General features: G+C 60.8%; 100 protein-coding genes and 1 pseudogene (2 of these 101 cut by a window edge). 37 read left to right on the top strand and 64 right to left on the bottom strand.

From position 1 onward, the window contains the following. Positions 1-218: the 3' portion of a PepSY domain-containing protein gene (locus tag KKQ10_RS03635; RefSeq protein ID WP_215500220.1), read on the top strand. It extends 52 nt beyond the left edge of the window; 218 of the gene's 270 nt are visible here — the last part of the coding sequence; its start codon lies off the left edge, out of view; it ends in the stop codon at positions 216-218. Positions 219-275: 57 nt separating this feature from the next. On the opposite strand, the gene KKQ10_RS03630 is transcribed toward KKQ10_RS03635, so the two are convergent. Continuing rightward, the gene (locus tag KKQ10_RS03630; RefSeq protein WP_215500219.1) at positions 276-5,102 is read right to left on the bottom strand and encodes a dermonecrotic toxin domain-containing protein; all 4,827 of its coding nucleotides are present in this window, start codon (positions 5,100-5,102) and stop codon (positions 276-278) included. A 234-nt stretch (positions 5,103-5,336) separates the two neighbouring features. On the opposite strand from KKQ10_RS03630, the gene KKQ10_RS03625 reads away from it, so the two are divergent. Next, positions 5,337-6,377 carry an Ldh family oxidoreductase gene (locus tag KKQ10_RS03625; RefSeq protein WP_127647093.1) on the top strand — a complete coding sequence of 347 codons (1,041 nt, stop codon included), beginning with the start codon at positions 5,337-5,339 and terminating at the stop codon, positions 6,375-6,377. 166 nt (positions 6,378-6,543) lie between these two features. Here the strand turns inward: KKQ10_RS03625 and KKQ10_RS03620 are convergent, their stop codons facing one another. After that, entirely contained in the window at positions 6,544-6,861 is a 318-nt protein-coding gene (locus tag KKQ10_RS03620; protein ID WP_127647097.1) for an ElaB/YgaM/YqjD family protein, read from the bottom strand. A 153-nt stretch (positions 6,862-7,014) separates the two neighbouring features. On the opposite strand from KKQ10_RS03620, the gene KKQ10_RS03615 reads away from it, so the two are divergent. Beyond that, a complete protein-coding gene (locus tag KKQ10_RS03615; RefSeq protein ID WP_034155999.1) occupies positions 7,015-7,269 on the top strand; it encodes a hypothetical protein in 255 nt (84 codons plus the stop codon). A 6-nt stretch (positions 7,270-7,275) separates the two neighbouring features. Here the strand turns inward: KKQ10_RS03615 and KKQ10_RS03610 are convergent, their stop codons facing one another. After that, entirely contained in the window at positions 7,276-8,190 is a 915-nt protein-coding gene (locus KKQ10_RS03610) for a LysR family transcriptional regulator (protein WP_215500218.1), read from the bottom strand. A gap of 84 nt (positions 8,191-8,274) precedes the next feature. Between KKQ10_RS03610 and KKQ10_RS03605 the strand changes: the two genes are divergently transcribed. Both KKQ10_RS03605 and KKQ10_RS03600 read left to right on the top strand, forming a co-directional pair. Further along, positions 8,275-9,198 (top strand): carbon-nitrogen hydrolase family protein, encoded by a 924-nt coding sequence (locus KKQ10_RS03605; protein ID WP_215500217.1) that lies wholly within the window; start codon positions 8,275-8,277, stop codon positions 9,196-9,198. 89 nt (positions 9,199-9,287) lie between these two features. Further along, positions 9,288-10,859, top strand: coding sequence for an alkaline phosphatase D family protein (locus tag KKQ10_RS03600; RefSeq protein ID WP_215500216.1), 1,572 nt, complete (start codon positions 9,288-9,290; stop codon positions 10,857-10,859). A gap of 3 nt (positions 10,860-10,862) precedes the next feature. Here the strand turns inward: KKQ10_RS03600 and KKQ10_RS03595 are convergent, their stop codons facing one another. Both KKQ10_RS03595 and KKQ10_RS03590 read right to left on the bottom strand, forming a co-directional pair. Continuing rightward, complete coding sequence (locus tag KKQ10_RS03595; protein ID WP_215500215.1) at positions 10,863-11,336, bottom strand: LEA/WHy family protein; 474 nt, start codon at positions 11,334-11,336, stop codon at positions 10,863-10,865. Positions 11,337-11,401: 65 nt separating this feature from the next. Then, positions 11,402-12,868, bottom strand: a complete 1,467-nt coding sequence (locus KKQ10_RS03590; protein WP_127647106.1) for a nucleobase:cation symporter-2 family protein — start codon at positions 12,866-12,868, stop codon at positions 11,402-11,404. A 313-nt stretch (positions 12,869-13,181) separates the two neighbouring features. Between KKQ10_RS03590 and zapE the strand changes: the two genes are divergently transcribed. From zapE to KKQ10_RS03575, 3 genes are all read left to right on the top strand, one after another. After that, positions 13,182-14,300, top strand: coding sequence for a cell division protein ZapE (gene zapE, locus KKQ10_RS03585; RefSeq protein WP_215500214.1), 1,119 nt, complete (start codon positions 13,182-13,184; stop codon positions 14,298-14,300). 17 nt (positions 14,301-14,317) lie between these two features. Further along, positions 14,318-14,899 carry a DinB family protein gene (locus tag KKQ10_RS03580; protein ID WP_215500213.1) on the top strand — a complete coding sequence of 194 codons (582 nt, stop codon included), beginning with the start codon at positions 14,318-14,320 and terminating at the stop codon, positions 14,897-14,899. A 164-nt stretch (positions 14,900-15,063) separates the two neighbouring features. Further along, complete coding sequence (locus KKQ10_RS03575) at positions 15,064-15,561, top strand: GNAT family N-acetyltransferase (RefSeq protein ID WP_127647112.1); 498 nt, start codon at positions 15,064-15,066, stop codon at positions 15,559-15,561. Positions 15,562-15,645: 84 nt separating this feature from the next. On the opposite strand, the gene KKQ10_RS03570 is transcribed toward KKQ10_RS03575, so the two are convergent. Together KKQ10_RS03570 and KKQ10_RS03565 are read right to left on the bottom strand one after the other, a co-directional pair. Beyond that, positions 15,646-15,855 carry a hypothetical protein gene (locus KKQ10_RS03570; RefSeq protein ID WP_127647114.1) on the bottom strand — a complete coding sequence of 70 codons (210 nt, stop codon included), beginning with the start codon at positions 15,853-15,855 and terminating at the stop codon, positions 15,646-15,648. A 132-nt stretch (positions 15,856-15,987) separates the two neighbouring features. Next, positions 15,988-18,234: a TonB-dependent siderophore receptor gene (locus tag KKQ10_RS03565; protein ID WP_215500212.1), complete on the bottom strand. Its 2,247-nt coding sequence runs from the start codon at positions 18,232-18,234 to the stop codon at positions 15,988-15,990. Between the two features lie 196 nt (positions 18,235-18,430). Between KKQ10_RS03565 and gorA the strand changes: the two genes are divergently transcribed. Beyond that, on the top strand, positions 18,431-19,789 hold the full coding sequence (gorA, locus tag KKQ10_RS03560; RefSeq protein ID WP_215500211.1) for a glutathione-disulfide reductase: 1,359 nt from the start codon (positions 18,431-18,433) through the stop codon (positions 19,787-19,789). Here gorA and KKQ10_RS03555 read toward each other — a convergent pair. After that, the gene (locus tag KKQ10_RS03555) at positions 19,786-20,802 is read right to left on the bottom strand and encodes a DNA-binding protein (protein ID WP_215500210.1); all 1,017 of its coding nucleotides are present in this window, start codon (positions 20,800-20,802) and stop codon (positions 19,786-19,788) included. The two genes, gorA and KKQ10_RS03555, sit on opposite strands and share 4 nt — an antisense overlap. A gap of 177 nt (positions 20,803-20,979) precedes the next feature. Here KKQ10_RS03555 and KKQ10_RS03550 point away from each other — a divergent pair, with 177 nt between their 5' ends. From KKQ10_RS03550 to ahpF, 3 genes are all read left to right on the top strand, one after another. Continuing rightward, on the top strand, positions 20,980-21,918 hold the full coding sequence (locus KKQ10_RS03550; RefSeq protein WP_215500209.1) for a site-specific integrase: 939 nt from the start codon (positions 20,980-20,982) through the stop codon (positions 21,916-21,918). 136 nt (positions 21,919-22,054) lie between these two features. Continuing rightward, positions 22,055-22,618 (top strand): alkyl hydroperoxide reductase subunit C, encoded by a 564-nt coding sequence (gene ahpC / locus KKQ10_RS03545; RefSeq protein ID WP_003224621.1) that lies wholly within the window; start codon positions 22,055-22,057, stop codon positions 22,616-22,618. 132 nt (positions 22,619-22,750) lie between these two features. Continuing rightward, a complete protein-coding gene (gene ahpF, locus KKQ10_RS03540) occupies positions 22,751-24,313 on the top strand; it encodes an alkyl hydroperoxide reductase subunit F (protein WP_215500208.1) in 1,563 nt (520 codons plus the stop codon). Positions 24,314-24,487: 174 nt separating this feature from the next. Here ahpF and gloA read toward each other — a convergent pair whose 3' ends face one another. After that, positions 24,488-25,009: a lactoylglutathione lyase gene (gloA, locus tag KKQ10_RS03535; protein WP_215500207.1), complete on the bottom strand. Its 522-nt coding sequence runs from the start codon at positions 25,007-25,009 to the stop codon at positions 24,488-24,490. Between the two features lie 139 nt (positions 25,010-25,148). Between gloA and KKQ10_RS03530 the strand changes: the two genes are divergently transcribed. Beyond that, positions 25,149-25,667, top strand: coding sequence for a DUF4946 domain-containing protein (locus KKQ10_RS03530; protein ID WP_215500387.1), 519 nt, complete (start codon positions 25,149-25,151; stop codon positions 25,665-25,667). Positions 25,668-25,887: 220 nt separating this feature from the next. Here KKQ10_RS03530 and KKQ10_RS03525 read toward each other — a convergent pair whose 3' ends face one another. The 3 genes from KKQ10_RS03525 to KKQ10_RS03515 form a co-directional block, all read right to left on the bottom strand. After that, a complete protein-coding gene (locus tag KKQ10_RS03525) occupies positions 25,888-26,253 on the bottom strand; it encodes a histone-like nucleoid-structuring protein, MvaT/MvaU family (RefSeq protein WP_127647126.1) in 366 nt (121 codons plus the stop codon). Between the two features lie 233 nt (positions 26,254-26,486). Continuing rightward, positions 26,487-28,022, bottom strand: a complete 1,536-nt coding sequence (locus KKQ10_RS03520) for an EAL domain-containing protein (protein WP_215500206.1) — start codon at positions 28,020-28,022, stop codon at positions 26,487-26,489. A gap of 115 nt (positions 28,023-28,137) precedes the next feature. Beyond that, a complete protein-coding gene (locus KKQ10_RS03515; protein WP_215500205.1) occupies positions 28,138-29,010 on the bottom strand; it encodes a LysR family transcriptional regulator in 873 nt (290 codons plus the stop codon). 78 nt (positions 29,011-29,088) lie between these two features. On the opposite strand from KKQ10_RS03515, the gene KKQ10_RS03510 reads away from it, so the two are divergent. Both KKQ10_RS03510 and hppD read left to right on the top strand, forming a co-directional pair. Further along, positions 29,089-30,036: a DMT family transporter gene (locus KKQ10_RS03510; RefSeq protein WP_215500204.1), complete on the top strand. Its 948-nt coding sequence runs from the start codon at positions 29,089-29,091 to the stop codon at positions 30,034-30,036. 245 nt (positions 30,037-30,281) lie between these two features. Further along, positions 30,282-31,358 (top strand): 4-hydroxyphenylpyruvate dioxygenase, encoded by a 1,077-nt coding sequence (gene hppD, locus KKQ10_RS03505; RefSeq protein ID WP_097089660.1) that lies wholly within the window; start codon positions 30,282-30,284, stop codon positions 31,356-31,358. Positions 31,359-31,478: 120 nt separating this feature from the next. Here the strand turns inward: hppD and rarD are convergent, their stop codons facing one another. The 3 genes from rarD to KKQ10_RS03490 form a co-directional block, all read right to left on the bottom strand. Beyond that, complete coding sequence (rarD, locus tag KKQ10_RS03500; RefSeq protein WP_215500203.1) at positions 31,479-32,360, bottom strand: EamA family transporter RarD; 882 nt, start codon at positions 32,358-32,360, stop codon at positions 31,479-31,481. A gap of 285 nt (positions 32,361-32,645) precedes the next feature. Continuing rightward, positions 32,646-33,659, bottom strand: coding sequence for an aldo/keto reductase (locus tag KKQ10_RS03495; protein ID WP_215500202.1), 1,014 nt, complete (start codon positions 33,657-33,659; stop codon positions 32,646-32,648). A gap of 68 nt (positions 33,660-33,727) precedes the next feature. Beyond that, positions 33,728-34,627 (bottom strand): LysR family transcriptional regulator, encoded by a 900-nt coding sequence (locus KKQ10_RS03490; RefSeq protein ID WP_215500201.1) that lies wholly within the window; start codon positions 34,625-34,627, stop codon positions 33,728-33,730. Between the two features lie 98 nt (positions 34,628-34,725). On the opposite strand from KKQ10_RS03490, the gene KKQ10_RS03485 reads away from it, so the two are divergent. Continuing rightward, the gene (locus tag KKQ10_RS03485) at positions 34,726-35,082 is read left to right on the top strand and encodes a VOC family protein (protein WP_215500200.1); all 357 of its coding nucleotides are present in this window, start codon (positions 34,726-34,728) and stop codon (positions 35,080-35,082) included. A gap of 98 nt (positions 35,083-35,180) precedes the next feature. On the opposite strand, the gene KKQ10_RS03480 is transcribed toward KKQ10_RS03485, so the two are convergent. Continuing rightward, a complete protein-coding gene (locus tag KKQ10_RS03480) occupies positions 35,181-36,491 on the bottom strand; it encodes an MFS transporter (RefSeq protein WP_215500199.1) in 1,311 nt (436 codons plus the stop codon). A gap of 171 nt (positions 36,492-36,662) precedes the next feature. On the opposite strand from KKQ10_RS03480, the gene KKQ10_RS03475 reads away from it, so the two are divergent. From KKQ10_RS03475 to KKQ10_RS28680, 4 genes and pseudogenes are all read left to right on the top strand, one after another. Further along, a complete protein-coding gene (locus KKQ10_RS03475) occupies positions 36,663-37,781 on the top strand; it encodes a sugar diacid recognition domain-containing protein (RefSeq protein WP_215500198.1) in 1,119 nt (372 codons plus the stop codon). A gap of 217 nt (positions 37,782-37,998) precedes the next feature. After that, entirely contained in the window at positions 37,999-39,138 is a 1,140-nt protein-coding gene (locus tag KKQ10_RS03470) for a glycerate kinase (RefSeq protein ID WP_215500197.1), read from the top strand. A gap of 285 nt (positions 39,139-39,423) precedes the next feature. Beyond that, positions 39,424-40,191: pseudogene (locus tag KKQ10_RS28685) on the top strand (MCP four helix bundle domain-containing protein); the annotation flags it as partial. Continuing rightward, on the top strand, positions 40,186-41,049 hold the full coding sequence (locus KKQ10_RS28680; protein WP_414893021.1) for a methyl-accepting chemotaxis protein: 864 nt from the start codon (positions 40,186-40,188) through the stop codon (positions 41,047-41,049). The pseudogene KKQ10_RS28685 and the gene KKQ10_RS28680, both read left to right, overlap by 6 nt. 51 nt (positions 41,050-41,100) lie before the next feature. Here the strand turns inward: KKQ10_RS28680 and KKQ10_RS03460 are convergent, their stop codons facing one another. Then, a complete protein-coding gene (locus KKQ10_RS03460; RefSeq protein WP_215500196.1) occupies positions 41,101-41,829 on the bottom strand; it encodes a hypothetical protein in 729 nt (242 codons plus the stop codon). 236 nt (positions 41,830-42,065) lie between these two features. Here KKQ10_RS03460 and KKQ10_RS03455 point away from each other — a divergent pair, with 236 nt between their 5' ends. Beyond that, complete coding sequence (locus KKQ10_RS03455; protein ID WP_215500195.1) at positions 42,066-43,253, top strand: pyridoxal phosphate-dependent aminotransferase; 1,188 nt, start codon at positions 42,066-42,068, stop codon at positions 43,251-43,253. A 117-nt stretch (positions 43,254-43,370) separates the two neighbouring features. Here KKQ10_RS03455 and KKQ10_RS03450 read toward each other — a convergent pair whose 3' ends face one another. The 8 genes from KKQ10_RS03450 to KKQ10_RS03415 all read right to left on the bottom strand — a co-directional run bounded on the left by KKQ10_RS03450 (position 43,371) and on the right by KKQ10_RS03415 (position 53,975). Further along, on the bottom strand, positions 43,371-44,348 hold the full coding sequence (locus KKQ10_RS03450) for a 2-hydroxyacid dehydrogenase (RefSeq protein WP_215500194.1): 978 nt from the start codon (positions 44,346-44,348) through the stop codon (positions 43,371-43,373). Positions 44,349-44,362: 14 nt separating this feature from the next. Further along, positions 44,363-45,661 (bottom strand): MFS transporter, encoded by a 1,299-nt coding sequence (locus KKQ10_RS03445; RefSeq protein ID WP_215500193.1) that lies wholly within the window; start codon positions 45,659-45,661, stop codon positions 44,363-44,365. Between the two features lie 104 nt (positions 45,662-45,765). Next, positions 45,766-46,737 (bottom strand): sugar kinase, encoded by a 972-nt coding sequence (locus tag KKQ10_RS03440; protein ID WP_127647155.1) that lies wholly within the window; start codon positions 46,735-46,737, stop codon positions 45,766-45,768. Further along, a complete protein-coding gene (locus KKQ10_RS03435; RefSeq protein ID WP_215500192.1) occupies positions 46,730-47,512 on the bottom strand; it encodes a sugar phosphate isomerase/epimerase family protein in 783 nt (260 codons plus the stop codon). Before KKQ10_RS03435 ends, KKQ10_RS03440 begins: the two co-directional genes overlap by 8 nt. Positions 47,513-47,666: 154 nt before the next feature. Beyond that, positions 47,667-48,692 (bottom strand): LacI family DNA-binding transcriptional regulator, encoded by a 1,026-nt coding sequence (locus tag KKQ10_RS03430; RefSeq protein WP_353844736.1) that lies wholly within the window; start codon positions 48,690-48,692, stop codon positions 47,667-47,669. A 200-nt stretch (positions 48,693-48,892) separates the two neighbouring features. After that, entirely contained in the window at positions 48,893-49,534 is a 642-nt protein-coding gene (locus KKQ10_RS03425; RefSeq protein ID WP_215500191.1) for a DUF1345 domain-containing protein, read from the bottom strand. Between the two features lie 169 nt (positions 49,535-49,703). Further along, positions 49,704-52,802 carry a multidrug efflux RND transporter permease subunit gene (locus KKQ10_RS03420; protein ID WP_215500190.1) on the bottom strand — a complete coding sequence of 1,033 codons (3,099 nt, stop codon included), beginning with the start codon at positions 52,800-52,802 and terminating at the stop codon, positions 49,704-49,706. A 15-nt stretch (positions 52,803-52,817) separates the two neighbouring features. Then, positions 52,818-53,975, bottom strand: a complete 1,158-nt coding sequence (locus KKQ10_RS03415) for an efflux RND transporter periplasmic adaptor subunit (protein ID WP_127647171.1) — start codon at positions 53,973-53,975, stop codon at positions 52,818-52,820. Positions 53,976-54,268: 293 nt separating this feature from the next. Between KKQ10_RS03415 and KKQ10_RS03410 the strand changes: the two genes are divergently transcribed. Together KKQ10_RS03410 and KKQ10_RS03405 are read left to right on the top strand one after the other, a co-directional pair. Next, complete coding sequence (locus tag KKQ10_RS03410) at positions 54,269-54,970, top strand: response regulator (RefSeq protein WP_003224662.1); 702 nt, start codon at positions 54,269-54,271, stop codon at positions 54,968-54,970. A 4-nt stretch (positions 54,971-54,974) separates the two neighbouring features. Next, on the top strand, positions 54,975-56,276 hold the full coding sequence (locus KKQ10_RS03405; protein WP_215500189.1) for an ATP-binding protein: 1,302 nt from the start codon (positions 54,975-54,977) through the stop codon (positions 56,274-56,276). A gap of 119 nt (positions 56,277-56,395) precedes the next feature. On the opposite strand, the gene pncA is transcribed toward KKQ10_RS03405, so the two are convergent. The 4 genes from pncA to KKQ10_RS03385 all read right to left on the bottom strand — a co-directional run bounded on the left by pncA (position 56,396) and on the right by KKQ10_RS03385 (position 58,909). Then, a complete protein-coding gene (gene pncA, locus KKQ10_RS03400) occupies positions 56,396-57,022 on the bottom strand; it encodes a bifunctional nicotinamidase/pyrazinamidase (protein WP_215500188.1) in 627 nt (208 codons plus the stop codon). A 49-nt stretch (positions 57,023-57,071) separates the two neighbouring features. Beyond that, complete coding sequence (locus tag KKQ10_RS03395) at positions 57,072-57,830, bottom strand: anti-sigma factor family protein (protein ID WP_215500187.1); 759 nt, start codon at positions 57,828-57,830, stop codon at positions 57,072-57,074. Next, positions 57,827-58,312, bottom strand: coding sequence for an RNA polymerase sigma factor (locus tag KKQ10_RS03390; protein ID WP_502941536.1), 486 nt, complete (start codon positions 58,310-58,312; stop codon positions 57,827-57,829). The genes KKQ10_RS03395 and KKQ10_RS03390 overlap by 4 nt, the downstream gene beginning before the upstream one ends. Positions 58,313-58,375: 63 nt before the next feature. After that, entirely contained in the window at positions 58,376-58,909 is a 534-nt protein-coding gene (locus tag KKQ10_RS03385; protein WP_215500186.1) for a tetratricopeptide repeat protein, read from the bottom strand. A 175-nt stretch (positions 58,910-59,084) separates the two neighbouring features. On the opposite strand from KKQ10_RS03385, the gene KKQ10_RS03380 reads away from it, so the two are divergent. From KKQ10_RS03380 to nudC, 3 genes are all read left to right on the top strand, one after another. Then, a complete protein-coding gene (locus tag KKQ10_RS03380) occupies positions 59,085-59,858 on the top strand; it encodes a class I SAM-dependent methyltransferase (RefSeq protein ID WP_215500185.1) in 774 nt (257 codons plus the stop codon). A 289-nt stretch (positions 59,859-60,147) separates the two neighbouring features. Beyond that, on the top strand, positions 60,148-60,960 hold the full coding sequence (locus KKQ10_RS03375) for a crotonase/enoyl-CoA hydratase family protein (protein ID WP_215500184.1): 813 nt from the start codon (positions 60,148-60,150) through the stop codon (positions 60,958-60,960). Between the two features lie 6 nt (positions 60,961-60,966). Continuing rightward, entirely contained in the window at positions 60,967-61,797 is an 831-nt protein-coding gene (nudC, locus tag KKQ10_RS03370; RefSeq protein WP_215500183.1) for an NAD(+) diphosphatase, read from the top strand. Here the strand turns inward: nudC and KKQ10_RS03365 are convergent. Beyond that, on the bottom strand, positions 61,765-62,544 hold the full coding sequence (locus KKQ10_RS03365; protein WP_215500182.1) for a TSUP family transporter: 780 nt from the start codon (positions 62,542-62,544) through the stop codon (positions 61,765-61,767). The two genes, nudC and KKQ10_RS03365, sit on opposite strands and share 33 nt — an antisense overlap. A gap of 334 nt (positions 62,545-62,878) precedes the next feature. Between KKQ10_RS03365 and sfnG the strand changes: the two genes are divergently transcribed. After that, a complete protein-coding gene (gene sfnG, locus KKQ10_RS03360; RefSeq protein WP_215500181.1) occupies positions 62,879-63,961 on the top strand; it encodes a dimethylsulfone monooxygenase SfnG in 1,083 nt (360 codons plus the stop codon). Between the two features lie 118 nt (positions 63,962-64,079). Here the strand turns inward: sfnG and KKQ10_RS03355 are convergent, their stop codons facing one another. After that, entirely contained in the window at positions 64,080-64,559 is a 480-nt protein-coding gene (locus tag KKQ10_RS03355) for a nuclear transport factor 2 family protein (protein WP_215500180.1), read from the bottom strand. Between the two features lie 55 nt (positions 64,560-64,614). After that, the gene (locus KKQ10_RS03350; RefSeq protein ID WP_127647196.1) at positions 64,615-65,178 is read right to left on the bottom strand and encodes a TetR/AcrR family transcriptional regulator; all 564 of its coding nucleotides are present in this window, start codon (positions 65,176-65,178) and stop codon (positions 64,615-64,617) included. 206 nt (positions 65,179-65,384) lie between these two features. On the opposite strand from KKQ10_RS03350, the gene pssA reads away from it, so the two are divergent. Beyond that, entirely contained in the window at positions 65,385-66,728 is a 1,344-nt protein-coding gene (gene pssA, locus KKQ10_RS03345; protein WP_215500179.1) for a CDP-diacylglycerol--serine O-phosphatidyltransferase, read from the top strand. A gap of 109 nt (positions 66,729-66,837) precedes the next feature. Here pssA and efeO (KKQ10_RS03340) read toward each other — a convergent pair whose 3' ends face one another. Genes efeO (KKQ10_RS03340) through efeU form a run of 4 tightly spaced genes read right to left on the bottom strand, consistent with a single transcriptional unit; the run spans position 66,838 to position 71,063 of the window. Further along, positions 66,838-67,662 carry an iron uptake system protein EfeO gene (gene efeO / locus KKQ10_RS03340; RefSeq protein ID WP_215500178.1) on the bottom strand — a complete coding sequence of 275 codons (825 nt, stop codon included), beginning with the start codon at positions 67,660-67,662 and terminating at the stop codon, positions 66,838-66,840. 25 nt (positions 67,663-67,687) lie between these two features. Beyond that, positions 67,688-68,986, bottom strand: coding sequence for an iron uptake transporter deferrochelatase/peroxidase subunit (gene efeB, locus KKQ10_RS03335; protein ID WP_215500177.1), 1,299 nt, complete (start codon positions 68,984-68,986; stop codon positions 67,688-67,690). A gap of 17 nt (positions 68,987-69,003) precedes the next feature. Next, the gene (gene efeO / locus KKQ10_RS03330; RefSeq protein ID WP_215500176.1) at positions 69,004-70,203 is read right to left on the bottom strand and encodes an iron uptake system protein EfeO; all 1,200 of its coding nucleotides are present in this window, start codon (positions 70,201-70,203) and stop codon (positions 69,004-69,006) included. 8 nt (positions 70,204-70,211) lie between these two features. Further along, positions 70,212-71,063 carry an iron uptake transporter permease EfeU gene (gene efeU / locus KKQ10_RS03325; protein ID WP_215500175.1) on the bottom strand — a complete coding sequence of 284 codons (852 nt, stop codon included), beginning with the start codon at positions 71,061-71,063 and terminating at the stop codon, positions 70,212-70,214. Between the two features lie 287 nt (positions 71,064-71,350). Here efeU and KKQ10_RS03320 point away from each other — a divergent pair, with 287 nt between their 5' ends. The 6 genes from KKQ10_RS03320 to KKQ10_RS03295 all read left to right on the top strand — a co-directional run bounded on the left by KKQ10_RS03320 (position 71,351) and on the right by KKQ10_RS03295 (position 78,479). After that, the gene (locus KKQ10_RS03320) at positions 71,351-72,367 is read left to right on the top strand and encodes an AraC family transcriptional regulator (RefSeq protein WP_215500174.1); all 1,017 of its coding nucleotides are present in this window, start codon (positions 71,351-71,353) and stop codon (positions 72,365-72,367) included. Positions 72,368-72,661: 294 nt separating this feature from the next. Beyond that, positions 72,662-74,326, top strand: a complete 1,665-nt coding sequence (locus tag KKQ10_RS03315) for an AMP-binding protein (protein ID WP_215500173.1) — start codon at positions 72,662-72,664, stop codon at positions 74,324-74,326. A gap of 15 nt (positions 74,327-74,341) precedes the next feature. After that, on the top strand, positions 74,342-75,103 hold the full coding sequence (locus KKQ10_RS03310; protein WP_086791161.1) for an SDR family NAD(P)-dependent oxidoreductase: 762 nt from the start codon (positions 74,342-74,344) through the stop codon (positions 75,101-75,103). A 12-nt stretch (positions 75,104-75,115) separates the two neighbouring features. Further along, entirely contained in the window at positions 75,116-76,309 is a 1,194-nt protein-coding gene (locus KKQ10_RS03305) for an acetyl-CoA C-acyltransferase (RefSeq protein ID WP_127647214.1), read from the top strand. 131 nt (positions 76,310-76,440) lie between these two features. Further along, on the top strand, positions 76,441-77,568 hold the full coding sequence (locus KKQ10_RS03300) for an acyl-CoA dehydrogenase (protein WP_215500172.1): 1,128 nt from the start codon (positions 76,441-76,443) through the stop codon (positions 77,566-77,568). Positions 77,569-77,705: 137 nt separating this feature from the next. Then, positions 77,706-78,479, top strand: a complete 774-nt coding sequence (locus tag KKQ10_RS03295; RefSeq protein ID WP_127647218.1) for an enoyl-CoA hydratase — start codon at positions 77,706-77,708, stop codon at positions 78,477-78,479. Positions 78,480-78,610: 131 nt separating this feature from the next. Here the strand turns inward: KKQ10_RS03295 and KKQ10_RS03290 are convergent, their stop codons facing one another. From KKQ10_RS03290 to argH, 11 genes are all read right to left on the bottom strand, one after another. Beyond that, positions 78,611-79,762 (bottom strand): acyl-CoA dehydrogenase family protein, encoded by a 1,152-nt coding sequence (locus KKQ10_RS03290; protein WP_215500171.1) that lies wholly within the window; start codon positions 79,760-79,762, stop codon positions 78,611-78,613. A 3-nt stretch (positions 79,763-79,765) separates the two neighbouring features. After that, positions 79,766-80,872: an enoyl-CoA hydratase/isomerase family protein gene (locus KKQ10_RS03285; protein WP_127647222.1), complete on the bottom strand. Its 1,107-nt coding sequence runs from the start codon at positions 80,870-80,872 to the stop codon at positions 79,766-79,768. A 254-nt stretch (positions 80,873-81,126) separates the two neighbouring features. Beyond that, positions 81,127-81,813, bottom strand: a complete 687-nt coding sequence (locus tag KKQ10_RS03280; protein WP_215500170.1) for an HPP family protein — start codon at positions 81,811-81,813, stop codon at positions 81,127-81,129. Positions 81,814-81,966: 153 nt separating this feature from the next. Continuing rightward, a complete protein-coding gene (locus KKQ10_RS03275) occupies positions 81,967-83,145 on the bottom strand; it encodes an MFS transporter (RefSeq protein WP_215500169.1) in 1,179 nt (392 codons plus the stop codon). A gap of 161 nt (positions 83,146-83,306) precedes the next feature. Next, complete coding sequence (locus tag KKQ10_RS03270) at positions 83,307-84,656, bottom strand: MmgE/PrpD family protein (protein ID WP_215500168.1); 1,350 nt, start codon at positions 84,654-84,656, stop codon at positions 83,307-83,309. Then, positions 84,653-85,555, bottom strand: a complete 903-nt coding sequence (locus KKQ10_RS03265) for a polysaccharide deacetylase family protein (RefSeq protein ID WP_215500167.1) — start codon at positions 85,553-85,555, stop codon at positions 84,653-84,655. The genes KKQ10_RS03270 and KKQ10_RS03265 overlap by 4 nt, the downstream gene beginning before the upstream one ends. After that, on the bottom strand, positions 85,548-86,396 hold the full coding sequence (locus KKQ10_RS03260) for a polysaccharide deacetylase family protein (RefSeq protein ID WP_215500166.1): 849 nt from the start codon (positions 86,394-86,396) through the stop codon (positions 85,548-85,550). Before KKQ10_RS03260 ends, KKQ10_RS03265 begins: the two co-directional genes overlap by 8 nt. A gap of 128 nt (positions 86,397-86,524) precedes the next feature. After that, complete coding sequence (locus tag KKQ10_RS03255) at positions 86,525-87,349, bottom strand: ABC transporter substrate-binding protein (protein ID WP_215500165.1); 825 nt, start codon at positions 87,347-87,349, stop codon at positions 86,525-86,527. Positions 87,350-87,387: 38 nt separating this feature from the next. Next, entirely contained in the window at positions 87,388-88,152 is a 765-nt protein-coding gene (locus tag KKQ10_RS03250; protein ID WP_215500164.1) for an amino acid ABC transporter ATP-binding protein, read from the bottom strand. A 10-nt stretch (positions 88,153-88,162) separates the two neighbouring features. Continuing rightward, entirely contained in the window at positions 88,163-89,041 is an 879-nt protein-coding gene (locus tag KKQ10_RS03245) for an amino acid ABC transporter permease (RefSeq protein WP_123468870.1), read from the bottom strand. A 154-nt stretch (positions 89,042-89,195) separates the two neighbouring features. Continuing rightward, on the bottom strand, positions 89,196-90,623 hold the full coding sequence (argH, locus tag KKQ10_RS03240; RefSeq protein ID WP_215500163.1) for an argininosuccinate lyase: 1,428 nt from the start codon (positions 90,621-90,623) through the stop codon (positions 89,196-89,198). Positions 90,624-90,921: 298 nt separating this feature from the next. Here argH and KKQ10_RS03235 point away from each other — a divergent pair, with 298 nt between their 5' ends. After that, the gene (locus tag KKQ10_RS03235) at positions 90,922-91,887 is read left to right on the top strand and encodes a LysR family transcriptional regulator (protein WP_215500162.1); all 966 of its coding nucleotides are present in this window, start codon (positions 90,922-90,924) and stop codon (positions 91,885-91,887) included. On the opposite strand, the gene KKQ10_RS03230 is transcribed toward KKQ10_RS03235, so the two are convergent. The 10 genes from KKQ10_RS03230 to arnB form a co-directional block, all read right to left on the bottom strand. Then, positions 91,871-92,398 carry a GNAT family N-acetyltransferase gene (locus KKQ10_RS03230; protein ID WP_215500161.1) on the bottom strand — a complete coding sequence of 176 codons (528 nt, stop codon included), beginning with the start codon at positions 92,396-92,398 and terminating at the stop codon, positions 91,871-91,873. The genes KKQ10_RS03235 and KKQ10_RS03230 overlap by 17 nt on opposite strands. 85 nt (positions 92,399-92,483) lie before the next feature. Next, the gene (locus tag KKQ10_RS03225) at positions 92,484-94,082 is read right to left on the bottom strand and encodes an ArnT family glycosyltransferase (protein ID WP_215500160.1); all 1,599 of its coding nucleotides are present in this window, start codon (positions 94,080-94,082) and stop codon (positions 92,484-92,486) included. Continuing rightward, complete coding sequence (locus KKQ10_RS03220) at positions 94,079-95,458, bottom strand: UDP-glucose dehydrogenase family protein (protein WP_215500159.1); 1,380 nt, start codon at positions 95,456-95,458, stop codon at positions 94,079-94,081. The genes KKQ10_RS03225 and KKQ10_RS03220 overlap by 4 nt, the downstream gene beginning before the upstream one ends. Beyond that, a complete protein-coding gene (gene arnF, locus KKQ10_RS03215; protein ID WP_127647250.1) occupies positions 95,455-95,868 on the bottom strand; it encodes a 4-amino-4-deoxy-L-arabinose-phosphoundecaprenol flippase subunit ArnF in 414 nt (137 codons plus the stop codon). The genes KKQ10_RS03220 and arnF overlap by 4 nt, the downstream gene beginning before the upstream one ends. Next, entirely contained in the window at positions 95,865-96,209 is a 345-nt protein-coding gene (arnE, locus tag KKQ10_RS03210) for a 4-amino-4-deoxy-L-arabinose-phosphoundecaprenol flippase subunit ArnE (RefSeq protein ID WP_127647252.1), read from the bottom strand. Before arnE ends, arnF begins: the two co-directional genes overlap by 4 nt. Then, positions 96,206-97,855, bottom strand: a complete 1,650-nt coding sequence (arnT, locus tag KKQ10_RS03205) for a lipid IV(A) 4-amino-4-deoxy-L-arabinosyltransferase (protein ID WP_215500158.1) — start codon at positions 97,853-97,855, stop codon at positions 96,206-96,208. The genes arnE and arnT (KKQ10_RS03205) overlap by 4 nt, the downstream gene beginning before the upstream one ends. Continuing rightward, a complete protein-coding gene (gene arnD / locus KKQ10_RS03200; RefSeq protein WP_127647256.1) occupies positions 97,852-98,736 on the bottom strand; it encodes a 4-deoxy-4-formamido-L-arabinose-phosphoundecaprenol deformylase in 885 nt (294 codons plus the stop codon). The genes arnT (KKQ10_RS03205) and arnD overlap by 4 nt, the downstream gene beginning before the upstream one ends. Further along, complete coding sequence (gene arnA, locus KKQ10_RS03195; protein ID WP_127647258.1) at positions 98,736-100,727, bottom strand: bifunctional UDP-4-amino-4-deoxy-L-arabinose formyltransferase/UDP-glucuronic acid oxidase ArnA; 1,992 nt, start codon at positions 100,725-100,727, stop codon at positions 98,736-98,738. Before arnA ends, arnD begins: the two co-directional genes overlap by 1 nt. After that, on the bottom strand, positions 100,724-101,755 hold the full coding sequence (arnC, locus tag KKQ10_RS03190) for an undecaprenyl-phosphate 4-deoxy-4-formamido-L-arabinose transferase (protein WP_127647260.1): 1,032 nt from the start codon (positions 101,753-101,755) through the stop codon (positions 100,724-100,726). The genes arnA and arnC overlap by 4 nt, the downstream gene beginning before the upstream one ends. After that, positions 101,752-102,900, bottom strand: a complete 1,149-nt coding sequence (gene arnB / locus KKQ10_RS03185) for a UDP-4-amino-4-deoxy-L-arabinose aminotransferase (protein WP_215500157.1) — start codon at positions 102,898-102,900, stop codon at positions 101,752-101,754. Before arnB ends, arnC begins: the two co-directional genes overlap by 4 nt. A gap of 435 nt (positions 102,901-103,335) precedes the next feature. Here arnB and KKQ10_RS03180 point away from each other — a divergent pair, with 435 nt between their 5' ends. After that, positions 103,336-104,226 (top strand): site-specific integrase, encoded by an 891-nt coding sequence (locus KKQ10_RS03180; RefSeq protein WP_127647264.1) that lies wholly within the window; start codon positions 103,336-103,338, stop codon positions 104,224-104,226. Here KKQ10_RS03180 and KKQ10_RS03175 read toward each other — a convergent pair whose 3' ends face one another. The 6 genes from KKQ10_RS03175 to pmrG form a co-directional block, all read right to left on the bottom strand. Further along, a complete protein-coding gene (locus KKQ10_RS03175) occupies positions 104,227-105,285 on the bottom strand; it encodes an ABC transporter ATP-binding protein (protein ID WP_215500156.1) in 1,059 nt (352 codons plus the stop codon). Next, entirely contained in the window at positions 105,282-106,877 is a 1,596-nt protein-coding gene (locus KKQ10_RS03170; protein ID WP_215500155.1) for an ABC transporter permease, read from the bottom strand. The genes KKQ10_RS03175 and KKQ10_RS03170 overlap by 4 nt, the downstream gene beginning before the upstream one ends. Positions 106,878-106,880: 3 nt before the next feature. Continuing rightward, positions 106,881-107,894, bottom strand: coding sequence for an iron ABC transporter substrate-binding protein (locus KKQ10_RS03165; protein ID WP_215500154.1), 1,014 nt, complete (start codon positions 107,892-107,894; stop codon positions 106,881-106,883). Positions 107,895-108,074: 180 nt separating this feature from the next. After that, positions 108,075-109,598: an ArnT family glycosyltransferase gene (locus tag KKQ10_RS03160; protein ID WP_127647272.1), complete on the bottom strand. Its 1,524-nt coding sequence runs from the start codon at positions 109,596-109,598 to the stop codon at positions 108,075-108,077. Further along, complete coding sequence (gene arnT / locus KKQ10_RS03155) at positions 109,595-111,316, bottom strand: lipid IV(A) 4-amino-4-deoxy-L-arabinosyltransferase (protein WP_215500153.1); 1,722 nt, start codon at positions 111,314-111,316, stop codon at positions 109,595-109,597. The genes KKQ10_RS03160 and arnT (KKQ10_RS03155) overlap by 4 nt, the downstream gene beginning before the upstream one ends. A gap of 299 nt (positions 111,317-111,615) precedes the next feature. After that, positions 111,616-112,296, bottom strand: coding sequence for a lipopolysaccharide core heptose(II)-phosphate phosphatase PmrG (pmrG, locus tag KKQ10_RS03150; RefSeq protein WP_215500152.1), 681 nt, complete (start codon positions 112,294-112,296; stop codon positions 111,616-111,618). 311 nt (positions 112,297-112,607) lie between these two features. Between pmrG and KKQ10_RS03145 the strand changes: the two genes are divergently transcribed. Continuing rightward, positions 112,608-113,921, top strand: a complete 1,314-nt coding sequence (locus tag KKQ10_RS03145; protein WP_215500151.1) for a sensor histidine kinase — start codon at positions 112,608-112,610, stop codon at positions 113,919-113,921. Here KKQ10_RS03145 and KKQ10_RS03140 read toward each other — a convergent pair. Continuing rightward, a protein-coding gene (locus KKQ10_RS03140; protein WP_215500150.1) for a PqiC family protein crosses the window boundary here: on the bottom strand, positions 113,879-114,371 show its 3' portion. 59 nt of this gene lie beyond the right edge of the window; only the last 493 of its 552 coding nucleotides appear in the window; its start codon lies off the right edge, out of view; it ends in the stop codon at positions 113,879-113,881. The genes KKQ10_RS03145 and KKQ10_RS03140 overlap by 43 nt on opposite strands.

Here is a 114,371-nt window from a genome sequence, read left to right as displayed (position 1 = left end):
TAGGTACCGCCATGGCTGACCGGCCCGGCGCAGGCTGGGTGACCATCGAGAAGGCAATCGAGATCGTCAAGACCAAGGCCGGTTATGTCGAGGTGTATGAGATCGAGGCAGACAACGCCGGTTACTGGAAAGGCGAGGGTCGCAAGGCGGATGGCGTGGTGTACGAGTTCCGCATTGATGGCGCTTCCGGCAACATCCTGCGCGATCAGAAAGACTGACATTGATACACCGCAAGCGGATGCGCAGGCCTTGGGGCCTGCGCTTTTTTTTGCCGCTCAGTTCAGTCCCTCCGCAGGCTGGGTGACCGGGTCGAGCTGTCGGCCCATTTCACAGATCAGAAAGGCAATCGAGTCGGCATTGCGCAGGATCGTATCGATGCGTGCAGCAGGATTGTGCGGGTTCAGGAATGCCCGCCGCGCAGCCTCGATGTTCGGGCAGGCGGTGATCTTGAGAATTTCCTTGCCGACATGCGTCATCCCGGGAATGGAATCCATGCTGATCCATTCGCTCAGTTCGTGGTTCCAGGCGGCAAACAGTTCCTCGTGGGGGGTGGCGAGTGACAGTGCTTCACGTTGAAAACTTTTCTGGGTTTCTTTCAACGCTGCTCCATAACCGGTAATCGTCGAAATCAGATCGGTAAACGGACGCCGGGCCTCCAGCGACGCAATATCCACGGCCTTGGCAAACTGATGCGCGAATTCGTGGATCAGCGTCGATGCCTGGGCATGGCCCTGAACATCGAACGGTTCGGTCAGACCGTCGCTGTACCAGTCGAGCCCCTGGTTGAAGAAGTTCTCGGTGAAGTGCACCTTTCGGCGCAAGTCGTCCTCCAGCACGAAGGCAATCAGTCCGGTCTGCCGTGATCTGTTCGAGCCAACGACGAAACGCTCGGTGTTCATCAGATCCTCGGTGGGGTCCACCAGCGCATTGCAGATTGGCACGATGGCCTGTTTTATTTTCGCGAGCACGTCGGCGTCGATTCTCGGCACATCAAAAAACGCCTTGAGGAAGGTATCCAGCCGGGTGCCCGGGGCATGGTTTCTGAGTTGGGCCATGTTGTGCAGGCTGTTGAAGGCGTAGTAGCGGGCCAGATCGACTGTATGCATGAGGATTCGGGCTTTTTCCGGGTGCCTGGCGCGGATCTCGGTCATGCCTTGGGCTTCGATGTTCAGGCAGAGCCGGGTATCCCGGTCGTTCGTATAGCGGTTGTGCAGTGTCGATAGCACCTTGCCCAAGTGCACGGTGTGCCGATCCGGGTCGATAACCAATTGCCCGGAGGCGGTGTGCTGCAACACCGGCCCGGCCTGATCGGTGCCCTTGATGCGCCAGACCGCCCCCGGCCGCTCCACCGGATAGACCTTGCCGGCAATCGCGGCGTAGCGGGTTTTGTCTGCAAGGTCCTGATAGGTGCCTTCGGCCGGATTCGGGGTCAGGTCTTTCAAGGCGATGGTCGGTGTTTCGAACGGCTGTAAGGTCGTCCGGTCAGGGGCTGTGGCTTTGATCTGCGCCCAGTGAGGTGCACTGATCGGTGGCGCAACCGCTGATTGCGCAGGCGCAACGTCCGAAGGCGCCAGTGTTGATTCCAGTGACAACCGACCGAGCGAGACCATCTCCACGCCGCCGGCAATGAACGTGGCCAGTGCGCGCGTCCAGTGATGATCCTGCAGCGCTTCGGCGGAGGCGAGGAAGTCCTTGTAGCTTTGCCAGAGAAATTGCACATAGGCCAGTTTGCCCGGCAGCACGCCGGAGATTGGCTTGATGGCGGAGCTGAACAGTTTTTTCGCCGCTTCCCAGTCCGCCTGCGCAGCGGGTATTGCATAGCTGTGCAGCAGGCGCGAGAGCAGCGCCAGATTGTCTTTGAAAAAATGCTCCAGCGCATTGCCGGCGATGGACGGCAGCGCCAGCTGCATTTCGCTGGTCTGGCCGATGCTGGCCTTGAACAAGGCGCCAAAGATCGATTGTTGATCCTCAGGCAGGCGCCGCAGCAACAGGTCTTGCAACGCCCCGGGCAGGTTGAAGGCCGCGATGACAGCGGCGTCGTTTTCGAATTCGCTGAAGACGCGCTCCCCGTGATACGGCGAATAGAGCACCTGTGGCCCGGGTTGACCGGACACCGGCCCGATCAGATACAGGCCCAGCGCGTTGACCGCCGTAGCCCCCGCAGTCTTGATCAACTTCACCTGCCTGATCATGGCATTGGCACCCGCTACCGATGCACGGGCGAGCGCATCGGGCATGTCCAGAACCTGCGTCAGCAGGTCGAACGCCTTGCCGGAAAGCCGTTGTTGCAGTTTCAACTGGTGGGCGTGTTGCAGCAGTTGCCAGGGCAACTGGCGGATGAAGCGCTGCTTGCGCTGGGCTGCGTTGGCGTCATCGCCGGTCAGGGTGGTATTGATCTTCTCGGCGAATCCCGCGATATCCAGGGACTGCAGCAGGCTGCGTACGGCTTGCTGGTCGAATCCGGCCGGCAGCTTGTGCGTGCTGCTTGACGCGACTGCAAAGCGAGTTTGCCTGGCGATGTGCGCGTGGTTGAGCGCGAAGTCGACCAGGTTCACGGCCGGACCGGCCAACGCCAGGAGCGGAGTGATCTCGATGTGTTCCGGGTCAAGGTCCGGTGCCAGGTAGCGCTCGTTCAGCAGTGTTTTGAGACGGCGCTGAATGTGTTCACGCAAGGTTGGCAGCCCCTGAAGGTAATCCTTGCCGTCGACGACGCTGTGACGCCATTGTTCAAGCAACTCCAGGTGCAATTGCTGCTCGTCGAGTGTGGCCATGCCCAGCCAGGCGGGCAGCGTCTGTTGCCAGTTGAGTGCCCTGGCGAGCGCAGTGGCTCGCTGCACATTGACATTGATCATCTGTCCACTCAGGGCCTTGAGGGCCTGATCCTCGCGGGTTTTTGCCAGCTTCAGGCTGCGCACCTGTTCGCAATGTTGAAGAAACTGCTCGATGGCCGATTGCGTGCGGTTGTGCAGCACGTTGTCGCTGATCAGGCGCAGTGGACCCAGCGCATAGTGCTGATGAAATCCGCTGCTGAGCGGCGAGAGGTTTTCCAGCAATGCCAGGCGTTTTACGGGGTCGAGCAGACGTTGATTCAGCTCCTGCCGGGCACTGTCGATGGACGCGAACACCTCCAGGCCCATGGCCGGTGTCCACAACACGGTGCGGCCGGAATGTTGCGCGTCCAGACCGCCGCGTTCGGTCAGTAAAACGCAGTGGGCCAACGGCAATTCACTGTCCTGTCCGGCGCACTGAAGCGTCAGCGACCAGGCGTCCGGCCGGAAACCGTTGAGCCCTTTGCGGCGCTGGTGTTCCGGCCGATCGGGGTTGAATACCGTGTCGACGATCGCTTGATCCGCGCGCCGCTGGCTGCCGTTGAGGACACGTAACCGCGCCTCACCGGTGAGCCCGACAAACAACGAATGTGCCAGTTTGGCCTGGAGGCTCTGTAAATAGCTGCGCTGTTGCGCGAGGGAGGCGAGCGGTTGCGCCGCAAATGCTTCGGCAACCTCGGGCAGGACACTGCTGAACACCTTGACCTGGACAGCCGCGACATCCGCCAGCAGCATCGAGGGCAGTTGGCTGCCGGTGATGGCCAGGCGGGTACTCCAGCGTCCCCCGGTATCGAGTTTGAGCAGCCGTTCGTGGAGCATCGAGCGAATATCCAGCGCCTTGTCGAACAGCGCTGCAACGTTGGTGGCGCCATCGCTATGGCGGAACACCTGCAGGACATACTCGATGTTCTTGCGTTGTTTGGTGATGATGGTTTCCAGCAGCACCTTGAAAACCTCGCCGCGGATCGACTCACCCGAGACATGCGGCTGCTCGAACCCGATGAAACGCTGGCGCTCGTCAAGGCTCAACAGGCCATAGAGCTCATCATCATGTCCGGCGGTGCTGAGTTTGCTGAGCAGCGTATCCTTGAGATCCTTGTAATCCTTGAGTACCTGCAACCCCTGGGTGGGTGTGTACAGGCAGGCATCGGTGTGACTGAGCATGAGCGAGCCGGCCAGCTCGACCTGATTAGGCTGGTATTGCCACAGGTGCACGGTTTCCAGCGTCCCCTGGCGGGCGGACGCGCCTCGCGGATCGATCCACGCCAACAGGTTGTCGCATTTGTTGGCGTCGATGATCTCGGCCTCGCGCTTGAGCAGGATGTCGGCCCGGGCCTGTTCGAGCAGCACCTGACTGAAAAACGCCCGGCGTGCGCTGCCGTCGGCGCCAGCGCCGTTCCAGTAAACTTCCATGCGCTGGTACAACAGCGCGAGCAGTTTGCTCGACACGCTTTTCACCGCCGCTTCCCAATGCTCATGGTCTGTGGCCAGCGATGGTTTGTGCGGGTGTGAGTAGGTGCGTGTCTGCGCGCCGGGCCAACCCGAATAGCGATAGTGCAACAGCACGGCATGGCCGAGCGTCATTGCTTCAAGCCTGCGCCCCGCGCTGCTGGCTTGCGCCGGTTCATCGTCTGGCGACACGGCCGCGTAGAAGTTGACCCGGGTCTGGGCCTGATTCACCCCGGGCATGCTGGGGGCGAGTTGGTCTTTGAGCAGCTCTTCGAGCAAGGCGTCGAGCTCGGGCAGGTGCCGCAATTCGTCGAGCATGGCCTGGGCGTTGAGTTGCTGGCAGTGCCTGATGCTGGCTTGCTGATCGGCGAATACATCGCCCTCGATGAGCTGGAAGGTCACGCTGATGCCGCGCTTCTCCACCAGATGCTTGCGTTGCGAGATGGCGAGCAAGGCCAGCAAGCGATCATCTTCTTGCGCCTCGGCAAGACGTTGTTCGAGGTGTCGGGTCAAGTTGGCGAGGCTGTCGAACTTCTTCAGTCCGTCGAAGGGCGTATAGAGCAGAAACGCTTGATCGTCGGGGGTGCTGCTGAGGATGAAACAGCCTGCCAGGGTGATGGCCGGCGGGTCTTCGGTGTTCAGCAGCACACGGTGGGCCAGCATCGGGGGCGTCTGCTGGCGACGCAGCGAGTCGGTTGCCAGTTGCACATGGGCCAACCAGTCGAAATCCTTGATCGACAGACCATGGGAGGTGCCCAGTGATCTCCACAATCCGGGAGCATGCAGAAACTGCGGGAACAGCAGTGGGGTGACTGACGCAGACATTGTCGGGTCTCTATCGGGGCGCGGGTCAAGGCGCCGGTGGAAGGAGACGACAGACTAGAAACCACAGAGCAGGCGAGGGTGGTACAGGGTTACCGCACACAAGGCCGCAGAATGTGCCGGGCAACGCATGCCGATCACCTGAACGGTTGACAGCACCCGGGGCTGACGTGGTTAATCGTCAGGCAAGTCGTTCATACGCTGTTGTTCCCTCCAATAATTAGTCTGGAGCTTCAGATGTCTGCGCCAAACGATCATGTGTCCTCTGCTGTCTCGCCATCGTTATCACTCGAGGCGCTGACGCAACTGCTTGAAACGATTTTCCTGCGGCACGGCACCTCCGCCGACGTCGCCCGTTCACTGGCCGCCAACTGTGCCGGGGCCGAGCGTGACGGTGCGCACAGCCACGGTGTGTTCCGGATGCCCGGTTATGTGTCGACCCTCAAGAGCGGTTGGGTCAACGGTCAGGCGGTGCCGCAAGTCGAGGACGTCGCTTCCGGTTTTGTGCGGGTCGATGCCGGCAACGGTTTCGCCCAGCCGGCACTGGCTGCCGCCCGGCCGCTGTTGGTGGAGAAGGCGCGCAACGCCGGGATTGCCGTGCTGGCGATCCGCAATTCGCACCACTTCGCCGCCCTGTGGCCGGACGTCGAACCTTTCGCCGAGGAAGGGCTGGTGGCGTTGAGCGTGGTCAACAGCATGACCTGCGTGGTGCCCCATGGCGCCGACCGGCCATTGTTCGGCACCAACCCGATCGCCTTTGCCGCGCCGCGGGCCGGTGGCGCGCCGATTGTCTTCGATCTGGCCACCAGCGCGATCGCCCATGGCGATGTGCAGATTGCCGCGCGCCAGGGCGAACGCCTGCCAGCCGGAATGGGCGTGGACAGCCTCGGCCAGGCGACCCAGGACCCGAAAGCCATTCTCGAAGGCGGTGCGCTGCTGCCGTTTGGCGGGCACAAAGGTTCGGCGCTGTCGATGATGGTCGAGTTGCTGGCCGCTGCGCTCACGGGCGGCAACTTTTCCTTTGAGTTCGACTGGTCGAATCACCCCGGCGCCAAAACCCCGTGGACCGGGCAGTTGCTGATCGTCATCGACCCGAGCAAGGCCGCCGGGCAGAGTTTCGCCGAGCGCAGCCAGGAGCTGGTGCGCCAGATGCACGGTGTCGGGCTCAAGCGCTTGCCGGGCGATCGTCGACACTTGCAGCGCGCCAGGTCGCTGGCCGAGGGTATCGTGCTCGATGAACAAACGCTGGGGCAGTTGCGCGAGCTGGCCGGGGAATAATTGTCAGATAACAAATGTGGCGAGGGAGCTTGCTCCCGCCGGGTTGCGCAGCGGCCCCCTATGTCGACTTGAGAATAGGGGGACTGCTGCGCAGTCCAGCGGGAGCAAGCTCCCTCGCCACAGTTTTATTGTCAGGACTTAAACAATGCGATCTGACAAACGTCGATTAACGACGACCGAGTAACAAGCCGACCACCAGGCCAAAACCGGCGGAGATCGCGACGGTCTGCCACGGGTGGCCACCGATGTAGTTTTCAGTGGCATCGACGGCGGGTTTGGTGCGGTCGCGCACGCTGGACACCGAATCCAGTGCCTGCTGCAGCTTCAGCGCGATTTGCCCGCGCAGGCTCTCCGCTTCTTCGCCGACCAGAGAGGCGCTGCTCTTGAGCAGCTTGTCGGACTCTTCGATCAGAGCCTGAAGTTCGCTGAACGCCTGATCCTTGATTTGGTCTTCGGCGGCTTGCACGGTGGATTTGCGGGCCATTGGGTGACTCCTTGCAGATGAATGAACAGTGATCAATGGAGTGTGGCGCTGTTCGAAAAGTTGCACTGATTTTAGGTGCGAAAGAAAAACCTGCGCAGGAGATTTCCGTCGAGCGTGTAAGATGTCGCCATTTTACGCAGCAGGTATTTCCCCATGAGTTTCAATCTGGCCGACAAACCCCTCGCCGAGCGCGCAGCGCTGGAAGACGAGAAATCCCGTCTGTTCGAACTCTGGCAGAACAATCTGGGCAAAGCCAAAGGCGAAGCCGCGCGGTTGTTTGGCGAACGCGGCAAGCGCAAGGGCAAATGGGCCGAGTGGGTGCGCGCCGAGCTCGATGGCATGTCCCCGCCGGAATTCGCCAACATGGTGCGCAGTGAAGTCAACCGGCTGATGGCGGCCAACAAGTAAACGCGCTTACGGCGTGTTGAACGCCGCCACAATCGCCTCGCGTACCTTGATCACCATCGGATCGATCTGCGTGCTGGTGCGCCAGCCCAGTTCGACCGGGTAACGCGGCAAGGCCAGCGGGCAGGGCAGCAGCACCAGTCCGCTGAGGGCCGCGATGGCTTGGGCGGCATGCGTCGGGATTGTTGCCACCGCGCCGCTGCCCTTGAGCAGATGCGGCAGCGCCGCAAAATGCGTGGTCGAAGCGCAGACCCGGCGGCTCAGGCCCAGCGCCGCCAAACCCTCATCGGTGATGCCGATAAAGCCTCCCGAGGACACCAGAATGTGTTCACGGGTAACAAACTCCTGCAAATCGATCGACTGTTGCCCGGCGGCCAGGCTGCCCGGGTCGACCAGACACGCATAATCCCCTTCGCCCAGCACCTGCCGGCTGAGCAGGCGTTCGGCAAAGCCGCCGGCGGTGATCGCCAGGTCAATGCTGCGCTCCATCAGGGCGCGGGCGACGATCTGGCTGTGGGTCTGACGGAAGATCAGCCGTAGCTTGGGCGCGCGGCGGGCGATTTCTTCGATCAGGCGCCGGCCATAAGCGATCTCGAAATCATCTGACAGGCCCACCGTCACCGACCGGCCCTCGTAGTGATGCGCCGTCGGGTCAACCATCGCCAGACTTTGTCGACATTTGTTCAGCGCCTCGCTGACCACCGGTTTCAGTTGATTGGCCTTGAGCGTCGGCGCCAGTCCGCGACCGGTACGCACGAACAACTGGTCGCCATACACCTCACGCAACCGGCGCAACGCCGCGCTGACCGCCGATTGCGTCACGCCCAGCCGCAGCGCCGCACGGCTGGCGCTGGACTCTTCATGCAAGGCTTCGAAGACTTTCAGCAGGTTGAGGTCAATCGTGGCGATATTCATATGGTTCATATCATTCAGCAGTGATTCGGTCTTTATTCATGATCCGTCGCCGCCGCAGAATCGGCAACACTTGAACCCGATGGAGTGAACGCGATGCCCAAATCAATTGTTGCTGCCCTGCAGATCGGTGCCTTGCCCGGTGGCAAAGGTGAAACCCTGGAACAGATTCTGAGCTGGGAAGGCGCGATCAGCGAGTCCGGCGCGGCGTTGGTGGTGATGCCTGAAGCGTTGCTCGGTGGTTACCCGAAAGGCGAAGGCTTTGGTACCCAGTTGGGCTATCGCTTGCCCGAGGGCCGCGAGGCCTATGCCCGTTACTTCGCCAACGCCATCGATGTGCCGGGGGCCGAAACCGAGGCGTTGGCCGGTTTGTCAGCGCGCACCGGGGCCAATCTGGTGATCGGCGTGATCGAACGCGCCGGCAGCACGCTGTATTGCACCGCGCTGTATTTCGATCCACAGGCGGGACTGGTGGCCAAGCACCGCAAACTGATGCCGACCGGCACCGAACGGCTGATCTGGGGCAAAGGCGATGGCTCGACGCTGCCGGTGCTCGACACTCAGGTCGGCAGGCTCGGCGCCGTGGTCTGCTGGGAAAACATGATGCCGCTGCTGCGCACGGCGATGTACGCCAAGGGCATTGAAGTCTGGTGTGCACCGACGGTGGACGAGCGTGAGATGTGGCAGGTCAGCATGCGTCACATCGCCCATGAGGGCCGCTGCTTTGTGGTCAGTGCCTGCCAGGTCCAGGCCTCGCCGAATGAGCTGGGGGTGGAGGTCGCCAACTGGCCGGCGGATCGGCCGTTGATTGCCGGTGGCAGCGTGATTGTCGGGCCGATGGGCGATGTGCTGGCCGGGCCATTGCGTGGGGAGGCAGGATTGCTCACGGCGCAAATCGATACCGACGAATTGGTTCGGGCGCGGTATGACTACGATGTGGTCGGCCACTATGCGCGGCCGGATGTGTTTGAGTTGTCCGTTGACGAACGCGCCAGGCCGGGCGTGCGTTTCACCGCTTGAGACGTCGGCGTGGGCGAGGGCGGTGAGTTGGCGATTCTCGACTAGGCTGATCGTACGAATCCCACCCTCACGACGGATCAGGACGAACCATGAGCGTGCTACTTGGACCCATTCTGCAATTTCGCGGAACTGCCAAAAACGTCTACTCACTCTCAGCCTTGGTGGTTCAACCCCTCGGTGATCCGCAACCCGGTGTAACGCCACCCAGCGGCGTGACGGCGTCCAAACCGCTGGCGTTGGCGGATATCCCGCTGCTGGCCCCCAAGCAGCGGGTGTGGCGCGTGGATTTCAGCATCAAGCAAGCCAAGGTCGCGACGACGTATACCGTCGAGATCGGTGGCCAACAGGCCAATTTTGTCGTTCCGCCCAGTGGGCAGTCGCCGCGCATGGCGTATGTCTCCTGCAACGGCTTCTCCGATCCCAAGGACATGGAGAAGGTCGATCGCAACAATGAGCGCTGGGACGACATGTGGGGCGCACACCAGCATCAGCCCTACCATTTGCTGTTGATGGGAGGCGATCAGATTTACAGCGATGAGATGCGCCTGACTGTCCCTTCGATGAAAGCCTGGTTTGCCAGATCCTTTGCCGAACGCGAGAAGGCGGTCTACAGCAAAACCATCGAAAGCGAGCTCGACAGCTTTTTCAGTCGTCTGTATCTAGAGCGCTGGAAGCAGCCCGAAGTCGCCAGAATGTTCAGCGCGATCCCGACCATCATGATGTGGGACGACCACGACATTATTGATGGCTGGGGTTCCTATGATGAGGGATTGCATGGCTGTCCGGTGTTTCAGGGATTGTTTGCCACGGCCAAGCGCTACTTCAGGATTTTCCAGCAGCAATTGACCCAGCCCGCTCCGAGTCAGGCTACTCCCGGTGATGTTCACCCCTGCGCGATCGCAGGCACGGCCGACGGCTTCCATCTGGGGTTTACCGGTTTGGGCGACCTGGCATTGCTGGTGCCGGATCTGCGCAGCGAACGCGCGCCCGATCTGACGAAACCGGCCTTTCAGAAGACCCGGATCATTTCAGCGACCAGTTGGACGGCCCTCTACAACTGGCTGGATCAACTCAAGAACCATCGACATTTGCTGGTGATGTCGAGTATTCCGGTGGGGTACCTGGATTTGCAGGCAGCGGAAAAGGCTCTGGATCTGGTGCCGGGGCGGCAGGAACTGGAAGATGATTTGCGCGATCACTGGCGCAGTCTGCCGCACCGCGACGAGCGCAAACGACTGATCATGCGGTTACTCGACTTCGCCAGTCGGCAGCGGTGCAAAGTCACTCTGTTGTCCGGTGATGTGCATGTGGCCGGGGCATGTGTGATCGAGTCGAAGCTGACGCAACATGGCGTTGATGGCGCAGGTACGATCTATCAATTGATTTCGACCGGCGTCGTGCATCCATCGCCGCCGGCACTGGCGGTGTATTTTCTCGAAACCCTGGGCGCCGGCCAGGAGCAGATCGATTATGCAATTACCGGCACCATGCTGCCGCTTGGGGCTCGCGGGCGATATCTGATTGCGGCGCGCAACTGGCTGGCCATCGAGCCGGACGAAAAGGACAAGAGCGACAAGGACCGACTGTGGGTCAACTGGCATGTGGAAGGCTCGGAGCACTGGGTGACGCAGGTGATTGACCCGGTCAAACACGTGTCATGAATCTCACCAGGTGGCACTGCTCGCTCGCGGCAGACTGAGCTTGCCGCTGTCGACAAAACGCAGGGTGCCGAACAAGCCGCCCGCCAGTTTGCCGCGCAGTACGTAGGGCAGGTTATCGAGGGTTTGCGTCTGGCTCAGGCCGAGCGTCTGGCGCAGCACCGAGAACGCGGAAACGCTCACCGGCACGCTGACCACGGTTTCCGAGAAGCGCGGAATCGAACCGATCTGATCACTGACGCCCGAGGCCAAGGGTCGGCCATTGACCTCCAGATCCAGGGCGATGCCGTTGTAATCGATGGCCGTCTCATTGGGGTTCTGCACCCGCAACTTGATCGCGAAGCGCACTTCCAGGTCCTGGCTCGGCAACGGTTCGATGCCGACCACGTTGACGTTTACCGGGTCACGGTTGGGGAACAGCGCGCAGGCGCTCAGGGACAACAGCAGCAGGGACAGGATGACGGCGTGGACGCGGCGCATAAACAGTCTCTCAACGAAAAAGGGCTGAACCGTTGCCGGCTCAGCCCTTTGTTCAAGGCGCAGCGTCAGCGGTTCAACTGTGCGACCGCCGCTGCGGATGCAGGTTCAGCTTTGGCCGGCAGATCGGGGTTTTCCATGACCTGCAGAATCGACGCTTCCGGATCGAAATCGTCTTCCTCAAGCTCCATGAACTCTTCCGGCAGGAAGATATTCAGCACGATAGCGCACAACGCACCGACGGTGATCGGCGATTCGAAGATGTTGCGCAGTGCTTGCGGCAACTCGCGCAGCACTTCCGGCACGGCGGCGATGCCCAGGCCCATGCCGACTGAAATCGCCACAATCAGCATGTTGCGCCGATGCAGCCCGGCCTCGGCGAGGATCTTGATCCCGGCCACGGCCACGGTGCCGAACATCACCAGTTCGGCACCGCCGAGCACCGGTTTGGGCATCAGTTGCAGCACCGCGCCGATCATCGGGAACAGCCCCAGCAACACCAGCAGGCCAGCGATGAAGAACGCCACGTAGCGGCTGGCGACGCCGGTCAGCTGGATCACGCCGTTGTTCTGCGCAAACGTCACCATCGGCATGCTGTTGAACACCGCCGCCATGGCCGAGTTGAGGCCGTCGGCGAGCAGACCGGACTTGATCCGGCGGATGTACAGCGGGCCTTTCACCGGTTGCCGGGAGATCATCGAGTTGGCCGTCAGGTCACCGGCCGCTTCCAGCGGCGATACCAGGAAGATTACCGCCACTGGCACGAACGCTACCCAGTCGAAGTTGAAGCCGTACTTGAACGGCACCGGCACGCTGACCAGCGGCACCTCGGGCAGGTTGGCGAAATCCACGGTGCCCATCAACCACGCGACCACGTAGCCAAGGGTCAGGCCAATGACGATGGCGCCCAGACGCAGAAACGGCACATCGACCCGGTTCAACACGACGATGGTGCCCAGCACCAGCGCCGCGAGAAACACATGGCTGGCGGCGCCCAGATCGGCAGCACCAAAGCCGCCGGCGATGTCGGTCATCGCCACTTTGATCAGCGACAGGCCCATCAGGGTGATGATGGTGCCCGTGACCACCGGAGTGATCAGCATCCGCAGTTTGCCGATGAACTGGCTCAGCACCACTTCGATGAACGCGGCGAAAAAGCACACGCCGAAGATCGTCGAGAGGATTTCATCGGTGCCGCCGCCTCGGGCCTTGACCATGAAACCGGCGCTGAGAATCACGCTGATAAAGGAGAAACTGGTGCCTTGCAGACACAGCAGACCGGAGCCGACCGGGCCGAAACGCCGCGCCTGGACGAAAGTGCCCAGGCCGGAGACGAACAGCGCCATGCTGATCAGGTAGGGAATTTCACTTTGCAGGCCCAGGGCGCCGCCCATGATCAGGGTCGGGGTAATGATGCCGACGAAGCTGGCCAGCACGTGTTGCAGCGCAGCGAATACGGTGGCGGTCAGGTGCGGACGGTCGTTGAGGCCGTAGATCAGATCGTTGTTGCGCGGGACTTTTTCAGAGGCGGTCATGGTGTTTTGCGCGCCGCGAGGCGGGGCCGGGTCAGAAAATGGAGGCGCAGGATGCCGGAAGCGGGCGGCAAGGGCAACGAGCAAAAACTGCCTGAAAGGTCAGGTTTTATTGGGTTGGAAAGGATTTTCCTTGAAATCAAAAGATCGCAGCCTTCGGCAGTTCCAACAGGAGGCTGGTGTAGGAGCTGCCGAAGGCTGCGATCTTTTGATCTTGATCTTAAAAAACAAAGTCAACAGATCGCAGCCTCGCTGCACTCGCCAGCTCCTACAGGGAGGGGCGTTTCCCTACAGGCTTCGTGGCATACTGCCGCGCATGACTTTCGACTCCCCCCTAAGCGCCTGGCAACACGCGATCGAGCACAAGGGTTTCATCCAGGATGAAGCTCAGGAACATGCGGTCTGGGCGCTGCAAAAATGCCATGAAGCCTTGCACGCCAGTGCCCGGTCGGTCACCGGCGTGTACTTGTGGGGCCCGGTCGGGCGCGGCAAGACCTGGTTGATGGATCAGTTCTATCAGAGCCTGCGGGTGCCAGCCCGGCGTCAGCACTTTCATCACTTCATGGGCTGGGTGCATCAGCGCTCGTTCCAGCTGACCGGGACCGCCGATCCGCTGCGGGTGCTGGCCAAAGAGCTGGCGGCCGAAGTGCGGGTGCTGTGTTTTGACGAACTGTTCGTCAACGATATCGGCGACGCGATCATCCTCGGACGCCTGTTTCAGGTGATGTTCGACGAAGGCGTGGTGGTGGTTTGTACCTCCAACCTGCCGCCGGATGAGCTGTATGCCGATGGTTTCAACCGGGACCGGTTTGTCCCGGCGATTGCCGCGATCAAGGCGCACATGCAGGTCGTTGCGGTGAATGGCGCCGAGGATCATCGCCTGCACCCGGGCGCGGGCCTGCAGCGTTATTTTGTCGCCACGCCGGGACAGGCCAGTGCGCTGCAACCGGTCTTCCAGTCACTCTGTGCCGGGCAAGCCGCCAGTGCAGAACCGGTGCCTGTCGGCCATCGAATATTGAACGTGGTGCAGGCCAGCGAATCGGTGCTCTGGTGCCGCTATGCCGAGCTTTGCGAGCAACCGTTCGCCGCCATGGACTTCATCGCGCTGTGTGACCGCTACCGGTCTATTCTGTTGAGCGAAGTGCCGAACCTCAGCGCACAGAAGCGCGAAGGACGTATCGCCCGCGGTACCGAAGACGGCTCGGCGCAGGTGGTGGCCGGTGACCGTGAGTTGCCGCAACTGTCGGTACACGATGACGGTGTGCGCCGCTTCATCGCATTGGTGGACGAGTGTTACGACCGTAAAGTCCCGCTGTACATCGAGGCTCAGGTGCCGATGGAGGCGCTGTATACCGAGGGGTATCTGGAGTTCCCGTTCCGGCGCACCCTCAGCCGTTTGCAAGAGATGCAGTTGCAGCGTTTTGCCGAATCCTGAGCGAAGAGGGCGCAAGCATGAGCCAGCCGCTGTCTCATCATTTACTGACCATGGCCTACCAGAACGCGTGGGCCAATCATCGCCTCGGCAAAGCCTGGGGCCAGCTCGACGCTGACGCTCTGGCGGCGCCACGGGTGAGCTTTTTTCCGAGCATCCGCCTCACGCTCAACCACATCCTGACCTGCGACTGGTTCTACGTCGACGCGCTGGAACGCGAGTTGCGCGGTGACGAGCCGCATCCCGATTGCTATGTGTTTTTCAACCGTGATGAACCGTTCACCGAGGCCGCACCGCTGCGCGAGGAACAGGCGCATGTGGACCGTCGGCTGATCGCTTATTGCGAACAACTGCGCGATGCCGAACTGGGGCGGATCGTCACCATCGCCCGGGAAACGCCGCAGCACGACAGTCGCCTGCGTATGCTCTCGCACCTGTTCGAGCACCAGATCCATCATCGTGGCCAGGTGCACGCGATGCTCAGCGAAACCTCGATAAAGCCGCCGCAGCTGGATGAGTTCTTTCCCGCGGGCGAGGCCCGATTGCGTGCTCAGGACTTTGCCGAACTGGGCTGGACGGAAGAGCTGATCTGGGGGCACTGACGTTTGAAAATCAAAAGATCGCAACCTTCGGCAGCTCCTGGAGTTACTCGCTATCGGACGATCTTTTGAGCTGGTCGGGTTGTGGCCCACAGCAGCCTCGCGTTATGGTCGAGCAGCCTTTCAGGCGCGCACCTTGCGCGCCGGGGTCATGATCGGGGATGGAAATGGATTCCACAGAAATTCTTGTGTTGCAAGCCAGCTACACTAATCCACTGCACGCCGAAGCCATCGGCATCGTGCTCAATCATTACGCAGAAGATCCCATGGGTGGCGGCGAGTCGCTTGCCCCCGAACTGCTGCGTCGTGTGCCTGAAGAGCTGGCCCGTCGGCCCCATGCATTCAGTGTGCTGGCGTTCGTCGGCGGTGAGCCGGCAGGGCTGGTGAACTGCTTTGAAGGCTTCTCGACGTTTGCCTGCAAGCCGCTGGTCAATGTTCACGACGTGGCGGTGGTGGCGAAGTTTCGCGGCCTCGGCCTGAGCCAGAAAATGCTGCGCAAGGTTGAGGAAATCTCCCGCCAGCGCGGTTGCTGCAAGATCACTCTGGAAGTGCTCGAAGGCAACGCGGTGGCACAGAGTTCCTACCGCAAATTCGGTTTCGCCCCCGGGATGTTCAATCCGGAGCATGGCCGCATGCTGTTCTGGATCAAGGATCTGCAGGCATAAAAAAAGGCGCCCGAAATGGGGCGCCCAACTGTCGTCTCCAAGGCCAGAGCGGAGCCATCGGAGGTCCATCGGTTGCTCGATAAATCAGTTGCGATAAGACTCGGTGACTTGCGCGGTCTGATCGTTCGGAACCTTTAGCTCCGCAGCTTTGGATTCGGTCTGCTGCTCGCTCTGCGCGCTGTGGACCGGGAAGTTGTCGTAGTAATGCCGCATGCGTTCGGCGCCGCCCTCGGCAAAGGCGCTGGCGGAACCGAGGGCGAGTAGCCCGGCGAGAATGGCGGTGGTGGTGTTCATGGTGCCTCCTACTGAAAAACGTGGGAGCCGTTCGTCCATGAAACAGATCTCGGGGCGCAGTCTCCCTGGCGCGAATTAACTCGGGGTTAACACGGTCGCCAGGGTTTGAACGCAGGGTTGCGAACCGTCGGGTCAGAGCTTCCAGTCCAGGCTCAGCGTCACCGTGCGCGGGTCGCCCCAGTACACGCCGTTGTAGAAACCGACGTTGTCGTAATACTTCTTGTCGAACAGGTTATCGACGTTCAGCGATGCCGACAGGTGTTGGTCGAATTCATAGCGCGACATCAGCTTGACCACGGTGTAGGCGTCCTGATTGATCCGCGCGCGTTCGGTGATGATCCGGTCATTGGCGCCGCGACCGACCGGACGGTTGGCCGCGCCATACACATCGCTTTGCCAGTTCACCGCACCACCGACGGTCAGTGCGTGCCAGTTGCCCGGCAGGCGATAGGCCGTGGACACCCGGAACATGTTCAGCGGCTGGTTGGTGTTGGTACGCTGTTTTTCACCGTTGACCGAGTGGGTGTAGGTGTAGCCGGCGGTCATGTTCCAGCCGTCGAGCAGTTCGCCGGAAACTTCTGCCTCGAAGCCGTTGACCTTGTTGCCCTTGCCGCCGGATTTGAAAAACTCCTCGCCGGTGACCGGGTCCGGCGCCACCGAATCGTCCAGTTCGGCGACGTTGTCCTGCTTGCTCCAGAACAGCGCCGTGGAGAGGTTCAGGCGTTCTTCGAGCAGGCTGCCCTTGAGGCCAATCTCGTAGTTGCTGCCGACTACCGGCTCGATGTATTTGCGACTGGCATCGCGCTTGGTTTGTGGTTTGAAGATATCGGTGTAGCTGACGTACACGGTGTATTCCGGCGTCAGGTCATACAGCAGGCCGGCGTAGGGCGTCCACATGTCGTTGTGTTGCTGGCTGCTTTTGTCGACGCTGCTCAGTTGCAGGTTATCGTCGTAGGCGTTGGTGGTGCTGGCCGTTTTCCAGCTGCCGTAGCGGCTGCCGAGCACGGCATGCAGTTCATCGGTCAGGCTCAGCCGGGTCGCCAGGTAGCCGGCCTTTTGCCGGGTGTAATCCTTGAAGCCGCTGAGGCCGGTCACGGTGTCCGGGAATTTGCCGATATCGCCCATGTACTTCCAGTCGCGGATGTTTTCGTAGCCGGCCGGCACCGCGCCGGCGATGGTGTAAGGATCATCCGAACGACGTTCGGCTTCGCCGTAGCCGAACATCATTTCGTGCTCGCGCCCGAGCAGCGAGTAGGGGCCCGATACATTGAAGTCGTAGGCTTTCATGGTTTGATCGCCGGCCATGTGGCTGGTGTTGGCGGACATGCCGCTGCGATCGGCCTCGGGGAAGCCGCCACCGCCGTAGTAAATCTTGCCCTCGGTGTCACTCTTGCGATGGGTGTAGGCGGCCTTCAGGTGCCAACCGCCCGCCAACTGCTGATCGAGGGTGGCGAAGGCAGTCTTGTCGCGCAGCGGCCAGGAACTCCAGGAAGTGGCCATGTTGGTCGAGCGGCCGAGTCCGGCCTTGCCACCCTCGGCGTTCCAATAAGGCACGGTGCCCCACGAGCTGCCCTGAACCTGTTTGTCCTGATAGTCATAACCGACTGCCAGTACCGTGGAGTCGGTCAGGTCAGCTTCCAGGATGCCGTAGCCGACCTCCCGTTGCAGCGCGTACTTGTCGCGAAATGACTGGCTGTCGCGGTAGGCCAGCACCGTGCGCCCGCGCAAGCGACCCTCGAATGCCAGCGGGCCGCCGACATCGACGTAGCTGTAGTAGTCGTCATAACTGCCGCCGCTGACACCCGCCAACGCCTGCAGCTGCGCGGTCGGACGTTTGCGCACCATGTTGATCGTCGCCGAGGGATCGCCCGCACCGGTGGTCAGCCCGGTCGCGCCGCGCACCACTTCGATCCGGTCGTAGATGATGGTGTCGGCGTCGGACTTCATGTAGCTGAAGGTGTTCAGCATGCCGTCGATCTGGAAGTTGTTGATCGAGTAGCCGCGTGCCGAATAGCTGACCCGATCCGAGTCGTTGTGCTGCACCACGATGCCGGTGGTCTGGCTCATCGCCTCGGACAATGTGCCGAGTTTGAAATCGTCCATTTGCTGACGCGTCACCACCGACACCGATTGCGGGGTTTCCTTGATCGACAGGTTCATCCGCGTTGCGCTGCTCATCGCGCCGGTGGTGTAGGCCTCGGTGTTCTCGGTGTTGATGCCCAGGCCTTGCGCGCTGACGCTGGTGGCGGCCAGTTCCAGGGCCTGGGCGGCAGATTGCGGTGTTGTTTCAGGGTCGGTTTCAGCCAGCAGTTCGGGACTCAACGCTGCACTGCACAGGCCGAAAGTGAGGGTCATGGAACGGGTGATGGGCGCGAACATCGCAGCCGACTCCTTGTCTTCGAGAGAAAAATCCGTTGGTTCAAAGACGAGGTGCAGCCCGGCGATTTAGTGTCAAACGAGAAATATTATTATCTGTAGATGTTTCGCGGAATCGCCGATCAGGTTCAAAAGCTGCGCACAGCGCTTGCCCAATGGAGCGCGGCGGGTATGCTGATGGCCTGCCGAGGAGATAGCAATGGCCTACGATTTTGACCTTTATGTGATTGGTGCCGGTTCCGGCGGTGTACGCGCGGCGCGCTTTGCCGCCGGTTTCGGCGCAAAAGTGGCGGTGGCCGAGAGCCGTTACCTGGGCGGTACCTGTGTCAACGTCGGCTGCGTGCCGAAAAAACTGCTGGTCTACGGCGCGCATTTCGCCGAAGACTTCGAACAGTCGTCCGGTTTCGGCTGGAGTCTGGGTGAAGCGAACTTCGACTGGGCGACCCTGATCGCCAACAAGGACCGCGAGATCAATCGCCTCAACGGCATTTATCGCAACCTGCTGGTCAACAGCGGCGTGACCTTGCATGAGGCGCACGCGAAGATCGTCGGCCCGCATGAGGTCGAGGTCAACGGTGAGCGCTTCACCGCGAAGAACATTCTGATCGCCACTGGTGGCTGGCCGCAGATCCCGGAGATTCCGGGGCACGAGCACGCGATCAGTTCCAATCAGGCGTTCTTCCTCAAAGAGCTGCCGAAACGTGTGCTGGTAGTCGGTGGCGGTTACATCGCTGTCGAGTTTGCCGGGATCTTCCACGGCCTGGGCGCGAACACCACGCTGCTGTATCGCGGTGATCTGTTCCTGCGTGGTTTCGATGGTTCGGTGCGCAAGCATCTGCAGGAAGAACTGACCAAGCGCGGCATGGATCTGCAATTCAACGCCGACATCGCGCGCATCGACAAACAGCCTGACGGCAGCCTGAAGGCGACCCTCAAGGATGGTCGCGTGCTGGACGCCGACTGCGTGTTCTACGCCACGGGGCGCCGTCCGATGCTGGACAACCTGGGTCTGGAAAACACCGATGTGCAGCTCACCGACAAGGGCTTCATCAAGGTCGACGAGCAATACCAGACCAGCGAGCCGTCGATTCTGGCGCTGGGCGATGTGATCGGTCGTGTGCAACTGACGCCGGTGGCGTTGGCCGAAGGCATGGCGGTGGCGCGTCGGCTGTTCAAGCCTGAGCAATACCGGCCGGTGGATTACAAGATGATCCCGACGGCGGTGTTCAGCCTGCCCAACATCGGCACGGTTGGCCTGACCGAAGAAGAGGCGCGGGAAGCGGGTCACGAGGTGGTGATTTTCGAGAGCCGCTTCCGGCCGATGAAGCTGACCCTGACCGAGTGCCAGGAGAAAACCCTGATGAAACTGGTGGTCGACGGCAAGACCGACAAAGTGCTCGGCTGCCACATGGTCGGCCCGGACGCCGGAGAAATCGTCCAGGGTCTGGCGATTGCACTGAAGGCCGGTGCCACCAAGCGAGACTTCGACGACACGATCGGGGTTCACCCGACGGCCGCCGAAGAGTTCGTCACCCTGCGTACGCCGGTTGGCACTTAAGCGTCCTTCGGTTTGGCTGTGTCTGGCGCTGCCGCAACGGTAGCGGCCAGACGCAAGCTGTCTTCGAGGCTCGCCTGAGTCTTGGTCAATTCCTTTTCCAGTGACTGATTGAGCTGCCGCTGTTCGTCGGCATCCTGTTTCAGTGTCTGACTTTCCAGCACGGCCACGCGCAGGCGTTCCTGGAGGAGGGTGCGTTCACTGTCGACGCGGCTGGCTTGCTCCAGCAATTGATCCTGGCGCTGGTTGCTGTGCTTGAGCTGATCCTGCATCAGGCTCAGTTCGCGCTGGGTGCCACGGTTTTCGGTGAGCAGGCGTTCGTTGTCACGGTGCAGCTGGGTGATTTCGTCCTGACGCACCAGCGCACTCTGTTGTGCCTGACGCAGCTCCATCTGCAATTGCTGGAGCTGCCCTTCGTGGCGAGCCTGTTCCTGCTCGCGCTGTTCTTTGGTGGCATTGCGATAATGCTCCAGCGCGTCGCGGGCATGCAGGTGCTTTTCTTCCAGTGAGCGGATCTGCTCGTCCTTGTCCTGCAAGCGCAACTCGAAGTCGGCCAGTGCCTGGTTCAGTCCGGCGTTGCGCGTCTGCTCGGTCTGCAGCATCGAGCGGGTTTCGTTCAGCGCCTCGGATTCCTTGGCCAGCGCTGCGCCTTGAATGTCGTGTTGTTGCTCCAGTTGTTCGAGTGCCTGGCGTACTTGCTTGAGTTCCGCTTCCAGCGTTTCGCGCTGTTCCTCGAACTGCTCACGGGCGTGTTCGATGGGCTCTTGCGCTTGTTCTTTCAGGCGCTGGGCAAGGCGCGAGACCAGTGCCGTCAGCTCGTCGTTGATCGGTTCTGCGGACGCTTCGACCGGTTGACTGCCGTCGTCCAGCTCTTTCAGGTAGCGATGGATCGTGGTTTTCGAACCGGTGTTGCCCAATTCGATGCGTACTGCATCGATGCTGGGGTGTTCGCCTCGGGCCAGAATCGCTGTGCGCGCTATCTGAACCACCGCTTTATTTACGCCGCCACGGGCCATGTGAACTCCTACCGTTTCATACTGTGGTACATGCCACTAAAGTACGCAGTGTACCACGCTGAAAATAAAGTTAAATGATTGATTATAAAGACACGGGATATACTGGCATTACCCAGTGTCAGGTGCTTAAATTGCTTTTTTGAGCCTTGAATCAGTACGCCAGCGAGAACACTGCCCATGAGCGATATCGATCGCTATCTGCAAGCCGCCACCCGTGACAACACCCGCCGCAGCTATCGCTCGGCAATCGAACACTTTGAAGTGAAGTGGGGTGGCTTCCTGCCGGCGACGGCCGACAGCGTTGCGCGTTACCTGGTCGAGCATGCCGGGGTGCTGTCGATCAATACGCTGAAGCTGCGTTTGTCGGCATTGGCGCAATGGCACAACAGCCAGGGGTTTGCCGATCCGACCAAGGCACCAGTGGTGCGCAAGGTGTTCAAAGGTATTCGCGCGCTGCACCCGGCGCAGGAAAAACAGGCCGAACCGCTGCAACTGCACGACCTGCAACAAGTGGTCGACTGGCTGGAGCAGGAAGCGCGCAGTGCCCGGCAGCAGCAGGATCGCCCGCAACTGCTCAAGGCCTATCGCGACCGGGCGCTGATTCTGCTGGGCTTCTGGCGCGGCTTTCGCAGCGATGAGCTGTGCCGTCTGCAGATCGAGCACGTGCAGGCGCACGCCGGCAGTGGCATCACCTTGTATTTGCCACGCAGCAAGGGCGACCGTGAAAACCTCGGGCAGACCTATCAGGCGCCGGCGCTGCTCAAGCTGTGTCCGGTGCAGGCGTACATCGACTGGATCACCGAAGCGGCGCTGGTGCGCGGTCCGGTGTTTCGCGGCATCGACCGCTGGGGTCATCTGAGCGAGGAGGGCTTGCACGCCAACAGTGTCATTCCCTTGCTGCGCCAGGCGCTGGAACGTGCCGGGATCAGTGCCGAGCACTACACCAGCCACTCCCTGCGCCGGGGCTTTGCCACGTGGGCGCATCAAAGCGGCTGGGATCTGAAATCGCTGATGAGTTACGTCGGCTGGAAGGATATGAAGTCAGCCATGCGCTATGTTGAAGCCAGCCCCTTCCACGGGATGGCTCGGATTACGGATAACCCGGCTTCGTCGTAGATATGGTTTTCTTCTATTAATACAGTCAGCTAATAGCGAAAACAAATCAGCAGCATCAGGTTTGCCAATGAGCCATCCGTCGAGTGAGTGGGTAGGATTCACCCATCGAATTCACAACCCTGACGGAGAGTCATCAATGCCTATCATCAACAGCCAAGTAAAACCGTTCAAAGCTACCGCGTTCAAAAACGGCGACTTCGTACAAGTCTCGGACGCTGACCTGAAAGGCAAATGGTCCGTAGTGTTCTTCTACCCAGCCGACTTCACCTTCGTTTGCCCAACCGAGCTGGAAGACCTGGCCGACAACTACGCTGCGTTCCAGAAACTCGGCGTGGAAATCTACAGCGTTTCGACCGACACCCACTTTGCCCACGCCGCCTGGCACAACACTTCGCCAGCCATCGGCAAAATCGAATACACCATGATCGGCGACCCGACCCACGTCATCTCCCGCAACTTCGACGTGCTGATCGAAGAAGCTGGCCTGGCTGACCGTGGCACCTTCGTGATCAACCCTGAAGGCCAGATCAAAATCGTTGAACTGAACGATGGCGGCGTTGGCCGTGACGCTTCCGAGCTGCTGCGCAAGATCAAGGCTGCTCAGTACGTTGCTGCTCACCCAGGCGAAGTCTGCCCAGCCAAGTGGAAAGAAGGCGAGGCCACTCTGGCTCCGTCCCTGGACCTGGTCGGCAAGATCTAAGTCTGTGCGACACGCAACACAGGGCGGGACTCCGCACCTACCTCAGTAAGCTGCACCGCCCATTAAAAAAGCCCGGGCGAGATTCGCTCGGGCTTTTTTTCGCCTCGAATAAAGACACAGGAGATCGCCCGTATGTTGGACGCCAATCTTAAAGCCCAGTTGAAATCGTACCTGGAACGGGTCACCCAGCCGATCGAGATCGTTGCTTCCCTCGACGACGGTGCGAAATCCCGGGAAATGCTTGAATTGCTCAAAGACGTTGCCAGTCTGTCGAGCCAGATTACCCTGATCGACAACGGTAACGATGCCCGCAAGCCGTCGTTCTCGATCAACCGCCCGGGTGCCGACATCAGCCTGCGCTTCGCCGGCATCCCGATGGGCCACGAATTCACTTCCCTGGTGCTGGCCCTGCTGCAAGTCGGCGGCCACCCATCGAAGGCCAGTGTCGAAGTGATTGAACAGATCCGTTCGCTCAAGGGCGAGTTCAACTTCGAGACTTACTTCTCGCTGTCGTGCCAGAACTGCCCGGACGTGGTCCAGGCGCTGAACCTGATGGCGGTGCTGAACCCGAACATCCGTCACGTCGCCATCGACGGCGCGCTGTTCCAGGACGAAGTCAACGATCGCAAGATCATGGCCGTGCCGAGCATCTACCTCAACGGTGAGAACTTCGGTCAGGGCCGCATGGGTCTGGAAGAAATCCTCGCCAAACTCGACACCGGCGCCATCGAGCGTCAGGCCGAGAAAATCAGCGCCAAAGAAGCCTTTGATGTGCTGGTGGTCGGCGGTGGCCCGGCCGGTGCTTCGGCAGCTATCTATGCGGCGCGTAAAGGCATTCGCACCGGTGTCGCGGCTGAACGTTTCGGCGGTCAGGTGCTGGACACCATGGCCATCGAGAACTTCATTTCCGTGCAGGAAACCGAAGGCCCGAAACTGGCGACTGCGCTGGAAGAACACGTCAAGCAATACGACGTCGACATCATGAACCTGCAACGCGCCGACAGGCTGATCCCGGGCAAGAACGGCGAGTTGCACGAAGTCCACTTCGCCAGCGGTGCGACCCTCAAAGCCAAGAGCGTGATTTTGGCGACCGGTGCGCGCTGGCGTGAGATGAACGTGCCGGGCGAGCAGGAATACCGCAACAAAGGCGTGGCGTACTGCCCGCACTGCGACGGCCCGCTGTTCAAAGGCAAGCGCGTGGCGGTAATCGGCGGCGGTAACTCCGGCGTTGAAGCGGCCATCGACCTGGCCGGTATCGTGGCGCATGTGACGCTGCTGGAGTTCGACGTGCAATTGCGTGCCGACGCTGTCCTGCAACGCAAACTGCACAGCCTGCCGAACGTCACCGTGATCACCCGTGCGCAAACCACGGAAGTCACCGGTAATGGCGAGAAGGTCAACGGCCTGCGTTACAAGGATCGCAACAGCGACGAACTGCGCACTGTCGAGCTGGAAGGGATCTTCGTGCAGATCGGCTTGCTGCCTAACACTGACTGGCTCAAAGGCACCATCGAGCTGTCGCCGCGTGGTGAAATCATCGTCGACAATCGTGGCGAAACGTCGATTCCGGGTATCTTCGCTGCCGGTGACGTGACCACCGTGCCGTACAAGCAGATCGTGATTGCAGTGGGCGAGGGCGCCAAGGCTTCCCTCAGCGCGTTCGATCACTTGATCCGTACGTCGGCTCCGGCGTAAACGTCAGCCGCTGAAACGAAAAAACCCATGAGCGATCATGGGTTTTTTTATGCCTGACGCATATTCAATTGTAGGCGTGAGCTTGCTCGCGATAGCGATAGTACATTCAACATTTCATTGACTGGTACACCGCTATCGCAAGCAGGCTCACTTGCAGGAGGTTTGTGTCGTCAGTTACAGCGGTGCAGGCTGAATGATTTCAACCCAGTAGCCATCCGGGTCCTTGATGAACGCCAGGCTTTTCATGCGGCCGTCAGTCAAACGCTTCTGGAAGTCGCAACCCAGTTCTTCAAAACGCGCACACGCGGCAACGATGTCCGGTACCGAGATGCAGATGTGGCCGAAGCCGCGCGGGTCGGTGTTGCCGTTGTGGTAGGCGAAATCGGCGTCGTTTTCGGTACCGTGGTTGTGGGTCAGTTCGAGGATGCCGGGAATCGACTTCATCCACTCAGTGCGGGCAGCGGCGTCGGTCGGGATCTGCGCCTTGTCGACCAGAGCGAGGAAGTACAGGCTGAATTCGGCTTCCGGGAAGTCACGCTTCTCGACCAGCGAGAAACCCAGTACGCGGGTGTAGAAGTCCAACGATTTGCTGATGTCTTTCACGCGCAGCATGGTGTGGTTGAAGACGAAGTTGCGGGTTGCGCTGTCTGGAGTGGCGGTGACGCCGGGGAAAGTGTTCAGTTCGTGCAGGCTCATAGGCCCTCCGTAACAATGGGGCGAGTGAATGGGCGCAATGATACGCATGCGGGCCGGCATCGCCAAACCGAAAGCGCGGCTTGCTCTGTGGATGGGCGGGCCTCAGACTTCAGCGCTCTATCTGCGAGTGTCTCTGGTAATGATCCGACCGTTCAAAGCGCTGTTCGTTGTGATTTTTTCGTCGCTGCTGGCCGTTCCGGCACTGGCGGATCAGCCGAGTATCACCTGGCCTGCGGGTTGGGAAGTCCAGGCGTTGCCCGAAACATCGCCTCAGGTGTCGCGCCAGCGTGCGGTGAAAAACGACGCCGATGGCAATCAGGTCATGGTGATGGAGTTGACCATGTCCCAGGTAGAGGCTGGTCATCAGGTCAATGTGCCAGGCGTTCTGCTGGAGATGCGCAAGTCGATTCAGAAGGACTTCTTCCAGGGCGGTTATCAGAGTGTTTGCAACAAGGTGCACCCGGCGAAGCTCGGCACTCTGGATGCACTGGAAACCACTTGTACGATCACTGAAAACGGCCGACATGTGTTGTCGCAAACATTGGTCGCCGCGGTCGGGGCGGATAAGGCTTATGTACTTTCTTACGCCGGTCAGGCTGAGGTTTATAAGGCAAGCGCCGACGAAATAGTCGCCGCGAGAAACAGCTTGAAACTTTAAGCCTCTGTTCGCTGCCCGGTGGGTATTAGATACCCGAAGGCATTAAGCACAAAGTTTAGCGCAGGTTACGCTGGCAACATCCCGGCGCAAAATGTTTAGGCGGACGTTTTGTGGGTGTTAAAGCGGCTTCGCAACTAGCCCGGCAGAAACCGTTGCTTTTGTTAGATATTGTCGAAAAAAAAGCCCTGCATACAGCAGGGCTTGTTTGTTTGACGCAAGATTAACCGCGCAACCAGGAATCAACGGTGGCGGCACCGTACTGTTCCTTCCAGGCTTTCAGGCCGCGGTGGTTGCCGCCCTTGGTTTCGATCAGTTCACCGGTGTGCGGGTTGTGATAAACCTTGACCACGCGAGCGCGGCGGGTTTTCGGTGCGGCAGACACTTGCAAACCGGATTTGCCCGGGTTCGGATCGAGGATGGCGATGATGTCTTTCAGGCCTTTGCCGTAGGTTTTCATCAGCCCCTGGAGCTTTTCTTCGAATTCGATTTCTTTCTTGAGCCCGGCATCGTTCTTCAGCGATTCCAACTGCTTGAGCTGTTCCTGAAGAGCCTTTTCAGCTGCACGAAATTCAGCGAGTCTGGACAATATCTTTACTCCAATAGTGTGTTTGGCTGATACCAACCGCAAACAAAGCTATAAGCCAAGAGCCTTGAAGCGACTCGGTGATAATGGCTCACCTGCGAATCTTGCACAGGCTGAAAAAATTGTAGTAGTTAATGCGCCAAGAGTAAATCCTGTTGTTGTCGTCATGTAACAACAGTGGTGTTTTGTATCAATTTGGTGCGCACGATCGTAGCGCCGGGCTTAATTCGTTGTAGTTAATGATGACTTAATGCATCGATGAAGTCGGTGCCGGGCATGGGTTTTCCGAACAGATAGCCCTGCAGGAAGTTGACGTGGTGCGCGGTCAGATAGTCCGCTTGTGCCTGCGTTTCTACACCTTCGGCAACAATACCCAGATCGAGCTTGGCCGACAGTTCGATAATCGTGTCGAGAATATGCCGCGACAGTGCATCGATTCCGATCATCGCCACGAAGCTTTGATCGATCTTGAGAAAGTCGACGTTGAATGTTCGCAGGTAACCAAGGCTCGAGTGCCCGGTACCGAAGTCGTCGATGGCGATCATCACACCCAGCGTATGCAACTGCTCGAACAGTTGATGAGTGATGTCGGTCGGCTCGATCAGCTCGCGCTCGGTCAACTCCAGCACGAGGTTGATGCTGGCGGGGGCAAACGCCGCAAGAAACTCGCGGCAGTCGTCGACCAGTTGCAGGTCCTGACAATGGCTGGCGGTGATGTTGACGCCGATGTGGAACGGTTTGTCGAAGCCTGAAGACAGCGGGCCGAGCAGGGCGGCAGTCTGCTGCATCAGGGAACGGGTCATGGGCACGATCAGGCCCGAATGCTCGGCAAACGGAATGAACAGATCCGGGCGCACCAGGCCTTCCTTGGGGTGGTTCCAGCGCATCAGCACTTCGGCGCCGGACCATTTCTTGCTGTCGCCGTGCACCACCGGCTGGAAGTAGGGAGTGAACTCGCCAGCCTCCAGTGCGCGGAGCATTTCGTGGCTGGGCGAGGTGGAGCGCCGTTGCAGGACATGGCCGATAGCGCCCGACACCACGCCGAAAAATATCAGCAGGCTGAACAATGGCGGGTACTCGTTGGCCATGTAGCGCCAGGTTTCGCCTTGCGGGAAACCGGCGCTGACACTGAAGGCATAGCGCGAAGACGCCAGCATGCTCTGCGCCACCGGCAGCGCCGGCAGGGCTCCCTGATGTACCTTGCCGTCGGCGGACAGCCAGTTATCTGCGACTTGCAGTAACAGCAGCGTATCCCGGCCGATCAGGCGCAGCACGTTGCTCAGGTGATAGCCATCGAGCGTAGTCAGTACGCCGCCGCGACCGTCGCTGAGCCGATACACCAGCAGCGCGGTGTTGGGGGTGACGGGGTTGCCGTTCATCAACCACAGTTTGCCCTGGGCGTAATCGCCCGGGTTGACGGTTTCCTTGAACTCACCGAACAGCGAGCTGCAGTAGAGGTTGTCGTCCCACACCAGATTGGTCGAGCGCACGAAGGGCCGACGGGTCACTTGTTCACGCAGCGCCAGTTTCACGCTGTCGCAGGGCTGGCCGGCCAGTGGCAATAAATCGCTGGCCGCCTGGGCGGTGTTGTCGAGCATCAGTTCGAACTGGCGCAACGCTTCTTCGGCAGTGTGTTGCGTGCTTTGCTGCAAGGTGCGCTCGGCCTGCATGTACAGAATCCCTGTGCCCAGCAGCACGGGCAGTAAACCGCAAAGCAAAGTCACAATGATGCGCACGCTACGTTTGCGGCGGGGTCTGGCGGTCAAGGGCATGGGCGCATCCTGTCGCGATGGAGTGGAACTCTTGAACGCAGGCCGGGCAACGGCGCGCCTGTGCAAAACAGCGGAGTCAAAAGGGATGATAGATGGCCGTTGAAGCTTGTGCCGTTCACGGTTGGTAGATCCGCGTCGCCAGTTCGATAAAAGCCAGCGTGGCAGGAGACGCCTGGCGCTGATCGAGGACCGCGAGGCCGATCTGCCGCTGCACCGCAGGCACCAGCGGCTTCTTCAGGTAATGCGGTGACGCAGCGTCCGGCAACGAGCCTTCGGCGACGACAGTGATTGCGTCGCCTCGGCCGACGACGTCCAGCGTACTGAGCAATTGCGAGCAGCGGTAGCGGATGTTCGGTTGCAGGCGCGCGGCATTGAACAAGCGCGAAACCAGTTCCGATGAGCCAGCCTCGGTCAGCACAAACGGATCGACGCACAGGTCCTTGAGGCTCAGCGCCGGGGCCGCGGCCAATGGATGATTGAGCGGGAGCAGGGCAACCATCTGGTCTGCAGTCAGGGCAAAGGTGTCAAAGCGTTCCTCGGGCAACACCACAAAACCGATGTCGATCCGCCGCTCTTCCAGCCACTGGACGATCTGCCGATCCGGCCCCTCGTCAATATGCACTTCGATGCCCGGATGCGCCTGGCGATAGCGCTGCAGAATTTTCGGCAGCAACTTGATCGATGAGGTCGGGCCGAACGAGCCAATGCGCAATGTGCCGCTTTTCATGCCGCGCGCATCGGCCGCCTCCTGGCGCAAGGTGTTGGCCAGACCGAGCATGGCCCGCGCGCGCTGCAGCAATTGCTCGCCGATGTCGGTGAGTTCGATTTGCGACGGATGCCGGCGTAACAGTTCGACCCCCAGCTCCTGCTCCAGCGACTTCATCGCATGCGACACCGCCGACTGCGAAATTCCCAGACGATGGGCGGCGAGGGTGAAACCGCGCAGTTCGGCGACCAGCGAGAAGATCTCCAGTTGGGTGAGGGTCATGAGTGTTTGCTCATTTTACGATGACAAGGAATGAGGTGAATGATACGCCATCCTTCAGCTTCTTTCGTTTGGAGTGTCATGCGCAACGTTGAGCAAGCCCACACAACAGCCTCCGACCGCCCGGTTTATCTGACCCTCGCAGCCGTGACCATGATCTGGGGCGGGACCTTTGTCGCCGGACGTTTTCTGGCGGGCAGCCTCAGCCCGCTGTTCGCCGCCAGCCTGCGCTTCCTGCTTGCCAGTGCGGCGCTGCTGGGGTTTCTGTGGATCGCGCGAATCCCGCTGGCGCGTCCCACGCCCCGGCAATGGCTGCAATTGACGCTGCTGGGGTTCTTCGGGATTTTCTTCTACAACCTGTGCTTCTTTTATGGCCTGCACTACATCAACGCTTCGCGCGCTTCGTTGATTGTTGCGTTGAATCCGGCGGTGATCGGTCTGGGCTCATGGTTGTTGTTCAAGGAACGTCTGGGGCGAGTGAAAGTCGTCGGCATCGTGCTCTGCATCATCGGCGCCACTCTGGTGATCGTCAGCCGTAACCCGCAATTGCTCGCTGCGACACCGAATGCGTGGATCGGCGATCTGTTGATTCTTGGCTGCGTATTGGGCTGGGGTGTTTATTCGCTGTGTTCCCGGGGTTTGAACCAGTCCCTCGGCCCGCTGCAGACCGTGACGTTTTCCGTGTTGATCGGCACGGTGATGCTTTGGCTGCTGGCGATGCTGCGCGGCGAGGTGAGCGCGGCCGCCTTGATCAACCTCGGCACGCCACAATGGCTGAGCCTGATCTACCTCGGCGTACTTGGCTCGGCGCTGGCGTACATCGGCTATTACGACGGCATCCGCAAAATCGGCGCGACCCGTTCCGGTGTGTTCATTGCCCTGAATCCATTAACGGCGGTGCTGCTCGGCGCGCTGTTGCTCGGCGAACAACTGACGTTGACCCTGTGCCTGGGCGGCGGGTTGGTGCTGGCGGGGATTTACCTGTGCAACAAACCCCTTGCACGGGCGCCAAAAAGGCGGATTTTATAGAGAGGGCAGACAACCCTATTTACGCTGTGTAGAATCGGTTTACGCATACAATAATAATCGTCTTCTGGCAGCAGAAGCCTCGCCCGCAAGAGCCTTGGGTCGACAATGAAGATATTCGGGTTTCAACTGATCTATGGTGACTTCCTCGCCCGCAGTGTGCGAGGCATCTCCTGCGCACCTCCCGCCGGTCTCAGCATTACTGACAACTAACTCTGGTTAATTGATAAGAATGATGAGGCGTCACCATGACCGATTTATACGAAAACCCAATGGGCCTGATGGGCTTTGAGTTCATCGAGTTCGCATCGCCGACTCCTGGCACCCTGGAGCCGATCTTCGAGATCATGGGCTTCACCAAAGTCGCGACCCACCGTTCCAAGAACGTGCACCTGTACCGTCAGGGCGCGATCAACCTGATCCTCAACAACGAACCGCACAGTGTGGCCTCGTACTTCGCCGCCGAGCATGGCCCGTCGGTGTGCGGCATGGCGTTCCGCGTCAAGGATTCACAGAAAGCCTACAACCGTGCCCTGGAACTTGGCGCTCAGCCCATCCACATCGAAACCGGTCCGATGGAGCTGAACCTGCCAGCGATCAAAGGCATTGGCGGCGCGCCGTTGTACCTGATCGACCGTTTCGGCGAAGGCAGCTCGATCTATGACATCGACTTCGTGTTCATCGAAGGCGTTGACCGCAATCCGGTCGGTGCGGGCCTGAAGATCATCGATCACCTGACCCACAACGTGTACCGCGGCCGCATGGCCTACTGGGCCAACTTCTACGAGAAACTGTTCAACTTCCGCGAGATCCGCTACTTCGACATCAAGGGCGAGTACACCGGCCTGACCTCGAAAGCGATGACCGCACCGGACGGCATGATCCGCATCCCGCTGAACGAAGAGTCGTCCAAGGGCGCTGGGCAGATCGAAGAGTTTCTGATGCAGTTCAACGGCGAGGGCATCCAGCACGTAGCGTTCCTCACTGACGACCTGATCAAGACCTGGGATCAGTTGAAGAAGATCGGCATGCGCTTCATGACTGCGCCGCCGGACACCTACTACGAAATGCTCGAAGGCCGTCTGCCGAACCACGGCGAGCCGGTGGATCAACTGCAATCGCGCGGTATCCTGCTCGACGGCTCGTCGAACCCGGACGACAAGCGCCTGCTGCTGCAGATCTTCTCGGAAACCCTGATGGGCCCGGTGTTCTTCGAATTCATCCAGCGCAAAGGCGACGATGGTTTCGGCGAGGGCAACTTCAAGGCACTGTTCGAATCGATCGAGCGTGACCAGGTGCGTCGTGGTGTGCTCGCGACGGAGTAATCCATAAAGAAGCCTGGCTTATGTCAGGCTTTTTCAAGATCAAAAGATCGCAGCCTTCGGCAGCTCCTACATTGGAATCCATTCCCTGTAGGAGCTGCCGAAGGCTGCGATCTTTTGCTTTTAGGCTCTGCGTTGGCGCATCAGGTGCTTGAAGCCTTCGAAGACCAGCACCACAACGGCGAGCCAGATCGGAATGTAGGTCAGCCACTCACCGGCCTTGATGCTCTCACCGAGCAGCAGAGCGACACCGAGCAGCAACACCGGCTCGACATAGCTGAGCAGGCCGAACAGGCTGAACGGCAACAAGCGGCTGGCGATGATGTACACCACCAGCGCCGACGCACTGATCAGGCCGAGCAGCGGAATCAGCCACAGCAGGCCCGGGTACTGGTCGAACACGCCAAAGCCTTGCTCGCCACCCTGCACGAACCAGTACGCCACCGGCAGCATCAGTGTCATGTCGACCCACAAACCGCCGAGGTGGTCGGTCTTCAAGCGTTTGCGCAGCACGAAGTACAGCGGGTAACCGACCACGACCACCAGGGTCGCCCAGGAAAACCCGCCAACCCGATACAGCTCGTTCGCCACGCCCAGAATGGCAAAGAACACCGCGATTTTTTGCAGGTACGACAGGCTGTCGCCGTAAACGATGCGCCCGGTCAGAACCATTGCCAGCGGCAAGAGGAAATAGCCCAGCGAGACGTCGAGGCTGTAGCCATTGAGCGGCGCCCACATGAACAGCCACAGCTGCACGCCGAGCAACGCTGCGGAAACGATCAGGCCGCCGATCAGCTTCGGATAGGCCGCCACTCGCCGCAGCAATTCCAGCACCCGCCGCCATTCACCGGACACCAGCATGAGCACGGTCATGCACGGCACGGTCAGCAGCATCCGCCAGCCAAAGATTTCCACGCCACTCAACGGGGTGAGCAGCGAGGTGTAGTAATACATGACGGCAAACAGCACCGAGGCTGAAACCGATAAAGCGATACCTTTAGACAAACTGTCCTCGCGGGTAGGTGATCAAACAGGGCGCGCAGGATACGTGGTTTTTGTGCTGAATATTGGCCGGGTGATCAATATTCCCAACATCTTGAAGATAAGCACAAATCTGTGGGAGCGACGGTACGACGATTCGGTCTGCTCGCGAGAGGGAGGCAGGCCCGAGATCTTTAGTGACTGTTCCAGCGATTTCGCGAGCAAACCCGCACACAGTGGATTGGTGTCGAATACAAAGTTTGCATCCGCCAATCATTCCCTGTGAGAGCGGGACTGCTCGCGAAGCTTTTAGGCCTGACGCGGTTTACGGCCCGACACAAAATGCCTCATATCATTGAACCCCGGTGTCGACGCGTGCCCCGGCGTCACCAGCGAATCGATGAATGCCTCATCCTGCGCCGTGATCTTCACCGCCTGCGCCTTGGTGTACGCGTCCCACTGTTGTTCGGTGCGCGGCCCGACGATCGCCGAGGTCACCGCACTGTTGTTCAGCACCCAGGCAATCGCGAACTCGACGATGCCCACCCCACGATCTTGGGTGTATTGCTGGATCTGCTGGGCAATGCGCAGCGACTCCACCCGCCATTCGGTTTCCAGAATGCGTTTGTCCTGACGCCCGGCGCGGCTGTTGGCGTCCGGGGTGACGTCCGGCGCGTATTTGCCGCTGAGCACGCCACGGGCCAGCGGGCTGTAAGGCACCACGCCGAGGCCATAGGTTTGCGCGGCGGTGATCTGCTCGGTCTCGGCCTGGCGGTTGACGATGTTGTACAGCGGTTGGCTGATGACGGGGCGGTCGACCCCGAGGCTGTCAGCGATGCGAATCACCTCGGCAATTCGCCAGCCGCGATAGTTCGACAGACCCCAGCAACGGATCTTGCCCTGACGAATCAGGTCGCCAATCGCCGACACGGTGACTTCCAGCGGCGTGTTGTGGTCTTCGCGGTGCAGGTAATAGATGTCGAGGTAGTCGGTGCCGAGGCGTGTCAGGCTGGCCTCCAGACCGTTGAAGATGTGTTTGCGACTCAAGCCGCTGCGGTTCGGCACGCCGTCCTCCGGGCCGAAACCGACCTTGGTCGCCAGCACCCACTCATGCCGGTTGCGGGCGATGGCCTCGCCGACGATCTCTTCCGAGCGGCCGTTGGTGTAGACGTCGGCGGTGTCGATGAAATTGATGCCTTGATCCCAGGCCTTGTCGATGATGCGCAGCGAGTCTTCAGCGCTGGTCTGCTCGCCAAACATCATCGTGCCGAGGGTGAGGGTGGACACCTGCAACCCCGAGTGCCCCAGTGTGCGATAGCTCATGCCGAAATCCTTTTATCGGTGGGAAAACTCCAGACAAATACCAGAAGCGTCGGATGGGGCAAAGTGAATTATCGGCTGAGTAACGCGCAACGCGCCTGCAAAAACGCCTGCAGCACCCGGACCCGCTCCGACACCTGCACCCGATGCGGGCAGAGCAAATTGAACGGCACGCTCTCGCCGTGCCAGTCGTCGAATAGCGTCAGCAAGCGTCCGGCGCGCACGTCTTCGGCCACATCCAGCCACGCCTTGTAGGCGATGCCATGCCCGGCCAGCGCCCAGCGCCGCGCGACTTCGCCGTCATCGCTCAAGTAGTCGCCGTGAACTTCGACCTCCAGCGTTTCGTCCTCGCGGCTGAAACGCCAGGTGTTGTAAGGCCGACCATTGCGCAGATAGAGCAGGGCGCTGTGCTCGCCCAATTCGCCGGGGTGTTGCGGTGTGCCATGCCGGGCCAGATAGTCGGGACTGGCGCAAGCGACGCGCCGATGCGCCGGCAGAATCGGCAACGCCACCAGCGTCGAATCGCCGGGCACGCCGAAGCGCAGGGCCACGTCCACGGTTTCGCGGAACAGGTCGGCGTGGCGATCGTTGAGCAGCAATTGCAGCTGGATATTCGGATGTTCGCGCTTGAAGTCGTCCAGCCACGGCAACAACACATTGCGCCCGAAGTCCGACGGCGCCGCCAGTTGCAGCACACCACTGAGGCCTTCGCCGTGTTGCTTGAGCGCCTGTTCACCTTCGGCCAGTGCGCCCAGGGCGATGCGTACGCTGTCGAGATAACGCCGACCTTCTTCGGTCAGGCGCATGCTGCGGGTGGAGCGGGCGAGCAGGCGGATGCCTAGGCGGGTTTCCAGTCTCTTTAGCGCAATGCTGGCGGCGGCCGGCGTCAGTTCCAAAGCGCGGGCAGCGGCAGAGATGCTGCCGGAATCGGCGACGCGGACGAAGATCTCAAGATCGAGAATCGAGCTCATTGGTAAAAATCCTTTAAAGATCTTTGCGTTTTTGCGGGATTTTTCCGTGATTGGCAAGCGTGGATACTGCAATCAATGAATCACCGCAGGAGACGAGCATGAGCTGGACATTCGATCATCTGGCCTTCAACACGGTTGACGGTCAGACCTTGCAAGACACGTTCGGTCAGTTGCTCGGGCTGACCCCGGGGCGCCGGCCGCCGTTTCCGTTCCCCGGTCGCTGGCTGTACCAGGATGCCCACGCGCTGGTGCATGTGATCGAACAGCCGACGTTCACCGACACCGCGCTGAGCCACATAGCGTTTCGCACCGATGAGCCAGCGCACAGTGTGTTGCAGCGGGTGCGTGACAGTGGATTGCCGTACCAGTTGGCGCAGGTGCCGGAGGAGGGGATCTGGCAGGTTTTTGTGCAAATGCCGGGTGGGTTGGTGATCGAGCTGGATGCATTTGCCTGAAAGCAAAAAGATCGCAGCCTGCGGCAGCTCCTACAGGGTGTACATCATTGCTCTGTAGGAGCTGCCGCAGGCTGCGATCTTTTGATCTTAAAACGTGATTACGCGCGCAATGTGCGCGTCATGCGCAGTGCCAGCAAGCTGCCGCCGACGATCACGGCTGCCAGCAGGTACAACGCCGCATCGGTCGAGCCGGTGCTGTCCTTGACCCAACCCACCAGGTACGGGCTGAGGAAGCCGGCCATCTGCCCCATCGAGTTGATCAACGCCAGGCCACCGGCTGCTGCGCCCGCGCTCAGCATGGCGGTGGGCACTGGCCAGAACATCGGCAGGCCGGTCAGCGCGCCCATGGTCGCAATCGTCAGACCGAGAATGGCGATGGCCGGGTTGGCAGCGAAGTTCACCGCAATCACCAGGCCGATGGCGCCCATCAGCATCGGTACCACCAAGTGCCAGCGGCGCTCTTTGCGCAAGTCCGCCGAACGTCCGACCAGCAGCATGAACACCGCCGCCAGCAGGTACGGAATCGCACTCAACCAGCCGATCACCAGGTTGTCGCTGAAGCCGAGGTTCTTGATGATCGATGGCAGCCAGAAGTTGATCGCGTACACGCCGCTCTGGATGCAGAAGTAGATCAGGCCAAAGGCCCAGATCGCCGGGTTCTTGAACACTGCGATCAGTGAATCGGAAGTGGTTTTCGGTTTGTTCGCCAGGTCTTCGGCCTGATCCGCTTCGAGCACGGCGCGTTCATGCGCGGTCAGCCACTTGGCGTTGGCGAAGCTGTCGCTGAGCAGGAAGTACGCCAGCACCCCGAGGATCACTGTCGGGATGCCTTGCAGCAGGAACATCCATTGCCAGCCGGCCAGTCCGCCTTGCCCGGCGGCGAAGTGATTGAGAATCCAGCCGGAGAACGGACTGCCGAGCAGGCCCGAGACCGGGATCGCCGACATGAACAGCGCCATGATCCGCCCACGGCGGAACGTCGGGAACCACTGCGAGAGATACAGCACCACGCCCGGGAAGAACCCGGCTTCAGCTGCACCGGTGAACAGGCGCAAGGTGTAGAACTGGGTCGGGGTGGTAACGAACAACAGGCAGGTCGACAACATGCCCCAGGTGATCATCATCAGCGCGATCCAGCGTCGCGGGCCGAATCGGGTCAGGGCCAGGTTGCTCGGTACGCCGCACAGCACGTAGCCGATGAAGAAGATACCGGCACCGAGGCCGTACACGGTTTCGCTGAACTTCAACGCGTCGAGCATCTGCAGTTTGGCAAAGCCAACGTTGACCCGGTCGAGGTAGTTGAACAGGTAGCAGATGAAGATGAAGGGGATCAAACGCAGGGTGATGCGTTTGTAGACGGCGTTTTTACCGTCATCGATGGTCTGGGTAGCTGCGGCGCTCTGCGACATAGCGGCTCTCTCTTTATTATGATTTTTTGCGATGCACAGGTTAACGTTGCTCGCCGTGAGAGTCTCGGCCACCTGTGGCCGGATTGTCTTTGTGCCTGAGCACAGGGTTTGCCGCCAGACCCTGTGCGGGTGAACAACCTTGCGCCGCCTTGCTTAAGGATTTTGCCGATCATGTTCGAACTCGATCACGACCTCGCTCAGGATATCGTCGACCGGGCCATGGCCATTTTGCCCTACAACGTCAACGTCATGGACAGCCAGGGGCTGATCCTCGGCAGCGGCGAGCCGGAGCGCATCAACACCCGTCACGAAGGCGCGCAACTGGTGCTGGCCAACGGGCGCGTGGTGGAGATCGATGCGCAAACGGCGGTGCATCTGAAAGGTGTGCAGCCGGGGATCAACCTGCCGCTGTTGCTCGACCAGCGCCTGATCGGCGTGCTCGGCATTACCGGTGAGCCGGAGCAACTGCGCACCTACGCCGAACTGGTGCGCATGACCGCGGAAATGCTCGTCGGCCAGCGCAATCAGCAGGCCGAGCAGCAATGGCGGCGCCAGCGTTGCGATGACCTGTTGGCGTTGCTGTTGAGCGAAGCCGGGGACTCGCCGCGCCTGGTCGATGAGGCGCAGCAACTGGGGCTCAAGCCGCAATTGACGCGGGTGCCGTATCTGTTCGAACTGGGCCTGGAACATGGCCCGGGGCAGACCGTCGAGGCGTTGAGCGCCTGGCTGACCTCGCGTTACCCGGACAGCTGGTGCGTGAGTTCGGCCAAGTCGTCGTTGCTGTGGTGCCGCCCGGCGAGTCAGACCGTCGAGCATGATCGCTTGCTGGAAAAGCTCGATGGCCTCGGCTGGAACATTCTGCGCATCGCCGTGGGCGGACAGGCTGACGGGCTGGCCGGATTGCGCCGGTGCTATCGGCGGGTCGGCGATCTGCTCGCCTATGGCCGGGACGTGTTGCCGCACTCGCGATTACTGACGCTCAATCGCTATCGCTTGCCAGTGATGCTCTGGCGCCATCGCAATGATGATGCGCTGGACGAGTTGCTCAAACCGCTGCGCAAAGTCATCGCCAAGGACGGTAACGGCCAGTTACTCGCGACCCTGCGCAGTTGGTGTGAACACGATGGACAAAGCCAGGCGTGTGCCGATGCGTTGGGCATTCACCGCAACAGCCTGCGTTACCGGATGGAGCGGATTGCCGAAATCAGCGGGGTGGATCCGCTGCGGCTGGACGGGATGCTGGCGTTGTACCTTGGGGTGCAGTTGTTGCCGCAGACTGATCCGAGCTGATCGGGTGTTTTCTGAGACGCCGTGGCGAGCAGGCTCACTCCTACACTTGAAATGCGTTCCCCTGTAGGAGTGAGCCTGCTCGCGATAGGGCCGCAACATCCATCCCCAAGGCTTTTGTAGAAATGAACAATAAACGCCGATCGCGCTTGTGCAGCGGACAGGCGTCAATGCTCAGGCCGACTGGCAGCATGAAGGGCATTGGAACTGGAGAATTCGCATGAAGATCGTCATCGCCCCCGATTCGTTCAAGGACAGCCTGAGTGCCCAAGGCGTTGCCGAGGCCATTGCTCTGGGTCTGGCGCAAGTCTGGCCGCAGGCCACGCTGGTCAAATGCCCGATGGCCGACGGCGGCGAGGGGACGGTGGAATCGATTCTCGCCGCTTGCGAAGGCGAACTGCGTCGCGCCCGGGTACGCGGGCCGCTGGGTGCTTCTGTTGATGCCGCGTGGGGCTGGTTGCCGCATAACCACACTGCGATCATCGAAATGGCCGAGGCCAGCGGCTTGCAGCTGGTGCCGCCGGGACAGCGTGATGCCTGTATCAGCAGCACCTTCGGCACCGGTGAACTGATTCGCGCCGCGCTGGATGCCGGCGCGCAGCGGGTGATTCTGGCGATTGGCGGCAGCGCCACCAACGATGGCGGCGCCGGGGCCATGCAGGCACTCGGGGTGAAACTGCTTGATGCGCAGGGTCAGGCGTTGGTGCCGGGCGGTTTGGCCTTGGCACAGTTGTCGCGACTGGACCTGAATGATCTGGATCCGCGTCTGGCCCGGGTACGTTTCGACATCGCCGCCGACGTGAATAACCCGCTGTGTGGCCCACACGGTGCCTCGGCGATTTTCGGCCCGCAAAAAGGCGCGTCACCGGCCCAGGTGCAACAACTGGATCAGGCGCTGGGGCACTTCGCCGAACTGTGCGCGCAAGCGCTGGGCAAGGATGTTCGCGATGAACCGGGCAGTGGCGCGGCCGGCGGATTGGGTTTTGCCGCCAAGGCGTTTCTCGGCGCGCAATTTCAGGCCGGCGTCGACGTGGTGGCGGAACTGGTAGGCCTGGCCGAAGCGGTCAATGGCGCCGATCTGGTGATCACCGGTGAAGGCCGATTCGATGCGCAGACCTTGCGCGGCAAGACCCCGTTCGGCGTGGCGCGGGTCGCCAAGCAACATGGCGTGCCGGTGATCGTCATCGCCGGGACGTTGGGTGAGGGTTATCAGGAACTCTACGACCACGGCATCGACGCGGCATTCGCCGTGACCAGCGGCCCGATGACGCTGGAGCAAGCCTGCGCCGAAGCCCCGCGCTTGCTACGTGAGCGGGCGACCGACATCGCCCGCGTCTGGACGATGGCCGCGAAGTCCTGAGCAAACCCTGTAGGAGCTGCCGAAGGCTGCGATCTGTTGATCTTGAAAAAACAAAATCAAAAGATCGCAGCCTGCGGCAGCTCCTACAGAGAGCATGCAAGTGTTTCAGTATTGAAACACCTTGAAAAATAATTCTGTAACACACGAAACCTTCCTAAAGCCTGGCCGATACAGAGTTCAGGCGCACACAGATTCCCTTGAACAGTGACGCCGGACTGGCCCCGCCCCCAGGGCCAGTGAAGACGGCAAGGACGCTCGCAGCTACCTCTATCCGAGAGTCCAATCATGTCCTTGCGTAACCTGAATATCGCGCCCCGTGCCTTCCTCGGTTTTGCCTTCATCGCCTTGTTGGTGATCGTCCTTGGCGTGTTCGCCGTCAATCGCATGTCGACCATCCGCCAGGCCTCCATCGACATGGAGACCAATCAACTGCCCAGTGTCACGTACCTTGGCGTGGTGACGGAAAACGTTCTGCGCCTGCGGATTCTGTCGTTCCGGATTCTGGTCAACCGCGAGCCTGCCGCTCTGCAAGAAGCGCAGACGCGCATCGGCGTGCTGGTGGACAAGGTACGCAGCGCCCAGGCCAGCTACGCGGCATTGCCTGCCGGAAGCGAAGAGCTGGCGCAATACAAGGCGTTCGCTACGACATTGGACAACTACCTGCAAGCGCAAAACCAGATGTTGGAGCTGTCGCGCCAGGACAAGGTCGAGGAGATGCGCACGCTCATCAACACGCGCATCAAGGACGGCACCGACCAGATGGGCGAGCAGCTCAACAAGCTGATCGGGATCAACGCCGCAGGCGCCAAAGTCGCCTCCACTCAGGCCGGCGAGCATTACGACAGCGCCATTACCGGCATCATCATCGTTGCGGTGATTGCCGCGCTGGCCACGGTCTTGTTGGCACTGCTGCTGACCCGCAGCATCGTCACGCCGCTCAATCGCGCGGTGGCGGCGGCACAAACCATTGCTGAGGGCAACTTGAGCAAAACCATCGAAGTCGACGGCAAGGACGAAGCCACGCAGTTACTGCAGGCACTGGCTACCATGCAGACTAACCTGCGTAAAACCATCGAACAGATCGCCGGCTCCGCCACCCAACTGGGCGCTGCTGCCGAAGAACTCAGTGCGGTCACCGAAGAAGCCTCCCGTGGCCTGCAACAGCAGAACAACGAGATCGAACAGGCGGCGACGGCCGTCAACGAGATGACCGCAGCTGTGGAAGAAGTGGCGCGCAACGCCGTGTCGACCTCCGAAGCCTCGAACCAGTCGACTCAGGCCGCCCGCGAAGGTCGCGACCAAGTGGTGAAAACTGTCGACGCGATCCAGACCATGACCCACGACGTGCAGAACACCGCGCAGATGATCGAAGGCCTGGCCGCACAGGGCCGCGATATTGGCAAGGTGCTTGACGTGATCCGCGCCATCGCCGAGCAGACCAACCTGCTGGCCCTCAACGCTGCGATTGAAGCGGCACGTGCCGGTGAAGCCGGTCGCGGGTTTGCGGTGGTGGCGGACGAGGTGCGTGCCTTGGCCCATCGCACCGCGCAATCGACCCAGGAAATCGAAAAAATGGTCGCCGGTATTCAGAACGGCACCGGTGAAGCGGTTTCGTCGATGCAACAAAGCAACCAGCGTACCCAGACCACGCTGGAAATGGCCCGCGCCGCCGGCGTGGCGCTGGAGCAGATCACCCAGTCGATCCATCAGATCAACGAGCGCAACCTGGTGATCGCCAGCGCCTCGGAAGAACAGGCGCAGGTGTCTCGCGAAGTCGACCGCAACCTGGTCAACATCCGCGATCTGGCCACGCAATCGGCGGCCGGGGCCAACCAGACCAGCGCCGCCACCCATGAGCTGTCGCGACTGGCGGTGGATTTGAACGCCATGGTGGCGCGTTTTGTGATTTGAGAAATGCGATTGCGCCGACGAGTGCGTGCTCTCTTCGGCGAATCAACTGCTTCAAGACAAGTCTACTTTGATGAAAAGTGAGAGTGAACTCGGCCCCTGAATTCCTGCGCGACTTTTCAAACGATAGTAGGCAATTTTATTGCCATTGCCTTTCTCGCGAATAGTGTTGCCACTGAGCCTGACAATGGTGTCTGAGTCTGCATCTTTTACCTTGGTAGTTGAAACTGGATCAGCATCAAACGAGCCGTAATAAAAAGGGATGGTTTCGCCGAGTCGCTGTCCTTTGTAATGCGAAATAGTAATTAGAACTTCGTCGTTATTCGTATCCAGATAGTCCTGCGTAATACCTTGCCTGATGATTTCTGGAGGAAATTTCGGTGCTTGTCCTGGTTCTCCATCATTTGGAGCAGTTCTATCGACTGTAAAATAATTGGATTCTGAAAGTTCTACATTTCCTCCAAGGTTGACAGTGTAGTCAACTTCGTAAGTTCCTTCATTTGTAATGGGGCCAACGGGAATGTGGACCATAATAGGGAAAGTGCTCGGATCAATAGGGGTGGTAAAGGGAAAGCGCGTCTCACGCACTGGTATTCCTGATAAATTTAATTCGACATATCCCTGAATCCCTGGAAACATGTTTCCACGTGTAAAATCTGGGATCAGTACTCGCAGGGGAGATTCTAATATCTTTGTGGGGATCAGGTTTTCTTGGCCGCCCGGGATGTTTGCTAATGCATCTGGAATGACCGGTGGAGGGCTCTGGTTATTTAGCTTTTTCATGATTTGTTACTCCGTAATTGTAATGGGTTGGCAATAACCGAGTCAGGTTTGTACTGGATCATTAGATCGTTATGCTTGTGCCCCGGATACTGTCAACTCTGACAGCTAGACTGCTCAGTGATAGTTCTGCACTATGCGCAGTTGTACTTCTCGTTCACCTTGTAGCCCGAGTGGGTGGCGCGTTTCGTGATTTGAGATACGGTGAAGGCTGGACACCGCGCAATCAGGAGACGTGCATGCGCTATTCAGCCTTGACCCAACGCATCGCCGGGGAGGGCGCAGCGGCCTGGAAGATCCATGACCGAGCGCTGGCGTTGCGCGCCGAGGGGGTCGATATCCTGCTGCTGAGCGTGGGCGATCCGGATTTCGATACGCCATTACCGATCATCCACGGCGCCATCGACAGCCTGCTGGCCGGCGATACCCATTATTCCGAGGTGCGTGGCCGCCTGGCGCTGCGCACGTTGATCGCCGCCCGCCATCAGCGGCGCAGCGGTCAGGTGGTGGATGCCGAGCATGTGATCGTGCTGCCCGGCGCGCAATGCGCGGTGTATTCGGTGGCCCAATGCCTGTTGGACCCTGGCGATGAAGTGATCGTCGCCGAGCCGATGTACGTGACCTATGAAGGCGTGTTCGGCGCGTGCGGCGCGACGGTGGTGCCGGTGCCTGTGAGGCCGGAGAACGGCTTTCGGGTGGACCCCGCCGATGTCGCCACGCGGATCACCCGCAAGACTCGCGTGCTGTTGCTCAACAGCCCCAACAATCCGTCCGGCGCGAGCCTCTCCCTGCTGATCTGGCAAGAGCTGGCGGCGCTCTGCGTACGTCACGATTTATGGCTGATCAGCGACGAGGTCTACAGCGATCTGCTGTACGAGGGCGAGCACATCAGCCCGGCGAGCCTGCCGGGCATGGCCGAACGTACGGCGACCATCAACAGCCTGTCCAAATCCCATGCCATGACCGGTTGGCGGGTGGGCTGGTCGATCGGCCCGAAAGCGCTGGCCGAACATCTGGTGAACCTGTCGTTGAGCATGCTCTTCGGCCTGCCGGATTTCGTGCAGAAAGCTGCGGAGGTCGCGCTGCAAAGCGATCTGCCGCAAGTGATGCAGATGCGCGAGGAATACCGTTTGCGCCGCGACCTGGTGTGCGAGCGTTTGCGCGGTTGCCCGGGGTTGCAGCCGATTCTTCCGGATGGCGGGATGTTCGTGATGGTCGATGTGCGCCAGACCGGGTTTGGCGCGCAGGCGTTTGCCGAGCGGTTGCTGGAAGATTACGGCGTGTCGGTGCTGGCTGGTGAGGCGTTTGGGCCCAGTGCAGCGGGGCATATTCGCATCGGGCTGGTGCTGGACCGGGTGAAACTGGCCGATGCCTGTGCGCGGATTGCGTTGTGTGCGGTGCGGCTGTTGCAGGCGCGCAGTGCCTGACAGTTTTGTGTTGGCTGAAACGGCCTCATCGCGAGCAGGCTCACTCCTACAGGGAAACGCATTTCAAATGTAGGAGTGAGCCTGCTCGCGATGGCGATCGGACAGGCACTGAAGATTTCAGCCCTGCCAAGCCGCCGGATTCACCAGATTCGCCGGCTTCTCCCCACTCAAAGCCTGCAACAGACTCTCCACCGCACACCGCGCCATTGCCTCTCGCGTCTCATGCGTCGCCGACCCCATATGCGGCGTCGCCACCACATTGTTCAGCTGCAACAACGGCGAATCGTGATTCAACGGCTCACGCTCGAACACATCCAGCCCCGCCGCACGAATCCGCTGATGGCGCAGTGCGTCGATCAGCGCCGTTTCATCCACGACTTTGCCCCGCGAGATATTGATGAAGATGCTGTGCGGGCGCATCAACGCGAACTGCTCGGCGCCGATCAGGCCTTCAGTCTGTGCGGTCAGCGGCAAAGTCAGGCAGATGAAATCTGCCTCTTGCAGCAGCGCTTCAAGACTGCGGTACTGCGCATCGAAACGCGCCTCGACCGCCGGTTTGCGTGACTGACTGTGATAAAGCACCGGCATGCCAAAACCGAAATGCCCGCGCTGGGCCAAGGCCTCTCCGATACGGCCCATGCCGATGATGCCCAGGGTCTTGCCATGCACATCGGTGCCGAAATGCGCCGGGCCGATGTTGCGGTGCCACTGGCCGCTGCGCACCATGTTCGCCAGTTCCACCACGCGCCGGGCGGTGGCGAGGATCAGCGCGAAACCGGTGTCGGCGGTGGTTTCGGTGAGCACGTCCGGGGTATTGCTGAGCAGGATCTTGCGTCGCGTCAGGTAGTCGATGTCGTAGTTGTCGACGCCCACCGAGACGCTGGCAATCGCCTCCAGTTGCGGCGCGAGGTCGAGCAACGCGGCGTCGAGCTTCAGGCTGGCGCCGAGCAAACCGTGGGCGCCGGGCAGGGCGTCGCGCAGTTTCATCAGGCCATCGGCATCGAGGCTGTCGATCAGCGTCACGTCACAGTGTTGTTGCAGGCGCGTCATCAGCGCCGGCGAGAGTTTCTTGTACAGCACGACTTGCTTTTCCATGGGCAAAAATCTCTTCAGGAGTGAGCCGGCACGGGACGCGTGACTACGGCTTTGGCCACGACGCGATCACTGGCACCGGGCTTGAGAAAAATCGTCAGCACCACCGACAGCAGCAACGCGCCGCTCATCAGCAGGTACGAAGCGCCGGGCGAACCGGTGGAACTGTTCAGATAGCCGACCAGGTACGAACCGCCGAACGAACCGAGCGCGCCCATGCTGTTGATCAGCGCCATGGCGCCACCGGCGACGTTGGCCGGCAGGATCTCCGGAACGATGGCGAAGAACGGCCCGTAAGGCGCGTACATGCAGGCGCCGGCGATCACCAGCAGCGTGTACGACCACCAGAAATGCTCGGCGCCCAAGGCGTAGGAACCATAGAACGCAATGGAGGCGATCAGCAGCGGCGGCCAGACGAAGCGTTTGCGCTTTTGCAATTTGTCCGAGCCCCACGACACCGCGAGCATGCCGATCACCGCCGCCAGGTACGGCAGCGCCGACAGCCAACCGGCTTCGATCATGTCCATTTGCGCGCCGGCCTTGAGGATCGACGGCAGCCACAACACAAAGCCGTAGACGCCGATGCTCCAGCAGAAAAACTGCAGGGCCAGGATGATCACCTTCGGCGAACGGAACGCCTCGGCGTAGTTCTTCACCGCTTTGATGCCGACCTGTTCGGCGGCGAGAGCGCTTTCCAGGTCGTGCTTTTCCTGATCGCTCAGCCACGTGGCCTGGGCCGGACGATCATCGGCCAGTTTCCACCAGATAAACGCCCAGAGCACCGCCGGCAAGCCTTCGATGATGAACATCCAGCGCCAGCTGAAATGCTGCACCAGATACCCCGAGACCACCGACATCCACAGCATCGTTACCGGGTTGCCGAGGATCAGGAAGGTGTTGGCCCGCGAGCGTTCGGCGCGAGTGAACCAGTGACACAGGTAAACCAGCATCGCCGGCATCACCGCCGCTTCGACTACGCCGAGCATGAAGCGAATAACGATCAGCCAATAAGCGTTGGAAACCACGCCGGTCAGCGTCGCGAGCCCGCCCCAGAGAATCAGGCTGACGAAAATCAGCTTTTTCACGCTGTGTTTCTGCGCGTAGATCGCGCCCGGTATCTGGAAGAAAAAGTAGCCGAGGAAGAACAGCGCCCCGAGCAACGAAGACAGGCCCGGGGTGATCATCAGGTCGGCGGCCATGCCGGACGCGGCGGCGAAGCCGTAGTTGGCGCGATCCAGATACGCCAGGCTGTAGGTGATGAACACGATGGGCATGATGTACCACCAGCGGCGGGCGGCGAGGGTTGCAGTTTTCATGGTCTTGCTCCTGAGCTTGTTGTTTTTGTCGCAGCAGGTTCAATTAATGGGTTGTCTGGGCGGGCCTCATCGCGAGCAGGCTCACTCCTACAAGGGAACGCATTTCAAATGCAGGAGTGAGCCTGCTCGCGATCAGCGGCCTCGAATTCAGCGATCAGCTCGGACCGGGTCGGCAAACCCTCCATGTCCCCGCGACTCTGCACCGCCCGACTGCCAATCCAGTTCGCGCGTTGCACCGCCTCGGCAAAGCTCTGATGTTCCAGCAGGGCGCTGATCATGCCGACGGCAAACCCGTCACCCGCGCCGACGGTATCGACCACGGTCGCCACCGGCACCCCGGCGACAAAACCCTGATCCAGATGCGTGCGGTAATAGGCACCCTGCGGCCCCAACTTGATCGCCACGGCTTCGGCGCCCTGATCGAGATAAAACGCGGCGATGTCCGCCGGGTCTTCAAACCCGGTGAGCAAGCGGCCCTCGCTCAACCCCGGCAACACCCAATGGGCGAGGGCGGCGAGGCGGTTGATCTCGCGGATCATCTCTTGCTCGCTGGCCCACAGGCTCGGGCGCAGGTTCGGGTCGAACGACACGCTGCGCCCGGCATGGCGCATGCGTGTCATCAGCTCGAAAGACAGTTCCCGCGCGGTGGCTGAAAGCGCCGGTGGAATCCCGGTGGCGTGCAGGTGACGGGCGCTCAGCAGGCTGGCATTGATCGACTGTGGCGACAGATGACTGGCCGCCGAACCACGGCGGTAATACTCGACCTGCGGGTCGCTGCCATCGTCGTTGCGGGACTTGAACTGGAAACCGGTCGGGTGCTGGTGATCGACCGCGACATGGCTGCAATCCAGACCTTCCTTGATCAATGTCTCGACCACAAAACGCCCAAGGGAATCGTTGCCGATCCGGCTCAGCCACGCCACGTTGAAGCCCAGGCGCGACAGGCCGATCGCCACGTTACTGTCAGCGCCGGCGATGCGTCGGTGGAAGTGTTCGACTTCGGCCAGATCACCGGTCTGCTCGGCGACCAGCATCGCCATGGTTTCGCCAAACGACAGAATATCGAGATCAGACATGGGCAGGCTCCAGGCGCGATTGGCCAAGGCGGGCGAGGGCGGCGACGTGCTCGGTGGTCAGCGCCACCAGGTCATCGCCCTGCAACGGGTATTCGGCGGCACGCATAACGCCTTGGGCCATGTGCCGCAGCAGTTGTTCCCACACATGCAGATCACTGACGGCCGGTGGCACGGCGACCAGTTTGCCGTCGGCGCGGCGGGCTACGGCTTTGCAATGCACGTAGCCGACATGCCGCCCGAGCAGGCGTGCGGCGTTGGTGGCGGACTGATCCTGCCACTGCCAGTTGCCGATATCGAAGGTCATTTTGATCGGCAGGTTGTGCTGCTCGACGGCAGCAAAAAAGCGCTGGAATGGCTCGATGCGGCCGCCATGCAAGGTCTGGTCATTCTCCACCAGCAACTGCACCGGGCTGTTGCCCAGCAGTTGTTTCAGCACCTGCAGATCACAGTTGTCGGTGAAGTAACCGAGCGAGACTTTCAGCCATTTCGAGCCAAACGCCTCTGCATGTTGCAGGGCGCTGATCAACTCGGGATTGGGCCGCGACTGACCGGCAAGCCACAGTTCGGTCGGTGAGGAATAGATGCTTTGCAGACCCTGCGCCTGGGTGGCGGCCTGCAGTTGCTCAGGCACTTCACGGGTCAGCAGCTCTTCACGCCATTCGATGCGATCGGCGCCGGCAGCGGCCAGCACCTCGATGAAGAAGTCCTGCCCGCGCTGGCGTACAAGGTCGGCGCCGTAGCTGGACAGGCTGATGGAAACGGCAGGTTTATTCATTGTTATTTACCTCTGAAACCGGTTTCATTTTTGTTCAAAAAAAATCTGATGGATCTTTGTCGGGCTTTCGGGCGCCATCGCGAGCAGGCTCACTCCTACATTTTGAATGCGCTCCCCTGTAGGCGTGAGCCTGCTCGCGATGGCGCCACAACAATCACCGCAAAGATCCTTGGGTAGAACCCCGCTCAACCAGCACCGGCGCAAAATCCAGCCTGCGCACGGCCTCGACATTCCCACGCAAGCGCTTGAGCAGACACTCAAACGCCCGCGCCCCGATCTCGGCCGTCGGCTGGGCGAGGGCGGTAATGCCGTTGCCCACCAGCGGATACCAGTCCAGGTCATCCAGGGCAATCAGCCCCACGTCCTCGAACAACCGGCAACCGATTTCGCGCAGGGCGAGGGTGCAGGCCAGCGCGGCCACGCCGTTGGCGCAGAACAGTGCTTTGGGTCCGTTAGCCGGCGTGTTTAAAAAGTCTTGAAGATGCGTCGCAAGGGACGGGCCGGTTTCCAGTACCGCCCCGGTCAACCCGGAACGCTGGGCAATCTGCAACTGAAAACTGCTGACCCGTTCGATGCGCGAACTGGTGCCGTCAAAGGGTTCGGTCACCAGCAACATGTCGCGGTAGCCACGCTGTTCAAGGTGCGTGAGCGCCATCTCAACAGCTTGCGGGTTGTTCAGCCCGACCATGTCGCTGTCGAGGCCATCGACCTTGCGATCCACCAGCACCAACGGCATTTCGCGGTGCAGTTCGTGCAACTCCTCACGGTGATGCCCGAGGGTGTTCACGATCAGCCCTTCGATGTTGTACGAGCGCAACAGCGCCAGATGCTGGCGCTCCTGCTCGTCGTCGCGGTCGGTGTTGCACACCACCAGGCTGTAACCGTGCGCACGGCAGGCGGTTTCCACCCCGTGCATCACGGCAATCGAATAAGGGTTGCGGATATCGGCCACCAGCATGCCGATCAGGCGTGTGCGCCCGCGTTTCAGACCACGGGCCATTTGGTTCGGACGGTAGCCGAGTTCGCTGATGGCCTGTTCGATGCGCAAGGCAATGGCATCGGAGAGCAGGGCGCGGTCATCACCGATGAAGCGCGAGACGCTGGCCTTGGACACGCCAGCGCGTTCGGCGACATCGAGCATGGTCACGCGGCTGCGCTGGGCGGCGGAGAAGTCGTTCACGGTCTGAAAACCTTATTATTGGATGTGTTTGGTCCAACGGCTGGCATGGCGCTGAAACCGGTTTCAGGAAACACCAGAACCCGCTTGGTCGTCAAGTGAATGTAAGCGTATCTGTGACTGTCGGCGATGACTGGCACTGGACCGCGAACGCTCAAGCGCTCAATGGATCAGCCAATAACGTCTGGAAATGGGATATGGCCTTAGCCAAATAGTCCGGCGGCGATATTGATCGAAAACCCTAGAATCGCGGTATTGAAGACGAAGCCGATCAGCGATTGCGCCAACACGATCTTGCGAATATCGCGGGTAGCGACGCCGACGTCAGCGGTCTGCACCGCCACGCCGATGGTGAACGAGAAGTACAGAAAGTCCCAGTAGTTGGGCGTGGTCAGGCCTTCGGCGAAACGCAATGCCGGTTCCTTGCCATCCCAGGTGTAAAACAGGCGCGCGTAGTGCACGCAGAAGATCACGCCGATCAGCAGCCATGAACCCACGACCGTGAGCGCGGTAAACGCGTAGTGCAGAAGTTTGTGATGGGTATCCAGATCCTTGGTGCCGGCCAGCTCCAGAGTGATGGCGGCCAGGCTCGCCAACGCCGCAATACACACCACAAACAACACCAGTCCGGCGTTTTCGTCTTCGATGACGGCGATGCGTTTGACGTCCGGCGCCTTGGCGCGCGCGGCGAGCCATAACATCAGGATCAGGTAGGTCCAGACACCGGCGTTCCAGCCGATGAGAAAGTTGCCGACGATGGATTCGGCTGGGACCAGAAGACCGGTGGCAAGGCCGACCAGAGCGGCGGCGGACAGGCGAGGGTGGGTACGGGCGAGGAAGCGCATGGGGACTCGATGGGCGAGGACGTAGAAACACCTTAGCCCAGCGATGTGCTGCCTGACTACCAGCCAGTAAACCTTGTAGAAGTGAGCCTGCTCGCGATAGCGCTGGCATATTCAACACTGATGTTGACTGAATGGACGCTATCGCGAGCAGGCTCACTCCTACAGAGGGTTAGTGGTGTCTGGTGAAGCGTTGTACGAGCTTCATGACCACGACGAAGAACAACGGCACAAAGATCACCGCCAGCGTTGCGGTGATCATCCCGCCGATCACCCCGGTGCCGATTGCCTGCTGGCTCGCCGAACTGGCGCCGGTGGCGATGGCCAATGGCACCACGCCAAGGATGAACGCCAGCGAGGTCATCACAATTGGCCGCAGACGCAGGCGGGCTGCCTGCAACGTGGCATCGATCAGATCGTGACCTTCGTCATACAGGCTCTTGGCGAATTCGATGATCAGGATCGCGTTCTTCGCCGACAGACCGATGATGGTGATCAGCCCGACCTTGAAGAACACGTCGTTGGGCATGCCGCGCAAGGTCACGGCCAGCACCGCGCCGAGCACACCGAGCGGCACCACCAGCAGCACCGAAGTCGGAATCGACCAGCTCTCGTACAGCGCCGCCAGACACAGGAACACGATCAGCAGCGACAGGCCCAACAGAATCGGCGCCTGACTGCCGGACAGACGTTCCTGCAACGACAACCCCGTCCATTCCTGACCCAGACCTTTCGGCCCCTGGGCGACCAGACGCTCAATCTCAGCCATCGCCTCTCCGCTGCTGTGCCCCGGCGACGGTTCGCCGGAAATCGCGATCGCCGGATAACCGTTGTATCGGGTCAGTTGCGCCGGGCCTTGTGTCCATTTCGCCTGAACGAACGCCGACAGCGGCACCATGTTCCCGGCGTTGTTGCGCACGTGCATTTTCAGCAGGTCATCGACCTGACTGCGCTGATCGCCTTCGGCTTGTACCACCACGCGCTGCATCCGCCCCTGATTGGGGAAGTCGTTGATGTAGGAAGAGCCCACGGCGGTGGACAATACGTTGCCGATGTCAGCGAACGACACGCCCAGCGCGTTGGCCTGCTTGCGATCCACTTCCAGTTGCACCTGCGGCGCTTCGGCCAGCGCGCTTTCACGCACGTTCATCAGCACCGGGCTTTTTTCCGCAGCGGCGAGCAGCTCGCTGCGCGCCTGCATCAACGTGGCGTGGCCGAGGCCGCCGCGATCCTGTAGACGGAACTCGAAACCGCTCGACGTGCCGAGGCCGTCTACCGGTGGTGGCAGCACGGCGAACGCGACGGCGTCCTTGATCTGGCTCAGGGCGATGTTGGCACGGTCGGCAATCGAGGTGGCCGAATCATCGCTGCCGCGTTCGGACCAGTCCTTGAGGGTGGTGAACGCCAGTGCCGCGTTCTGCCCGCTGCCGGAGAAGCTGAAGCCGAGAATCACCGTGCTGTCGCCGACTCCGGGTTCACTGGCGTTGTGGGCTTCGATCTGTTCGACCACCTGCACCGTACGGTTCTTGCTCGCACCCGGCGGCAGTTGAATGTCGGTGATGGTGTAACCCTGATCCTCGACTGGCAGGAACGAGGAGGGCAGACGCGCAAAGCACAACCCCATGCCGATCAGCAGCACGCCGTAAATCAGCAGATAACGCCCGCTACGCTTCAATGCGTAACCGACCCAACCCTGGTAGCGATCGGTCAGTCGTTCGAAGCGGCGGTTGAACCAGCCGAAGAACCCGCTCTTCTCGTGATGCTCGCCCTTGGCAATCGGCTTGAGCAGTGTGGCGCACAGCGCCGGGGTCAGGGTCAGCGCGAGGAACGCCGAGAACAGGATCGAGGTGGCCATCGACAGCGAGAACTGCCGGTAAATCACGCCCACCGAACCCTGCATGAACGCCATCGGGATAAACACCGCCACCAGCACCAGGGTGATGCCGATAATCGCCCCGGTGATCTGCTTCATCGCCTTGCGTGTCGCCTCTTTCGGCGACAGGCCTTCGGTGGCCATGATCCGCTCGACGTTCTCCACCACCACGATGGCGTCGTCCACCAGAATGCCGATGGCCAGCACCATGCCGAACATGGTCAGCACGTTGATCGAGAAACCCAGGGCGAGCATGGTGGCGAAGGTGCCCATCAGGGCCACGGGCACCACCAGCGTCGGGATCAGCGTGTAGCGGATGTTCTGCAGAAACAGGAACATCACCGCAAACACCAGCAGCATCGCTTCGCCGAGGGTGTAGACAACCTTGGTGATCGAGACCTTCACGAAGGGTGAGGTGTCGTACGGAATCTTGTACTCGACACCGGCCGGGAAGTAGCGCGACAGCTCGTCCATCTTCGCCCGGATCAACGTGGCGGTCGCCAGGGCATTGGCCCCCGGCGCCAGTTGCACGCCGACGGCGGTCGACGGTTTGCCGTTCAGGCGTGTGCCGAACTGGTATTCCTGACTGCCAATCTCGACCCGCGCCACGTCACCGATGCGCACGGTGGAGCCGTCACGGTTGGCCTTGAGCACGATGTCGGCGAATTCTTCCGGGGTCGACAGCTGACCCTTGACCAGAATGGTCGCGGTGATTTCCTGCGTAGACGGATTGGGTAAATCGCCGATGCTGCCTGCCGATACCTGGGCGTTTTGCGCGACGATGGCGGCGTTGACATCGGCCGGGGTCAGGTTGAAACCGATCAGCTTCTGCGGATCGATCCAGATCCGCATCGCCCGTTCGGCGCCATACAACTGCGCCTTGCCGACCCCGTCGATACGCTTGATTTCGTTCATCACGTTGCGCGCCAGATAGTCACTGAGCGCCACGTCATCGAGTTTGCCGTCGCTGGAGGTCAGGGTGATCAGCAACAGGAAACCGGCAGAGACTTTTTCCACCTGCAAACCTTGCTGGGTCACCGCTTGCGGCAGCCGCGACTCGACCACTTTGAGGCGGTTCTGCACGTCGACCTGGGCCAGTTCCGGGTTGGTGCCCGGCTGGAAGGTGGCCTTGATCGTCGCGCTGCCGAGGCTGCTCTGCGATTCGAAGTACAGCAGGTGATCGGCGCCGTTGAGCTCTTCCTCGATCAGGCTGACCACGCTTTCATCGACGGTCTGCGCCGAGGCGCCAGGGTACACGGCGTAGATTTCGATCTGCGGTGGCGCGACGTCGGGGTACTGGGCCACCGGCAATTGCGGAATGGCCAGCGCACCGGCCAACAGGATGAACAGGGCGACGACCCAGGCGAACACCGGGCGATCGATAAAGAACTGCGGCATATAAAAGCGTCCTGCTTACTGACCAGAGGTCTGGGCAAGTGGAAGAGGGGTGTCGTCGATCTGCACTTTTTCGCCGGGGCGGGCGTGTTGCAGGCCTTCGATGACAATACGGTCGCCGGGCTTGAGGCCGCCGGTGACGATCCAGCGGTCGTTCTGTACGGCGCCCAGTTGCACCGGTTGCTGTGCCACGCGCAGTTGATCGTCGACGGTCAGCACCTGGGCCACGCCGGCGCTGTCACGCTGGATGGCACGTTGCGGCACGCTGATGCCGTGCTGGATAACGGCTTGCTCAAGGCGTACGCGGATGAAGCTGCCCGGCAGCAGGTCGAGGTCCGGGTTGGGGAACTCGCTGCGCAGAATGATCTGGCCGGTGCCCGGATCGACGGTGATGTCGCTGAACAGCAACTTGCCGGGCAACGGATACAGACTGCCGTCATCCTGAATCAGCGTGGCCTTGACCTGATCCTGACCGACTTCCTGCAATTGCCCGGAACGGAAGGCGCGACGCAGTTCATTCAGTTCTCGGGTCGATTGAGTGAGGTCGGCGTGGATCGGGTTGAGCTGCTGAATCAACGCCAGTGGTGTGGTTTCGTTCTGCCCGACCAGCGCACCTTCGGTGACCAGCGCCCGCCCGACGCGCCCGGAAATCGGCGCGGTGACGGTGGCGTAACCCAGATTCAACTTCGCGCGCTCCACCGCTGCCTTGTTCGCCGCCACATCAGCGGCGGTTTGTCGGGCATTGGCGCGGGCGTTGTCGTAGTCCTGAGCACTGATGGCCTTGTCGTCGATCAACTGCGCGTAGCGCTGCTCCTGCAACTTCGCCTGGAACGCGTTGGCCTCGGCCTTGCGCAGCGCGGCTTCGGCGCTGTCCAGATCAGCCTTGAACGGTGCCGGGTCGATGCGGAACAGCACGTCGCCCTTTTTCACGTCGCTGCCTTCGCGGAAGGTGCGTTGCAGCACCACCCCGGCCACCCGCGCACGCACTTCGGCAATGCGTGGTGCGGCGATGCGCCCGCTCAGTTCGCTGCTGATCGACAGGGGGCGGGCCTCGATGGTTTCGATGCGCACGGTGGCCGGCGGTGCTTGCTCTTCGGCCTTCGAGGACGAATCACAGGCACTCAACGACAGTGCGACGGCGATCAGGCCGAGCCCGGCCAGCAGATTTTTCGACATGTACCACCCCCAATATTGAAGCCCGCATCCTACGGCCAGACGCCGAGGGTAGCGGTGAAGCTTTGTAGGCGCTGTGTGAAATTGTGTAAGGGTTTTACTCAGGGACGGGTGAGGGCGTATATCCTTTACGCCTTGCAATTTATTGCGACAGATAAACCGCTATCGCGAGCAGGCTCACTCCTACAAGGTTTGTGTTGGTCACAGATTTTGTGTCTGGCAGAGTTCCAATGTAGGAGCGAGCCTGCTCGCGATGAGGTCCGAACAGTCGCCACAGCACTTTTCTGGAACACCCCATGCCCAACATCCTTCTGGTCGAAGACGACACCGCCCTCGCCGAACTGATTTCCAGCTACCTGGAGCGCAACGGCTATTCCGTCAGCGTGATCGGGCGCGGCGACCATGTGCGTGAACGGGCACGGATCAATCCGCCGGACCTGGTGATCCTCGACCTGATGCTGCCGGGTCTCGACGGGCTGCAGGTCTGCCGTTTGCTGCGCGCGGATTCGGCAACGTTGCCGATCCTGATGCTGACCGCCCGCGACGACAGCCACGATCAGGTGCTGGGTCTGGAAATGGGCGCCGACGACTACGTCACCAAGCCGTGCGAACCTCGCGTTCTGCTGGCCCGGGTGCGGACCTTGCTGCGCCGCAGCAGCCTCGGTGAACCAATGACCGTCAATGACCGGATCGTCATGGGCAACCTCTGCATCGACCTGTCCGAGCGCACCGTGACCTGGCGCGAGCAGCCAGTGGAGCTGTCCAGCGGCGAATACAATCTGCTGGTGGTGCTGGCCCGGCATGCCGGTGAAGTGCTGAGCCGCGATCAGATCCTTCAGCGCCTGCGCGGCATCGAGTTCAACGGCACCGACCGCTCGGTGGACGTGGCGATTTCCAAGTTGCGGCGCAAGTTCGACGACCATGCCGGCGAGGCGCGCAAGATCAAGACCGTGTGGGGCAAGGGTTACCTGTTCAGCCGTTCGGAATGGGAATGCTGAGCTGATGTTCAGAATCCTGTTTCGCCTGTATCTGGTGACGATTATTTCCTATAGCGCGGCGATCTATCTGGTGCCGGATCTGGTGATCATGGTGTTCCGTGATCGCTTCATCACCTATAACCTCGACTTTTCCCGAGGCCTGCAATCGCTGATCACTCGCCAGTTTCACGCCGTGCCCCGGGACCAATGGCCGGCACTGGCGCAGTCGATGGACAAGGACTTTCAGCCGCTGCAGATCGTTCTGGCGCGCATCGACGACGCCGAGTTCACCGCTGCCGAGCAGGAACGGTTGCGTCGCGGCGAGAACGTGGTGCGCATTGGCGATTGGGGTTGGAGGACGTTGGCGGTCACGCCGCTGAACGATGACGTCGCCGTGCAAATGGTGGTGCCGCCGGATCCGCTGGACGTCAATCTGTTGTATTGGAGCATCAACGTGCTGATCGGCGCGAGCATGCTCGCCTGCCTGCTGCTGTGGATCCGCCCGCACTGGCGTGATCTGGAACGCCTCAAAGGTGCCGCCGAACGCTTCGGCAAGGGCCACTTGAGTGAGCGCACGCAGATCCCGGCCAGCTCCAACATCGGCAGTCTGGCGAATGTTTTCGACACCATGGCCGGCGACATCGAGAACCTGCTCAACCAGCAGCGCGACCTGCTCAATGCGGTGTCCCATGAATTGCGCACGCCGCTGACCCGTCTGGATTTCGGTCTGGCCCTGGCGCTGTCCGATGACTTGCCGGCGACCAGTCGCGAGCGCCTGCAAGGGTTGGTGGCGCACATTCGCGAACTGGATGAGCTGGTGCTGGAGTTGTTGTCCTACAGCCGCCTGCAGAATCCGGCACAATCGCCCGAGCAGGTCGAGGTCTCGCTGGACGAGTTCATCGACAGCATTCTGGGCAGTGTCGATGAAGAACTGGATTCACCGGACATCGTCATCGATGTGCTGCTGCACGGTCAGCTCGAACGGTTTTCGCTGGACCCGCGCCTGACCGCCCGGGCCATCCAGAACCTGCTGCGCAATGCCATGCGCTATTGCGAGAAGCGCATTCAGATTGGCGTGCAGGTCAGCCTCGATGGCTGCGAGATCTGGGTGGACGACGATGGCATTGGTATCCCGGATGACGAACGTGAGCGGATTTTCGAGCCGTTCTATCGCCTCGACCGCAGTCGCGACCGTGCCACCGGTGGGTTTGGCCTGGGCCTGGCGATCAGCCGCCGGGCGCTGGAGGCGCAGGGCGGGACGTTGACGGTGGAGAGCTCACCGTTGGGGGGGGCGCGGTTCCGGTTGTGGCTACCGACTACTGCCTGAGTATCAAATCCCTGTAGGAGCTGTCGAGTGAAACGAGGCTGCGATCTTTTGATTCTGATTCTTGAATCAACATCAAAAGATCGCAGCGTGCCGCAGCTCCTGCAGGGGTTGTGTGTTGTTCAGATCAGTTGGTTCGATTGAATCAGACCAACCCCGGCCGTCTGCATCCGCTCCATGGCCGCCGCCAGTGATCCATCCATATCAATGGCGCGACAGGCATCCAGCACCACAAACGCATTGAACCCGGCCGCCCGCGCATCCAGCGCGGAAAACATCACACAGAAATCCAGCGCCAGCCCGACCATGTACACCGTGTCGATACCGCGCTCCTTCAGATAACCGGCCAGCCCCGTGGTGGTCCGCCGGTCCGCTTCGAGAAATGCCGAATAACTGTCGATATCAGGATTGCAGCCCTTGCGGATGATCAGTTGCGCATGGGGCAGATCCAGTTTCGGGTGAAACTCGGCACCGGTCGTGCCTTGCACACAATGCTGCGGCCAGAGTGTCTGCTCGCCGTAGGGCAACTGAATCACGTCGTAAGGCTTGCGCCCCGGATGACTGGAGGCAAAGGACGCGTGGCCGGTCGGGTGCCAGTCCTGTGCAATGACCACCTGTTTGAACAGGCCACCGAGGCGATTGATCAGCGGCACGATCTGATCGCCTTCGGGCACGGCCAACTGGCCGCCGGGGGTAAAGTCGTTCTGCACGTCAATGACCAGCAGGGCGGTGCGGGGTGACATCTGCATCGGTGCTTGCTCCTTGGATAATCGCCCGCTCAGCATAGTGGAGCGGCACTCACGCGCCCAGTTTGTCGACCAAGTGTTTTGCCAGGTCTTCCAGCGCCAGCGCCGGGTTGTGCCCGATCAACATCCACGCATGTTCACCCTCGGTCCAGTACACCACGTTCATCTCATGCCGTCGTTCGTGAGCCAATGGCCGGCGGCCGCTGTTGGAGCGGGTCACACACAACGCCAGCGGCCCATGTTTCGCGTCCAGATAGGTCAGTTGTGCAATCGGCACGCCGTCGTACTCAAGCATCTGTGCACGCTTGAGTTCGGCACCCGGCAACTTCACCAGCGCTGGCGACAGATTCAGCCCCAACCGCGCATCCACCGTACGCAGTTGCGCGCGCTGACTGGCTTCGTCGCTGGGCAGGTGGTCGAGGGTCTGTGGCACATACAGCGCCATGTAGTCGCCTACCAGCGCGCGCCAGTTATGCGATTGCTGCGCTTGCCAGGCGATCAACAGGCGATCGGCCAACACGCCGCCAGCCACCAGACTCGCGGCGGCCGCACCGATAAACCAGCGACGGCTCAGGCCCGGCCGCTGGGGCGGGGCGATGGCATCGAGGCGCGCCTGCAAACGCTCCAGTGGCGCCTGTTGCGCCAGTTCGTCATAGGCCTCCTTGTAGGGCAGGCTGCTGCGGTCGAGCCATTGCACGCGCAGGCTGAGCAACGGGTCGTCGGCAATCGCGTTGTCGAGCTGGCTGCGGTAGGCCGGGTCCAGCTCGTCATCGAGGTAGGCCGTCAGTTGTTCGTCGGAGGGTTTGTTCATGGGTGGTCACCTCCGGTAGTTTTTGGCACGGCTTGCAGGGGCGGATATTCCGCCAGTTTCAGGCGCGCAGTGGCCAGGCGACTCATGACCGTACCGATCGGTACTTGCAGGATCTCGGCGACCTCGCGGTAGGACAAACCTTCGACATACGCCAGGTACACGGTTTCGCGCTGGGCTTCGGGCAAGGCATCGACCCGGCGGATCACCTGCGCCGCCATCACGTGCGTCTGCGCGGCGTATTCGCCATCGAAGGCCAGTTGCCCGTCGGCATCGACCTGACCTGCGCCCTGACGAACCCGGCGCGCGCGCACTTCGTTGAGCCAGATCGAATGCAGGATGTTCAGCAGCCAGCGATCCATGCGCGTGCCGGCCACGTATTGCCCGGCACGTTCCAGCGCCCGCACACAGGTCGCCTGCACCAGATCCTCGGCCACGTGCCGATTGCGCGACAGCAGCAGACCGTAACGCCACAGTCGCGCCAGATGCTGTCCGAGTTCTGCTCTGAATGCCTGATCGCTGACGATGATGGCCTTCCTTTATCTAGTTCAGGTTTTCGATGAATCGTTGATGGCTTCGGCCAGGTCCTGGTATTCCTCGCAGGACGTGCCGCAAATCGATTTGATCTGCTGCAACTGCTCCTGCGCCAGATCGACGCGGCCTTTGATCACATAGGCTTCACCGAGGTATTCACGCACTTGCGCGTACTGCGGATCGAGTTTTACCGATTGCAGGTAATAGCTGATGCCCTCATCGGTGCGCCCCAGTTTTCGCGTGGCGTAACCGCGATAGTTGAGGGCTTTGGCGGTGTTCGGTTGTTTCAGGGTGTCGAGCAGGGCCAGGGCTTCTGCGTATCGACCGTCCTTGGCCAAGCGGTAGGCGTAGTCGGTGCGATCGGCATCCGGCACGGCGCTGCTGGTTTGCAGCACGCATTTGTGCGATTTGCTGTCCCAGACTTGCCCTTTTGGGCAGTTGGGCTTCTGCACGGGCGCACTTTCATCGCCATTGGCAAAGGCCGTCGACGCGGACAATGCGGTCACCAGCAGCAACGGGGCGGCGAACATAACGGAACGGATAGTCATGGGCAAGGCTCCACAGAGGGTTATGTTTCACTTTGAACACCACAGCACGGCATTTTATTCATTGCTTTGTCAGGGTCTGTTCAAGGTACGCGCAAATCGTGGCGTTATGCTCAAGAACGCCAGTCGTCCATCCAGCGCCTTGCCATGCCGCCGCGCTGACACACGAGGAACTGCCATGAAAGATCAGGTCCATCACTCTGCCGCCGCCGGCTACAAGACCGCCGCCGATACCTACGTCAAAGGTCGCCCCGACTATCCGCCGCAGGTCAGTCAGTGGCTGACACAAGCGCTGGGCCTGGACAGTCACAAGACCGTCATCGATCTGGGCGCCGGCACCGGCAAATTCACCGGACGGCTGGCGGCCACCGACGCGCAGGTGATCGCCGTGGAACCGGTGGCGCAGATGCTGGAAAAGCTCTCCGCGGCCTGGCCCGACGTGCTGGCCGTGAGCGGCACCGCGACCGATCTGCCATTGCCCGACGCATCGGTGGACGTGGTGGTTTGCGCGCAGGCGTTTCACTGGTTTGCCACGAAAGAAGCCTTGACCGAAATTGCCCGGGTACTCAAACCCGGCGGCAAGCTCGGCCTGATCTGGAACCTGCGCGACGCGCAGGTCAGCTGGGTGCCGAAACTCGACGCCATCGTCAACGCCCATGAAGGGGATACGCCGCGTTATTACACTGGCCAATGGCGCGAAGCGTTTCCGCATCCGGCGTTCGGGCCGCTGCAATTGCAGCAATTTCACCATGGGCACACCGGCTCGCCGGAAGACGTGATTTTCAATCGGGTGCGCTCCACCAGCTTCATCGCTGCCTTGCCGCAGGCGCAGCGGGACAAGGTCGATGAGCAGGTCCGCGCATTGATTGCCTCGGAACCGGCATTGCGTGGGCGGCATGTACTGACGGTGCCGTATGAGACGGCGGCGTATGTGGGGGTGAAGGGCGGTTAGATCGGGGCGGCTTCATCGCCAGCAGGCTGGCCCCACACTGTTCGCGTCGAATACAAAAAACCTGTAGGAGCTGCCGGAGGCTGCGATCTTTTGACGTTGAAGATCAAAAGATCGCAGCCTTCGGCAGCTCCTACAGGCACTTGAGCGCGGAAAATTCTCCTGGGGGAGCCAGCCTGCTGGCGATTGGCGGCGCAGCCGATTTCAGCCAGTCCCGCATTTGGCCGAACCGCCGTCGTGATGCCTTGTTATAGTTCGGGCCTCATTTTCTGCCCGGTAAAGGATCACTGCCATGTCTCAATACACCGCCTTCAGCGTCGAACTGGCCGACAACATCGCTCATGTGCAGATCAATCGTCCGGAAAAGATCAACTCGATGAACGCCGCGTTCTGGAGCGAGATCGTCGAGATTTTCCAGTGGATCGATGACACCGACGAAGTGCGGGTGGTGGTGCTCAGCGGCAACGGCAAACACTTTTCCTCCGGCATCGACCTGATGATGCTCGCCGGCGTTGCCAATGAGCTGGGCAAGGACGTCGGCCGTAACGCGCGCCTGCTGCGGCGCAAGATCCTCACCCTGCAAGCCTCGTTCAACGCCGTCGACAACTGCCGCAAACCGGTGCTGGCAGCGATTCAGGGCTACTGCCTGGGCGGTGCGATCGACCTGATTGCCGCCTGCGACATGCGTTACGCCGCCGAAGACGCGCAATTCTCGATCAAGGAAATCGACATCGGCATGGCCGCCGATGTTGGCACTTTGCAACGGTTGCCACGGATCATCGGTGACGGCATGCTGCGTGAACTGGCTTACACCGGACGCACCTTTGGCGCTGAGGAAGCGCGCAGCATTGGTCTGGTCAATCGCGTTTACGCTGACAAGGACCTGCTGCTCGAAGGCGTGATGGACATTGCCCGCGACATCGCCGGCAAGTCGCCGATTGCGGTCACTGGCACCAAGGAAATGATCAGCTACATGCGCGACCATCGTATCGACGACGGCCTCGAATATGTTGCCACCTGGAACGCCGCCATGTTGCAATCCACCGACTTGCGCGTGGCCATGGCCGCCCATATGAGTAAACAGAAACCCGAATTTCTGGATTGAGAAACCATGACAGCTCGCTGGACCACTGCAGTACTGGACACCGATCAACCCGGCGGCTGGGCCGTGGCGCGCAGCCCCGAAGGCTTTCTGTTCGATGACAACGGCGCGCTGTTCGCGCGGGAATGGCTCAAGCGCCAGGACCTGTCAGTCCTCGCCGAACACGGCATCGGCCACCTCGATGGCGAGCCGGTGTATTTGCTGGAATTGCACAATGCCAGCGAAGTGCCGGGTTGCAACTGGAAGGGCCTGCGGGCGTTCATGCTGGATGGCGATCACACGGTCTACAAGGTGCTGGGTTATGCCGCGCAGATCGGCACCTGGGCGCGCGAGCATCGCTTTTGCGGCAACTGCGGGCAGGCGATGACGCAGGTGTCGCGCGAGCGGGCGATGTATTGCCAGCCGTGCGAACTGCGCAGTTACCCGCGCATTTCACCGAGCATGATCGTGCTGGTCACCCGGGGGGACGAGATCCTGCTGGCGCGCTCTCCGCGTTTTGTCAGCGGGGTCTACAGCACGCTGGCCGGGTTCGCCGAGCCGGGCGAGTCGGCGGAGGATTGCCTGATTCGCGAAGTGCGCGAGGAGGTCAGTATCGAAGTGAAGAACATCCAGTACATGGGCAGCCAGTGCTGGCCGTTCCCGCATTCGATGATGCTCGGGTTCCATGCCGAATACGCCGGTGGCGAGATCATCTGTCAGGAAGACGAGATCGAAGACGCCCAGTGGTTCAATGTGCACGATTTGCCGCCGTTGCCGGCGTCAAAATCGATTGCCCGTTACCTGATCGACGTCTACGTGGCGCGCCGTTTAGGCCACGCTGAACCAGTGCTGCCAGGCTAACCGCACGGTCAGCCCCAGCACCACAGTGATGAACACCGGACGAATGAACTTGGCGCCGCCGCTGATCGCGGTGCGCGCCCCGAAGAAGGCGCCGACCATCACCGACAGGCCCATGCTCAGGCCGATGATCCAGTCCACTTGCCCGGAAAACACGAACACCGACAGCGCCGCAATGTTGCTGACGAAGTTCATGCTGCGCGCCACGCCGCTGGCCTTGACCAGATCGATCGGGTAGAGCAGCAGGCTGCTGACCGTCCAGAACGCGCCCGTGCCGGGACCGGCCACGCCGTCATAGAACCCCAGACTGAAGCCCTGACTCGACTGCCATTTCTTTTTGATCGGTGCATCGCTGTCCAGCGGCGCTTTTGGCGTACCGCCGAACAACAGGTACAGGCCACAGGCGAAGACGATCACCGGCAGCATCTTGTTCAGCCATTCCGCCGGCAGGTAATGGGCGACGACGGCACCGGTCAGCGCGCCAACCAGGGTGCCGACGATCGCGTGCGTCCACTGCCGAGGATGGAACAGCTTGCGCCGGTAGAAAGTGAAACTGGCGGTGGCCGAACCGAAGGTCGAACTCAGCTTGTTGGTGCCCAGCACCAGGTGCGGTGGCAGGCCGGCGGTGAGCAGTGCCGGTGTGGTCAACAGACCACCGCCGCCGGCGATGGCATCGATGAAACCGGCAATGAAAGCGACGAGGGCCAGAACGGCCAGGGTGGTGAGGTCAACGCTGAGTTCGAAAGGCATGGAATCGGCTTATTCGGCAGGGCGCAGAAGGGCTGCGGGGAAGGGCTGACATGTTACTCATTTCCAAGTGTTGCGGCGACCCGTATGACCCCATCGCGAGCAGGCTCACTCCTACAGGGGGAGCGCATTTCAAATGCAGGAGTGAGCCTGCTCGCGATAGGGTCAGTCCTTTCAACTCAAAACCCAACTGTTGCCCACCCAACACTCATACAACAAAGCTCCCTCCAGCAGTGCAGTCAAAACCCCATAACGCCCAACAAAACCGGGCATTTCGAGCCTGGCACGCTTGCTGCTCTATCACCCCCATCTCCGCAAATGTCCCGAGGACACGCCAATGAGCAAGCAAGCCGTGAAATTCGCCTACTGGGTGCCGAACGTCAGTGGCGGCCTGGTGGTCAGCAAGATCGAGCAGCGCACCGACTGGGGCATCGATTACAACCGCAAACTGGCGCAGCTCGCCGAGGCGGCGGGTTTCGAATATGCCCTGACGCAGATTCGTTTCACCGCCGGTTACGGTGCTGAGTTCCAGCATGAATCGGTGGCGTTCAGTCACGCATTGCTGGCCGCCACCCGCACGCTCAAAGTGATCGCCGCGATTCTGCCGGGGCCATGGCAACCGGCGCTGGCGGCCAAGCAATTGGCAACCATCGACCAGCTCACCAATGGCCGGATTGCGGTGAACATCGTCAGCGGCTGGTTCAAGGGCGAGTTTCAGGCCATCGGCGAGCACTGGCTGGAGCACGACGAGCGCTATCGACGTTCCGAGGAATTCATTCGTTCGCTGCGTGGCATCTGGAGTCAGGACAACTTCAGCTTTCGCGGCGACTTCTACCGTTTCGACAACTACAGCCTCAAACCCAAACCGCTGGGGAGTCCGGAGATCTTCCAGGGTGGCAGTTCACGCGCGGCGCGGGACATGGCGGCGCGAGTGTCCGATTGGTATTTCACCAACGGCAACAACGTCGAGGGGATCAAAGCGCAGGTCGATGACATCCGCGCCAAAGCGGCGGCGAACCATCATTCGGTGAAAATCGGCGTCAACGCCTTTGTCATCGCTCGCGACACTGAAGAAGAGGCGCGGGCGGTACTGGCGCAGATCATCGATCAGGCCGATCCCGAAGCGGTGAATGCCTTTGGCGACGCCGCGAAGCAGGCGGGCAGGGCGTCGCCGGAGGGTGAGGGTAACTGGGCGAAGTCGACGTTCGAGGATCTGGTGCAATACAACGACGGCTTCAAGACCAACCTGATCGGCACGCCGTTGCAGATCGCCGAGCGGATTGTGGCGCTGAAAACGGTGGGCGTGGATCTGGTGCTGGCGGGGTTTCTGCACTTTCAGGAAGAGGTGGAGTATTTCGGTCGACGGGTGTTGCCGTTGGTGCGGGAGCTGGAGGCTGAAAAGGCTGCCGCCGTCGCCTGAACACTACAAACCGCCCTGTAGGAGCTGCCGAAGGCTGCGATCTTTTGATCTTGCTTCTAAAGATCAACATCAAAAGATCGCAGCCTTCGGCAGCTCCTACAGGGGGAACTATGTGGACTTAGAGGCCCAGTTCGGACAGCCCCGGATGATCATCCGGGCGCCGCCCCAGCGGCCAGTGGAACTTGCGTTCGCTTTCCTTGATCGGCATGTCGTTGATGCAGGCATAGCGCTGGAACATCAGGCCGTGCTCATCGAACTCCCAGTTTTCATTGCCATAGGAGCGGAACCAGTTGCCCGAATCGTCATGCCATTCATAGGCGTAGCGCACGGCAATGCGCGTATCGGAGTAGGCCCAGAGTTCCTTGATCAAGCGGTAGTCCAGCTCTTTGGCCCATTTACGGGTCAGGAAGGCCTTGGCTTCTTCACGGTTATGGGCGAACTCGGCACGGTTACGCCACTGGGTGTCCAGGGTGTACGCCAGCGACACCCTCTCAGGGTCGCGGGAGTTCCAGCCATTTTCGGCCAGACGTACTTTTTCAATGGCCGATTCACGGTTGAACGGCGGTAAAGGCGGACGCACTTGGGCAGCAGTCGACATTTTCAGTCTCCCGATCTAATTAACGATTAAACAACGGTCAGGCTTATTTAAGGCGTTACAGGTCCAATAACTTACGCGCCATGCATTGCGCATTATCAGCGGCACTGTGATCACCCATCACAAGCGCTACGGTAATGGCGCCGTCAATCAGGATCAGCAACTGTTTGGCCAGTCGTTGCGGTTCCTCGGCGCCATGTTCGGTACACAGCTCGCACAGGTAGTCGAGCAGCTTCTGTTTGTGGTCTTTGGCGACCTGGCGTACCGGGTCTTCGGGGTCACCGGTTTCGCCACTGGTATTGATGAAGGCGCAACCCCGGAAGCCTTCCGAGGCGAACCAGCCCTTGAGTACGGTAAACAGGTTGAGCAAGCGATCGGCCGGGGTTTCGGCCTGATCGACAGCGCTTCTGTACCACTGCATCCAGCGCACGTCACGGCGCTGCAGGGCGGCGACGGTCAACGCCTCCTTGTTGGCGAAGTAGCGGTAGATGCTTTTTCTGGAGACGCCGGCGGTCTTCACCAGAAGATCCATGCCGGTGGCAGCGATGCCACTTTTGTAGATCAACTTTTCGGTGACATCCAGAATGATGTCGCGGGTTTCGTTGCTAGTGATTTCGTTCATGTGGTGAACAGTAGAATGATCGTTCTCCTTGGTCAAGGCGTTTTTTGAAAATCAAAAGATCGCCGCCTTCGGCAGCGCCTGCAGGGCCCCATGTAGGCGCTGCCGAAGGCGGCGATCTTTCAAGTTCTTTACAGACCCTCACAAGACCCGAACCGAGCGATGGTGTAAGCTCTCGGGTTCTTCGGATTCGACCCATTGCGAGCCCTATGCCGTTGCTTTTCAAACGCTCTTTGCTGCCCAAACTGCGCAGCTTTCCGCTGACTGCCGAGGCCGTGACCATTCTGTCCGGCGCCGCCGAGTTCCGTCGTTGCCTGCTGGAGAAAATCGCCGAGGCGACCCAGCGCATCTATATCGTCGCGCTGTATCTGCAACACGACGAGGCCGGTCAGGAAATCCTCGATGCCTTGCATGCCGCGAAGCTCAAGCGTCCAGAGCTTGAGATTGTCGTGGTGGTCGACTGGCTGCGCGCCCAGCGCGGGCTGATTGGTGCTGGCAAACAGCCGGGCAACGCCGCGTGGTACCAGGAAATGACCCGCACTCACCAGAGTGAAGTGCCGGTCTACGGTGTGCCGGTGCAAACCCGCGAGCTATTCGGCGTCCTGCACTTGAAAGGCTTCGTGATCGACGATTGCGTGGTCTACAGCGGTGCGAGCCTGAACAACGTGTACCTGCACAAGTTCGACAAGTACCGTTTCGACCGTTATCACGTGCTGCACAGCCGCGAACTGGCGGACTCGATGCACCACCTGGTCAAGCACGGCCTGATCGAATCCAAAGCTGTGCATCGCCTCGACCTGCCGAACCTGCCGACCACCCGCAGCCTGCGCAACGACATCGGCGACCTGCGCAGTCGTCTCAAATACGCGGCGTATGACACCAGCGCCGGCAGCACGGCGCATACCGGTTTGTCGGTGAGTCCGCTGCTGGGCGTGGGCAAGAACAACCCGCTGAACCGGGTGATTGTCGAGCTGATCGCCAGCGCGCAAAAGCAGCTGACCATTTGCACTCCGTACTTCAACCTGCCATTGCCGATCATCCGTGAGGTCAACCGCGCGCTGGCCCGTGGGGTGAAGATCGACATTGTGGTCGGTGACAAGACGGCCAACGATTTCTACATTCCGCCGAGCGAGCCGTTCAAGGTCATCGCGGCGTTGCCATACCTGTACGAAATCAGCCTGCGCCGCTTCGCCAAGCGCCATCAGCGCAACATCGACAGCGGCCAGTTGAACCTGCACCTGTGGCGTGATGGCGACAACAGCTATCACCTCAAGGGCATGTGGGTCGACCAGCGCTATACGCTGTTGAGCGGCAACAACCTCAATCCACGGGCATTCCGCCTGGACCTGGAAAACGCGTTGCTGATCGATGATCCGCGGGGCGAGTGGCTGCAGCCACGGGCGAAGGAGCAGGAAGAGATTTTCCGCAATACCACGCGGATTGCCAGCTTCCAGAATCTGGAGACCTTGCCGGAATACCCGGCGGCGGTGGCGAAGTTTTTGAAGCGGGTGAGTCGGGTGCGGATCGAGCGGTTGCTCTACCGGATTCTGTAACCGTTAAAAGCAAAAGATCGCAGCCTCCGGCAGCTCCTACATTGGGAATGTGAACATCCTGTAGGTGCTGCCGAAGGCTGCGATCTTTTTTACTGGCGACTCAAATCTGTCAGTTCAGACCCAGCTTGCCACGCAATGTGGACAGGTCTTCCGCCAAGGTATTGACCGGACCAACCAGCGCCTTGCGATCGTTCTCTTTCACTTTGTCGTAAGTCTCGAAACCACCGTCACTGGTCTTGTACTTGGCGAGGATCTTGTCCACGGCGGCAAAGTTCTTGTCCACTTTGGCAGCGAACGCCTTGTCCTGTTTCTCGATCTGCGGACGGAACAGGTCGACGATTTTCTTCGCGCCGTCGATGTTGCCCTGGAAGTCGTACAGGTCGGTGTGGCTGTAGCGATCCTCTTCACCGGAGATCTTGGTTGCGGCAACTTCTTCCAGCAGCGCAGCCGCACCACCGACGACTTTTTCCGGCGGGAAGGTCAGGCCGGCAACGCGGGTTTGCAGGTCTTTCACGTCGCTGTCCAGTTTGTCCGCCAAGGCGGTAAGGCCTTCGGTGCTCTTTTCCGAAAACAGCGAGTACTCGATGCGGTGGAAACCGGTGAAGTCTTCGGCCTTTACGCCTTTTTCGTGGTCGTCGACGCGCGAATCGATGGACGCATCGAGGTCACTGAACAGCTCGGCAATCGGTTCGATCGACTCGTAGTACACGCGGGTCGGTGCGTAGAGCTTTTGCGCGGTGGCCAGGTCGCCTTTCTTCACGGCATCGGTGAATTGTTGAGTGTGGCTGCCCAGCTCATCCAGTTGCTCGGTGACGTAGATCTTGTAGTCCGACACCGGGCCGACCAGATCCAGCGGCGCTGTCGCGGCGAAAGCCGACAGCGGGGTGTTGAGCAAACCGAGGGTCAGCAGTAACGCGAGTGGCGACTTGTTCATGGAGCGGCTCCGAGGGTTTTTAGGGTTAGGCAGCTGTTTTGGGGTGTGTGGCGTCGAGCAACGAGCGACCGATGAAGTCCGTGTCGCCGGTGACACCCGGCAGGGTGAAGAAATAGCCGCCGCCGACCGGTTTGAGGTATTCCTCGAGTGGCTCGCCGTTGAGTCGGGTCTGCACGGTGATGAAGCCTTTCTCCAGGTCGGCCTGGTAGCAGATGAACAGCAGGCCCATGTCGAGCTGGCCGTTCTTGTTCACGCCGTTGGAGTAGTTGAACGGTCGGCGCAGGATCAGATTGGCCTGGCTCGCGGCAGTGCGCGGGTTGGCCAGACGGATGTGCGCGTCGAGTTTGGTCAGCTTGCCTTGCGGGTCCTTGCTGTAATCCGGGACCTCGGTCTCATGCTGGGCGCCCATCGGTGCGCCCGTGGTCTTGACCCGACCGATGATGCTTTCCTGTTCCTGCAGTGGCGTGCGGTCCCAGCGCTCGACGAAGTTGCGGATGATCCGCACCGCTTGATAGCTGCCGTGCGCCGCCCAGGCCGGTTCATCGCTGCCCGGTTGCACCCAGACAACCTTGTCCATCGCCTTGGCGTCGTTGGAGTCGGGGTTGGCCGAGCCATCGCGGAAGCCGAGGAAGTTGCGCGCCGATTGCGCCGGCACCCCCGGTTTGGCCGGCGCTTGCGGCGGCACGCTGCCTTCCTGTTTCCAGCGCACCAGCAGCAGGTCCGGCAGGTTCTTGACGATGTCGCGCAGGGCGTGAATGTTGGTGTCGGCGGTGTTCGAGCAGAACTGCAGGCTCAGGTCGCCGTGGCAGCAATCAGCCTCAAGCGCATCGTTGGGGAAACCGACCATGCGTTGCAGGCGTTTCGGTTTGGCGCCGGCCAGACCAAAGCGCTCATCGAACAGCGACGCGCCCACCGACACGGTGATGGTCAGATTGTCCGGGGTCACGACCGGGCCGAGAATGCCGGAGTCCGGCGGCGGCAGTTTCGGGTCGATCTGCGCCACGGGGCCGCCCTTCATCAGGAAAGCGATGCGCTCGTTGAGGGTGCGAAACAGCCGCTCCAGGTCCTCGCGATCGCTGGCCAGCACGTCGAACGAAACGAACATGCCGGACGCCGGGCGCGGGGTGACGATGCCGGTCTGGTGCACGCCGTGGAAGTCGTGGCGGTCTTCGGTCTTGTCGCTGCTCGGCGCTTCGGTGACTTGCGCCGGTGCCGCGGCCATCGCCGGGCAGCTCAGTGCCGAACCGGCCAGTGCCACACCGGCGACACCCATGCCCATCAGGAGGCGGCGACGTTGCAGATCGAGGTTTTGCAAATCTTTCATCGGTAGTGGTCTTCTGCTTACAGGCCGGAGAGGCCGAGGGCGGGATCGATGCCATCCAGAGCGTCGGCCAGGGCCTTGGCCTTGTCGGCGATCTGTTTGCGTTGTTCGCCGCTGACCGTGTCGTAAGTGGCGTAGCCGTCCTTGACCTTGAAGCTGTTCAATACGTTGTCGAAATCGCTCAGTGCGGTATCGATTTTCGGCAGCAGATCCGCCGCCGATTTGCTCAGCATGGGCCGCAGCAACTCGACGACCTTGTGCGCGGTTTCCAGGTTGCCGGCGAAACCGTTGAGGTCGCCTTGGCTGTAGCGTTCTTCTTCGCCACTGGCGGCGCGCACGTCAGCCAGGGTGTTGAGGTTGCGCACCACGATGTTGACCAACTGCTCCGGCGGCAGCGACTGGGCCAGCAGTTGTTGTTTGAGGGTGGTGACGTCGGCCAGCAGGCGCTCGGCGACCGGGTTCAGACCGTCGAGATTGCGTTGCTGGAACAGCGCGTATTCGACCCGGTGGAAACCGACGAAGGCCGGATCCTGCTCGCGTTTCTCGAAATAATCGGCGCGGGCATTGATGCTGTTGTCCAGTTCCGCCAGGCGCTGCGCCGCCGGGGCCAGACGCTGATAGGCGGCACGCGCCGGCAGGTACAGCGCTTGCGCCTGACTCAGGTCGCCGCTGGCAATCGCCTGATTCAACGCCGTCACGGCTTTGATCAGCGCGCTGCTCTGGCTCGCCAGATACACACGGAATTCCGACAGCGGCCCGACGAAGGCGACCATCGACGGCTTGGCCTTGGCGGCGGCATCGGAGGCCGCCGTTGGCGTTACGTGCAGCACGCCGCGTGGGTTGCTCAGCAGCCCACAAGTGATGGCGTAGTCGCCGGGTTGCAGGTTGGCGTTGATCACCTGGCTCAGACCCGGGGCGATGTTCTCGCGCTCTTCGATCACCAGCACGCCGTCGAGGATTTCCCATTCCACCGCGCGGTCGGAGCGGTTGACGATGCGGAAACTGGCACGGCCGGCCGGTACGCTCAGCTCGTTCGGATCACAGCTATGGGCGTTGATGTTGACCACCACTTCGTCATGGTTGTGCTGACGCTTGGCCGCCGCCATTTTCGAGGCGTAGTAGAACAAGCCACCGGCGGCGATCATCACGACCACCGAACCGGCCACCGCCCAGCGCAAGGCGCGGGGAGGGGAGGCCTGAGGAGTATTAGGCTTTGACATGGGTGCCCTTATTGGCTGGAAACGGAAGACGATTTGCCGGCTGCCTGGGCGCTGGAGGGCGGGGCTGGCAGGAAGAACATCACCAGCGCCAGCACCAGATAGATCAGGTACGCGCCGAGGGTGCTGACGGTCGGCGCATCCTGATAACCGAACATGCCGGCCAGCACCGAGCCCAACGGGCCGTCCATCGGCAGCGTCGCGCTGAAGTCGAACAGCACGGTTTGCAGGTGATTCCACACGCCCGCTTCATGCAGCGCCTGCACCGAGTTGGCGAGGATCCCGGCGGCAACCACGAGGATGAACAGCCCGGTCCACTTGAAGAACGCCGACAGGTTCAGGCGCATGCTGCCGCTGTAGATCAGGAAGCCGACGATGATCGCCAGCACCAGGCCGAGCAGGGCGCCGACCGGCGCACCCGGGCCTTCGCTCTGCTGGAACACGGCGAGCAGGAAGAACACGGTTTCCAGACCTTCACGGGCCACGGCGAAAAACACCATGGCGATCAGCGCGATCACCTGGTGCTTTGAAGAGGTCAGGGCGTGGTCCAGTGACGCCTGCAGCGAATGCTTGATCGAGCGTGCGACCTTACGCATCCAGAACACCATCGAACTGAGAATGCCCACGGCCACCAGACCCACCACGCCTTCAAACAGCTCCTGCTGCTTTTGCGGGAATTCGGCGCTGACCAGTTCCAGGCCACCGCCGACCAGCAGCGCCAGCGCGGCAGCGAGAAACACGCCGATCCACACCGCCGGCATCCATTGGCCACGGCCGGTTTGTTGCAGGTAGCTGGCGATGATGCCCACGATCAGGGCAGCTTCAATGCCTTCACGCAGCATGATCAGAAAGGGAACGAGCATTTGCGGCAACCACGAGTGATTTAGATAGGTGGCTAAGTTGTAACATAATGACACTCATTCCCAAATGGGTATGGTTGACATTTACCTGAACATTCGCTGAACGACCTGTTTTTCGCCCCCCGCACAAACCCAGGTAGGAGCTGCCGAAGGCTGCGATCTTTTGATCTTGGTTTTTAAGTCAAAGTCAAAAGATCGCAGCCTTCGGCAGCTCCTACAGGCTTGTGGTGAGTCGAGTTGACTGGGGTAAGATGCCTGTCACTCAAAAACCACAAGGTCTGCTTCGCTCCATGTCGGAAAAAGACACCATCGCCGTGCAACTGGTGCGTGAAGCGCTGCTGCAAAGTTGTGCCCCGGGCATGGCCACGGAAGACGTCTTGAACAAGGTCGGGATTGATCCGGCCCGGCTGCAAAGCGCAGAGGGCCGGGTGCCCGCCTCGCAATACGCGAAACTCTGGCGATTGCTGGCCCGACGCGGCGATGACGAGTTCTTCGGCATGGACCCGCGCGCGCTCAAGTCCGGTAGCCTCGAGTTCCTCTGTCGCAGCGCCATGGCGCAACCGACCCTGGCCGCCGGCCTGAACATGGGCCTGAATTTCCTCTCACTGATGCTGGAGAAAATGCCGGCGCAGCTGGTGCATCAGCAAAGTCTGGCGGAAATCGTCCTGCTCGAAGACGACCCCGAACCGCGCCGCGCTTTCACCTATTTCACCTACTGGATGATCGTCCACGGCGTGGCCTGCTGGCTGGCGGGGCGGCGGATTCCGATTCTGGCGATCGAACTGCGTTGCGCCGAGCCGGACTTCTGTGACGACTACCGGGTGATGTTCTCGGAAAACCTGCGTTTCGACCGCCCGCGCACGCGGATGATCTTCGCCGCCGACTGCCTCGATCTGCCGATCAAGCGCACGGCCGAGGAGCTGAAGCGCTTCCTGGCCCACGCGCCGGCAAACATTCTGGTGAAGTACCGCGACCCGGAGAGCCTTGCCAGCCGGATCAAGCACGACCTGCGCCAGTTGCCCGCCGAACGATGGCCGGAAACCGAGGCCCTGGCGCAACAACTGTGCATGTCCGCCTCAACCCTGCGCCGACGCTTGTCGGAAGAAGGGCAGACCTATCAAGGCCTCAAGGACAGCGTGCGCAAGGAACTGGCGATCACCTGGCTGGCGGAGCCGTCGATCAGTTTTGTCGAGATTGCGACGCGGCTGGGGTTTGCCGATGCGAGTTCGTTCTACAAGGCGTTTCGCAAGTGGTCGGGGTCGAATCCGGGGCATTACCGTACGCTGATCCTGAACGTGGCAGTCTGAACCGGCCCTATCGCCAGCAGGCTGGCTCCACATTTGAAATGCGCTTCCCCTGTAGGAGCTGCCGAAGGCTCGGGCCGCGTTCGGACGATCTGTTGACTTTGACTTTAAAAAACAAGATCAAAAGATCGCAGCCTGCGGCAGCTCCTACAGAGGCTTGTTTGAAATTATGCAAACATGGCCAAACCAATCAGCCAGATTGACAGCTTTGACCATTGCCCCAAGCCCCGCGCAGCGCGACTATCCCTCTGTTGTTTACGGTTCCCAGCCTAATAAAAACACCGAGGGATTCTGGCAATGCGCGATTATTTGTCTGCCACCGAACAGTTCAACTATCAGCACACCGTGGACGCTGCGCTCAGCGGCACGCTGGAGGCGCTCAACGCCTGCGTCGAATGCTGCGATCGTCACGCCTTGCCGGGGCGCATTGCGCTGTTCTGGGAGGGGCGCGATGGCGCCAGTGCGACGTACACCTTCAGCGACCTGCAGGACAAAGCTGCGCGTTTTGCCAATTTCCTTCTCGCCCAGGGCGTGCAGAAGGGCGACAAGGTCGCCGGCCTGCTGCCGCGCAACATCGAACTGCTCATCACCGTGTTCGCCACCTGGCGCATCGGCGCGGTGTATCAGCCGCTGTTCACCGCGTTCGGCCCCAAGGCCATCGAACATCGCCTGAACAGTTCCGGTGCCAAAGTGGTGGTCACCGACGCCACCAACCGGCCGAAACTCGCTGAAGTCGCCGATTGCCCGACCGTGGTCACTGTCGGCGGCGCCAAGGGCCAGGGCATCGTGCGGGGCGATTTCAGTTTCTGGGCCGAGCTGGCCAACAATTCCAGCGTCTGCGAGCCGGTCCTGCTGACGGGCGAAGACCCGTTTCTGCTGATGTTCACCTCGGGCACCACCGGCCCGTCGAAAGCGCTGTCGGTGCCGCTCAAGGCCATCGTCGCGTTCCAGAGTTACACCCGTGACGCGGTGGATCTTCGCCCCGAAGACGCGTTCTGGAACGTCGCCGATCCGGGCTGGGCCTACGGCATCTATTTCGGCGTTACCGGGCCGATGGCAATGGGGCATCCGATCACCTTTTACGATGGCCCGTTCACCCTCGAAAGTACCTGCCGGGTCATCAACAAATACGGCATCACCAATCTCACCGGCTCGCCGACCGCGTATCGCCTGTTGATTGCCGGCGGCAACGAGTTCGCCAAATCCATCAAAGGCAAGCTGCGCATCGTCAGCAGCGCCGGCGAACCGCTGAACCCGGAAGTGATCCGCTGGTTCGCTGACAACCTCGGCGTGGTCATCCACGACCATTACGGCCAGACCGAGCTGGGCATGGTCCTGTGCAACCACCATGGTCTGGAACACCCGATCCACCTCGGCGCCGCCGGTTTCGCCTCGCCGGGCCACCGCATCGTGGTGCTCGACGAGCAATACAACGAACTCGGCGTCGGTCAGCCGGGCATTCTCGCCATCGACCGTCCGCAATCGCCGATGTGCTGGTTCGGCGGCTACGAGGGCGTGCCGACCAAGGCCTTCGTCGGTAATTACTACCTGAGCGGCGACACCGTGGAATGGAACCCGGACGGCAGCATCAGCTTCGTCGGCCGCAGCGATGACGTGATCACCACCTCGGGCTATCGCGTCGGTCCGTTCGACGTCGAAAGCGCGCTGATCGAACACCCGGCAGTGGTCGAAGCGGCGGTGGTCGGCAAGCCGGACCCGGAACGCACCGAGCTGGTCAAAGCGTTCGTTGTGCTCAACCCGCAATACCGCGCCGAACCTGCGCTGGCCGAAGAGCTGCGCCAACACGTGCGCAAACGTCTGGCCGCGCATTCGTACCCGCGGGAAATCGAATTTGTCAGCGAATTGCCGAAAACCCCAAGCGGCAAATTGCAGCGCTTTATCTTGCGCAACCAGGAAATCGCCAAGGCTCAAGAGGCCGCGGCGCACAACGTTTCAGCTTGAATCAGGAAGTCAGTCATGCAGATCGAGAACAAGGTTTTTATCGTCACCGGCGGCGCGTCCGGCTTGGGGGCGGCCACCGCTGAATTGCTGGTCAACGCCGGCGCCAAAGTGATGCTGGTGGACATGAACGCCGAAGCCGTTGCCGCGCAGGCCCAGCGCCTCGGCGCGCAAAGCGTGGTCGCCGACATCAGCAATGAAGCCGCCGCCGAGGCCGCCGTACAGGCCACGGTCAAAGCCTTTGGCAGCCTCAACGGTCTGGTCAACTGCGCCGGCATCGTCCGGGGCGAGAAGATCCTCGGCAAGAACGGCCCGCATGCACTGTCCAGTTTTGCCCAGGTGATCAACGTCAACCTGATCGGCAGCTTCAACATGCTGCGTCTGGCCGCTGCGGCCATCGCTGAAAGCGAAGCGAATGCCGACGGTGAGCGCGGGGTGATCATCAACACCGCGTCGGTGGCGGCGTTCGACGGCCAGATCGGTCAGGCAGCGTATTCCGCCTCGAAAGGCGCGATCGCCAGCCTGACCCTGCCGGCCGCCCGTGAGCTGGCGCGCTTCGGCATCCGCGTGATGACCATTGCCCCGGGCATTTTCGAAACCCCGATGATGGCCGGCATGACCCCGGAAGTCCGCGAGTCGCTGGCCGCCGGCGTGCCGTTCCCGCCGCGCCTTGGGAAACCTGCCGAGTACGCCGCGCTGGTTCGGCATATCATCGAAAACAGCATGCTCAACGGTGAGGTGATCCGTCTCGACGGCGCCTTGCGCATGGCCGCCAAGTAAGGAGGATTTGTCATGACTATTTCCAACGATCCGATTGTTATTGTCAGCGCCGTCCGCACCCCGATGGGCGGTTTTCAAGGCGAACTGAAAAGCCTCACCGCGCCGCAACTGGGCGCCGCCGCGATCAAGGCCGCGGTTGAACGCGCCGGGGTCGCCAGCGACGCGGTCGACGAAGTGTTGTTCGGTTGCGTATTGCCCGCCGGCCTCGGCCAGGCGCCTGCGCGGCAAGCGGCGCTGGGTGCCGGGCTGGATAAATCCACGCGCTGCACCACGGTCAACAAGATGTGCGGCTCGGGCATGGAAACCACCATTCTCGCTCACGACATGCTGCTGGCCGGCAGCGCCGACGTGGTGATCGCCGGCGGTATGGAAAGCATGTCCAACTCGCCGTACCTGCTGGACCGTGCCCGCGCCGGTTACCGCATGGGCCATGGCCGGGTGCTCGATTCGATGTTCCTCGACGGCCTCGAAGACGCCTACGACAAGGGTCGCCTGATGGGCACCTTCGCCGAAGACTGCGCCGAAACCAACCACTTCAGCCGCGAAGCGCAGGACGCCTTCGCCATCGCCTCGACCACCCGCGCCCAGCAGGCGATCAAGGACGGCAGCTTCAAGGCCGAGATCGTTCCGCTGACCGTGACGGTCGGCAAGGAGCAGCTGCTGATCAGCAACGACGAGCAGCCGCCGAAAGCCAAACTGGACAAGGTCGCCACCCTGAAACCGGCGTTCCGCGAAGGCGGCACGGTGACGGCGGCGAACTCCAGTTCGATCTCCGACGGCGCGGCGGCGCTGGTGCTGATGCGCCAGTCGCAGGCGCAGAAACTTGGGCTGAAGCCGCTGGCGGTGATTCACGGTCACGCGGCGTTTGCCGACACCCCGGGCCTGTTCCCGGTAGCACCGATTGGTGCGATCAAGAAACTGGTGAAGAAGACTGGCTGGGCGCTGAACGAGGTCGATCTGTTTGAAATCAACGAAGCATTCGCCGTGGTGGCGATGGCCGCGATGACTCACCTGGAAATCCCCCACGACAAACTCAACGTGCATGGCGGCGCCTGCGCGCTGGGCCATCCGATCGGTGCCTCGGGTGCACGGATTCTGGTGACCTTGCTCTCGGCCCTGCGCCAGAAAGGCCTGAAACGCGGGATTGCGGCGATCTGCATCGGCGGTGGTGAAGCCACGGCCATGGCTGTGGAATGCGTTTACTAAACACGCGGACTCTGTAGGAGCTGCCGCAGGCTGCGATCTTTTGACTTTGATTTTAAAAACAAGAGCAAAAGATCGCAGCCTGTGGCAGCTCCTACAAAGGTGAGTGTTGCGATTCAATTTAAGGATTCACCATGATTCCCAACGAAGACCAAACCCAGATCCGCGACATGGCCCGGCAGTTTGCCGAGGAACGGCTGAAGCCGTTCGCCGCCGAGTGGGATCGCGAGCACCGTTTCCCCAAGGAAGCCATCGGCGAGATGGCCGAACTGGGCTTTTTCGGCATGCTCGTGCCGGAGCAGTGGGGCGGTTGTGACACCGGCTATCTGGCCTACGCCATGGCCCTGGAAGAAATCGCTGCCGGCGACGGCGCCTGCTCGACCATCATGAGCGTGCACAACTCGGTGGGCTGCGTGCCGATCCTCAAGTTCGGCAATGACGACCAGCGCGAACGTTTCCTCAAACCTTTGGCCAGCGGCGCCATGCTCGGCGCTTTCGCCTTGACCGAACCGCAAGCCGGTTCCGACGCCAGCAGCCTGAAAACCCGCGCCCGGCTGGACGGCGATCATTACGTGCTCAACGGCTGCAAACAGTTCATCACCTCCGGGCAGAACGCCGGGATCGTGATCGTGTTTGCGGTCACCGACCCGAGCGCCGGCAAACGTGGCATTACAGCGTTCATCGTGCCCACCGACTCGCCGGGCTACACAGTCGCCCGAGTCGAAGACAAGCTCGGCCAGCATGCGTCGGACACCTGCCAGATCCTCTTTGAGGACGTGAAAGTGCCGGTCGCCAACCGCTTGGGTGAGGAGGGCGAAGGCTACAAGATCGCCCTGGCCAACCTTGAAGGCGGACGCGTCGGCATTGCCTCACAATCGGTGGGCATGGCCCGTGCCGCGTTCGAAGCGGCTCGTGATTACGCCCGTGAGCGCGAGACCTTTGGCAAACCGATCATCGAGCACCAGGCCGTGGCCTTCCGCCTCGCCGACATGGCCACGCAAATCGCCGTCGCCCGGCAAATGGTGCATTACGCCGCCGCCCTGCGTGACAGCGGTCAGCCGGCGTTGGTCGAGGCTTCAATGGCGAAACTGTTCGCCTCGGAAATGGCCGAGAAGGTCTGCTCGATGGCATTGCAGACGCTGGGCGGTTACGGTTACCTCAACGACTTCCCGCTGGAACGCATCTACCGCGACGTGCGCGTCTGCCAGATCTATGAAGGCACCAGCGACATTCAGCGCATGGTCATCTCACGAAACCTTTAAACCCAACCCCTGTGTAGGAGCTGCCGAAGGCTGCGATCTTTTGCCTTTGATTTGTAAAGTAAGATCAAAAGATCGTCCGAACGCGGCCCGAGCCTGCGGCAGCTCCTACAGGGGGAGTATGAATTCAGGAGTTTTATATGAGCTACGAAACGATTCTGCTGGAGAACCACGGCCGCGTCGGCCTGATCACCCTGAACCGCCCACAGGCGCTGAACGCCCTGAATGCGCAACTGGTCAGCGAAGTGAACCACGCCCTTGATGGCCTTGAAGCGGATGCGAACATTGGTTGCATCGTCATCACCGGTTCGAAAAAAGCCTTTGCGGCCGGTGCCGACATCAAGGAAATGGCCGAGCTGACCTACCCGCAGATCTACATGGATGATCTGTTCAGCGACAGCGACCGCGTTGCCAACCGGCGCAAGCCGATCATCGCCGCCGTCAACGGCTTCGCCCTCGGCGGCGGCTGTGAACTGGCGCTGATGTGCGACTTCATCCTGGCCGGCGACAATGCCAAATTCGGTCAACCGGAAATCAACCTCGGCGTGCTCCCGGGCATGGGCGGCACCCAGCGCCTGACCCGCGCGGTGGGCAAGGCCAAGGCCATGGAAATGTGCCTGAGCGGGCGTCTGATCGATGCCGTCGAAGCCGAACGTTGCGGCATCGTCGCGCGGATCGTGCCAAGCGATGAGCTGCTGGACGAAGCCCTGAAAGTCGCCACGGTGATCGCCAGCAAATCGCTGCCGATTGCGATGATGATCAAGGAAAGCGTCAACCGCGCCTTCGAGGTCAACCTGACCGAAGGCGTGCGCTTCGAGCGCCGAGTGTTCCATGCCGCGTTTGCCACGCAGGATCAGAAGGAAGGGATGGCGGCGTTTGTGGCCAAGCGGGCACCGGAGTTTCAGGGCAAATAATGCGTTGACCTGACTGACGCCTTCGCGAGCAAGCTCGCGAAGCTTTTGAGGCAAGATCAAAAGATCGCAGCCTTCGGCAGCTCCTACACATTTTCCCTGTAGGAGCTGCCGAAGGCTGCGATCTTTTGCTTTTAGAGCTGGTAGTTCTTCAGCTCACGCGCAATCACCATCCGCTGAATCTCGCTCGAGCCTTCGTAGATCTGGGTAATCCGCGCATCGCGGTAGTACTTCTCCACCGGATAATCCTCCAGATACCCATACCCGCCATGAATCTGAATCGCTGAGGAGCAGACCTTCTCGGCCATTTCCGACGCGAACAGCTTGGCCTGTGAAGCCTCCGACAGACACGGTTTGCCCGCCGTGCGCAGGCGCGCCGCGTGCAGGATCATCAAGCGCGCCGCGTTGATTTGCAGGTGCATGTCGGCCAGCAGGTTGGCGATGCTCTGGTGTTCGTTGATCGGTTTGCCGAACTGGATGCGATCACGGGAATACACCAGCGCCGCTTCAAACGCCGCCCGGGCGATGCCCAAGGCTTGTGCGGCAATGCCGATGCGTCCGCCTTCGAGGTTGGACAGGGCAATCGCCAGGCCCTTGCCGCGCTCACCGAGCAGGTTGGCCTCGGGAATGCTGCAGTTGTTGAGCGTCACCGCACAGGTGTCGGAAGCGCGAATGCCCATCTTGTGTTCGGTACGATCGACGATGAACCCCGGGGTATCAGTCGGCACCAGGAACGCGGAAATGCCTTTCTTGCCCAGATCCGGATCGGTCACCGCGAACACGATGGCCAGTTTCGCCCGTTTGCCGTTGCTGACGAATTGCTTGGCGCCGTTGATCACCCACTGGCCGTCACGCAGTTCGGCACGGGTGCGCAGGTTGTGCGCTTCGGAACCGGCCTGCGGTTCGGTCAGGCAGAAACAGCCAATCACCTGACCGCTGGCGAGGTCGGCCAGCCAAGTCTTTTTCTGCGCTTCGCTGCCGTAATTCATGACCGGCCCACAGCCCACCGAGTTGTGGATGCTCATGAACGCGCCGGTCGCGCCGTCGCCTGCGGAAATCTCTTCCACGGCCAAGGCGTACGCCACGTAATCGACGTAAGTGCCGCCCCATTCCTCGGGCACCACCATGCCGAGCAAACCGAGTTCGCCCATTTTCGCCACCAGCGCGTCGTCGATCCAGCCAGCCTTTTCCCAGGCTTGCGCATGGGGGGCGATTTCGCCACGGGCAAAGTCCCGGGCCATGTCGCGGATCATCACTTGTTCTTCAGTCAGTTCGAGATCGTGCATGGCTCAGCTCCCGCTCTCAGTAAAACCGTGGAAGAAACTCGCGACATGTTCGGCGTCCAGCGCAGCGAGGGTCGGCGGGTTCCAGCGTGGTGTCTTGTCTTTGTCGATCAGCAGGGCGCGCACGCCTTCGATCAGGTCGCCGCGTTCGAACCACTGACGATCCAGATGCAGTTCAAGCGCGAAGCATTGGTCCAGGCTCAAATAGCGGCCACGACGGAGCATTTCCAGGGTCACCGCCATCGCCAGTGGCGATCGGGTCTCCAGCAGATCAGCGGTGGTGGTCGCCCACGCGTGGCTGTCGGCGACGGTGACTGCGCGCAGTTGCTCGACGATGCTTGGCACGTCCGGCAGGGCGAAGAAATGGTCGATGACCGGGCGCAGTTTCTCCAGCGGTGCATCGGCCAGGGTTTGCACGCCGTTTTTGGCGAGCAGGCCCTGCAGGTCCTTGAGCGGCGTGTCGTGCCATTCCAGGTGATCGAGTTGTTCGTCGAGGCTCGCCAGTCTGCCGCTGTCGACATACCAGTCGGCCAGCCCGCAATACAGCGCATCGGCCGCGCGAATCTGCACGCCGCTGACGCCCAGGTAGATCCCCAGTTCACCGGGAATGCGCGACAGGAAATAGCTGCCACCGACATCCGGGAAATAACCGATGGCCACTTCCGGCATCGCCAGGCGGCTCTTCTCGGTGACCACGCGCAGATCCGCACCTTGCACCAGCCCCATGCCGCCGCCGAGGACGAACCCGTCCATCAAGGCCAGTACCGGTTTGCGGTAGTGATGAAGCGTCAGGTCGAGGGCGTATTCCTCGACGAAGAAGTCTTCGTGCAGCGTGTCACCGCTTTTGAAGCTGTCGTACAGGGATCGGATATCGCCGCCGGCGCAGAAGGCCTTTTCCCCGGCACCGCGCAACACCACGGCATGCACGCGGGCGTCAGTGGCCCAGGCGTCGAGTTGCTGCTGCAACTGGCGAACCATGTCGAGGGTAATGGCGTTGAGACCGGCGGGGCGGTTGAGGGTCAGGTGACCGATGTGATTGCGAACCTCGGCCAGCACTTCGTTTTGCGTGGCATCCATGGACGGCGTCCGCGGGGATGAAGCCTGAGCAGTCATCACTAACTCCCTGCTTTTATTGTCTTTATTCGAAAAGCTCGCGCGCGAGCGTTAACGGATCGTAACAGTGCAAATTTGCCGTGTACAACGGGGATATGTGCAGGGGGAGTTTGCGTTTTTGCCTTAAGAAAAAAACGCCACTGGCTTGTGTAGGAGCTGCCGAAGGCTGCGATCTTTTGATCTTGAAAAACACAATCAAAAGATCGTCCGAACGCGGCCCGAGCCTTCGGCAGCGCCTACAGGGAGTGTGGGTGTCAGGAGAAGACTTCGCCGATGCTGCGCCGTTTGGCGTGAAGTTCGCTGGCGTGGATCAGTTGCTCGAGATCTTCGGGCGTGACGTCGATAAACGCTTCCATATCCGCCAATGCCAGTTTCAAGTCAGCGGCGGTGATGGCCTGGCTATCGATCGGCGCCAGTGCCGGTGCTGGCTCGGCCGGACGTTTCGGGTAGCGGATGCGCGTCAGGTTGTTGTAGGTCAGCGCGCTGAGCAGCATGCACGCGGCGGCGAGCATCACCGGTTCCATGGCTTTCCAGTCCATGGCGATAGTCGCCGGATCGGCCAGCACCAGCGTCAGCGCGAGCGCGCCGGCCGGCGGGTGCAGGCAACGTAGCCAGCACATCAGGATCAGCGCCATGCCCGCTGCCAGACACGCACTGCCCAGGGTTCGGCCCAGCACGTGGGCCACCAGCAGCGCGACAACGCTGGCGCACAGGTAGCCGCCGATGATCGACCACGGTTGCGCGAGCGCCCCGGAGGACACGGCGAACAGCAGCACCGCCGAGGCACCCAATGGCCCGATCAGGTGATAGGCGACTTCATGACCGAACACCTGACTGCATGCCCAGACGCTGAACAGCGTGCCCAAAGCCATGCCGATGGCGGCGCGGCTCCATTCGGTGGGGCGGGTGTTGATGGCGGCGGGGAACCAGCGAGCGAGCATGTGAATCGGGTCCTTGCGGTAAATTCGGGGCAAAAAAAAGGACTCGTCCGTTTCGGAAAGTCCTCGAAGTGTTCCAACATTGGGGGAGGAACATGCACAGTGTGCCGTGCAAACTCGATGCTGACAAATTCATATAAATGCTGCTTCAGTGCATTATTTTTGAGCTAAAGCGACACGTCTCCCGCTCATGAAGCACAAGAGTCCACCCATCGCGGTCAACGCGCTCAGCGCATAGAACATCGTTGGCGCCGGAGTGTGCATCAGCAGGAATCCGCAGATCACCGGACTCAATGCACCGCCCAGCGCCGCCAGATTCTGTGCGCCGTAGTAGCTGCCACGCAGTTCTTCCGGAGCCAGGGTGTCGACGAACAGGAACTCCGACGGGTAAATGATCATTTCACCCAGAGTGAAGATGAACATCGCGATGCACCAGGTGAGCAGGCTATTGGCCAGACTGAAACCGATCAACCCAAGAATGAACAGGCTGGTGCCGGCCGCGATCCAGTAGCGCAACTTTTCGCGACTGAGGAAGCGACCGATCTGGTATTGCAGCAGGATCACCGTAATCGCATTGCAGGCGAGCAGGGCGGCCATGGTTTGCAGGGCGCTTTTCGAATCCTCGACCACCAGCAGGTATTGCGACAGGTACAGGGTGAAGCGCCCGTGCACCACGGTGCTGAGCAGGCAACCACAGGTGAACATGATCAGCGTGCGGTCGTTTTTCAGGGTGCTCAGGGTTTTCAGAAAGCTTTGCGGTTGGCCGATGGCGGTAACCGGGCTGGAATCCCTGGGAATCCCGCTCATCAGGAACACACTGGCGAAGGCAATCGCGGCGGCGATCAGAAACGGCGCAACAGGGTAGACCCCGGCAATCACGACGCCAAGCATCGGCCCGGTGGCGTAACCGATGTTGGTCAGCGTGTAGCGCAGGGAGAATGCCTTGGCCCGTTGGCTCATGGGCAGGTTTTCACTGAGGATTGCCTTGGAGCCGATCAGGAACAACGCCGAGGCGGTTTCGGTGATGATCAGGGTGACGGTGGTCAGATAAAGGTTTTGGGCGAACGTCAGCAGGACAAAGCCCACGGCGCTGGAAAGCATGGCGAGAATCAGCAACCGGCGCTTTTCCAGGCGGTCGATGATGTAGCCGCCATACAGCGCGAGCAGGGTCGCGATGAACACCGCGATCCCCAGGAGCAGACCGACGTCCTGCTGATTGAGCCCGAGCTTGTTGCTCAGGAATAGAGTGAGCAGTGGACTGGTGATGGCGCGGCTGACCACGATGGTTAGCGAGACGATCATCAGGCGGCGGATAACGAGCGAGTAGGTGACCACGGTGGGGCGAATGTCCTTATTTCAGTTGTTTTTCTGATCGGCTGGGCACCGAGTCGGCTGCATCGCGAGCAGGCTCACTCCTACAGGATCCGCATCTAACGACCAGATCCTTTGCAGGAGTGAGCCTGCTCGCGATGAGCCCTGTCCCGGCGACACACTCATCACATCAGCCACCGATCCAGATCGCCCACAGATTCGAGGCTCTCCAGTCGCCGCACAGAGTCCAGCAACCCGTCAGCCTGCCCGCGCGGTAACACCCGCAACGCCAGGCTGAATAACTTCTCCTCCAGTGCCGCATCACTCAGCGGATTGCCCGGCGCGCCCAGCGGCACCTCGACACACAGGCTTGCCATGCGTCCATCGACGGTGCGCAGCGTCACCCACGGCTCGCCATCCTCGGACAGTTGCGGATCGACTTCAAGGTGAATGCGCGCCAGCCATTGAACAATACGCGGATCATGCCGTAGCCCTTCGTCGTAGGCCTCCAGCCGACAGTGGCCATGCACCAGACGCGACGCAAGTGCATACGGCAGGCTCATTTGCGCGGCAGCCAGACTGCCGACATCGCGCGCGCCACACATGTCTTGCAGAAACGGGCACAAACGCACCTGTACATCCTCGACCTGATCAGCGCCGACCTGCAGTTGCGCCAGCAACAACCCAAGCGCGTCGATTGCCGAATGCGTTCCGCGACAGGCCGCGTAGGGTTTGATTGAGCAACGGGCGAGCTTCCACACCGTGCCCAGATCAACGTCCAGCGCTTCGGCGCATGCGTTATCACCCGCGAAGGTCTTGAGAAAGCCGCCCCAGACTTCATCGAACAGTAGCGTGGGGCCGCTGATACCTTCGCTGGCAAACCTCGCCGCCAGCAATCCGCCTTCGGCGGCGCGACCGCTGTGCAGTTTTTTGCTCTGTGAACCGTCGTGAATGAACGCCCACAGACCGCCACTGAAGCTACCGGCGATGCCCAGCGCGGCCACCGTCTGCTGCGCATCCAGGCGCAGAATCCGAGAGCACGCCGCCGCCGCACCGAACACTCCGCAGGTGGCGGTAGAATGCCAACCTGCGCCGTTATGCGCCGAATAGCTGCCACAGGCTTCCAGTACACGCCGGCCGATTTCATAGCCGATCACCACGGCCGTGATCAACTCGCGACCACTGATGGTTCTGTCGCTCAACGAAAGCGCAGCCATGATTGCCGGCAACACCACCGCACCGGAGTGATCGCAACCACCGGTGTCGTCCAGTTCCAGAGCATGGGCGGCGATGCCATTGAGCAGCGCTGCCTGACCCGCACCGACCCGAAACGAAGTGCCCCAGACGGGCACCGGCCCGGACTCGCTTGCCAGCACTCGCCGCGATTGAAACGCCACGGCGCTGTCCGCCCCGGCCAGCGCTGCGCCAAAGGTGTCGAGGATGTGCCGCTTGGCTTGCTCGACGAGTGCCGGTGGCAAATCGTCGAAGTGGGTCTCGACGCAAAACTGCGCCAGACGCTGCATGCGCTGGGTCATACGAGGTAGTCCCGATAGTGCCGCTCATAGACCGATGCCGGATGATCGGCGCTCACCTGTTGCGCCGATTGCGCCCACCACTGCGCGATCTCGGCGCCGCTGGCGATCCACACGTCGTCGTGCTTTTGAATGCCTTGCAGCAATTCTCGGAGCACGCCGATCCGTCCTGGCGTGGCGATGATTTCCGGGTGCAGGCGCAGTACATAGCACAGGCCGAACCGGTGGAACCCGGCGAAGTCCAGCTGCAGGTTGTCCAGCGTGTGGCTGTAGGAGGCGATACGCGATTGCGCCGGCGGCACCGCCGGGCTCAGGTTGAAGGCGAAGTACGGCTCGTCTTCCAGTTCGTAATGCAGTGGCAGTTCGATGACATCGGGGGCCGTTGGATGAGCAAACGGCAAGTCGTCGCCACGCCACGATGAGCACCAACGTATGCCGTGATCCTTGAGCGCTGCGATAAACCCTGGCGCGCCGTTGCCGGCGGGAATGCGGAAGCCGTTCGGCCGTTCGCCGGTCAATGCGTGGAGCGCGGCACAACCCTTGGCGACCTCGGCACTTTGCGTCGCCAGGTCGAGACGGTCGTAGTCCAGATGGCGATAGCCGGCGCAGGCAATCTCATGGCCGCCAGCCTTGATCGCCGCAATGTGCTGCGGGTTTTCCTCGGCGACGATACCGGGGACGAACCAACTGCTGGTCACCCCGAGTTCCTCGAACAACCCGAGCAGACGATCGACCCCACGTTGCGTGCCATAGCGCCACACCGACAGGGTCTTGTCGCGTCCGGCCACTTCCGGGGCCTGAGTCAAAATACCGTGGATGTCGTTGTAATCGACGGTCAGGACCACGGCGCAGCGCTTGCCTTCGGGCCAGACCTGGTTGGGCAAAACAGCGAAATCAGCCATGGTGATGCTCCTTCAGCCACCAGCGGGCGACGTCGCGGCAAGTGGCGAACCACACGTCATCGCGTTGGCGCATGTGTTCGAAAAGTTGCTCCAGCAACAGGATGCGTCCCGGTTTGCCGGTGATTTTCGGGTGAAACAGGGTTGTCAGGCACAGGCCTTCATCCATGGCGCCGTCGTACTCCCGCTTCCAGTTATCGAGGGTCAGTGCGTAGCTGGCGGTGCGATCCAGCCCCGACGGGAAATTCGGCGCGCGGGTGTAGGCGAGGGAGGCGTAATCGTCCATCTCCCAACGACCGGGGATTTCCACCAGCGGTGTGCTGTGACCGGGGACGTTGACCAGATACGGACGATCATCGCCGCGCATGCTGCTGGAATAGATGACGCCGGCGTCAGCGAGCATCGCCGGGGTTTGCGCGCGCCAGTCGCCGGACGGTGTGCGAAAGCCTTCGGCGCGGATGTGCAGGTGTTGCCAGAACACGTCCCTTGATTTCGCCATCACGGCTTGCTGTTGTTCCAGCGTCAGGGTGTAGAAGGATTCGTGTTTGTAGCCGTGATAGGCCACTTCATGGCCGCGTTCGACGATGGCCTGGCACTGCTTTGGCCAGTTCTCCACGACCCAGGCCGGGACGAAGAACGTGGTCGGAATATTAAAGGCGTCGAGCAGATCGAGCAGCCGGGGCAGGGCGCGGTAAGGGCCATAACCACCGAAACCGAAGTATTCGGGCTTGTGCCAGATCGAGCCGTTGAGCATCGCATCGCCGGTCGGGCCGTCGAGGTCGAAGGCCAGGGCGAGGCAGGCTTTGTGCGGCTCGGGCCAGGCCGGTTGAGGCAAGGAGGACATCACAGCGCTCCGTTATTCATGGGTAAACGCCAAATCCTGTAGGAGCTGCCGCAGGCTGCGATCTTTAAGACCAAGATCAAAAGATCGCAGCCTGCGGCAGCTCCTACAGGGGGGGCAGCGGCGAAGTGTTACTGACCGGCGTTGATCGTCACTTCCTTGATCGCGCCCAGCTCCAGGTCCCACTTCTTCAGGATTGCGTTGTAGCTGCCGTCATCGACCATGCTCTGCAAGGCGACTTTCACCGCTGCGCTCAGCTCGGGTTTTTTCTTGCTCACGCCAAGGCCGGTGAACTGCACCGAGATCGGCTGGCCGACGGTCTTGTACATGTCCTTTTCCTGGGTCTTGAGGTACGACAGCGTTTCGCTGCCCTGCATCGCCGCGTCAATCCGGCTCTGGCGCAGTTGTGCTCGGGCGTCGGCCGAGCCTTCGGTGCCGATCACGTTGATCGCCGGTTTGCCGGCGGCCTCACAGTTGGCCTTGCTCCACGCGGCGATTTCCGCCGGGAATGTGGTGCGACGGCTGGTGCCGACTTTCTTGCCGCACAGATCAATGATCTCGTTGGTCGCGGTGTTCTTCTGCAAGGTGTAGAACTGTGGGCCGCTGGTGAAGTAGTCGACGAAAGTCACACTGGCCTGGCGCTCGGCAGTGTCGGTCATGCCCGACAACACCATGTCGACGCGCTCAGTGGTCAGTGCATTGATCATTTGTTCGAAGCCGGTTTCCTGCCATTTGATCTTCACCCCCAGACGTTCGGCCAGAGCGTTGCCCAGGTCGTAGTCCAGACCGGTCAGGGTGTTGGTGGCCGGGTCCTTGAAGTCCATCGGTGGATAGTTCGGCATGATTGCCACGACAATCTCGCCTTTTTCCTTGATGCCGGCCGGCAGGTCGGCGGCCACGGCGAAACCGCAAGACATGACAGAAGCGAGTACAGCGGGGATTACGAAATTCTTCATGGTCGTTCTCTTATGAGTGTTGTGGCACCAATCGGTGCTTAGGTTCGAACGGCAGAAATGAAGCTTTGGGTGCGCGGGTTTTGCGGACTTATTAGTATTTCTTCGGGGCTTCCAGCCTCCACGATCTGCCCGCCGTCCATGAACACCATGCGATTGGAAACCTCGCGGGCGAAGCCCAGTTCATGGGTGACGACGATCATGGTCATGCCGGTCTGCGCCAGATCGCGCATGACCGACAGCACCTCACCGACCAGTTCCGGGTCGAGTGCCGAAGTGGGTTCATCGAACAGCATCAGTTTCGGACGCATGGCCAGCGCCCTGGCGATGGCGACTCGTTGTTGCTGACCGCCCGAAAGTTCGATCGGGTAGCTGTTGCGTTTGTCGGCCAGGCCGACGCGGGCCAGCAGCTCCAGGGCTTCTTCGTGGGCTTCCTTGGGCGAGCGCTTGAGCACCTGGCACGGGCCTTCGATGATGTTTTGCAGCACAGTCATGTGCGGAAACAGGTTGAAGCGCTGGAACACCATGCCGGTCGCCAGGCGCTGGCGGGCGATCTGCGATTCATTGAGTTCGTGCAGCTTGTTGCCTACGACCCGATAGCCGACCAGTTCGCCGTCGACCCACAAGCCGCCCTTGTCGATCTTTTCCAACTGGTTGATGCAACGCAGCAGGGTGCTCTTGCCCGAGCCGGACGGGCCGATGATGCACAGCACTTCGCCTTGCTCGACTTCGATGTTGATGTCCTTGAGCGCGTGGTACTGGTCGTAATACTTGTTCAGGCTGACGGCCTTGACGATGCTTCTCATGTTCGATTCCTCAAGAACGCTTGCCGGCGCCGCGAGCGAAGCGACGCTCCAGACGGCTTTGACCAAAGGACAGCACGGTGACAGTGGCCAGGTACCAGATGCCGGCGACGATCAGCAGCTCCATCACTCGGGCGTTGGCGTAGTAAATGTTCTGGGCGTTGTAGAGCAGTTCCGAGTACTGGATCACGCTCGCCAGTGAGGTCATCTTGACCATGCCGATGAATTCGTTGCCGACCGGCGGAATAATGATGCGCATGGCCTGCGGCAGGATGATCCGGCGCAGCGCCTGCAGACGCGGCATGCCGATCGACTTGGCCGCTTCGTACTGCCCGGTGTCCACCGACAGCAGGCCGGCGCGCACCACTTCAGCGGTGTAGGCGCCCTGGTTGATGCTCAAGCCGAGCAGCGCTGCCACGAACGGGGTCATCAGGCTCACGGTGTCGAGTTCGAACAGCCCGGGGATGCCGATGGTGGGGAAAATCAGCGCCAGGTTGAACCACAGCAGCAGTTGCAGGATCAGCGGCGTACCGCGAAACAGCCAGGTGTAGGTCAGCGCCACGTAGCGCAGGATCGGGTTGGCCGACATGCGCATGATCGCCGTGATCACCCCGAACACAATGCCCAGCGCCATCGCCAGGACGGCCATGATGATGGTGTTGAACAGGCCCCACATGATCGCCTGGGAGGTCAGGAACTGGCCGATGTACGACCATTCGATCTTGCCTTCGGCGAAGGCGCGCACCAGGCCGATGATCGCGATGACGATCAGCGTGGCGAAGAAAATCCGCCCGTAATAGCGCCGTGGCACATGCTGGTACTGGGTGATATCGAACTGGTTCTCCGCCAGTTTGCGCTCCGCCTGGAGTCGTTCTGCCTGAGTCTGGCTCATGGTGTTTCTCCGTACACTTGTGTTTCAAATCCAACACCGGCCCCTTGTAGGAGTGAGCCTGCTCGCGATAGCGGTGGGTCAGCCAACATCAATGTTGCATGGGCAGGTGCCATCGCGAGCAAGCTCACTCCTACAGGGTTTTGTGTTTTGGGCTTCAGAGGCGGAAGCCCTGATAGTTTTCCGTCCACTGCTGTTGCGCGGCGAGGGCGGTTTTCAAGCGGCCGATCTGCTCGCGCACCTGTTGCGGCGCGGTACCGCCCCAGCCGCTGCGCGCCGCAATGGCCGCTTCCAGCGTCAGGCTGTCGCGTACATCAGCGGTCAGGCGCGGATCGATCTCGGCCAGCAGCGCCGGCGAGGCTTCCCATAATTCGATGCCATGTTTCTCGCAGGCCTGCACCAGCGCACCGGTGATTTCGTGCGCTTCCTTGAAAGGCACGCCGCGCATCGCCAGCCAGTCGGCGACTTCGGTGGCGAGTGTGAAACCGAGGGGCGCCTGACGCCGTAGTTCTGCCACGTTGACGGTCATGGTCGCGACCATCCCGGCCATCGCCGGGAGTACCAGCAGCAAGGTGTCGACACTGTCGAGCACGCCGTTCTTGTCTTCGCTCAGATCGCGGTTGTACGACAGCGGCAGGGATTTGAGCGTCGAGAGCAAACCGGTGAGATTGCCGATCAGCCGCCCGGCCTTGCCCCGCGCCAGTTCGGCGATGTCCGGGTTTTTCTTCTGCGGCATGATCGAACTGCCGGTGGCGTAGGCATCGTCCAGATCAACCCAGCGGAACTGGCGCGACGACCAGAGGCAAAACTCTTCGGCCAGACGTGAAATGTTGATCCCCAGCATGCTGGCGATGAACAGGAATTCGGCGACGTGATCGCGGCTGGCGACGGCGTCGATGGAGTTCTCGCAGACGCCGGCATAGCCCATTTCCTTTGCCGATTGCTGCGGCTGGCGAGCGATGGCGGAACCGGCCATGGCGGCAGCACCGAGTGGCGACAACGAGGTGCGGGCGTCCCAGTCCACCAAACGTTGCACATCACGCAGCATCGATTGCGCGTGGGCCAGCAAGTGGTGGGCGAAGACGATCGGCTGCGCCTGCTGCAAGTGCGTGAAACCGGGACAGATGCTTTCGACATGCTGTTCGGCCTGGTCGACCAGCGCCTGTTGCAGAGCGAGGACTTCCACGGCCAGGGTGCGCACATGATCACGCAGGAACAGACGCAGATCGTTGGCGGTCTGGTCGTTGCGCGAACGTCCGGCACGCAGCTTGCCGCCCAAGGCGCCGAGGCGCTCGGTCAGCAGGCGTTCGATGAAGGTGTGAACGTCTTCGTCGTCCAGCGTCGGGGCGATGCTGCCAGCGCGGAAGTCTGCACCGATGGCGTCCAGCGCCGCGAGCATGGTCCGGGTTTCCTGCTCGGTGAGCAGACCGGCACGCTGCAGTTCACCGGCATGCGCCTTGGAGCCGGCCAAGTCGTACGGGGTGAGGCGGAAATAGCGCTCAGGGCAACGGGACAACGCCGCCAGGGCAGCGGACGGGCCGCTTTTGAATCGGGCGCCCCAGAGACGGTCGGTGGTTTGAGACATGGGTTGTTTTCCTCGTCGGTAACGCGAACTGAAATCGGTGTGCATGACCTGCAAGTTCCGGCTGAACAATCAGCGGACGGATTCAGGCCAAAGCAGTTTTCAAGAGGGCAGTTGCAATGTCGCGAGAGCTGATCGAAGTGTCAGCTTTTAATGTTTGGCGATCAGTGAGTTGGCACTGATGTTCGGGATTTTCTGGCAGTTGCCAAGCCGTGTTTTCTGTGATCATTATTATTAGTCGGCGATGTTTTTGTTGTTGGACACAGATTGTTGAACATTGCGCCAGAGGTAAATCAGCATTATGGAAACCCCACTTTCCAATTCCGGAAACCCACCGCCGAAACCCGCACATCGCGCGCCGCTGGCGCTGAGTGGCCTGGACTTCAAACTGCTCAAGGTGTTCAAGGCGGTGGTTGAGGCGGGAGGCTTCAGCGCGGCGCAGAACGAGCTGAACGTGGGCCTTGCGGCCATCAGCAAACAGATCTCCGACCTGGAAATTCGTATCGGCATGCGCTTGTGTACCCGTGGGCGCGAGGGCTTTCACCTGACCGAAGAAGGGCGCCTGGTGTATCAGGCGTCAATTGATCTATTTGCCTCTGTCGACAACTTTCGCGACCGGCTTAGTTCTGCGCAAAACGAACTTATTGGGGATCTGGGTGTGGGCGTTATCGACAATACGATCAGCGATCCCAATTCGCCGTTAATTGCAGCGCTGAAGAAAATCAATGAAGAGTCACCAAAAGTAAGATTTCAACTTCAGGCGTCGCAGCTGGATGAGGTTGAAAGAGGTGTCGTAGAAGGTCGCTTAGTTGCCGGAATTGTTCCGGTTTATCAACGTCGCGAAGAGTTTGATTATTACCCGCTGTATGAGGAACGCTCGCAAGTGTACTGCGCGCTCGGCCATCCGCTGTTCGACATGCCCGAGACGCAAATGAGCGGCAATGTGCTGCAGGATTACGAGTGCATCAACCACCGCTATGCGATCCACCGCGATAAGCTCAACTATGCGCGCTATGACAGTTTTTCCGCCTCGGCTACCCAGGTCGAGGCCGTGGCATTGCTGATCAAGACCGGGCGTTTCGTGGGTTTTCTGCCCGAGCATTACGCTGCAACACTGGTCGCGGCCGGGCAGTTTCGTGCGGTGCTGCCGCAGCGGATTCACATCGTGACGCCGTTCAATCTGATCCTGCGTCACAACACGGTGCGCAGTCCGCTGGTCAAGGCGTTTGCCCAAGCCTTGGGGGTTGATCTCAAGGCTGCGGTTTGAGTTCAAGATGCATGGCGCAGCGCCGTTCAATGGGCAAGCCGTGGGCTGCTTCGCTGTTTAACGCATCGAGTAGATGCGCCGGTGTTTCTTGCGCGGTTAACAGGCTAAAGCCGATCCGTTGATAAAACGGTGCGTTCCACGGCAGATCGGAAAATGTTGTCAGCGTGACGGCGCGAAGTTGCCGCTCAGCGGCGTACTCAATGGCCATCAACAGCAACTTGCGACCCATTCCCTGACCCTGAAAGTGTTGGCTGACGGACAGTTCCTCAACGTGCAGTTGATTGTCGACTTCCACCGCCCGCAGAAAACCGCCAAGTTGCTGATCAGTGTGTTCGGTCACCCACACCAAAGCGCTGCGGACTGCCTGCAAGTGCTGTTCAGCGTCGGGCACGGGGGCATCGGCAAGCCAGGCGAGGGCAGGGTCTACGCGAAACAGTTCGGCGGCCGACCGTTCGATGGCGGGGAGGGCGGCGGCATCACTGTGGCGCGCCCGGCGTACAACAAAACTCATGGTCACTAAATCCCTGTAGGCATTGCCGCAGGCTGCGATCGTTTGATCTTGAAAAAGACCAGAAGATCGCAGCCTTCGCCAACCTCTACAAGGGCTTCACGTACAACAGCACGTAGTCGTTCTTGTCGAAACGACCCGACAACACCGGTTGCAGCCCGGCCAGCGAGGTGCCTTGCAGCGATTGCAGGTCCTTGCTGTCCATCATCAGCCAGGCCGGGCCCTTGATGGCTTCGAGTTGCTGCACCGTCTCGGTGAACTGCGGCTGCAGGTCGTGCTCGACGTTGACCATGAACTTGATCGCCTTGGCGTCTTTGCCCATGCCGTGCAGCACCAGCGGAGCCGGGTTCTGTTGCACCTGAGCGAACGCGGCGCGACTGAATGTCTGCGTGTCGTACAGGCGCCGCTCCACCGGTTCGAACACGGCGGCATACACCGTCCACAACGCCAGGACCGAGCACAGCGCCAACACTTCGGCACGCCAGCGCGGGACCAACAAACGCGACAGGGCGAGCAATTGCAGAGCGCCCAGCACGACCAGCACCAGCGTGAGGCCGTTGAGATGCTCGGGAAACCGGCGCTTGGCAACCAGCAGTGCCACCATCAACAGCCCCGGTGTCAGCAGCCACAGCCCTTGAATCACGCCACGTAACACTCGGAATACCCGCCCGTGCAGCACCTGGAACGGGTACGCCGCAATGATCGCCGCCATCGGCAGCATCGGCAGCAGGTAACGCGCCTTCTTCGCCTGCGGAATCGACAGGCCGACCATCACGATCAACCCGGCGGCCGCGCAGTATTGAACCAGCCGCAACGCCGGCCCGCGCTGATGCGGTTTACTCAGCCAGGTCGCGGCCAGGGCCAGAATCGCCAGCGGATACGCCAGTGCGTAGTTGCCCATGGAACTGGTGAAGTAATACAGCGAACCGCTGACGCCCTCACTGCCGTCCATACGCCCCATGAACTGCATGCGGATCACGTCCTGCAGGAACGCCTCGCCACCGCTCAGCCTGGCCAGCCACAACAGCAGAGCGACGCAGGCAGCGAGCAGGATCGACGCCAGCACACCGAACACGAACAGGCGTTTCCACTCACGGTTGAGCAGGTAATAACTGCAGAGCATGCCGGTTGGCACCACCAGGCCGATGGGCCCGCGAATGCCGAAACCCAGCAGCAACAGGACAAAAATCAGCGCCCAGCGCCGGCCAGAGCCGAAGTGGTCGTGCGCGTAACCCAGGTAAAACACCGACAGCGCGACGGCCGCCAGCATCAGGTCTTGCGACACCGCGCGCACTTCGGTGACGAAGGTGCTGGTGAGCATCAACAGCGCAATGCTGATCAACGCCCAACGTTGCGAATGCACCGCCAGCAAGCGGTACATCAACGTCACGATTACCGCACCGGCAATCGCGCTGGGCAGCCATGCGGTCAAGGTGTTGACCGCGCCGAAGGGCAGCGACAACACCCAGATGAACAGCGTCGAGAGCGCCGAATAATCGGCGTACGGCTGGCCGTAGGTGGTCGGGAATACCGTTGGCCCGTGTCTCAACATCTCTTGGGCAAACAGCACGAAACGTGAATCGAAGCCAATGGGAGCCTGTCCGTAAACCCCGGCGATAAACAACAGCAGTGCCAGCAGCCCCGCGATCAGGGACTGCCGGCGGATGACAGGCGACAACGTAATCAAGCGACGTCCGCAGTGTTAGGCCACTGCTGCAGCGGCATCGGCAGTTTGCGCGAATCGCCACGGCCGATCGGGAAGTACTTGAAGCCATTGCGCGCCAGACGCTCGGCGTCGTAGAGGTTGCGGCCGTCGAAGATCACCGGGGCTTTCAGGCGCTGCTCGATCAGGTCGAAATCCGGCGCTTTGAACTGCTGCCATTCGGTGCAGATGATCAGCGCATCGGAGCCTGCGAGCACCGATTCCGGGGTGCCCATCAGCATCAGTTTCTCTTCGTTCGGGTACAGATGCTGGGTTTCCTGCATCGCTTCCGGGTCGAACGCACGCACACTGGCGCCGGCGGCGAACAGCGAATCGAGCAGCACGCGGCTCGGCGCATCGCGCATGTCGTCGGTGTTCGGTTTGAACGCCAGGCCCCACAGGGCGAAGGTCTTGCCGCGCAGGTCGCCCTTGTAGAACGCATTGATGCGGTCGAACAGCTTGTGCTTCTGCCGCTCGTTGATCGCCTCGACCGCTTGCAGCAGGTCGCTGGAGCAATGCGCCTGTTCGGCGCTGTGGATCAGCGCGCGCATGTCTTTGGGGAAGCACGAACCGCCATAACCGCAGCCCGGGTAGATGAAGTGATAACCGATGCGCGTGTCGGCACCGATGCCCTGACGCACCGACTCGATGTCCGCACCCAGGTGTTCGGCCAGCTCGGCGATCTGGTTGATGAAGCTGATTTTGGTCGCCAGCATGCAGTTGGCGGCGTATTTGGTCAGCTCGGCGCTGCGCAGGTCCATGAACATGATGCGGTCGTGGTTGCGGTTGAACGGCGAGTACAGGTCGCGCATCACGTCGCGCACTTCGTCGCCTTCACAGCCGATGACGATGCGGTCGGGACGACGGCAATCGGACACCGCCGAACCTTCCTTGAGGAATTCCGGGTTGGAGACGATATCGAACTGCAGCTCACGACCAGCCTTGTCCAGCGCGGTTTGAATGTGCGCACGTAGGGTGTCGCCGGTGCCGACCGGTACGGTGGATTTCTCCACCAGGATCAGCGGCTGCTCACGGTGGCGGGCCACGGCGTCACCCACCGACAGCACGTATTTCAGGTCGGCCGAGCCGTCGTCGCTGGACGGTGTGCCCACGGCGATGAACGCTACGCGACCGTGCTGCACGGCAAGTTTTTCATCGGAGGTGAAATGCAGGCGACTGGAGTCCAGGCCTTCGCGCACCAGGCTCGACAGGCCCGGCTCGAAGATGCTGACGTGTCCCTGGCGCAGCAGCTCGACTTTCTTCTGATCGATGTCCATGCACACGACGTCGTGACCGACTTCGGCCAACACGGCGGCCTGTACCAGACCGACATAACCGCTACCAAATACTGTGATTTTCATGGAGCACTCCTGAATTCGGGCGCACGAGACGGACGAGTGTTAATAGTGATGACCCCGAGCATGACCAGTGCCACGCCCAGTGATTTAGTGAAACTGAAGGATTCGTTGAACAGCGGCAGACTGGCCGCCAGCAGGTACACCAGCGCATAGCTGATGCTCAACAGTGAATAGGCCCGCCCCAGCGGCAGGTCGCGCAACGCCGCGAGCCAGCAGAGCATCGACAGGGCGTAGGCGAAAATCGCCGCCACAACCACCGCCAATGCCGACAGATCGACGCTGCCGGTGCTCAGCGCCGTCAACCATTGCTCCGGTTGCGGCAGGCGCGTCATGCTCCAGCGCATGCCCAGTTGGGCACTGCTGACCAACCCCACGCTGGCCAGCGCAAATCCGATACCCCGTGCCTTGTTCATGATTGTTGCCCCAGCAAAACCACGCCGCCGATCACCAGCGCCACGCCCAGCCAATGCTGGCGGTCGATGGGCTCGCGAAAGACGAAGCGGGCGATCAGGGTGATCAACACAAAGTTGAGGCTGAGCATCGGGTAAGCGATGCCCACTTCAAGGCGTTGCAACACCAGCAGCCAGACCAACAGCCCGCTACCGAGAGCAAACAGCGCCAGCCACAACCACGGCGAACACAATTTGTCGGCCCACGACGAATCAACGCCACGCCAGCTCTCCACGGCGAATTTCTGTGCGACTTGCCCCAGGCAGGTCAGCAGACACGCTGTCAGTAACAGCAACCAACTCATGACGGATCCTTGGGCAGAACCATGATCACCAGATTCCCCGATTCGTAACGGGTACCGTCCTTGGGCAGCAGGTCGAGCTCTTCGAGCTCATCCTGCCCTTTGACGCGCATCAGCACACCGACCGATCCGCTGCGGCGGGCCTCGCGTACCCATTGTTGAACCGTGTCTTTGGTGATCCGGCGTTCGGCCGCTTCAGGGTAGGCCAGACCGTACTTGAGTTCGCCGACCGTGTTGTACAACGCCACGTCCGGTTTTTTCATGCGCCAGGCCAATGCCGCTGCGGCGCCCAGATCATTGCTCAGCAAATGCGTGGTGCCGGACAGTTCCGTGACGTGGTGACGAATGAACTGATCGGGGGTTTTGTTGGCCACCACCGATTTGGGCAATGCCGCCGGCAGGATCCCGGCCAGTAACAGGCTGCCCAGCGCCGGCGCCGCCCAGCACTGCAGCGGCAGAAACGCTTGCGCCAGGTTGGCGATGATCCAGCCGATCAGGGCGATGAACACCAGCACCATGCTGTGCAGTTCGTGGTCGTACACCGGTTTTTTCAATTGCAGGTAAACCAGTGCGATCAGCGTGACCACGCCCAGCAGCAGGTTGAGCAGGCCATTGATCCCCAGCGCCCGACCTTGTTCCAGACGCAAGCGATCAGCCAGCGCATTGCCCAGCAACAACGCCATCGGCAACAGGCAGGGCAGGATGTAGGTCGGCAGCTTGCCGTTGCTCAGGCTGAAAAAGCCCAGCGGCAGCAACAGCCACAACAGCAGAAAGACCATCTTCGGCTGGGCACGGGTTTGCCACGCTTGCCGGAACGCCGTCGGCAACAGGCCCACCCACGGCAGACTGAACGCCACCAGCAGCGGCAGGTAAAACCACCACGGTGCATCGTGCTGCGCGTCATCCCCGGCAAAGCGGCGGATGTGTTCGTGCCAGAAGAAGAACCGCCAGTAGTCCGCTTCCTGTGCATGCACCGCCAATGCCCATGGCAAGCTGACGATGATCGCGATGGCGATCGCCACCGGACCGAACACCAGCAGTTCGCGCCAGCGTTTCTGCCAGAGCATCCACGGCAACGCGATCAGCACCGGCAGCAACCAGGCAAGAAAACCCTTGGTCATGAAACCCATACCGCAGGACAGCCCCAGCAGCGCCCAGGCGCCCAGACGTTGACCGGTGCTGCGGCTGTCCACGGCAAACCACAGCGCCACCAGACTCAGGTTGACCCAGAAGGTGAATTGCGGATCGAGGTTGGCGTATCCGGCCTGACCGGCAATGACCGTGAAGCTCATGTAGAGCAGGGCGCAGACGAAGCTCTTGCGCGGATCGTTCCACAACCGGCGCGCGATCAGGTAGGCCAGCAGCACACTCAACGCAGTGCTGAGGACCGAGGCGAAACGTACGCCGAACAGGTTCTGTCCGAACAACGCTTGGCCGATGGCGATCATCCAGTAGCCGGCAATCGGTTTTTCGAAGTAACGCAGACCCATGAAATGCGGCGATACCCAGTTGCCGCTCAGCAGCATGTCCTGGCTGATCTGTGCGTAACGGGTTTCGTCGGGGATCCACAGGCCGTGGGTGCTCAACGGCAACAGATAGGCCAGCAGACAGAGCCCGACCAACAGCGGCAGTGCCCAGCGTTTGGTCATGCGCCTTGCACTCCCAGCCAGCCTTCACGGCCTTCGAGCGCACCGCGTTGCACGCGGCCCACGGGCAGGGTGTTGAAATACTCGGGCAGCAAGTTGCCCAAGGGTTGGAAGTCAATGTTGCGCTGGCGTGCATCGGCCAGCAATTGACGAAAGTCCTGAGCCATCAGAATCCCTTCTACTTCGGCATGAATGGTGTAGACGTTGAGTGCTTGCGGCCGGAACCGGTCGAGGATGAAGGCGTTGAAGTCCTTCGCCGCCACGTGCGGACCGACGACTTCGTCGAAGGTCGGCAGGTCCACCGGAATCTGCGGCGTGCCCGGCGTGCCGTCCGCCAGCAGCGGACGGAACAGGCTCTGCCCGCGGCAATCGCTGTTGTAGCGAAAGCCGAAGGTCTGCTTGGCCTCGATCACGCGCTCGTCCGCACGCCAACCGGCGGCGGCCGAACACTGGATCTTTTCTCCGAGGATGTCGCTCAGCGTATCGACGCCCCGACGGATCTGTTCGATCAGTTGGGCATCGCTCCAGCGCCCGGCATTCGCCTGCCAGCCATGGTGATCCCAGGCGTGCAGGCCGACTTCGTGACCGGCGTCCCGGGCCTGACGCATCAGGTGCCCGAGATCACGGCCAATCGGTTTGCCGGGCCAGGCGGTGCCGGCCAGCAGAATGTCCCAGCCGTACAGGCCGGCAGCGTTGGAACGCAGCATTTTCCAGAGGAATTGCGGGCGGATCAGGCGCCACAGATGCCGGCCCATGTTGTCCGGGCCGACACTGAAGAAAAACGTTGCCTTGACCTGAGCCTCGTCGAGCATCTCCAACAGTCGCGGCACACCTTCACGGGTGCCACGGTAGGTGTCGACATCGATACGAAGACCTGCCTGCATTACTTCTTGTCCGCGATTTCGAGCATGGCTTCACGCAGGAAGAAGTCCAGGGTGTTGCCGATGGTCTCGCGCATTTCCACGGTCGGCTCCCAGTTCAGCAGGCGCTTGGCGTTGGCAATGCTTGGCTTGCGGTGTTCCACGTCCTGGTAACCGGCACCGTAGAACGCCTTGCTTTCCACGTCGCGGAAACCGGCGAACGGAGGGAAGTTGTGGCGCAGCGGGTGCGCTTCGAACTGACGCAGCAGCTCTTCGCCCAACTGACGGATGCTGGCTTCGTTGTCCGGGTTGCCGATGTTGATGATCTGGCCGTTGCAGACGTCGTTGTCGTTATCGATGATGCGCGCCAGTGCCTCGACGCCGTCAGCGATGTCGGTGAAGCAACGCTTCTGCTCGCCGCCGTCGAACAGACGGATTGGCGTGCCTTCCACCAGGTTGAGGATCAGTTGGGTGATGGCGCGGGAACTGCCGATTCGGGCCGAATCCAGACGGTCCAGACGCGGGCCCATCCAGTTGAACGGACGGAACAGGGTGAAATTCAGGCCCTTGGCGCCGTAAGCCCAGATCACGCGGTCCAGCAGTTGCTTGGAGACCGAGTAGATCCAGCGCTGCTTGTTGATCGGGCCGACGATCAGGTTCGAGCTGTCTTCATCGAAGTTCTTGTCCTGGCACATGCCATAGACTTCCGAGGTCGACGGGAAGATCACGCGCTTGTTGTACTTGACGCAGTAACGAACCAGTTTCAGGTTCTCTTCGAAGTCCAGTTCGAATACGCGCAGCGGGTTGCGGGTGTATTCGATCGGGGTGGCGATGGCCACCAGCGGCAGAACCACGTCGCACTTCTTGATGTGGTACTCGATCCACTCGGAGTGAATGCTGATGTCGCCTTCGACGAAGTGGAAGTTCGGATGGCTGCGCAGACGGTCGATGGCGTCGGAGCCGATGTCCAGACCATAGACTTCGTAGCGGTCGTCACGCAGCAGGCGCTCGGACAGGTGGTTACCGATGAAGCCGTTGACACCGAGGATCAGCACGCGGGTACGACGAGGCGCGCGACCGGATTCGGCACCGCGCAGCAGTGAGCCGTCAACCAGGCCCAGTTCGTTGGCCAGTTGCGGGCCGCTGAGGTACAGGCCGCTGTCGTTGCGCTGACCGGCGTTGATCACCAGCGAGTCCTGACCGCAGGCAATGCGCAGCGGATCGACGCTGATCACGCGGCCTGGCGCCTGGCCTTCGTTGCCCTTGACGACTTCAGCGCTCCAGACGATCAGCTTGTGCTCGCCCACGGCGCAGAACGCGCCCGGGTAAGGACGGGTCACGGCGCGAACCAGGTTGAACAGTTCTTCGGCCGGTTTGGCCCAGACCAGTTTGCCGTCTGCCGGGGTACGACGGCCAAATACGGTGGCTTTGGATTCGTCTTGCGGGGTTTCGGTGATCTTGCCTTGCAGCATGTTCGGCAGGGTGTCGCGCAGCAGGTCGCTGGCGGCCGTGCGCAGTTTGGCGTGCAGGGTCAGGCCGGTGTCGCTGCGCTCGATGGCAACGCGTTGCTGGGCAACTATGGCGCCAGCATCAGCGCGCTTGACCATGCGGTGCAAGGTCACGCCGGTTTCGGTTTCGCCGTTGACCAGCACCCAGTTCGCCGGTGCGCGGCCGCGGTAGCGTGGCAGCAGCGAGCCGTGCAGGTTGAACGCACCTTTTTTGGCCAGGGCCAGCAGTGGCTCGCTCAGCAAGTTGCGGTAGTAGAAGGAGAAAATGTACTCCGGGTCCAGCTTGGCGATGCGCTCGATCCACAGCGGGTGGTTGGCGTCTTCCGGGGCGTGCACCGGGATGCCTTTGTTGGCGCACAGCTGTGCAACCGATGCATAGAAAGCGTTTTCTTTCGGATCATCGGCGTGAGTGAACACTGCTGCAATGTCGTAGCCGCTGTTGAGCAGGGCTTCAATGCCGGCGCAGCCAATATCGTGGTAGGCGAAGACAACAGTTTTTGCACTCATGAGAGAACCTGATCGGAAGTAGAGGAGTTAGAAGCAGTAGAAAGACCATCAACGGTGACCGCAGGGGCCGGATCGGCCGGCTGGCTGCGCAGCACCTTTTCAATGAAGAAACGCGGACGGGCGCGCACATCGCTGTACATGCGGCCCAGGTATTCACCCAAAAGCCCCATGCCGATGAACTGACCACCGGTGAACACGAACAGCACGGCGAACAGCACGAACGTACCGTCACCGGCCCATCCGGCACCGAACGCCAGACGCAGAACGATCAGCGCGACGGCGAACAGCACACCCAGCCCGGCCATGGCGAAGCCGACGATGCTCAGCAGACGCAGCGGGGTGGTGGTCATGCAGGTGACCAGATCGAACATCAGGTTGATCAGGCGCATCGGGCTGTATTTCGAATCGCCGTGTTCACGCTCGGCGTGGGCCACGACGATTTCGGTGGTGTGGCGGGCGAAACTGTTGGCCAGGATCGGGATGAACGTGCTGCGTTCGCGGCAGGCGAGCATCGCGTCGATGATGGTGCGGCGGTAGGCGCGCAGCATGCAGCCGTAGTCGCTCATGGCGACGCCGGTGGAGCGTTGCACGGCAAGGTTGATCAGCTTCGACGGGTAGCGGCGCAGGGCCGAATCCTGACGGTTGCCACGCACGGTGCCGACCACGTCGTAACCTTTTTCGGCTTCGGCCACCAGCCGTGGAATTTCTTCCGGCGGGTTCTGCAGGTCGGCGTCGAGGGTGATCACCACGTCGCCTTTGCACTGTTCGAAACCGGCCATGATCGCGGCGTGCTGACCATAGTTGCGGTTGAGGATTACCGCCACGAACGGGCTGTTTTCACGGCCAGCGGCTTCTTCAAGCATGTTTGCCGATTCGTCGCGGCTGCCGTCGTCGACCAGCACGATTTCAAAGTCGTGTTTCAGCTGGCGGCAAGCCGCCTCGGTACGACGCAGCAGTTCCGGCAGGCTTTCCTGTTCGTTGTAGACCGGGATGACGATCGACACGCTACGGATTGGATAGGGTTTCACAGGCGGTTTTCCATGATTTGTTCGATGGCACAGACCACACGGTCAAGGTCTTGACCGGTCATGTCGGGGAACAGCGGAATCGAGCACAGCCGCGCCGAGTTCCATTCGGTGTTGGGCAGGTACAGGTCGGGGTCACGCTGGCGATACCAGGTGTGCAGGTGGGTGGCGATAAAGTGGATACCGGTGCCGATGCCCTGATCCTGCAACGCCTTCATGAAGGCTTCGCGATCCATGCCGCAACGCTCGCTGTCGATGCGCAGGATGAACAGGTGCCAGGCGTGTTGCTGGGCGTAGTCGGGCAGCGCCAGTGGTTGCACCGGCAGGCCTTCGAACCGTTGCAGATAAGTGGTCGCCAGTTCGGTGCGACGGGCGTTGATTTCGTCCAGGCGCTGCAACTGCACCAGAGCAATCGCGGCGTTGATGTCGGCCAGGTTGTACTTGAAGCCCGGCTCCATCACTTGCGCCTGCGGCTTGCGACCACCGGTCAGGCGGTCATAGGCGTCGACGCCCAGGCCGTGGAATTTGAGCATGCGCACGCGGCTGGCGAGGGCTTCGTCGTCGGTGACGAACATCGCGCCTTCGGCACAGGTCATGTTCTTGATGGCATGGAAGGAAAAAATCGCCGTGCCTTGCGAACCGACGTGACGCCCCTTGTAACGGGTGCCGGCAGCGTGGGCGGCGTCTTCGATGACCGGGATGCCATGCTTGTCAGCCAGGGCATACAGCGGATCGAGGTCGAACGCGGCGCCGGCGTAGTGCACCGGGATGATCGCCTTGGTACGCGGGGTGATGGCCGCTTCGATGCGCGAAGCGTCGGTCATCAGCGTATCGCGGTCGACATCGACGAACACCGGTTTGGCGCCGAGCAGGGAAATCATGTTCGCGGTCGAGACCCAGGTCTGCGACGGGGTGATGACTTCGTCGCCCGGGCCAATGCCCAGGGCCAGCAGGGTGATGTGCATCCCGCCGGTGGCCGAAGACAAGGCCACTGCATGTTTGCAACCCACATACTGCGCAAACTGCTCTTCGAGTGCCTGGTTTTTCGGCCCCGTCGTGATCCAGCCCGAGCGCAACACCTGCTCGACGGCTGCAATTTCCTCATCGCCAATACTCGGGCGGGAGAAGGGGAGAAAGGCCTGACTCATGGGCACCTCATTGAAAAAAATAAAGGGCGGACTCACGGACACGTTGGATCCAGCCTCAGCGTAGACGCAGAAAATCGCTCCTGCATCAATAACTTGGCAAAAAAAGCATGACGTCGGGGATTGATTGACTTTTCACGATTTGCCCGGCAGGTTGGGCATAGCCACTACCGAACCTATGGGAATTAAGGTTATGCCGGTTTTTGTGAAAGGAACATGAAAAACCGGTTGGCGAATCGTTTATCTGTCACTTATACAGCCGCTGTTCAGGCTTCTGCCGTCCATCGCAGTTTTTGTCGGCCAGTGCGGCCAAAGTACCTTCTTTACTTCAAGTACATTGCATTTGTTAGTTGCTGTTGTGCTGTACATTTTTTACTCAAGGTTTAACGTTTGATTGATTTAGTTGCTGCAACCCCAGACGCTCCAAAAACCAACCCGATGAGCCTGTACCTCGCGCGTTTGGCGCCCTCCAGCCAGCTCACCATGCGCTACGTGCTGCAAGATGCAGCCGATCGCCTGGGTTTCGAAGACATGAATGTCGAAGAGATTCCGTGGCACGCCTTGCAACCGGAAGATGTTGTAGCGCTGGTCGCCGCATTGCGCGCAGACAACTATGCGCCGAACACTTCTTCGTTGTATGTCAATGCGGTGCGCGGGGTCATGAATGAGGCCTGGCGCATGAGTCTGATCAGCCAGGAACATCTTTTGAAGATGCGCTCGGTCAAGGGCATCGCCGGTACACGTCTGTCCCAGGGCCGCAATCTCAAGCGCACACTGATTCACGAATTGATGGAAGTCTGCGCCGCCGACCCACGCCCGCAGGGCCTGCGCGACGCCGCAATCATTGCCTTGCTGTACGGTACCGGCATGCGCAAGTCGGAATCGGTGGACCTTGATCTGAACCAGGTCGACTTCAGCGAACGCAGCCTGTGCGTCACTGCCAAAGGCAATAAACAGTTGATCAAGTACGCGCCGGCATGGGCGTTCAGCAAGCTCGATGCATGGCTCGAACTGCGCCGTTCGCAGCTCAAGGACGGCGAGAGTGACGATGCGTTCCTGTTCAACCGCATTCGCCGTGGCAGCCACATCACCCGTGAGCGCATCACCAAACACGCGATCTACTACATAGCCCGCCAGCGTGGCACGCAGGTCGGGGTGAAGATCATGCCCCACGACTTTCGTCGTTCGTTCATCACCCGGGTGATCGAGGAGCACGACCTGTCGATCGCGCAGAAACTCGCGCATCACAGCAACATCCAGACCACCGCCAACTACGATGTGCGCGATGACAACGAGCGGCGGCGGGCAGTGGATCGCTTCGATCTCTGATCAGTTCAGGCCAAATACATGCGCCGCACCGAGCACTGACAGTTGCACCGCGCTGCCGGCGGGCGGTGCGTGCATGCCGGTACTGCGCACCAGAATCGAACGGGCCGGATCCTGAGCAGGGGAGGCGCTCAGCTCGACGGTCAAGGTGCAGGTGTTGCCGGCAAAATCGCGCTCGGTGACCGTCGCATGGCAACCCGGGCTGTCCGTTGGTACTTCGGCGATCTGCAATTGCTCGGGGCGCAGCATGATCTGCGCGGCGCCGCTGAAACCGTTGCTGTTGACCGCCACCTGACCCAGATCGCAGTGCGCCCAACCGGCCTCGATCCGCGCGGGCAGCACCACGGCTTCGCCGAGAAAATGCGCGGTCTGTTCGTCGTTCGGATAGCGGTAGAGGTCCATCGGATGCCCGGACTGCACCAGGCGCCCGCCACGCATCACCGCCAACTGGTCGGCGAATGACAACGCTTCGCTCTGATCGTGGGTCACCAGAATGGTCGTGACGCCAGCGGCTTCGAGCAGGCGCGCGACCATTTTGCGCATGGCACTGCGCAAACCAGTGTCGAGTGCGGAAAACGGCTCGTCGAGCAGCATCAAACGCGGCTGCTGCGCCAGGGCGCGGGCCAGCGATACCCGCTGTTGCTGGCCGCCGGACAGTTCATGCGGCCAACGGTTGGCCATGTTTGCGTCCAGCGCGACACTGTCCATCAACTCAAGGATGCGCTGGGTGCGGGCCGCGCCGGTCAGGGCCAGACCGAAACCGATATTTGCTGCCACCGTCATGTGCGGGAACAGCGCCCCGTCCTGCGGAACGTAGCCGATCTGCCGTTGATAGGCCGGCACCGCGTGGGTGCGATCGACCAGCGTCTGGCCGTTGAGCGTAAGGCTGCCGCGGTCGGGAAATTCGAACCCGGCGATCATCCGCAACAGCGTGGTTTTGCCGGAGCCAGAGGGGCCGACGATGACCGTGCGGCTGCCGGTCGGCACGTTGAGGCTGACGTCATCGAGCGCTTTTTGCGCGCCGAAGGTTTTACTGAGGTTGAGCAGTTCGAGTGCGTTCATCGGCCAGCGGTACGCCTGGATTGGTGATAGAGAATGGCCGTCAGCGGCAGTGAAAGCAGGATCATCAGCAGCGCGTAGGGCGCGGCAGCGGCGTAATCGATTTCGCTGGTCATCGCCCAGAAGCCAGTGGCGAGGGTGCGCGTGCCGTTGGGCGCGAGCAGCAGGGTCGCGGTCAGTTCATTGGTGATCGCCAGAAACACCAGCGCCGCACCGGCGGCCGCGCCGGGTGCCGCCAGCCTTACCGTGATCAGCCACAACGTCCGAAATGGCGAGCGGCCGAGGCTTTGCGCGATGTTTTCCAGCTCCACCGGAGCCTGAGCGAAACCGGCGCGCAGGCTCACCAGGGCGCGCGGCAGGAACATCAGCAGATACGCCAGCAGCACGGTGATGGTCGTCTGGTAAATCGGCCGGGCGAAATGGATGGTCACGGTCACCAGTGCCAAGGCTACGACGATGCCAGGCAGCGAACTGGTGATGTAATTGCAGCCTTCCAGCAAACGCTGCAACTTGCCGGGAGCGCGAATCGACAGCCAAGCGATGGGAATGGCCGCGACGCTGGTCAGCAACGCGCCGGCCACCCCGTACGACAGCGTTTGCAGCAAGGCGGGCAGCAATTCGTCGCCTTGCCAGACCTGCACGCCACCGGCCAGCAGCCAGCGACCCAGTGTCAGCAAGGGCACACCGAGTGCCAGCAGGCAGGTCAGGGTTTGCAGCAGTAACGCCAATGTCGTCGCGCCTCGGCCCAGTTGCACGCTGCGTTGATCCCGGGCGCTGCCGGAGCCGACTCGCGCATAACGCGCCTGGCCACGGGCGGCGGATTCAGCCGTGAGCATCGCCAGACAGCACAACGCCAGAACCCCGGCGAGCATGTTGGCGGCCGGGCCGTTGAAGGTCGACTTGAACTGGTCGAAGATCGCCGTGGTGAAGGTGTCGAAACGGATCATCGCGTACAAACCGTATTCGGCCAGCAAATGCAGACCGACCAGCAAGGCCCCACCGCAAATCGCCAGGCGCAGTTGCGGCAACACCACCCGAAAAAACACCGCCCATGGCTTGAGGCCCAAGGATTGCGCGACGTCTTCAATGGCCGGGTCGAGCCGACGCAATGTTGCCGCAATCGGCAAGTACAAAAACGGAAAATACGCGATCACCGACACCAGCACACCCGCAGGCAAACCGTGGATCGACGGGATCAGACTGACCCACGCATAGCTGTGGACGAACGCCGGCACGGCCAGCGGCACCACCGCCAGCAGCGACCAAAGACGCCGACCGGGCAGATTGCTGCGTTCGGTCAGCCAGGCCAGCGTGGTGCCGAGCAGGATGCACAGCGGCAGGGTGATCAGCACCAGCAACACGGTGTTGATCAGCAGCTCACCGACCCGTGGGCGGAACACCAGGGCTTCGATGGTCGCCCAACCGGTGTACCACGACACGCCGATCACGAATGCAATCGGCAGCAGTGACAGCAACGACACCAGAATCGCCGTGGTTACCACCCACGAGCCGCCGCGCCCGGCGATGACGCGGTGAGGGTGCGGGGCACTGGCGGAGTCCGTCGCAACGGCCTGCGCAGGCAAGGTCTGTGGCATCACTTAGAGCAATCCGGCCTGGGTCATCAGCTCGACGGCTTTTTTGCTGTCGAGGGTCGAAGCATCGATTTTCGGCGCATCGAGGGTTTTGAGCGGCGTCAGTTTCGGGTTGGATGGCGCGTCTTTGCCTACGGCGTATTCGAAGGAGGTGCCGGTTTCGAGAATCTCCTGACCTTCCTTGCTGGTGATGTATTTGACGAACGCCTGCGCTTGCTCAAGGTGTTTGCTCGAAGCCAGTACGCCGGCGCCGGAAGTGCTGACGAACGCGCCCGGGTCCTGATGCTTGAAGTAGTGCAGGCGGGTGTTTTTGCTGTTCTCGCCGGTCTTGGACTGATCGACGAAGCTGTAGTAGTGGTAAATCACGCCGCTGTCGATCTGCCCGGCATTCACCGCTTTGAGCACCGCGCTGTTGCCGTGATAGATCGTCGCGTTGGTCTTCATGCCCTTGAGCCATTCCAGGGTGGCGGCTTCGCCTTTTTGCTGCAGGACAGCGGCGACGATCGCCTGGAAGTCGGCGCCGGCGGGGGAGGCGGCCCAACGCCCCTTCCATACCAGGGTCGCGAGGTCGAGCAGGGATTTGGGCAGGTCTTTGTCGCTCAATTTGCTCGGGTTGTAGACGAACACCGTCGAACGGGCGGCGATCCCAACCCAATTGCCGTGAGCCGGGCGGTAGGCGGAATCGATTTGCTCAAGGGTTGTCGGCGCCAACGGGGCAAACAGTTTGGCGTTGTCCACCAGCACCATTGCCGGGGAGTTCTCGGTCAGGAACACATCCGCCGGCGAGGCGGCGCCTTCCTGAACGATCTGGTTGCCCATTTCGGTGTCATCGCCGTTGCGCACGGTGACCGGGATGCCGGTCTCTTCGGTGAAACCGGCGACCCATGCCTTGGTCAGGCTCTCGTGCTGCGCGTTGTAGACCACCAGACCCACCGAGTCGGCCGCAACAGCGTGCCCGGCGCCAAGCAGCGCAGTAGCCAGCAATGCGCGCTTGAAGAAGGATGGAAGGCGTGAATTCATTCGGGCAGCTCCTGTTTTAGACGTTATGAGCAAACTTTCGCAGGAATCAATGCGAACGATTTGCAAGTGTCGAGTCGCGGCAATGTAGGCTGGCAAATGAGAAAAAAACGTCAAAGAAGCCGTTAATACTTGTCATTGCCATTCAAATTTACTGCGACTCTACACTTTTGTCTTACAACGTCATCGCTCAGGAGTGGGGATGTAGGCCACGCTCTGGTCTTCGCGTCCGTGGAAGACCTGCTCGCCACGGGTGGGGGTGGTGGTGATGACCTGGTGATCCGCCTTCAGCGCATCCAGTGGCACGGCATCACCGGAGCGGTATTGCGCCACGAAAATCGTGCGTTGCGGATCCCAATGTTGCCCGCTGGTGCGTTCCAGCCAGGCGATCAGCGTCGCTGTGTCGCCATTGTGCGGGAAGTCCTGGACCGTTTCCGGCACGTAGTAAAACGGCGTACCACCGGTCTGCAGGTACATCGGTACTTTGTTGTCGACCTCGATCATGACCATGCGCCATTGATTCAACGGTGCCTGCTGACTGGCCTGTTGGCGAACCTGCTCGCCAAAACGGATAACGCCACCGCCGCTGTTGGTCCACGGGTAGAGCACACCCAGTATCGCGGCGAGCAAGACAGTGGTGATACCGAACCCGATCTTCAACCCACGACCGTCACTGTTGCGGGCGGCCATGCGCCGGGTGATCCACCAGGCGCCCAGCAGTTGCGCGAAAGGCACCAGCGGCAAGACGTAATAACTGCGGCGACTGCCGCTGGCGGTGAAGAACAGCATCAGCAGCGCGAGCCCTTGAATCAGCCAGCGGGTATCCGGCTCGATGTGTTTCCAGTTCCGCGCGGCGACCCACAGGGCAATTATCCAGCACGGCGCCCAGGGCAGGGTGTAGACCGGCAGGTAGATCAGGTAGGTGTAAATCGGCCCGAACTGATCGAACGGCTGGAAAAACCGCACGACGTTTTCCCGCAACACCAGTCCCAGGCCGCTTTCGCCGTAGTTCGGCTCGCCATAGAGATGCGACAACAGAAACGGCACCATGTAGAAGGCGCCGGCAACCAGCAGCGCCGCGCACAGACGCAGGTTGAGGTGACGCTTCCAGCGCTGCTCGCTGAGCAAATGCGGCAACAGCACCAGCCCGGGCAGAATGAAGCCGATCAGGCCTTTGAACAGCGACGTCAGCGACAACAGCCCGAAGAACACCAGATAACGCGAAAAGCGCGTGTCATCCGGCCCGCGCCAGTACCACCAGACCGCCGCCAGCACGCCGCACACCGTAAGAATGTCGGCGGTGGCCACCCGCGCCCAGAACACGAAGTAGAAGGTGGTCGCCAGCATCCATCCCGCGATCAGCCCGGTGCCTTTGCGAAACAATTGTTCGCCGAGCAGGTACACCAGCCACACGCTGAACCATGCGGAAATCACCGAGGACAATCGCAGCGACCAATGCCCCAGCCCACCGGTGAACCAGGAGGTGGCGGTGATCAGCCAGTACGACAGCAGCGGTTTGTCGTAATACGGACTGCCCTTGAGGTACGGGTCGAAATAGTCGCCACTTTGCAGCATCTGCAGCGCGATGTTGGCCCAGCGGGTTTCCGCGCCCCACAATTCGCGGCTGCCCAGGCCGAGCAATAACAGCAGGGCAGTCGCCGCCAACAGGAGCAGCAATGGCCCCCGGTCAGTTTTGTTCTGGATCATGGCTGGCTCTGGTTGAAGATGAGGATTTCCAGTTGGCCACGGCGGTAATGCTTGCCGTCGATGGGCAGCAGCTCAAGCTGCTGAGCGTCCGAGGTGCTGTTGACCCGCATCACCACGCCGACCGAGCCTTTTTTGCGGGCTTCGGTCATCCACTGCCCGACACCTTCCAGACTGACTTTTCGCGAGGCCATGGCCGGGTCATCAAGGCCGTACTTGAGCTCGCCAACGGTGTTGAACAGATCCACCTGCGGACGACGCAGACGCCAGGACAACGCAGACGCTGCGCCCAGATCGTTGCTGAGCAACGAAGTGGTTTCGCTCAGTTCCTGCTGGTGTTCGGCAATGAACTGGTCCGGCATCTTGCTGTTGACGATGGTCGCCGGCATGGCCGCCGGTAGCAGCGCGATGAGCAGGCCAATGCCCAGCGCCGGCATTGCCCACAGCGTCAGTGGCCGCACTATTTGCAGCGCGCCGGCGATGAGCCAGCCGAGCAGCACGATATAGCCCAGCGACAGGCTGAACATTTCGGTGTGTTCGTAAATTTCGCGGGTCGATTGCAGATAGATCAGTGCGACCAGTGCGGCAATGGCCAGCACCACGTTGACCACGCCGTTGGTACGCAAGACGCGACCGTCCTGCCGGTCGAGCCAACCCATCACGGTGTAACCCATCAGCAAGGCCAACGGCAGCAGGCACGGCATGATGTAGGTCGGGAGTTTGCCGCTGCTCGCGCTGAAAAATGCCAGCGGCAGCACAAACCACAAGGCCAGGAAGCCGATTTTCGGATCGCGTTTTTCGCGCCAGGTGCGCAGCAGTGTCGACGGCAGCAGCAGTGCCCACGGCAAGGTGGAAGCAAACAGCAGCGGCAGGTAGAACCACCACGGACGCGCATGCTGGGCATCTTCACCGGCGGCAAAGCGGCGGATGTGTTCGTGCCAGAAGAAGAAACGCCAGAAGTCCGGTTCACGGGCATGCACGGCCAGTGCCCACGGCACGCTGACCAGCGCGGCCACTGCGACGGCAACTAACCCGTAACGCACCAGTTCGCCAAAACGCCGCTGCCAGATCATGTAGGGCAGGGCGATCAGTACCGGCAGCATCAGGGCGAGAAAACCCTTGGTCATCAAACCCATGCCGCACGCGAGTCCCAACAGCGCCCAGCCGCCCAGGCGAGCGCGCGGGGTATTGCTGTCGATGGCAAACCAGATCGCAACCAGGCTCAGGTTGACCCACAAGGTGAACTGCGGATCGAGGTTGGCATAGCCCGCCTGACCGGCGATCAGGCCGAAGCTCATATAAAGGAGGGCGCAAGCGGCGCTGATGCGCGGGTTGTTCCACAGGCGGCGCGCCAACAGATAGGCCAGCCATACGCTCACGCCGGTACTCAGCGCCGAGGCGATGCGCACGCCAAACAGGTTCTCGCCGAAAATCGCCTGGCCGATGGCGATCATCCAGTAGCCGGCAATCGGTTTTTCGAAATAGCGAATGCCCATGAAGTGCGGCGCTACCCAGTTGCCACTCTGCAGCATTTCCTGGCTGATCTGGCCATAACGGGTTTCATCCGGAATCCACAGGCCGTGGGTCATCAGTGGCAGCAGATAAAACACTACGAACGCCAGCACCAGACCGGGGATCGCAAAACGCTCGATCAAGCTGCTCTGGTGGAGGCGCGGCAAATTCAACGCTGCGTGGTGCAGCGGTTTGTTCTCAGACGTCATGACTGGACCTTGGTGCAGTACAAGTGTGCGTTTCAGTGAAGCGCCTGGCGATTTCCGTAGCAGGCGTGTCACCGGGTTGGATGAATGCAGGTACGAGCACGTCCGGTGGACGTCTCCTGTATTCAGAGAACTGGCGTGCTTCCAGCTCTAAGTTCTCTCTGGAAAGACAAGCTTTAAAATGGAATATGTCCAGTTTTCGAAACTAAAAAACATTTCTTATTACAAATTGGCGGGCGCAAATGCGCTGGCCAGAGGCTTGTCTGCGCAATACCACAAAGTTGCGAAAAAAAGTTTGCTTATTATTTACTCATTCGTTGCCAGCCTTCGGGATTCATGATGCCAATCACTTTAAGTTGGCCTTGCGCGTCTATCCGCACTAAAACAGCACTGCCATATTCGGCAGCGACAGCCCGGGGGTAACCGGTTTGCCTTTCAAAGTCGGCGATGCAACCGCTGTGAGTCACCAGGATCATGTTCTGCCCGGGCGTCTTGTGCGCCACCACGTCATCGCGCAGTGTCGGGCCACAGGTTTCCAGCCATTCCTGGGGCACTGCATCGTGGCCGAGCATGTAATGCGCAGTTTGCATCGTGCGCGTCAGCGGGCTGCTGAAAAACTGGGTTTTCTCCAGGCCCAGTTGCGTGAAGCCACGGCCAACAACGCCTGCAGCCACACTGCCAACTTGAGTGATACCGTCCGCCGGGCCCAGACACGTATTGGTCGAGCGGTCGCAACGCTCGGTATGACGTACCAGTGCGACGACCTCACCGGCCTGCCAGGCGTTCACCCATTCCTGGGTGGCAGAGGCGCTGGCATAGCGCAGGTTGGCGGGCGAGCGTTGCATCCAGACAAAGCCAAGAATCAGTGCAATCAGCAGCAAACCGACAGCAATGATTGCCCAGGTGCGCGGACGAGAGAGGTTCGATCTCTTGGGTGCTGATTGTATTTGTACTAATTCAACCACAACGTTGCCCCTTGTCATTCCCGAGTTCCATTCAGTACACACAGTGCAACGTAAGCTCTAGGAGGTTAGTTACTTTACGGTGGCTTGCTTGAATGGCTGCTGAACACTACGTTCAGACTCGTGTCGGAGCAGTGAAGAACATGTGAAAAATTTGCGAGGGCCAGCGTGTTTTAACTAAAACGGGTATTTGATAAACAAACTCAAATACCCGTTTTGTTTGTTTTAGGCACTTAACAACAGCGCCGGGCAAGGTGAAGCTGCGAGCGTTGGGCAGCGTCGTGGCGCTGCCCCTTGCAGCCCTGACATCAGCACTGGAGTCATTGAACCGGATGGACCTCAAGCAAAGCCTCGCCAATCGGATTGTGATTGTGTTCGCCTTGATGAGCGCTCTGGTTGCCGGTGTGTTCGCAATGGGCATTGTCGCCACCGTGCATGTCGTGGAGCACAAGTTGACCATGACCGCCCTGAACGGTGGGTTGCGCCGGTTGCTGGCGATGGACGACATCCGCCAATGGCGGCATGAGCCGGAAAAAAGCGAACTGTTTTTTTTCGAGAACGGTCCCGGCCCGATGGCGCTGGCGGAACCACTGGCGAGCCTGCCCCTGGGCTTCCAGGAGATATCGTTCAACGGTGATGACTTCTATGCCATGGTTGACGCGGTTGGCGGACGCAAATATGTGCTGCTGCGCAATCAGGAAAGTTTTGAACAGCGAGAGCACCTGCTGTTCGTCGTGGTGATCGTCGGTTTCATCCTCAGCGTCATGTTGGCCGTCGCGCTCGGCAGGTTGTTGGCGCGCCAGGTCATGGCCCCGGTGATTCGCCTGGCGGGGCAGGTGCGTCATCGCGATCAGTTGATCGCGTTGGCCCCGGCATTGCGTCCCGATTACGCCGATGATGAGGTAGGGGAGCTGGCACAGTCTTTTGACCAGACCCTTGGCCGGTTACGAGACACCCTGAATCGGGAAAAGCTCTTCACCAGTGACGTGAGCCATGAACTGCGCACGCCGTTGATGATTCTGGCCAGCTCCTGCGAGTTGTTGCTGGTCAACCCTTCGCTTGATCCGCGTTCCACTGCGCAGGTCAAACGTATTGCCCGGGCCAGCGCCGAGATGTGCCAACTGGTCGAGACCTTTTTGATGCTCGCGCGCAAACCCGAAGAGCTTGGCACCGCGTCCACCTGCACCCTCAAGGATATTGCCGATGCTCAGGTGGAAATCTGGGGGCGATTGATTCGCGAAAAAGGTCTGGAGTTTATCTACGAGCCGCAACTGGCTGGCACCACGCGATACGACCTGACGTTCTTGCAGTCGGTCATGGGCAATCTTTTGCGTAATGCCTGGCACTACACCGATCATGGCTTTGTACGGTTGACCTTGCTCAGGGACAGCTTCGTGGTTGAGGACAGTGGTATCGGAATTCCGGAAGAGAAACGCCACGCAATGTTTCAGCCATTCGTACGCGGTGATGAACAGCGTGGTGAAGGGCTTGGACTGGGGTTGTCGCTGGTGCAGCGAATCTGCAGCCATCAACGCTGGCAAGTCCAACTGGTGACTCGCGAACCCAACGGCTGCCGTTTCACCGTCACGCTTTCGGTGGCGACTCAGGAGGCCGATGGACAGGTGCGTGAATTGCCCGCCGCCTGATTGATCAGTGCCGCCAGGCGTCTGACGTTATTCTGTTGCGCCGTCACCAGTTCATCGATGCTCGGGCCTGAGGGTGTTTGCAAGGTCGAATGGCAAGTCAGCAGGCCATTGTCCGCCGCACCGCTCGGGCGCAGACGCCATTTGACGTCGATCAGTCCGTACTGGCCGGGGATCGAATCAAATCGCTGCACATCGATGCGCACCGAGACATTGCCGCGACTGCCGGTATTGCTCAGTTGATCGCTAAGCGCACTGCGCAACTCATCCGCCAGACTCGCCCCCCACCATTGGGTTTCCAGAATCACCAGGCCGTTGTTGCCCTGGCGGATGACGATTTGCGGGCGGTCGACTTGCGGCGGCACGGTGATTCCCTCGATGGGAATCACCGTGCCGGCCCGCGTGTTGGTCAGTTGCACCGGGGTCAGGGTGTGAAAACTGATTGGCTCGCTG

The organism is Pseudomonas sp. MG-9, assembly GCF_018729515.1.
In the GTDB taxonomy this organism is placed as follows: Bacteria; Pseudomonadota; Gammaproteobacteria; order Pseudomonadales; family Pseudomonadaceae; genus Aquipseudomonas; species Aquipseudomonas serboccidentalis.
The sequence above is the reverse complement of the archived record's forward strand: the minus strand, read 5'-3'. Positions and strand labels throughout refer to the sequence as shown.

Coding starts and splice junctions, on each gene's coding strand:
- pncA (WP_215500188.1), bottom strand. CDS start 57,022: ATGCAGATGTCACCCCGCACCGCCCTGCTGGTCATTGACGTGCAGAAC.
- KKQ10_RS03245 (WP_123468870.1), bottom strand. CDS start 89,041: ATGAGCCAGACTCAGGCAGAACGACTCCAGGCGGAGCGCAAACTGGCG.
- KKQ10_RS03485 (WP_215500200.1), top strand. CDS start 34,726: ATGAGCTGGACATTCGATCATCTGGCCTTCAACACGGTTGACGGTCAG.
- KKQ10_RS03440 (WP_127647155.1), bottom strand. CDS start 46,737: ATGTCTGATCTCGATATTCTGTCGTTTGGCGAAACCATGGCGATGCTG.
- gorA (WP_215500211.1), top strand. CDS start 18,431: ATGGCCTACGATTTTGACCTTTATGTGATTGGTGCCGGTTCCGGCGGT.
- pssA (WP_215500179.1), top strand. CDS start 65,385: ATGCCGTTGCTTTTCAAACGCTCTTTGCTGCCCAAACTGCGCAGCTTT.
- KKQ10_RS03405 (WP_215500189.1), top strand. CDS start 54,975: ATGTTCAGAATCCTGTTTCGCCTGTATCTGGTGACGATTATTTCCTAT.
- KKQ10_RS03555 (WP_215500210.1), bottom strand. CDS start 20,802: ATGGCCCGTGGCGGCGTAAATAAAGCGGTGGTTCAGATAGCGCGCACA.
- KKQ10_RS03280 (WP_215500170.1), bottom strand. CDS start 81,813: ATGCTCGCTCGCTGGTTCCCCGCCGCCATCAACACCCGCCCCACCGAA.
- arnT (WP_215500153.1), bottom strand. CDS start 111,316: ATGACGTCTGAGAACAAACCGCTGCACCACGCAGCGTTGAATTTGCCG.
- KKQ10_RS03470 (WP_215500197.1), top strand. CDS start 37,999: ATGAAGATCGTCATCGCCCCCGATTCGTTCAAGGACAGCCTGAGTGCC.
- KKQ10_RS03290 (WP_215500171.1), bottom strand. CDS start 79,762: ATGCACGATCTCGAACTGACTGAAGAACAAGTGATGATCCGCGACATG.
- efeO (WP_215500178.1), bottom strand. CDS start 67,662: ATGAACAAGTCGCCACTCGCGTTACTGCTGACCCTCGGTTTGCTCAAC.
- KKQ10_RS03385 (WP_215500186.1), bottom strand. CDS start 58,909: ATGACTATCCGTTCCGTTATGTTCGCCGCCCCGTTGCTGCTGGTGACC.
- KKQ10_RS03495 (WP_215500202.1), bottom strand. CDS start 33,659: ATGAGCTATCGCACACTGGGGCACTCGGGGTTGCAGGTGTCCACCCTC.
- KKQ10_RS03235 (WP_215500162.1), top strand. CDS start 90,922: ATGGAAACCCCACTTTCCAATTCCGGAAACCCACCGCCGAAACCCGCA.
- KKQ10_RS03260 (WP_215500166.1), bottom strand. CDS start 86,396: ATGTCCTCCTTGCCTCAACCGGCCTGGCCCGAGCCGCACAAAGCCTGC.
- KKQ10_RS03230 (WP_215500161.1), bottom strand. CDS start 92,398: ATGAGTTTTGTTGTACGCCGGGCGCGCCACAGTGATGCCGCCGCCCTC.
- argH (WP_215500163.1), bottom strand. CDS start 90,623: ATGTCTCAAACCACCGACCGTCTCTGGGGCGCCCGATTCAAAAGCGGC.
- KKQ10_RS03305 (WP_127647214.1), top strand. CDS start 75,116: ATGACTATTTCCAACGATCCGATTGTTATTGTCAGCGCCGTCCGCACC.
- KKQ10_RS03625 (WP_127647093.1), top strand. CDS start 5,337: ATGTCTGCGCCAAACGATCATGTGTCCTCTGCTGTCTCGCCATCGTTA.
- pmrG (WP_215500152.1), bottom strand. CDS start 112,296: ATGACAAGGGGCAACGTTGTGGTTGAATTAGTACAAATACAATCAGCA.
- arnD (WP_127647256.1), bottom strand. CDS start 98,736: ATGCAGGCAGGTCTTCGTATCGATGTCGACACCTACCGTGGCACCCGT.
- arnF (WP_127647250.1), bottom strand. CDS start 95,868: ATGAACAAGGCACGGGGTATCGGATTTGCGCTGGCCAGCGTGGGGTTG.
- KKQ10_RS03460 (WP_215500196.1), bottom strand. CDS start 41,829: ATGAAAAAGCTAAATAACCAGAGCCCTCCACCGGTCATTCCAGATGCA.
- KKQ10_RS03515 (WP_215500205.1), bottom strand. CDS start 29,010: ATGACCCTCACCCAACTGGAGATCTTCTCGCTGGTCGCCGAACTGCGC.
- KKQ10_RS03630 (WP_215500219.1), bottom strand. CDS start 5,102: ATGTCTGCGTCAGTCACCCCACTGCTGTTCCCGCAGTTTCTGCATGCT.
- KKQ10_RS03410 (WP_003224662.1), top strand. CDS start 54,269: ATGCCCAACATCCTTCTGGTCGAAGACGACACCGCCCTCGCCGAACTG.
- KKQ10_RS03620 (WP_127647097.1), bottom strand. CDS start 6,861: ATGGCCCGCAAATCCACCGTGCAAGCCGCCGAAGACCAAATCAAGGAT.
- KKQ10_RS03455 (WP_215500195.1), top strand. CDS start 42,066: ATGCGCTATTCAGCCTTGACCCAACGCATCGCCGGGGAGGGCGCAGCG.
- zapE (WP_215500214.1), top strand. CDS start 13,182: ATGACTTTCGACTCCCCCCTAAGCGCCTGGCAACACGCGATCGAGCAC.
- KKQ10_RS03600 (WP_215500216.1), top strand. CDS start 9,288: ATGAGCGTGCTACTTGGACCCATTCTGCAATTTCGCGGAACTGCCAAA.
- KKQ10_RS03365 (WP_215500182.1), bottom strand. CDS start 62,544: ATGCCTTTCGAACTCAGCGTTGACCTCACCACCCTGGCCGTTCTGGCC.
- KKQ10_RS03550 (WP_215500209.1), top strand. CDS start 20,980: ATGAGCGATATCGATCGCTATCTGCAAGCCGCCACCCGTGACAACACC.
- KKQ10_RS03380 (WP_215500185.1), top strand. CDS start 59,085: ATGAAAGATCAGGTCCATCACTCTGCCGCCGCCGGCTACAAGACCGCC.
- KKQ10_RS03615 (WP_034155999.1), top strand. CDS start 7,015: ATGAGTTTCAATCTGGCCGACAAACCCCTCGCCGAGCGCGCAGCGCTG.
- KKQ10_RS03315 (WP_215500173.1), top strand. CDS start 72,662: ATGCGCGATTATTTGTCTGCCACCGAACAGTTCAACTATCAGCACACC.
- arnA (WP_127647258.1), bottom strand. CDS start 100,727: ATGAGTGCAAAAACTGTTGTCTTCGCCTACCACGATATTGGCTGCGCC.
- KKQ10_RS03375 (WP_215500184.1), top strand. CDS start 60,148: ATGTCTCAATACACCGCCTTCAGCGTCGAACTGGCCGACAACATCGCT.
- KKQ10_RS03285 (WP_127647222.1), bottom strand. CDS start 80,872: ATGACTGCTCAGGCTTCATCCCCGCGGACGCCGTCCATGGATGCCACG.
- efeO (WP_215500176.1), bottom strand. CDS start 70,203: ATGTCAAAGCCTAATACTCCTCAGGCCTCCCCTCCCCGCGCCTTGCGC.
- KKQ10_RS03565 (WP_215500212.1), bottom strand. CDS start 18,234: ATGTTCGCGCCCATCACCCGTTCCATGACCCTCACTTTCGGCCTGTGC.
- arnT (WP_215500158.1), bottom strand. CDS start 97,855: ATGACCAAACGCTGGGCACTGCCGCTGTTGGTCGGGCTCTGTCTGCTG.
- ahpF (WP_215500208.1), top strand. CDS start 22,751: ATGTTGGACGCCAATCTTAAAGCCCAGTTGAAATCGTACCTGGAACGG.
- KKQ10_RS03420 (WP_215500190.1), bottom strand. CDS start 52,802: ATGCCGCAGTTCTTTATCGATCGCCCGGTGTTCGCCTGGGTCGTCGCC.
- KKQ10_RS03355 (WP_215500180.1), bottom strand. CDS start 64,559: ATGTCGACTGCTGCCCAAGTGCGTCCGCCTTTACCGCCGTTCAACCGT.
- KKQ10_RS03320 (WP_215500174.1), top strand. CDS start 71,351: ATGTCGGAAAAAGACACCATCGCCGTGCAACTGGTGCGTGAAGCGCTG.
- gloA (WP_215500207.1), bottom strand. CDS start 25,009: ATGAGCCTGCACGAACTGAACACTTTCCCCGGCGTCACCGCCACTCCA.
- KKQ10_RS03165 (WP_215500154.1), bottom strand. CDS start 107,894: ATGAATTCACGCCTTCCATCCTTCTTCAAGCGCGCATTGCTGGCTACT.
- hppD (WP_097089660.1), top strand. CDS start 30,282: ATGACCGATTTATACGAAAACCCAATGGGCCTGATGGGCTTTGAGTTC.
- KKQ10_RS03160 (WP_127647272.1), bottom strand. CDS start 109,598: ATGATCCAGAACAAAACTGACCGGGGGCCATTGCTGCTCCTGTTGGCG.
- KKQ10_RS03415 (WP_127647171.1), bottom strand. CDS start 53,975: ATGTCGAAAAATCTGCTGGCCGGGCTCGGCCTGATCGCCGTCGCACTG.
- nudC (WP_215500183.1), top strand. CDS start 60,967: ATGACAGCTCGCTGGACCACTGCAGTACTGGACACCGATCAACCCGGC.
- KKQ10_RS03300 (WP_215500172.1), top strand. CDS start 76,441: ATGATTCCCAACGAAGACCAAACCCAGATCCGCGACATGGCCCGGCAG.
- efeU (WP_215500175.1), bottom strand. CDS start 71,063: ATGCTCGTTCCCTTTCTGATCATGCTGCGTGAAGGCATTGAAGCTGCC.
- KKQ10_RS03605 (WP_215500217.1), top strand. CDS start 8,275: ATGCCCAAATCAATTGTTGCTGCCCTGCAGATCGGTGCCTTGCCCGGT.
- KKQ10_RS03490 (WP_215500201.1), bottom strand. CDS start 34,627: ATGAGCTCGATTCTCGATCTTGAGATCTTCGTCCGCGTCGCCGATTCC.
- KKQ10_RS03575 (WP_127647112.1), top strand. CDS start 15,064: ATGGATTCCACAGAAATTCTTGTGTTGCAAGCCAGCTACACTAATCCA.
- arnE (WP_127647252.1), bottom strand. CDS start 96,209: ATGAGTTGGTTGCTGTTACTGACAGCGTGTCTGCTGACCTGCCTGGGG.
- KKQ10_RS03480 (WP_215500199.1), bottom strand. CDS start 36,491: ATGTCGCAGAGCGCCGCAGCTACCCAGACCATCGATGACGGTAAAAAC.
- KKQ10_RS03395 (WP_215500187.1), bottom strand. CDS start 57,830: ATGAACAAACCCTCCGACGAACAACTGACGGCCTACCTCGATGACGAG.
- KKQ10_RS03570 (WP_127647114.1), bottom strand. CDS start 15,855: ATGAACACCACCACCGCCATTCTCGCCGGGCTACTCGCCCTCGGTTCC.
- KKQ10_RS28680 (WP_414893021.1), top strand. CDS start 40,186: ATGCAGACTAACCTGCGTAAAACCATCGAACAGATCGCCGGCTCCGCC.
- KKQ10_RS03425 (WP_215500191.1), bottom strand. CDS start 49,534: ATGCGCTTCCTCGCCCGTACCCACCCTCGCCTGTCCGCCGCCGCTCTG.
- KKQ10_RS03590 (WP_127647106.1), bottom strand. CDS start 12,868: ATGACCGCCTCTGAAAAAGTCCCGCGCAACAACGATCTGATCTACGGC.
- KKQ10_RS03310 (WP_086791161.1), top strand. CDS start 74,342: ATGCAGATCGAGAACAAGGTTTTTATCGTCACCGGCGGCGCGTCCGGC.
- KKQ10_RS03435 (WP_215500192.1), bottom strand. CDS start 47,512: ATGAATAAACCTGCCGTTTCCATCAGCCTGTCCAGCTACGGCGCCGAC.
- KKQ10_RS03520 (WP_215500206.1), bottom strand. CDS start 28,022: ATGCCCTTGACCGCCAGACCCCGCCGCAAACGTAGCGTGCGCATCATT.
- KKQ10_RS03170 (WP_215500155.1), bottom strand. CDS start 106,877: ATGCCACAGACCTTGCCTGCGCAGGCCGTTGCGACGGACTCCGCCAGT.
- arnB (WP_215500157.1), bottom strand. CDS start 102,900: ATGAGTCAGGCCTTTCTCCCCTTCTCCCGCCCGAGTATTGGCGATGAG.
- sfnG (WP_215500181.1), top strand. CDS start 62,879: ATGAGCAAGCAAGCCGTGAAATTCGCCTACTGGGTGCCGAACGTCAGT.
- KKQ10_RS03250 (WP_215500164.1), bottom strand. CDS start 88,152: ATGAGAAGCATCGTCAAGGCCGTCAGCCTGAACAAGTATTACGACCAG.
- ahpC (WP_003224621.1), top strand. CDS start 22,055: ATGCCTATCATCAACAGCCAAGTAAAACCGTTCAAAGCTACCGCGTTC.
- KKQ10_RS03445 (WP_215500193.1), bottom strand. CDS start 45,661: ATGAAAACTGCAACCCTCGCCGCCCGCCGCTGGTGGTACATCATGCCC.
- KKQ10_RS03595 (WP_215500215.1), bottom strand. CDS start 11,336: ATGCGCCGCGTCCACGCCGTCATCCTGTCCCTGCTGCTGTTGTCCCTG.
- KKQ10_RS03145 (WP_215500151.1), top strand. CDS start 112,608: ATGGACCTCAAGCAAAGCCTCGCCAATCGGATTGTGATTGTGTTCGCC.
- KKQ10_RS03175 (WP_215500156.1), bottom strand. CDS start 105,285: ATGAACGCACTCGAACTGCTCAACCTCAGTAAAACCTTCGGCGCGCAA.
- KKQ10_RS03530 (WP_215500387.1), top strand. CDS start 25,149: ATGATCCGACCGTTCAAAGCGCTGTTCGTTGTGATTTTTTCGTCGCTG.
- KKQ10_RS03220 (WP_215500159.1), bottom strand. CDS start 95,458: ATGAAAATCACAGTATTTGGTAGCGGTTATGTCGGTCTGGTACAGGCC.
- KKQ10_RS03180 (WP_127647264.1), top strand. CDS start 103,336: ATGAGCCTGTACCTCGCGCGTTTGGCGCCCTCCAGCCAGCTCACCATG.
- KKQ10_RS03510 (WP_215500204.1), top strand. CDS start 29,089: ATGCGCAACGTTGAGCAAGCCCACACAACAGCCTCCGACCGCCCGGTT.
- KKQ10_RS03580 (WP_215500213.1), top strand. CDS start 14,318: ATGAGCCAGCCGCTGTCTCATCATTTACTGACCATGGCCTACCAGAAC.
- KKQ10_RS03610 (WP_215500218.1), bottom strand. CDS start 8,190: ATGAACCATATGAATATCGCCACGATTGACCTCAACCTGCTGAAAGTC.
- efeB (WP_215500177.1), bottom strand. CDS start 68,986: ATGAAAGATTTGCAAAACCTCGATCTGCAACGTCGCCGCCTCCTGATG.
- KKQ10_RS03475 (WP_215500198.1), top strand. CDS start 36,663: ATGTTCGAACTCGATCACGACCTCGCTCAGGATATCGTCGACCGGGCC.
- KKQ10_RS03265 (WP_215500167.1), bottom strand. CDS start 85,555: ATGGCTGATTTCGCTGTTTTGCCCAACCAGGTCTGGCCCGAAGGCAAG.
- KKQ10_RS03450 (WP_215500194.1), bottom strand. CDS start 44,348: ATGGAAAAGCAAGTCGTGCTGTACAAGAAACTCTCGCCGGCGCTGATG.
- KKQ10_RS03350 (WP_127647196.1), bottom strand. CDS start 65,178: ATGAACGAAATCACTAGCAACGAAACCCGCGACATCATTCTGGATGTC.
- KKQ10_RS03295 (WP_127647218.1), top strand. CDS start 77,706: ATGAGCTACGAAACGATTCTGCTGGAGAACCACGGCCGCGTCGGCCTG.
- KKQ10_RS03270 (WP_215500168.1), bottom strand. CDS start 84,656: ATGACCCAGCGCATGCAGCGTCTGGCGCAGTTTTGCGTCGAGACCCAC.
- KKQ10_RS03255 (WP_215500165.1), bottom strand. CDS start 87,349: ATGAAGAATTTCGTAATCCCCGCTGTACTCGCTTCTGTCATGTCTTGC.